The sequence below is a fragment of the uncultured Tateyamaria sp. genome, from assembly GCF_947497045.1.
Lineage (GTDB): Bacteria > Pseudomonadota > Alphaproteobacteria > Rhodobacterales > Rhodobacteraceae > Tateyamaria.
This window is the reverse complement of record NZ_CANMEU010000007.1, coordinates 1-113,281: the sequence shown is the minus strand read 5'-3', so window position 1 is coordinate 113,281 and position 113,281 is coordinate 1. Positions and strand designations below refer to the sequence as shown.

113 protein-coding genes, 2 tRNA genes, 1 pseudogene and 2 riboswitches (1 of these 118 cut by a window edge) are annotated in these 113,281 nt (G+C 60.2%); of the genes and pseudogenes, 52 read left to right on the top strand and 64 right to left on the bottom strand.

Going from position 1 to position 113,281, the window contains the following annotated elements; translation table 11 throughout:
• The 4 genes from urtB to rpiB form a co-directional block, all read right to left on the bottom strand.
• Positions 1-913 carry the 5' end (the start) of an urea ABC transporter permease subunit UrtB gene (urtB, locus tag Q0859_RS14725; protein ID WP_299152331.1) on the bottom strand. 1,037 nt of this gene lie to the left of the window's left edge, so 913 of the gene's 1,950 nt are visible here — the first part of the coding sequence; the start codon lies at positions 911-913; the stop codon falls past the left edge of the window.
• A 54-nt stretch (positions 914-967) separates the two neighbouring features.
• Entirely contained in the window at positions 968-2,245 is a 1,278-nt protein-coding gene (gene urtA / locus Q0859_RS14720) for an urea ABC transporter substrate-binding protein (protein ID WP_299152330.1), read from the bottom strand.
• A 298-nt stretch (positions 2,246-2,543) separates the two neighbouring features.
• A complete protein-coding gene (locus Q0859_RS14715) occupies positions 2,544-2,930 on the bottom strand; it encodes a hypothetical protein (RefSeq protein WP_299152328.1) in 387 nt (128 codons plus the stop codon).
• Between the two features lie 167 nt (positions 2,931-3,097).
• A complete protein-coding gene (gene rpiB, locus Q0859_RS14710) occupies positions 3,098-3,547 on the bottom strand; it encodes a ribose 5-phosphate isomerase B (protein ID WP_299152325.1) in 450 nt (149 codons plus the stop codon).
• A 206-nt stretch (positions 3,548-3,753) separates the two neighbouring features.
• Between rpiB and Q0859_RS14705 the strand changes: the two genes are divergently transcribed.
• The 3 genes from Q0859_RS14705 to Q0859_RS14695 are packed head-to-tail and all read left to right on the top strand — an operon-like array spanning position 3,754 to position 5,009.
• Positions 3,754-4,083 (top strand): hypothetical protein, encoded by a 330-nt coding sequence (locus Q0859_RS14705; protein WP_299152323.1) that lies wholly within the window; start codon positions 3,754-3,756, stop codon positions 4,081-4,083.
• The gene (locus Q0859_RS14700) at positions 4,059-4,697 is read left to right on the top strand and encodes a hypothetical protein (protein ID WP_299152321.1); all 639 of its coding nucleotides are present in this window, start codon (positions 4,059-4,061) and stop codon (positions 4,695-4,697) included. The genes Q0859_RS14705 and Q0859_RS14700 overlap by 25 nt, the downstream gene beginning before the upstream one ends.
• 3 nt (positions 4,698-4,700) lie before the next feature.
• Positions 4,701-5,009 (top strand): hypothetical protein, encoded by a 309-nt coding sequence (locus Q0859_RS14695; protein WP_299152319.1) that lies wholly within the window; start codon positions 4,701-4,703, stop codon positions 5,007-5,009.
• A 197-nt stretch (positions 5,010-5,206) separates the two neighbouring features.
• Here the strand turns inward: Q0859_RS14695 and Q0859_RS14690 are convergent, their stop codons facing one another.
• From Q0859_RS14690 to Q0859_RS14680, 3 genes are all read right to left on the bottom strand, one after another.
• A complete protein-coding gene (locus Q0859_RS14690; protein ID WP_299152316.1) occupies positions 5,207-5,776 on the bottom strand; it encodes a carboxymuconolactone decarboxylase family protein in 570 nt (189 codons plus the stop codon).
• Between the two features lie 71 nt (positions 5,777-5,847).
• Positions 5,848-6,612 (bottom strand): alpha/beta hydrolase, encoded by a 765-nt coding sequence (locus Q0859_RS14685; protein ID WP_299152315.1) that lies wholly within the window; start codon positions 6,610-6,612, stop codon positions 5,848-5,850.
• A gap of 101 nt (positions 6,613-6,713) precedes the next feature.
• Positions 6,714-7,100: a MarR family transcriptional regulator gene (locus Q0859_RS14680; RefSeq protein ID WP_299152313.1), complete on the bottom strand. Its 387-nt coding sequence runs from the start codon at positions 7,098-7,100 to the stop codon at positions 6,714-6,716.
• Positions 7,101-7,479: 379 nt separating this feature from the next.
• Between Q0859_RS14680 and Q0859_RS14675 the strand changes: the two genes are divergently transcribed.
• Entirely contained in the window at positions 7,480-8,088 is a 609-nt protein-coding gene (locus Q0859_RS14675) for a hypothetical protein (protein WP_299152311.1), read from the top strand.
• 114 nt (positions 8,089-8,202) lie between these two features.
• Here the strand turns inward: Q0859_RS14675 and Q0859_RS14670 are convergent.
• The 3 genes from Q0859_RS14670 to Q0859_RS14660 all read right to left on the bottom strand — a co-directional run bounded on the left by Q0859_RS14670 (position 8,203) and on the right by Q0859_RS14660 (position 9,087).
• A tRNA-Arg gene (locus Q0859_RS14670) sits at positions 8,203-8,279 on the bottom strand.
• Positions 8,280-8,323: 44 nt separating this feature from the next.
• Complete coding sequence (locus Q0859_RS14665; RefSeq protein WP_299152309.1) at positions 8,324-8,788, bottom strand: GNAT family N-acetyltransferase; 465 nt, start codon at positions 8,786-8,788, stop codon at positions 8,324-8,326.
• Entirely contained in the window at positions 8,776-9,087 is a 312-nt protein-coding gene (locus Q0859_RS14660; protein ID WP_299152308.1) for an ETC complex I subunit, read from the bottom strand. The genes Q0859_RS14665 and Q0859_RS14660 overlap by 13 nt, the downstream gene beginning before the upstream one ends.
• Before the next feature lie 99 nt (positions 9,088-9,186).
• Between Q0859_RS14660 and Q0859_RS14655 the strand changes: the two genes are divergently transcribed.
• Together Q0859_RS14655 and uvrB are read left to right on the top strand one after the other, a co-directional pair.
• Entirely contained in the window at positions 9,187-10,332 is a 1,146-nt protein-coding gene (locus Q0859_RS14655; protein ID WP_299152306.1) for an adenylate/guanylate cyclase domain-containing protein, read from the top strand.
• Positions 10,333-10,428: 96 nt separating this feature from the next.
• On the top strand, positions 10,429-12,627 hold the full coding sequence (gene uvrB / locus Q0859_RS14650; protein WP_299152304.1) for an excinuclease ABC subunit UvrB: 2,199 nt from the start codon (positions 10,429-10,431) through the stop codon (positions 12,625-12,627).
• A gap of 20 nt (positions 12,628-12,647) precedes the next feature.
• Here uvrB and Q0859_RS14645 read toward each other — a convergent pair whose 3' ends face one another.
• Entirely contained in the window at positions 12,648-13,172 is a 525-nt protein-coding gene (locus Q0859_RS14645; protein WP_299152300.1) for a transposase, read from the bottom strand.
• Between the two features lie 84 nt (positions 13,173-13,256).
• On the opposite strand from Q0859_RS14645, the gene Q0859_RS14640 reads away from it, so the two are divergent.
• Positions 13,257-13,673, top strand: coding sequence for a hypothetical protein (locus tag Q0859_RS14640; protein WP_299152297.1), 417 nt, complete (start codon positions 13,257-13,259; stop codon positions 13,671-13,673).
• Here Q0859_RS14640 and Q0859_RS14635 read toward each other — a convergent pair.
• Both Q0859_RS14635 and Q0859_RS14630 read right to left on the bottom strand, forming a co-directional pair.
• Positions 13,670-13,930, bottom strand: coding sequence for a zf-TFIIB domain-containing protein (locus Q0859_RS14635; RefSeq protein WP_299152295.1), 261 nt, complete (start codon positions 13,928-13,930; stop codon positions 13,670-13,672). The genes Q0859_RS14640 and Q0859_RS14635 overlap by 4 nt on opposite strands.
• Positions 13,931-14,003: 73 nt before the next feature.
• Positions 14,004-14,474: a DUF427 domain-containing protein gene (locus tag Q0859_RS14630; RefSeq protein ID WP_299152292.1), complete on the bottom strand. Its 471-nt coding sequence runs from the start codon at positions 14,472-14,474 to the stop codon at positions 14,004-14,006.
• A gap of 107 nt (positions 14,475-14,581) precedes the next feature.
• Between Q0859_RS14630 and Q0859_RS14625 the strand changes: the two genes are divergently transcribed.
• A complete protein-coding gene (locus tag Q0859_RS14625; RefSeq protein ID WP_299152290.1) occupies positions 14,582-15,235 on the top strand; it encodes a hypothetical protein in 654 nt (217 codons plus the stop codon).
• A gap of 41 nt (positions 15,236-15,276) precedes the next feature.
• On the opposite strand, the gene Q0859_RS14620 is transcribed toward Q0859_RS14625, so the two are convergent.
• Positions 15,277-17,559, bottom strand: coding sequence for a glycosyl hydrolase family 28-related protein (locus tag Q0859_RS14620; protein WP_299152288.1), 2,283 nt, complete (start codon positions 17,557-17,559; stop codon positions 15,277-15,279).
• 278 nt (positions 17,560-17,837) lie between these two features.
• Between Q0859_RS14620 and Q0859_RS14615 the strand changes: the two genes are divergently transcribed.
• Together Q0859_RS14615 and Q0859_RS14610 are read left to right on the top strand one after the other, a co-directional pair.
• Entirely contained in the window at positions 17,838-19,151 is a 1,314-nt protein-coding gene (locus Q0859_RS14615; RefSeq protein WP_299152286.1) for an NAD(P)/FAD-dependent oxidoreductase, read from the top strand.
• Between the two features lie 5 nt (positions 19,152-19,156).
• Positions 19,157-19,666 (top strand): GNAT family N-acetyltransferase, encoded by a 510-nt coding sequence (locus tag Q0859_RS14610; protein ID WP_299152284.1) that lies wholly within the window; start codon positions 19,157-19,159, stop codon positions 19,664-19,666.
• Here the strand turns inward: Q0859_RS14610 and Q0859_RS14605 are convergent.
• Complete coding sequence (locus Q0859_RS14605) at positions 19,663-20,064, bottom strand: DUF4864 domain-containing protein (RefSeq protein ID WP_299152281.1); 402 nt, start codon at positions 20,062-20,064, stop codon at positions 19,663-19,665. The genes Q0859_RS14610 and Q0859_RS14605 overlap by 4 nt on opposite strands.
• A 66-nt stretch (positions 20,065-20,130) precedes the next feature.
• Positions 20,131-21,708, bottom strand: coding sequence for a lysine--tRNA ligase (locus tag Q0859_RS14600; RefSeq protein ID WP_299152279.1), 1,578 nt, complete (start codon positions 21,706-21,708; stop codon positions 20,131-20,133).
• 149 nt (positions 21,709-21,857) lie between these two features.
• Here Q0859_RS14600 and Q0859_RS14595 point away from each other — a divergent pair, with 149 nt between their 5' ends.
• From Q0859_RS14595 to Q0859_RS14585, 3 genes are all read left to right on the top strand, one after another.
• Positions 21,858-22,283, top strand: coding sequence for a tellurite resistance TerB family protein (locus Q0859_RS14595; protein WP_299152276.1), 426 nt, complete (start codon positions 21,858-21,860; stop codon positions 22,281-22,283).
• Positions 22,284-22,939: 656 nt separating this feature from the next.
• The gene (locus Q0859_RS14590; RefSeq protein WP_299152274.1) at positions 22,940-24,826 is read left to right on the top strand and encodes an autotransporter domain-containing protein; all 1,887 of its coding nucleotides are present in this window, start codon (positions 22,940-22,942) and stop codon (positions 24,824-24,826) included.
• 296 nt (positions 24,827-25,122) lie between these two features.
• A riboswitch (glycine riboswitch) is annotated at positions 25,123-25,213 on the top strand.
• Between the two features lie 13 nt (positions 25,214-25,226).
• Positions 25,227-25,336: riboswitch (glycine riboswitch) on the top strand.
• Between the two features lie 59 nt (positions 25,337-25,395).
• Entirely contained in the window at positions 25,396-26,628 is a 1,233-nt protein-coding gene (locus tag Q0859_RS14585; RefSeq protein ID WP_299152271.1) for a D-amino acid dehydrogenase, read from the top strand.
• A gap of 57 nt (positions 26,629-26,685) precedes the next feature.
• On the opposite strand, the gene dacB is transcribed toward Q0859_RS14585, so the two are convergent.
• From dacB to Q0859_RS14565, 4 genes are read right to left on the bottom strand one after another with little or no spacing between them, the layout of a single operon-like run.
• Positions 26,686-28,176 (bottom strand): D-alanyl-D-alanine carboxypeptidase/D-alanyl-D-alanine-endopeptidase, encoded by a 1,491-nt coding sequence (gene dacB, locus Q0859_RS14580; RefSeq protein WP_299152268.1) that lies wholly within the window; start codon positions 28,174-28,176, stop codon positions 26,686-26,688.
• 47 nt (positions 28,177-28,223) lie between these two features.
• Complete coding sequence (locus tag Q0859_RS14575) at positions 28,224-28,838, bottom strand: nicotinate-nucleotide adenylyltransferase (protein ID WP_299152265.1); 615 nt, start codon at positions 28,836-28,838, stop codon at positions 28,224-28,226.
• A gap of 55 nt (positions 28,839-28,893) precedes the next feature.
• Positions 28,894-29,364: an MOSC domain-containing protein gene (locus Q0859_RS14570; RefSeq protein ID WP_299152263.1), complete on the bottom strand. Its 471-nt coding sequence runs from the start codon at positions 29,362-29,364 to the stop codon at positions 28,894-28,896.
• Positions 29,361-30,656, bottom strand: coding sequence for an alpha/beta hydrolase (locus tag Q0859_RS14565; RefSeq protein ID WP_299152260.1), 1,296 nt, complete (start codon positions 30,654-30,656; stop codon positions 29,361-29,363). The genes Q0859_RS14570 and Q0859_RS14565 overlap by 4 nt, the downstream gene beginning before the upstream one ends.
• A 193-nt stretch (positions 30,657-30,849) precedes the next feature.
• On the opposite strand from Q0859_RS14565, the gene ettA reads away from it, so the two are divergent.
• Entirely contained in the window at positions 30,850-32,505 is a 1,656-nt protein-coding gene (ettA, locus tag Q0859_RS14560) for an energy-dependent translational throttle protein EttA (RefSeq protein ID WP_299152258.1), read from the top strand.
• A gap of 114 nt (positions 32,506-32,619) precedes the next feature.
• On the top strand, positions 32,620-32,985 hold the full coding sequence (locus Q0859_RS14555) for a DUF4157 domain-containing protein (protein WP_299152255.1): 366 nt from the start codon (positions 32,620-32,622) through the stop codon (positions 32,983-32,985).
• Between the two features lie 3 nt (positions 32,986-32,988).
• Here the strand turns inward: Q0859_RS14555 and Q0859_RS14550 are convergent, their stop codons facing one another.
• The 9 genes from Q0859_RS14550 to Q0859_RS14510 form a co-directional block, all read right to left on the bottom strand.
• The gene (locus tag Q0859_RS14550) at positions 32,989-33,252 is read right to left on the bottom strand and encodes a hypothetical protein (protein ID WP_299152252.1); all 264 of its coding nucleotides are present in this window, start codon (positions 33,250-33,252) and stop codon (positions 32,989-32,991) included.
• Between the two features lie 118 nt (positions 33,253-33,370).
• Complete coding sequence (locus tag Q0859_RS14545) at positions 33,371-34,360, bottom strand: ABC transporter substrate-binding protein (protein ID WP_299152250.1); 990 nt, start codon at positions 34,358-34,360, stop codon at positions 33,371-33,373.
• Positions 34,361-34,404: 44 nt separating this feature from the next.
• Positions 34,405-35,250: an ABC transporter permease gene (locus Q0859_RS14540; RefSeq protein WP_299152247.1), complete on the bottom strand. Its 846-nt coding sequence runs from the start codon at positions 35,248-35,250 to the stop codon at positions 34,405-34,407.
• A complete protein-coding gene (locus tag Q0859_RS14535; protein ID WP_299152244.1) occupies positions 35,250-36,110 on the bottom strand; it encodes an ABC transporter permease in 861 nt (286 codons plus the stop codon). The genes Q0859_RS14540 and Q0859_RS14535 overlap by 1 nt, the downstream gene beginning before the upstream one ends.
• Positions 36,111-36,349: 239 nt before the next feature.
• Positions 36,350-37,129 carry an ABC transporter ATP-binding protein gene (locus Q0859_RS14530; protein ID WP_299152241.1) on the bottom strand — a complete coding sequence of 260 codons (780 nt, stop codon included), beginning with the start codon at positions 37,127-37,129 and terminating at the stop codon, positions 36,350-36,352.
• Entirely contained in the window at positions 37,122-37,619 is a 498-nt protein-coding gene (locus tag Q0859_RS14525; protein WP_299152238.1) for a DUF4760 domain-containing protein, read from the bottom strand. Before Q0859_RS14525 ends, Q0859_RS14530 begins: the two co-directional genes overlap by 8 nt.
• Positions 37,620-37,698: 79 nt before the next feature.
• Positions 37,699-39,159 carry a dihydropyrimidinase gene (gene hydA, locus Q0859_RS14520; protein ID WP_299152235.1) on the bottom strand — a complete coding sequence of 487 codons (1,461 nt, stop codon included), beginning with the start codon at positions 39,157-39,159 and terminating at the stop codon, positions 37,699-37,701.
• Positions 39,160-39,228: 69 nt separating this feature from the next.
• The gene (locus tag Q0859_RS14515; protein WP_299152233.1) at positions 39,229-39,558 is read right to left on the bottom strand and encodes a hypothetical protein; all 330 of its coding nucleotides are present in this window, start codon (positions 39,556-39,558) and stop codon (positions 39,229-39,231) included.
• Position 39,559: 1 nt separating this feature from the next.
• Complete coding sequence (locus tag Q0859_RS14510; protein WP_299152231.1) at positions 39,560-40,810, bottom strand: Zn-dependent hydrolase; 1,251 nt, start codon at positions 40,808-40,810, stop codon at positions 39,560-39,562.
• A 159-nt stretch (positions 40,811-40,969) separates the two neighbouring features.
• Here Q0859_RS14510 and Q0859_RS14505 point away from each other — a divergent pair, with 159 nt between their 5' ends.
• Together Q0859_RS14505 and Q0859_RS14500 are read left to right on the top strand one after the other, a co-directional pair.
• Positions 40,970-41,593, top strand: a complete 624-nt coding sequence (locus Q0859_RS14505; protein WP_299152228.1) for a TetR family transcriptional regulator C-terminal domain-containing protein — start codon at positions 40,970-40,972, stop codon at positions 41,591-41,593.
• Between the two features lie 134 nt (positions 41,594-41,727).
• Positions 41,728-42,195 carry a hypothetical protein gene (locus Q0859_RS14500; RefSeq protein WP_299152225.1) on the top strand — a complete coding sequence of 156 codons (468 nt, stop codon included), beginning with the start codon at positions 41,728-41,730 and terminating at the stop codon, positions 42,193-42,195.
• A 5-nt stretch (positions 42,196-42,200) separates the two neighbouring features.
• Here Q0859_RS14500 and preA read toward each other — a convergent pair whose 3' ends face one another.
• A complete protein-coding gene (gene preA, locus Q0859_RS14495; protein WP_299152223.1) occupies positions 42,201-43,508 on the bottom strand; it encodes an NAD-dependent dihydropyrimidine dehydrogenase subunit PreA in 1,308 nt (435 codons plus the stop codon).
• Positions 43,509-43,519: 11 nt separating this feature from the next.
• Positions 43,520-44,842, bottom strand: a complete 1,323-nt coding sequence (locus tag Q0859_RS14490) for an NAD(P)-dependent oxidoreductase (protein WP_299152222.1) — start codon at positions 44,840-44,842, stop codon at positions 43,520-43,522.
• Between the two features lie 292 nt (positions 44,843-45,134).
• On the opposite strand from Q0859_RS14490, the gene Q0859_RS14485 reads away from it, so the two are divergent.
• Entirely contained in the window at positions 45,135-45,341 is a 207-nt protein-coding gene (locus Q0859_RS14485) for a cold-shock protein (RefSeq protein ID WP_299152221.1), read from the top strand.
• 171 nt (positions 45,342-45,512) lie between these two features.
• Here Q0859_RS14485 and Q0859_RS14480 read toward each other — a convergent pair whose 3' ends face one another.
• Entirely contained in the window at positions 45,513-46,145 is a 633-nt protein-coding gene (locus Q0859_RS14480) for an SOS response-associated peptidase (protein ID WP_299152220.1), read from the bottom strand.
• Entirely contained in the window at positions 46,129-46,764 is a 636-nt protein-coding gene (locus Q0859_RS14475; protein WP_299152218.1) for an arylesterase, read from the bottom strand. The genes Q0859_RS14480 and Q0859_RS14475 overlap by 17 nt, the downstream gene beginning before the upstream one ends.
• 51 nt (positions 46,765-46,815) lie before the next feature.
• On the opposite strand from Q0859_RS14475, the gene Q0859_RS14470 reads away from it, so the two are divergent.
• The 4 genes from Q0859_RS14470 (at position 46,816) to Q0859_RS14455 (ending at position 51,502) form a co-directional block, all read left to right on the top strand.
• Positions 46,816-47,505: an ATP-binding cassette domain-containing protein gene (locus Q0859_RS14470; RefSeq protein ID WP_299152216.1), complete on the top strand. Its 690-nt coding sequence runs from the start codon at positions 46,816-46,818 to the stop codon at positions 47,503-47,505.
• Positions 47,502-50,030, top strand: coding sequence for an FtsX-like permease family protein (locus Q0859_RS14465; RefSeq protein WP_299152215.1), 2,529 nt, complete (start codon positions 47,502-47,504; stop codon positions 50,028-50,030). Before Q0859_RS14470 ends, Q0859_RS14465 begins: the two co-directional genes overlap by 4 nt.
• A gap of 66 nt (positions 50,031-50,096) precedes the next feature.
• Positions 50,097-50,966: an inositol monophosphatase gene (locus tag Q0859_RS14460; RefSeq protein ID WP_299152214.1), complete on the top strand. Its 870-nt coding sequence runs from the start codon at positions 50,097-50,099 to the stop codon at positions 50,964-50,966.
• Positions 50,963-51,502, top strand: coding sequence for a gamma-glutamylcyclotransferase family protein (locus tag Q0859_RS14455; RefSeq protein ID WP_299152213.1), 540 nt, complete (start codon positions 50,963-50,965; stop codon positions 51,500-51,502). The genes Q0859_RS14460 and Q0859_RS14455 overlap by 4 nt, the downstream gene beginning before the upstream one ends.
• Here the strand turns inward: Q0859_RS14455 and Q0859_RS14450 are convergent.
• From Q0859_RS14450 to Q0859_RS14440, 3 genes are all read right to left on the bottom strand, one after another.
• Positions 51,482-52,873, bottom strand: a complete 1,392-nt coding sequence (locus Q0859_RS14450) for an MATE family efflux transporter (protein ID WP_299152211.1) — start codon at positions 52,871-52,873, stop codon at positions 51,482-51,484. The two genes, Q0859_RS14455 and Q0859_RS14450, sit on opposite strands and share 21 nt — an antisense overlap.
• Before the next feature lie 78 nt (positions 52,874-52,951).
• Entirely contained in the window at positions 52,952-54,274 is a 1,323-nt protein-coding gene (gltX, locus tag Q0859_RS14445; RefSeq protein ID WP_299152208.1) for a glutamate--tRNA ligase, read from the bottom strand.
• 68 nt (positions 54,275-54,342) lie between these two features.
• Complete coding sequence (locus tag Q0859_RS14440; RefSeq protein ID WP_299152206.1) at positions 54,343-54,762, bottom strand: DUF1801 domain-containing protein; 420 nt, start codon at positions 54,760-54,762, stop codon at positions 54,343-54,345.
• A gap of 95 nt (positions 54,763-54,857) precedes the next feature.
• Here Q0859_RS14440 and Q0859_RS14435 point away from each other — a divergent pair, with 95 nt between their 5' ends.
• Positions 54,858-55,787 (top strand): MBL fold metallo-hydrolase, encoded by a 930-nt coding sequence (locus Q0859_RS14435; RefSeq protein WP_299152205.1) that lies wholly within the window; start codon positions 54,858-54,860, stop codon positions 55,785-55,787.
• 82 nt (positions 55,788-55,869) lie between these two features.
• Here Q0859_RS14435 and Q0859_RS14430 read toward each other — a convergent pair whose 3' ends face one another.
• Both Q0859_RS14430 and Q0859_RS14425 read right to left on the bottom strand, forming a co-directional pair.
• Positions 55,870-56,889, bottom strand: a complete 1,020-nt coding sequence (locus Q0859_RS14430; RefSeq protein WP_299152203.1) for a Hint domain-containing protein — start codon at positions 56,887-56,889, stop codon at positions 55,870-55,872.
• 98 nt (positions 56,890-56,987) lie between these two features.
• Positions 56,988-58,646, bottom strand: coding sequence for an NAD+ synthase (locus Q0859_RS14425; RefSeq protein WP_299152202.1), 1,659 nt, complete (start codon positions 58,644-58,646; stop codon positions 56,988-56,990).
• A gap of 254 nt (positions 58,647-58,900) precedes the next feature.
• Here Q0859_RS14425 and Q0859_RS14420 point away from each other — a divergent pair, with 254 nt between their 5' ends.
• Complete coding sequence (locus tag Q0859_RS14420; RefSeq protein WP_299152201.1) at positions 58,901-60,298, top strand: 2-isopropylmalate synthase; 1,398 nt, start codon at positions 58,901-58,903, stop codon at positions 60,296-60,298.
• 5 nt (positions 60,299-60,303) lie between these two features.
• On the top strand, positions 60,304-60,993 hold the full coding sequence (locus Q0859_RS14415) for a hypothetical protein (RefSeq protein WP_299152200.1): 690 nt from the start codon (positions 60,304-60,306) through the stop codon (positions 60,991-60,993).
• A gap of 39 nt (positions 60,994-61,032) precedes the next feature.
• Here the strand turns inward: Q0859_RS14415 and Q0859_RS14410 are convergent, their stop codons facing one another.
• On the bottom strand, positions 61,033-62,559 hold the full coding sequence (locus tag Q0859_RS14410) for a cryptochrome/photolyase family protein (protein WP_299152199.1): 1,527 nt from the start codon (positions 62,557-62,559) through the stop codon (positions 61,033-61,035).
• On the bottom strand, positions 62,556-63,218 hold the full coding sequence (locus Q0859_RS14405) for an SDR family NAD(P)-dependent oxidoreductase (RefSeq protein WP_299152198.1): 663 nt from the start codon (positions 63,216-63,218) through the stop codon (positions 62,556-62,558). The genes Q0859_RS14410 and Q0859_RS14405 overlap by 4 nt, the downstream gene beginning before the upstream one ends.
• A 301-nt stretch (positions 63,219-63,519) precedes the next feature.
• Between Q0859_RS14405 and Q0859_RS14400 the strand changes: the two genes are divergently transcribed.
• Positions 63,520-65,076, top strand: coding sequence for a 2-isopropylmalate synthase (locus Q0859_RS14400; protein ID WP_299152197.1), 1,557 nt, complete (start codon positions 63,520-63,522; stop codon positions 65,074-65,076).
• A 39-nt stretch (positions 65,077-65,115) separates the two neighbouring features.
• Here the strand turns inward: Q0859_RS14400 and Q0859_RS14395 are convergent, their stop codons facing one another.
• Positions 65,116-65,709 carry a YceI family protein gene (locus Q0859_RS14395; protein WP_299152196.1) on the bottom strand — a complete coding sequence of 198 codons (594 nt, stop codon included), beginning with the start codon at positions 65,707-65,709 and terminating at the stop codon, positions 65,116-65,118.
• A gap of 272 nt (positions 65,710-65,981) precedes the next feature.
• On the opposite strand from Q0859_RS14395, the gene Q0859_RS14390 reads away from it, so the two are divergent.
• From Q0859_RS14390 to Q0859_RS14360, 7 genes are all read left to right on the top strand, one after another.
• Positions 65,982-67,028: a rod shape-determining protein gene (locus Q0859_RS14390; RefSeq protein WP_299152195.1), complete on the top strand. Its 1,047-nt coding sequence runs from the start codon at positions 65,982-65,984 to the stop codon at positions 67,026-67,028.
• Positions 67,029-67,121: 93 nt separating this feature from the next.
• Positions 67,122-68,006 carry a rod shape-determining protein MreC gene (gene mreC, locus Q0859_RS14385; protein ID WP_299152194.1) on the top strand — a complete coding sequence of 295 codons (885 nt, stop codon included), beginning with the start codon at positions 67,122-67,124 and terminating at the stop codon, positions 68,004-68,006.
• A complete protein-coding gene (locus Q0859_RS14380; protein WP_299152193.1) occupies positions 68,003-68,542 on the top strand; it encodes a rod shape-determining protein MreD in 540 nt (179 codons plus the stop codon). The genes mreC and Q0859_RS14380 overlap by 4 nt, the downstream gene beginning before the upstream one ends.
• Positions 68,539-70,482: a penicillin-binding protein 2 gene (gene mrdA / locus Q0859_RS14375; protein WP_299152192.1), complete on the top strand. Its 1,944-nt coding sequence runs from the start codon at positions 68,539-68,541 to the stop codon at positions 70,480-70,482. The genes Q0859_RS14380 and mrdA overlap by 4 nt, the downstream gene beginning before the upstream one ends.
• On the top strand, positions 70,479-71,618 hold the full coding sequence (gene rodA / locus Q0859_RS14370; RefSeq protein ID WP_299152191.1) for a rod shape-determining protein RodA: 1,140 nt from the start codon (positions 70,479-70,481) through the stop codon (positions 71,616-71,618). The genes mrdA and rodA overlap by 4 nt, the downstream gene beginning before the upstream one ends.
• Positions 71,619-71,645: 27 nt before the next feature.
• Positions 71,646-72,578: a glyoxylate/hydroxypyruvate reductase A gene (locus Q0859_RS14365; RefSeq protein ID WP_299152190.1), complete on the top strand. Its 933-nt coding sequence runs from the start codon at positions 71,646-71,648 to the stop codon at positions 72,576-72,578.
• 110 nt (positions 72,579-72,688) lie between these two features.
• Positions 72,689-73,066: a hypothetical protein gene (locus Q0859_RS14360; RefSeq protein ID WP_299152189.1), complete on the top strand. Its 378-nt coding sequence runs from the start codon at positions 72,689-72,691 to the stop codon at positions 73,064-73,066.
• Positions 73,067-73,085: 19 nt separating this feature from the next.
• Here Q0859_RS14360 and Q0859_RS14355 read toward each other — a convergent pair whose 3' ends face one another.
• The 6 genes from Q0859_RS14355 to Q0859_RS14330 all read right to left on the bottom strand — a co-directional run bounded on the left by Q0859_RS14355 (position 73,086) and on the right by Q0859_RS14330 (position 79,644).
• Positions 73,086-75,098 (bottom strand): M3 family metallopeptidase, encoded by a 2,013-nt coding sequence (locus Q0859_RS14355; RefSeq protein WP_299152188.1) that lies wholly within the window; start codon positions 75,096-75,098, stop codon positions 73,086-73,088.
• The gene (gene moeB, locus Q0859_RS14350) at positions 75,095-76,165 is read right to left on the bottom strand and encodes a molybdopterin-synthase adenylyltransferase MoeB (RefSeq protein ID WP_299152187.1); all 1,071 of its coding nucleotides are present in this window, start codon (positions 76,163-76,165) and stop codon (positions 75,095-75,097) included. The genes Q0859_RS14355 and moeB overlap by 4 nt, the downstream gene beginning before the upstream one ends.
• Positions 76,165-76,626 carry a dUTP diphosphatase gene (gene dut, locus Q0859_RS14345; protein WP_299152186.1) on the bottom strand — a complete coding sequence of 154 codons (462 nt, stop codon included), beginning with the start codon at positions 76,624-76,626 and terminating at the stop codon, positions 76,165-76,167. The genes moeB and dut overlap by 1 nt, the downstream gene beginning before the upstream one ends.
• Positions 76,627-76,678: 52 nt before the next feature.
• Positions 76,679-77,872 (bottom strand): bifunctional phosphopantothenoylcysteine decarboxylase/phosphopantothenate--cysteine ligase CoaBC, encoded by a 1,194-nt coding sequence (gene coaBC / locus Q0859_RS14340; RefSeq protein WP_299152185.1) that lies wholly within the window; start codon positions 77,870-77,872, stop codon positions 76,679-76,681.
• A gap of 117 nt (positions 77,873-77,989) precedes the next feature.
• A complete protein-coding gene (locus Q0859_RS14335; RefSeq protein WP_299152184.1) occupies positions 77,990-78,769 on the bottom strand; it encodes a ChaN family lipoprotein in 780 nt (259 codons plus the stop codon).
• Positions 78,766-79,644, bottom strand: coding sequence for an RNA polymerase factor sigma-32 (locus Q0859_RS14330; protein WP_299152183.1), 879 nt, complete (start codon positions 79,642-79,644; stop codon positions 78,766-78,768). The genes Q0859_RS14335 and Q0859_RS14330 overlap by 4 nt, the downstream gene beginning before the upstream one ends.
• 103 nt (positions 79,645-79,747) lie before the next feature.
• Between Q0859_RS14330 and cobU the strand changes: the two genes are divergently transcribed.
• The 4 genes from cobU (at position 79,748) to Q0859_RS14310 (ending at position 83,190) form a co-directional block, all read left to right on the top strand.
• Positions 79,748-80,257: a bifunctional adenosylcobinamide kinase/adenosylcobinamide-phosphate guanylyltransferase gene (cobU, locus tag Q0859_RS14325; RefSeq protein ID WP_299152182.1), complete on the top strand. Its 510-nt coding sequence runs from the start codon at positions 79,748-79,750 to the stop codon at positions 80,255-80,257.
• Positions 80,254-80,826, top strand: coding sequence for a histidine phosphatase family protein (locus Q0859_RS14320; protein WP_299152181.1), 573 nt, complete (start codon positions 80,254-80,256; stop codon positions 80,824-80,826). Before cobU ends, Q0859_RS14320 begins: the two co-directional genes overlap by 4 nt.
• Before the next feature lie 60 nt (positions 80,827-80,886).
• On the top strand, positions 80,887-81,564 hold the full coding sequence (locus tag Q0859_RS14315) for a glutathione S-transferase (RefSeq protein ID WP_299152180.1): 678 nt from the start codon (positions 80,887-80,889) through the stop codon (positions 81,562-81,564).
• A 114-nt stretch (positions 81,565-81,678) separates the two neighbouring features.
• Positions 81,679-83,190, top strand: a complete 1,512-nt coding sequence (locus Q0859_RS14310) for a YifB family Mg chelatase-like AAA ATPase (RefSeq protein ID WP_299152179.1) — start codon at positions 81,679-81,681, stop codon at positions 83,188-83,190.
• A gap of 36 nt (positions 83,191-83,226) precedes the next feature.
• Here Q0859_RS14310 and gshB read toward each other — a convergent pair whose 3' ends face one another.
• The 3 genes from gshB to rsmI all read right to left on the bottom strand — a co-directional run bounded on the left by gshB (position 83,227) and on the right by rsmI (position 85,552).
• Positions 83,227-84,162: a glutathione synthase gene (gene gshB / locus Q0859_RS14305; protein ID WP_299152177.1), complete on the bottom strand. Its 936-nt coding sequence runs from the start codon at positions 84,160-84,162 to the stop codon at positions 83,227-83,229.
• A gap of 99 nt (positions 84,163-84,261) precedes the next feature.
• Positions 84,262-84,681, bottom strand: a complete 420-nt coding sequence (locus Q0859_RS14300) for a YraN family protein (protein ID WP_299152176.1) — start codon at positions 84,679-84,681, stop codon at positions 84,262-84,264.
• 10 nt (positions 84,682-84,691) lie between these two features.
• Positions 84,692-85,552, bottom strand: coding sequence for a 16S rRNA (cytidine(1402)-2'-O)-methyltransferase (rsmI, locus tag Q0859_RS14295; RefSeq protein ID WP_299152174.1), 861 nt, complete (start codon positions 85,550-85,552; stop codon positions 84,692-84,694).
• Positions 85,553-85,642: 90 nt separating this feature from the next.
• Here rsmI and Q0859_RS14290 point away from each other — a divergent pair, with 90 nt between their 5' ends.
• Together Q0859_RS14290 and Q0859_RS14285 are read left to right on the top strand one after the other, a co-directional pair.
• Positions 85,643-86,839 (top strand): penicillin-binding protein activator, encoded by a 1,197-nt coding sequence (locus tag Q0859_RS14290; protein WP_299152173.1) that lies wholly within the window; start codon positions 85,643-85,645, stop codon positions 86,837-86,839.
• A 59-nt stretch (positions 86,840-86,898) separates the two neighbouring features.
• The gene (locus Q0859_RS14285) at positions 86,899-89,637 is read left to right on the top strand and encodes a [protein-PII] uridylyltransferase (protein WP_299152542.1); all 2,739 of its coding nucleotides are present in this window, start codon (positions 86,899-86,901) and stop codon (positions 89,635-89,637) included.
• Between the two features lie 111 nt (positions 89,638-89,748).
• Here Q0859_RS14285 and Q0859_RS14280 read toward each other — a convergent pair whose 3' ends face one another.
• On the bottom strand, positions 89,749-90,015 hold the full coding sequence (locus Q0859_RS14280; RefSeq protein WP_299152164.1) for a hypothetical protein: 267 nt from the start codon (positions 90,013-90,015) through the stop codon (positions 89,749-89,751).
• Positions 90,016-90,097: 82 nt separating this feature from the next.
• A complete protein-coding gene (locus Q0859_RS14275) occupies positions 90,098-90,331 on the bottom strand; it encodes a hypothetical protein (protein ID WP_299152163.1) in 234 nt (77 codons plus the stop codon).
• A 131-nt stretch (positions 90,332-90,462) separates the two neighbouring features.
• Between Q0859_RS14275 and murJ the strand changes: the two genes are divergently transcribed.
• Complete coding sequence (murJ, locus tag Q0859_RS14270; RefSeq protein WP_299152162.1) at positions 90,463-91,998, top strand: murein biosynthesis integral membrane protein MurJ; 1,536 nt, start codon at positions 90,463-90,465, stop codon at positions 91,996-91,998.
• On the opposite strand, the gene Q0859_RS14265 is transcribed toward murJ, so the two are convergent.
• Entirely contained in the window at positions 91,995-92,678 is a 684-nt protein-coding gene (locus Q0859_RS14265; protein ID WP_299152161.1) for a rhomboid family intramembrane serine protease, read from the bottom strand. The two genes, murJ and Q0859_RS14265, sit on opposite strands and share 4 nt — an antisense overlap.
• A gap of 73 nt (positions 92,679-92,751) precedes the next feature.
• Between Q0859_RS14265 and trpS the strand changes: the two genes are divergently transcribed.
• The gene (gene trpS, locus Q0859_RS14260; RefSeq protein ID WP_299152160.1) at positions 92,752-93,771 is read left to right on the top strand and encodes a tryptophan--tRNA ligase; all 1,020 of its coding nucleotides are present in this window, start codon (positions 92,752-92,754) and stop codon (positions 93,769-93,771) included.
• A 99-nt stretch (positions 93,772-93,870) separates the two neighbouring features.
• On the top strand, positions 93,871-94,515 hold the full coding sequence (locus Q0859_RS14255) for a DNA-3-methyladenine glycosylase I (RefSeq protein ID WP_299152159.1): 645 nt from the start codon (positions 93,871-93,873) through the stop codon (positions 94,513-94,515).
• On the opposite strand, the gene Q0859_RS14250 is transcribed toward Q0859_RS14255, so the two are convergent.
• Positions 94,510-95,742, bottom strand: a complete 1,233-nt coding sequence (locus tag Q0859_RS14250; protein WP_299152158.1) for an MFS transporter — start codon at positions 95,740-95,742, stop codon at positions 94,510-94,512. The two genes, Q0859_RS14255 and Q0859_RS14250, sit on opposite strands and share 6 nt — an antisense overlap.
• Positions 95,743-95,968: 226 nt before the next feature.
• Here Q0859_RS14250 and Q0859_RS14245 point away from each other — a divergent pair, with 226 nt between their 5' ends.
• The 4 genes from Q0859_RS14245 to Q0859_RS14230 all read left to right on the top strand — a co-directional run bounded on the left by Q0859_RS14245 (position 95,969) and on the right by Q0859_RS14230 (position 98,975).
• Positions 95,969-96,454, top strand: a complete 486-nt coding sequence (locus Q0859_RS14245) for a VOC family protein (RefSeq protein WP_299152540.1) — start codon at positions 95,969-95,971, stop codon at positions 96,452-96,454.
• A gap of 57 nt (positions 96,455-96,511) precedes the next feature.
• On the top strand, positions 96,512-97,618 hold the full coding sequence (locus tag Q0859_RS14240; protein WP_299152157.1) for a class II histone deacetylase: 1,107 nt from the start codon (positions 96,512-96,514) through the stop codon (positions 97,616-97,618).
• 62 nt (positions 97,619-97,680) lie between these two features.
• On the top strand, positions 97,681-98,259 hold the full coding sequence (locus Q0859_RS14235; protein ID WP_299152156.1) for a nitroreductase: 579 nt from the start codon (positions 97,681-97,683) through the stop codon (positions 98,257-98,259).
• Positions 98,256-98,975: an EI24 domain-containing protein gene (locus Q0859_RS14230; RefSeq protein WP_299152155.1), complete on the top strand. Its 720-nt coding sequence runs from the start codon at positions 98,256-98,258 to the stop codon at positions 98,973-98,975. Before Q0859_RS14235 ends, Q0859_RS14230 begins: the two co-directional genes overlap by 4 nt.
• Here Q0859_RS14230 and Q0859_RS14225 read toward each other — a convergent pair.
• Both Q0859_RS14225 and mce read right to left on the bottom strand, forming a co-directional pair.
• Positions 98,932-99,207 (bottom strand): DUF1467 family protein, encoded by a 276-nt coding sequence (locus Q0859_RS14225; protein WP_299152154.1) that lies wholly within the window; start codon positions 99,205-99,207, stop codon positions 98,932-98,934. The two genes, Q0859_RS14230 and Q0859_RS14225, sit on opposite strands and share 44 nt — an antisense overlap.
• Positions 99,207-99,611: a methylmalonyl-CoA epimerase gene (gene mce, locus Q0859_RS14220; RefSeq protein WP_299152153.1), complete on the bottom strand. Its 405-nt coding sequence runs from the start codon at positions 99,609-99,611 to the stop codon at positions 99,207-99,209. Before mce ends, Q0859_RS14225 begins: the two co-directional genes overlap by 1 nt.
• Positions 99,612-99,739: 128 nt before the next feature.
• On the opposite strand from mce, the gene Q0859_RS14215 reads away from it, so the two are divergent.
• Positions 99,740-100,459: a response regulator gene (locus Q0859_RS14215; protein WP_299152152.1), complete on the top strand. Its 720-nt coding sequence runs from the start codon at positions 99,740-99,742 to the stop codon at positions 100,457-100,459.
• A 4-nt stretch (positions 100,460-100,463) separates the two neighbouring features.
• Here Q0859_RS14215 and Q0859_RS14210 read toward each other — a convergent pair whose 3' ends face one another.
• On the bottom strand, positions 100,464-101,192 hold the full coding sequence (locus tag Q0859_RS14210) for a GNAT family protein (protein ID WP_299152151.1): 729 nt from the start codon (positions 101,190-101,192) through the stop codon (positions 100,464-100,466).
• Between the two features lie 135 nt (positions 101,193-101,327).
• Entirely contained in the window at positions 101,328-103,109 is a 1,782-nt protein-coding gene (gene aspS / locus Q0859_RS14205; protein ID WP_299152150.1) for an aspartate--tRNA ligase, read from the bottom strand.
• A gap of 119 nt (positions 103,110-103,228) precedes the next feature.
• On the opposite strand from aspS, the gene pcaC reads away from it, so the two are divergent.
• The 3 genes from pcaC to pcaG are packed head-to-tail and all read left to right on the top strand — an operon-like array spanning position 103,229 to position 104,930.
• Positions 103,229-103,609, top strand: a complete 381-nt coding sequence (pcaC, locus tag Q0859_RS14200; RefSeq protein ID WP_299152148.1) for a 4-carboxymuconolactone decarboxylase — start codon at positions 103,229-103,231, stop codon at positions 103,607-103,609.
• Complete coding sequence (gene pcaH / locus Q0859_RS14195) at positions 103,606-104,331, top strand: protocatechuate 3,4-dioxygenase subunit beta (RefSeq protein ID WP_299152145.1); 726 nt, start codon at positions 103,606-103,608, stop codon at positions 104,329-104,331. Before pcaC ends, pcaH begins: the two co-directional genes overlap by 4 nt.
• Positions 104,331-104,930 (top strand): protocatechuate 3,4-dioxygenase subunit alpha, encoded by a 600-nt coding sequence (gene pcaG / locus Q0859_RS14190; RefSeq protein WP_299152143.1) that lies wholly within the window; start codon positions 104,331-104,333, stop codon positions 104,928-104,930. Before pcaH ends, pcaG begins: the two co-directional genes overlap by 1 nt.
• Positions 104,931-104,988: 58 nt before the next feature.
• On the opposite strand, the gene katG is transcribed toward pcaG, so the two are convergent.
• Positions 104,989-107,193 carry a catalase/peroxidase HPI gene (gene katG / locus Q0859_RS14185; RefSeq protein WP_299152141.1) on the bottom strand — a complete coding sequence of 735 codons (2,205 nt, stop codon included), beginning with the start codon at positions 107,191-107,193 and terminating at the stop codon, positions 104,989-104,991.
• Positions 107,194-107,399: 206 nt separating this feature from the next.
• Here katG and Q0859_RS14180 point away from each other — a divergent pair, with 206 nt between their 5' ends.
• Both Q0859_RS14180 and Q0859_RS14175 read left to right on the top strand, forming a co-directional pair.
• Positions 107,400-108,287, top strand: a complete 888-nt coding sequence (locus Q0859_RS14180) for a hydrogen peroxide-inducible genes activator (protein WP_299152139.1) — start codon at positions 107,400-107,402, stop codon at positions 108,285-108,287.
• Positions 108,288-108,410: 123 nt separating this feature from the next.
• Positions 108,411-108,487, top strand: a tRNA-Met gene (locus Q0859_RS14175).
• A 188-nt stretch (positions 108,488-108,675) separates the two neighbouring features.
• On the opposite strand, the gene Q0859_RS14170 is transcribed toward Q0859_RS14175, so the two are convergent.
• The 5 genes and pseudogenes from Q0859_RS14170 to Q0859_RS14150 all read right to left on the bottom strand — a co-directional run.
• Entirely contained in the window at positions 108,676-109,005 is a 330-nt protein-coding gene (locus Q0859_RS14170) for a hypothetical protein (RefSeq protein ID WP_299152137.1), read from the bottom strand.
• 418 nt (positions 109,006-109,423) lie between these two features.
• Positions 109,424-110,734, bottom strand: a complete 1,311-nt coding sequence (locus Q0859_RS14165) for an HlyD family type I secretion periplasmic adaptor subunit (RefSeq protein WP_299152135.1) — start codon at positions 110,732-110,734, stop codon at positions 109,424-109,426.
• Between the two features lie 5 nt (positions 110,735-110,739).
• Positions 110,740-112,476: a type I secretion system permease/ATPase gene (locus tag Q0859_RS14160; protein WP_299152134.1), complete on the bottom strand. Its 1,737-nt coding sequence runs from the start codon at positions 112,474-112,476 to the stop codon at positions 110,740-110,742.
• A 6-nt stretch (positions 112,477-112,482) separates the two neighbouring features.
• Entirely contained in the window at positions 112,483-113,040 is a 558-nt protein-coding gene (locus Q0859_RS14155; protein WP_299152538.1) for a calcium-binding protein, read from the bottom strand.
• A pseudogene (locus tag Q0859_RS14150) lies at positions 113,038-113,202 on the bottom strand (Ig-like domain-containing protein); the annotation flags it as partial. The gene Q0859_RS14155 and the pseudogene Q0859_RS14150, both read right to left, overlap by 3 nt.
• Positions 113,203-113,281 lie beyond the last annotated feature (79 nt).

Genomic DNA, 113,281 nt, shown 5'->3' with positions numbered 1-113,281 from the left:
CTTCGGCCACAAGCGTCGCAAAGGCTGCGTTGCGGGCCTGCACGGTTGAAAGGGTGGCGACCTGCACTCCTGCGACCTTTCCGTCTTCGATGTTTGCGATCAACGTCTCGCGCACCGCCGTGTCAGGGATCAGCGGCGGGGCGAGGTCATCGGCAACCAACAGCGCGTATGCGTCGGGTTTGGGCAACGCGTCGGTGCCGGGTTTTAAGACGCGGATGACGGCGGGGTCCTCGGGCGGGGCCTTGGCCACTTTGATGGTTGTACTGACCAGCGGGTTCAGGGCCGCGCGCACATCGACCCCAAGATCCCCTTCGAAATAAGCAATCGCATCGATCTGGTCCTCCTCGGTCGCACCAAAGGGAATGGTCAGCAACCGCTCCAGTCGTTCCATCTGGGCGGCGAGATTTGGGCTCGGCTCAACCGCGATCGCATCGCGCAGGGCTGGCAGATGGCTTTCTTTCGGGTCACGCGCAATCGCATCAAGCGCGACGCGGCGAATGGCGGGGCTGTCACTGGTCAGCTGGAATTTCACAAGGGCGGCGGCGATCAGACCACGCACGCCGCTGTTGGGTTTGAGTTGTTTGTAGCCTTCGTCCGGTACTTCGCCGATATCAGGGCCAGACACGTCAAAGATGCGGATCGTGTCGCGGTCGATTTCCTCGGCAAAGACGAACAGGCCCGTCGCCTCGTCCTGCCACATCTCTTTGGCCTGCCAGCGTTCAAGAACCATTTGGGCCGCAGGCAGGCCACTGTCGATCAACGCATCGATCGCAGGTTGGATGGTGCGGCGCGAAGCCTTGGCAAGTTCGACGGCATGGGCCTGCATAACCTGCTGGATGGGGGCATCAGCATCCTGAGCCGCCACTGGAACGGCACAGATCAGGCACCAGAATATGATCAGCAATCGGCTCATGCGCGCATCCTCAAAGGGGTCCGGGGGCAGGCAAACCGCCCCCGGTCTTTCAGATCAGTAGTTGGATTTGATCTGCACGCAGGTGCTGGTCGATGTGTTGTACATCCCGCAGCCCAGTTCCTGCCAATCAGACTTGAGCACGGCGGATTCCGGCAAGTAGTCGGTCCACGCATCACCCGGCACTTCCGGGGTCTGGCTGATGATGTCAAACTGACCATCGTCCTGAATTTCGCCAATAAGGACAGGCTTGGAGAGGTGGTGGTTGGGCAGCATCACGGCCGTGCCGCCGGTCAGGTTCGGAAACTCCTGCCCGTACATCGCCTCGCGCACCGCATCGACATCCGTTGTGCCCGCCGCAGTGGCCGCATTCACCCACATGTTGAAGCCGATATAATGCGCCTCCATCGGGTCATTGGTCACCCGGTCCTCACCCATGCGCGCCTTCCAGGCTTCGACCCATGCCTCGTTGGCGTCCGATTCCGCGGACTGGAAGTAGTTCCACGCGGCGAGATGGCCAACGAGGTTCGAGGTGTCGAGGCCCGCAAGCTCTTCTTCACCCACCGAGAAGGCGACGACGGGAATGTCATCCGCTGAAATCCCTGCGGCGGCCAGTTCTTTGTAGAAGCCAACATTGGCGTCACCGTTGATGGTCGAGATCACGCCGACCTTTTTGCCATCCGCGCCCAGTGCGACCACGTCGGCCACGATCTTGGACCAGTCCGAGTGGCCGAAGGGCGTGTAGTTCACAAAGATGTCTTCGGCGGCGATACTTTTGGACTTGAGGTAGGATTCAAGGATGTTGTTGGTCGTGCGCGGGTAAACATAGTCCGTGCCGAGCAGGGCAAACTTTTCAACGCCCAGTTCCTCAAGGAAATAGTCGGTGGCAGGGATCGCCTGCTGGTTGGGGGCCGCCCCGGTGTAGAACACGTTTTTGGACGACTCCTCACCCTCATATTGGACGGGATAGAACAGCAAGCCATTCAACTCCTCGATCACGGGCAGCACGGATTTGCGGCTGACGGATGTCCAGTTGCCAAAGATCACATCGACCTCGTGGACGGTCAGCAACTCGCGCGCCTTTTCCGCAAATAACGGCCAGTCAGAGGCCGGGTCGACCACGACCGCCTCAAGCTGGCAACCCAGCACGCCGCCCGCCTCGTTTTGCTGTTCGACAAGCATTTCCATCGTGTCCTTCAGCGTCGTCTCCGAGATCGCCATGGTGCCCGACAGCGAGTGCAGCACGCCGACCTTGATCGGACAATCCTGTGCCAGTGCAGGCATCGCGCTGGCCATCAGCACAGCAGCGGTGGTTCCAAGAATGGGGTTTTTCATCGTTTTTCCTTTAGCGCGTGGCGCCGAAGGGATTGCGGACACAGCGGTTTGTCCTCATATCACCCCCGGCACTTTGATGTTGCCGTGTGCGGTGGTGTTTAAGGTTTTCCAAGGCCAACACTGCCGCACATTCACACGACCCCAAGGGGCCGCTTGGGCATTTATGAAGATACGCTTGGGCGGGCCGAGTCGCAGATGCCTGATAAATGGGCGCAGGCCTGTGGTTGGCTACTTTTTGGGCTGCAATCGGGCCGGATGCGCGTTTATTAAGCGGGGGCGGCTCGATTTTTGACAGGTCCTAGCTGTCGAGCAGCAAGTCCCGACACGCGTCCAGCTTAATCCGGGCGGTTCTTTGCGCGATCTTTGCGCGCCTTGGATCGGTGCCAAACGATGCTGTGGTCAGCATGGCGGAATGCGCGCGCTTGACCTCGATCCGATGGTTGAGCGTGTCGCGCGCCTGATCGGCGGGCATGATCGCTTCGAGAATGCCGACGAATGTCAGTCGCAGGTCGGCCAGTTCCTCTGCGCGGGCATCGTTCATCAACCAGGCATGTTCCATCTGCGCCGAAATCCGACCGGTGCATCCGGCAAAGATGTGCAACTGGGTGTCCTGGGCGACGGCAGGTCCCGCCGACATCGCCAAGCCGATCAGCGCATATCGCATATGCGTTCTTATTCTGCTCACAAATGAAGCATTGCAGTGAAAAATACGTCGCGCAAGTGTGCGATATGAAAACTTTTAGCGGGCACTGCCGTCATCACCGCAAATTAGGCAAAGGACTACCGTCCGCTTACGAACCAAAGATGGGTGAAATCACCGCTCACCCTGCGAGGGCACCGCAATCGTGCGTCCTAGGCGGATGCGCCCTCGATCATATCGACGCGCGTGGCATGTCGGCCCGCCTCGAACTCGGTCGTCAAAAACGCATCAACCAGATCAAGCGCCAACCCCTCGCCCACCACCCGCGCACCGATAGACAGCATATTGGCGTCATTATGCGCGCGGATCATACGGGCCGAAAACGTATCAAGGCATACCCCGCACCGCACACCTGCCACCTTGTTGGCGGCCATCATAATCCCCTGCCCTGTTCCGCACAGGATGATCCCGAACCGGCAATCGCCTGATGCCACCTTGTGGGCAGCCGCCTGACCATGGATCGGGTAATGCGTGCTTTCGGGTGATGTCGGGCCGATATCGACCACCTCCCAGCCAAGTGCCTTGATATGCGCAGCGATGGCTTGGCGCATTTCGATGGCTGCGTGATCACTGGAAAGGACAATGCGGGTGTTGGATGTCATGGGTCAGGTTCCAATTCGGGGGCGCAAGACGATGGCGTACAGGCCCAAGGGCCATGGGTAAACGGTGCATGGGTGATAGCAGACCGGGCAAGGACGTCCAGCGGTTGCCCCACGTGTCCCGACGTCTTGTGGCGCGGGCAATTGCGACAGGATCATATCCCGCTAAGGTGGCGCGATGCAGACTGCCCTCCACTCCATTGATATTGATGGATCGCCCTACTGTGACGCCGCCAGACCACGCCCCCACCCCGTTCACCCCGTTCGATCTTGGCCCCAATCGTCGCGTTCAAAATCGGTTCTTCAAATCCGCGATGAGCGAGGTAATGGCGAGACAGGGCATTCACCTGCCCACCCAGGACCACATCAGGGTCTACGAGCGGCGGGCCAGAGGCGGGACGGCTGTGCTGGTTACAGGCAACGTCATGGTCGACCGCATTGCGTTGGGCGAGCCGGGCAATGTCGTGTTGGAACAGGGCACCGACCTTACCCCCTCAAGGACTGGGCTGACGCGGTGCACACCGCCAACCCCGATGTGAAATTCTGGATGCAGATCAATCATCCCGGCAAACAAAGCCCGAAATTTCTGACAGCCCAACCCGTCGCCCCAAGTGCGGTTGCATTGGGGCAAGGGCTGGATGCGGCCTTTGCCCGCCCGCGCGCACTGGAGCCGGGCGAGATTCTGGAGATCATCGAGCGTTTTGCCAAAACCGCAAAGCTGACGCAGATTGCTGGGTTTGACGGGGTGCAGATTCACGGCGCACATGGGTATCTGGTCAACCAGTTTCTGTCGCCCCACCACAATCGGCGCGATGACGCATGGGGCGGCTCCCCCGCCAAACGCCGTACCTTTGTCCTCGAGATCTTGCGCGCGATCCGGCGTGAGGTGGGCACACAATTCCCGGTGTCGATTAAGATGAACAGCGCAGACTTCCAGAAAGACGGGTTTGAGGGCGCAGATGCCCAAGACCTGATCCGCGCCCTGTCGGACGAGGGGACTGATCGGATCGAGATTTCCGGCGGCAATTATGAAAACCCCGCAATGACCGGCGCAAAACAGTCGACGCAGGCCCGCGAGGCCTACCTTCTGGATTTCGCAACGCGGGCCCGGGCGTTGACGGATGTTCCCGCAGTCGTGACCGGTGGGTTCTGATCCGTGGCTGGGATGGAGGATGCGCTGGCCTCTGGGGCAACAGATTTCGTCGGTATCGCACGTGCGTTGAGCGTGGACCCCGAACTGCCACAAAATGCGGCGCGAGATGCCAGCTATCGCTGCGACGTGGGCCGCGCGACCACCGGAGTTCAGAAACTGGACAAGATGTTCATGCTGGCAATCACATATTACGAGACGCAAATTCGCCGCATGGCCAGTGGCAAGGACCCGGATCCAAATATCTCTCCCTGGCGGGCAGTCGTGCAAAGCGGCTGCGCCTTGGGCATCGCTGCCTTTCGAACAAGACGGTAGCGATCAGCGGGGGGCTTTTTTGACAGGATGCGGTGGTTTTTCGTGCCCCATCAAATGGTCGCATCACGCAATATTGGCCCAAAGTGGACTTAAGGTAGCGGGGCGCTTGATGGTCCGGTGTGCGGGACAAATCGGACAATAATAAAAACGAGCCGGGCCATTGTCCCGGCTCGAATATTTTCGGCCAAACAGAGGTGTCAGGCAGCGACGGGGTTTTCGCCGCGTGTCCATGCCAATGGTTTTACAACGTCGTCCAGCGGCGTCTCAGCCACATGGTTGATGTAGTTTGACATCGTTTTTTGAGCGAGGCCAAGAATAACATCCAGCACAGCGCGGTGGCCATAACCTGCTTCAAAGAACTCCTGCATTTGGGCCTCGGTGACATTGCCCCGCCCGCGTAGCATACGCAGAGTAAAGACACGCAGGGCCTCGAGTTTGGCAGTTGGCAGTGGTGTTTCATTGCGTAGGGCTTGGCTGATCTCGTCCGACACCTTCATCATCTTTGCAATGCCTGTGTGGGCCGGAACGCAATAGTGGCATTCGTGCTCCACGTTGATCGTTTGCCAGACAACGGTCATCTCGTCCGCGTCAAACGCTGTCTCGGTGAACAGCTTGTGCAGAACCTGGTAACCTTCCAGCACCTGCGGGCTTTCAGCCATCACCTTGTGGAGACCGGGAAGGCGGCCGAATGCTTTTTGGCTCGCCTCAAGCAGGGGTTTGGACCCTTCGGGGGCGCTTTGTACGTCGTGAGAGGGGAAATCAGTCATGTTTTTGTCCATATAGAGGGGAAGTGAAAGAGAAAGCGCGCACCCAGGAAGCAGGCGCGCGCGGCTGGATGTCATTTTGCAGCGTCAATGATCACATCTGCCACATCTTGAGGCTTGGAGAGCATGCCAACGTGGCTTGCAGAGATTTCTACCGTGTGTGCGCCAATCCGCTCGGCCTGTTCCCGTTGAACGGCAGGGGCAATCATCTGGTCATTCGCGGCAACGATGTACCAGGATGGTTTTCCGTCCCACGCCTGAACGTTGGGTGCCTGATCAAGCGCGGCGGCGTGCAGACGGCCCTGTGATGCTGCGATCAGTTTAGCATCCGCTTGGGGGATGTCGGGAGCGAAATACTCGACGATCGTTTCTTCTGACAGGCGAATGAATTTATTTTCATCGACGATCGGCGTCTTGAAACCATCCACGGTGGGGATGCCGCGCGTTTTGTGAGCATCGTCGAGGATATCGTGGATGTGCTCGCCGGCCTTTGGCGCGAAGGCGGAAAGGTACACCAAAGAGCCCACCTGTTCGTCAGCACCGGCTTCCGTAATGACGACGCCCCCCCAGGAATGTCCGACAAGGACGACATCACCTTCTGCGTTGTCAATGGCGCGCTGTGTAAAGGCCACATCATCGGCAAGGGAAGTCATTGGCAGTTGGACCGCAATTGTTTTCAATCCCTCTTCTTGCAGGAGCGGAATAACCTTGTTCCAGGATGACCCGTCAGCAAAGGCACCATGGACCAGAACAACAGTTTTGCCGGACTCTGCGAGTGCGGCCATTGGCAAGATCAGCGCACTGGCAACAGCACCGAGAAATAGGGATCGAAAATACATGGGAGGCTCCTTTGGAGATGAGATACATAAACTAATTGGCATACAAATAATTGGTGCACCAGTTTAAATCCTACACAAAACCGTGACCCTGTTCTCGTGTTCTACTCTTGGGTTTGTGACAGCCAGTCAGCAATGTTGCTTTTGATATCTTGCATTTCATCGACGATGCGATGTGCAGTCTGCCCATCCAGTCCCGTGGCTTCCCCTAGTCCGTGAGGTATCTCGAGGGCTTTGCAAAACAGCGCCTTACCTTGGTCCGTCAAAAAGACCCTTACACGTCTTTCATCCTCGTCGCACCGCACCCGTGTGACGAAGTCCAGCTTCTCAAGCCGTTGAACCAGAGGGGTCGCGGTGCCTCCATCCAGCTCCAGAGACGCTGCGATATCACTGATAAGGATCCCGTCTTGCTCCCACAGCAACATCAGCGCTGCATATTGCGGGTAGGTCACACCAAGCTCTTTCAACAAAATGCCATAGGCTTTGGTCACAGCGCGTGAGGCAGAATAAAGCGCAAAGCAAAACTGTTGGTGAACCCGCAGCTTCCCGTCTTTGTCTGTTACATCAGCTTGCATCTTCAACCACCATCTTACGTTTGTTCAAGTTTACCAACAGGCGATTGGGGTACCAACTAATGGCCCGATGTCAACAAATTGCACCAGCCTTAGGATTCCTGAAAATCGATCTGGATGCGAGAGTCTTGGAGTTCCTCATCAGGAAGAGAGCGTGTGACTGCCTCAAATTGTTGATCGAACCTGGACCTGTCACGCTTTTGCGCCGCCCTTTTGGTGCCAAGCGCAGCATCGGTCAGACTGGCCTCAAGCCCGACTTTCGCAGCGGGGCGCTCGAAGGTCCCGTATGCGGAGCTTAGTGACATTGAAAACCAGATGCAGCACCCCGATATATCATTCAGTTCAGGGTTTTAAGATTTTGAAATTTTCACGCAGGTCTCTAACAACCATAGCCTTCGTAGCGGTGTTTGTGATGGTTCTATCCTTCCACGCGTTTGCGAGCAGCCATAGAGCCGCAGATTGGAAAGGCCTGTCCGAAGCGGGGCCTCTTTCAATTTCATTGGAGGAAGCCCCCGGTTTATTCAAACAGTGTTCACGCAGAGCGCCGACACCTGACGGTGCCGTCTGGTTGCCGCAGGAAAATGAAATCGGGGAATTAGAACAGCGACTTGGACATTTTTTCGCCCAAAAGGCGTATCTGCAAGACCATTTGATGGAAGGACAATTGCGTTACGCCGCACTAGGGAGAAACCCAGACTTAGCGAAATACCGAGCACAGTTTGTTGGTTTCGAGAGAGGTGGAAACAGGTACATTTACGCGTCCTACTTGGCGCACAGCGTCGCACTTAGTGGCATGCAGGGCGACAATGCTATAATTTTTTGCGACGGAGGCTTTGCTGCGTGGGGTATCATCTACGACCTCCAAAAGGGTGAATTAAGTGAGTTTGTCAGTAATCGAGGACCGTAAAAATGGCTTCAAACCCAACCTCGGATGCAACCTGAAAGACCGGCAACCTCTCCAGCTTTGGCCCAATAGCGTAACGTGAAGATAAAACCCGCCTGACGCTTTGCATGGAAAAGCTGGCGATCCCGGAAGGACTCGAACCCTCAACATCCTGATTAGAAGTCAGGTGCTCTATCCAGTTGAGCTACGGGACCGCGCGGGATCAGTCATGGCGCAGGTGCGCGCAGGTGGCAAGATGTCAAAGCGTGCGCGTCATAAAAACGCTGAGCGGGTCGAGCACATAATCACCGAACGGGGCGCACAAAGTGAACCCATGCGCGCTGTAAAGCGCCCGCGCCGGGGCAAAGAGCGCATCCGATCCCGTCTCAAGGCTAAGCCGGGTCATGCCACGGGTACGGGCGTGGTCCATCAAAGCCGCCACAAGGGCGGCCCCCACCCCGCGCCCTCGCGCGGCAGCCGCCGTGTGCATGGATTTCAACTCGCCGTGTGTGGGCTCAAGTGTGGCCAGCGCGCCAACGCCCAGCAATGTGCCCTCACTGCGCGCTGCAAACAGGACCGCCCCCGTGTCGAGCAACGTGCCAGGTTCCAACACATGACAGCTTTCGGCCGGTGATGCGGCGCGCATCAACTCAAAATGTCGGATCAAGAGGGCGTGGACATCCGGCGTGGCGGCTGTGTCCTGGGTGACGCTTAGTGCGTCCATGCCCCGCGCCGCCCGGTTGCGAAATTCTCGCCGTAGCCGCCTGCGCGGATGTTGGCGCGCCGCTTGTTCGGCTCCTGCACGATCGCATCGATGCCGTGATGGCTGGCGTAATCAAGGGCCGCCTCTTTGGTGTCAAAGGACATGCGCACCTGCGCCTGCGTGTCCGAAGATGACGTCCACCCCATCAGCGGGTCGAGCGAGCGGGCGCTGGCGGGCGCAAATTCGAGCACCCAATGCTTGGTCATGGCACTGCCCGAGGACATGGCCGTTTTGGCAGGCTGAAAGATGCGTGCGCGCATGAGTAGGCTCCTAAGCGTGTCAGGGATATATCGACAATTGTGACCTCTGTCGCAAGATGCGAATTGTCTCGGCACGCAAACGGATCCTATGGTGCGGCCATGGCACCCGCTTTGTCACATGTGGACTGGATATTGACGACCGGGCGGCAGCTTGGGCTGGATCGGATGGTTTATGGGCTGGCCGAGCGGCTGTGCGATGCGGGTGTGCCGCTGATGCGTCTGCGCCTCAGCATGCGCACGACGCACCCGCTGACCGAAGCCGAAAGTGTGTTATGGGAAGCGGACACCGGCCCCATCACCCAATCCGACGCGCCACACGGGTTGGAAACCCGTCCCGCCTATATCGGCAGCCCGATGGCCGTGATTGCCGAAACAGGTGCCCCGCTGCGCCGGAAACTGACTGCGCCGCTCGCCCCGTCCGATCATCTTGTGCTGCGCGAGTTGCGGGATCGCGGGGCCACTGACTATTTCGGACTGCCCCTTGATTTCGTGGCGGGCACCGGTGGGATGGTGATTTTTGTGTCCAACGCCCCGACCGGGTTTTCCGACGCGGATATCGACCTGCTGCACCGGATCGCCAATGCACTTTGCCCCATTGCCGAGGCCCACGGCAACCATCGCCTCGCCACCGCCATCGCCACCAGCTATCTGGGCGCACGTACCGGGCAGCGGGTGCTGGCCGGCCAGATTACCCGCGGCAATATCGAAACGATCGAGGCGGCGATCCTGTTCAGCGACATCCGGGGCTGGACCGCCCTCAATGCCACCCGCCCGGCCAGCGAGGCGCTGGCCATCGCCAACACCTATTTCGAGGTCATGTCCGAAGCGGTCGACACCACGAACGGTGAAATCCTCAAGTTCATGGGCGACGGGGTGCTGGCCCTGTTTCCCAGTGACGGCACCGATCAGGGACGCCAAAGCACCTGTCGCCAGGCCATCGCCGCCTCTCATGCCGCTCAAGGGATCGCGGTACTCGCAGACCTGCCCGTGCCCTTCGGGATCGGCATCCATTACGGTGAGGTCCTGTATGGCAATGTGGGCGCACGCACCCGGATCGACTTCACCATTCTGGGCCAGGCAGTCAATATCGCCTCGCGGGTCGAATCCTTTTGCAGGCGACTGAGCCAGACCATCCTGGTGTCCGACACAGTCGCAGCCATCGCTGACGTCCCGATGCGGCATGTGTCGACCCAAGCTCTCAAGGGTCTGGACACGCCGATGCCGTTGCACACACCCAGCACTTAGGTTGGTGAAATCCGCGCCCTGCTGACAGGAATTGACAAGGGTACACCTTGCATCTGCGCATGCGCGTGACAGATAGAGACCCAAGGAGACGCACGCATGCCCCATGTCCACACCGATCAAGCCGAAACCTTTCTGTCCAACCCGGCAGAGGATGTGCGCACCCGCCTGAAACTTGAGGGCGGCAAGCGGCTGGTGATGAACACCGAATTCGAGCCCGCAGGCGACCAGCCCACCGCCATCAAAGAGCTGAGCGCAGGTGTTTTGTCAGGTGATCGCGATCAGGTGCTGCTTGGGGCGACGGGTACGGGCAAGACCTATACCATGGCCAAGGTGATCGAGGAAACGCAGCGCCCGGCTATCATCCTCGCCCCCAACAAGACCCTCGCTGCCCAGCTTTATGGCGAGTTCAAGGGGTTCTTCCCCGAGAACTCGGTCGAGTATTTCGTCAGCTTCTATGACTACTACCAACCCGAAGCCTATGTGGCCCGCTCCGACACCTACATAGAAAAAGAAAGCCAGATCAACGAACAGATCGACCGCATGCGCCACTCTGCCACGCGAGCCCTGCTGGAGCGCGACGATGTGGTGATCGTGGCCTCGGTGTCGTGCATCTACGGGATCGGGTCGGTCGAAACCTATGGGGCGATGACGCAGGACCTGCGCGTTGGCAAATCCTATGACCAGCGGCAGGTGATCGCGGATCTTGTGGCCCAGCAATACAAACGCAACGACCAAGCTTTCTTTCGGGGCACCTTCAGGGTGCGCGGCGACGCCCTTGAAATCTTTCCCGCCCACCTTGATGACCGCGCATGGCGGCTGTCTTTCTTTGGTGAAGAGTTGGAAAGCATCACCGAGTTCGACCCGCTGACGGGCGAAAAGACGGACACGATGGAACATATCAGGGTCTATGCGAACTCGCACTATGTGACTCCGAAACCGACGATGTCGCAGGCCATCATCAACATCAAACAAGAGCTGCGCACCCGGCTGGATCAACTGGTGGGCGACGGCAAGCTGCTTGAGGCGCAACGGCTGGAACAGCGCACCAATTTTGATCTTGAGATGCTTGAAGCCACGGGCGTGTGCAACGGCATCGAGAACTATTCACGCTATTTGACAGGGCGTGCGCCGGGTGAGCCGCCCCCGACCCTGTTCGAGTTCATCCCCGACAATGCCATCGTGTTTGCGGACGAATCCCACGTGTCTGTCCCCCAGATCGGGGGCATGTACAAGGGCGACTACAGGCGCAAGTTCACGCTGGCAGAACATGGCTTCCGCCTGCCCTCCTGCATGGACAACCGCCCCCTCAAGTTCGAGGAATGGGACGCCATGCGTCCCCAATCGGTGTTCGTCTCCGCCACTCCCGCAGCATGGGAGCTGGAGCAATCAGGCGGCGTGTTCACCGAACAGGTGATCCGGCCCACGGGGTTGCTTGACCCGCCCGTCGAAATCCGGCCCGTCGGCATGCAGGTCGATGATCTGATCGACGAGGTCCACAAGGTCACCGCCAACGGGATGCGCACCCTGTGCACCACACTGACCAAGCGCATGGCCGAGGATCTGACCGAATACATGCACGAACAGGGCATCAAGGTCCGTTACATGCACTCCGATATCGACACGCTGGAACGCATCGAGATCCTGCGCGATCTGCGGCTTGGTGCCTTTGACGTGCTCATCGGGATCAACCTGCTGCGCGAGGGGCTCGACATTCCTGAATGCGGGCTGGTCGCGATTCTGGATGCAGACAAGGAAGGGTTCCTGCGCTCGGAAACCTCATTGGTACAAACCATCGGACGCGCCGCACGCAACGCGGATGGCCGGGTGATCATGTATGCCGACAAGGTGACCGGCTCGATGGAGCGCGCACTGGGTGAAACCAACCGCCGCCGCGCCAAACAGGAGGCCTATAACCTCGAACACGGGATCACGCCCGCGACGGTCAAAAAAAACGTCGAGGATGTGCTGGCCGGGCTTTACAAGGGCGACACGGATCAGTCGCGCGTCACAGCCAAGATCGACAACCCGCTGGCGGGGGGCAACCTGCAAACCGTGCTGGACGGGCTGCGCACCGACATGCGCAAAGCGGCCGAGAATTTGGAGTTCGAAGAGGCCGCACGGCTGCGCGACGAGGTCAAGCGGCTTGAGGCGGTCGATCTGGTGGTCGCGGACGATCCGATGGCGCGGCAATATGCGGTGGAAAAAGCGGTGGGCGATGCCAAGAAAGCGTCAGGACGCAGTACAGCGGGTCGGGCCGGTCAGCGCGGCGGGAATGTAAAGCGGCGAGGGCGGTAAGGTGGGCAATATTGCCCACCCTACTCACCAACTTCGATTTTCCGCGGCAAATCACACCACGCAAGGTCCACCAGATCACGCCGCATATCGCGATGGATCGAGGAATGAAGCCAGTCAGTTGGCCGCTCCACCACCCCGTGCTTGACCGGATTGAACCAGCAATACCCGACATGCGCGCGATAGTCCGCCTCGTCACGTATCATGTGTTCCCAATATCGGCGCTGCCAAAGGCCACACTCGCGCTTGGCCATCTTACTGGGGCTGCGTGGAAAATCTCCTCCAACCGCATTTGAAAAGCGGGCCTTGATCTTACGCCACCGTTCGGGAAAGTCACTGTCGCCCGGTGGTAGCGCCCAGACGGCATGCAAATGGTCTGGCAAAACAACGATCGCGCGTGTCTCGAATGGGTGTTCTGCGCAGGTGGCAGCATAGGCTTTGCGTAGCGCGCAGATATGACGGACAAGGTGGTCATTGCGCCGATCAGCCAAAGCCAATGTAAAGAAATAGGTCGCGCCGGGCACGCGTAAACGTCGGTAAGTGGACATGCCCCCACATTGCCAAAGCAAGGTTAACCAATCATATATCGTGGGCAACATTGCCCACTCTACGCTGAGGTCTACCTTTGCAGCATGCGCTTTTTCATAGTCTTCCTCCTCCCCACCCTTGCACACGCGTGGACCTTCACCCCGTCTCCCATCTGCACCCTCGACCACATCGAACCTGGCGTTGAGGTCAAGCTCACCTATGACCACGCCACCAAGACCTACGCCATCACTCTCACCAGCGATCAGGGGTGGCCACAAGCGCCTGCATTCTCAATGGCATTCACAGGCCCCCGTCCCAACACCATCTCGACCCCACGGCACCAGACGCAAGGCAACACGCTGACCGTCACCGATAGCGGCTTTGGCAATGTGCTCGACGGCCTCCAACATAACGAAACCGCCACCGCTTTCACGGCAACGGCGGCGGTCACGGTCTCGCTCAAGGACGCGGCAGAGCCGGTGCAGCGCTTTCGGGACTGCACCCAAACACCGATAGCCTAGAAATCAAAGATGTCGCCCAACAGGCTGCCCATCCCCTTTTTCTTCTTGCCCCGGTGATGCTGCACATGGCGCGGATCGTCATAGCCGCGGCTGACCTGCGGTTGCGGCGGAGGCGGCGCATAGGCCTCAGCCCGCTCGATAAGCTTGTCCAACTCGCCGCGATCCAGCCAGATGCCGCGACATTGCGGGCAATAATCGATTTCGACCCCGCTGCGATCCGTGATCACCAATTGGGTTCCGTCGATGGGGCATTGCATGGCATGTCTCCTCTTCCAGATTTGGCGTATATGTAGGGTCTCACGACGCGTCACACATCCGCACAATTGGGTATCACCAGTGGTGGGTTCCCGGGGCACCCTTGATCTGACCCTGCAAATTCGGGGTCACCCATCCGCCATAGAAATCACCCGGTTGCGGGATGACACGCACCTCCCCGACAAAGCACGCCTCCATCTTGCCAGCATAGATCGCCACGCGGTCCTTGAGGTTTGCAAATCGGTCACTGGGGGCGGGATAACTCCAAGCGGCAGACTGCGCCGTCTGACCGCCAATGCTAACATCCCAATATTGGGCCCGCCCTTTCCACTCACAAAAAGACCCGCCCGCCGCAGGGGTAAGCTCCGCAAGAACATCGGCACGGGGCAGGTAATAGGTGGGGGCGTGATGGGTTTCGAGAACCCGTAAGGCGGATACACTATCCGCCACGCATACACCTGCAAACAGCGCGCGCACGCGTTGGGGCACGGGTTCAAGCGCAGGTGGGCGCGGATAGGACTGAACATTCTCGACCGATAAATCCATGCCCGGCTACCTAAGTCAAACAAACGGCAAAGCGAGGGCATCGTAAGGGATTATTAACCAAACTCAGGCCAAGTCATTTTCTGTTAACCTTAACCGGAGCCGCCCCCGTGATCCGCGCCCTGCTTGTCCTGATGCTGAGCCTTGCGGCATACCCGGCCTGCGCCGGGGCATGGCTGCGCGAGCACAAGACGGGGTTTCTGGCGTTCAGTGGCACGGTGGATGAGAACGGCGAAACCGATGGTGCCGTCTATGCCGAATATGGCCTGCGTCCAAAGCTGACACTGGGGTTCAAAGGCGATGCCAATCTGCCTCAGGGACGACTTGGCGAAGGGTCTGCATTCCTGTTCGCACGCCTGCCGATCAGCACCGGCAACAAGCAATACAAGCTGGCCTACGAGATCGGGCTTGGGGGAACGTTTGGGCTGGATTTCGAACCGATGATGCGGACCGGCCTCAGCTACGGCCGCGGGCTGTCGATCGGTGAAACCAGCGGGTGGCTTGCAATCGATGCCGCGGTGGAATGGGCGAAAGGGGATGCAAGCGATATTCGCAAGCTCGACACCACTATCGGCGTCAATTTAAGTGAGCGCTTCAAGGTGATGATGCAGGTCTTCTACACCGGCACGGACTCGGGAGATTTCTTCACATATGCGCCGTCGCTGATCTGGCAACCCACGCCAAAGACACCATCATTTCAGATCGGGGTTGAATCCGACAATGGGGTTCTGTCGCTCAAACTCGGTATTTGGCGCACGTTCTAGAGTGACGGGGGCGAAGGTCAGACACCCGCGCCCCACCCCACTCAGCGGTCCATGCGAACGGTCGCGCGCACCTGACCACGCACTTCAGTCGGAAACTCAAGTGAGAACTGATCTTGGTTGGGCCCCACACGCCCACGCCCAATTGGGGTCTCATAGACTTTGGCATTCGCCGCATTCTGCAAATCCTCAGACAACACGACGCTGTCGACAAACTGGCAATAGCTCAGGAACGGCAGCTTCTTGGCTGTCCCGATCGTCCACGTGCGCGCGTTGGTGTTTTGGGTATGGGCGATCACCAGCGGGTTTTCGGCATGCTCCGACACATTGTGATACGAGTTGCCAACATAATGAACAGACTGGTTCCGATTGTAATCAAGATCGGAAATACTCGTATCCACCCGCTCGGCCCGCTCAATACTACCGTTGATAGATCGGAACCGGTTGCCCGATACAGTGACCCCATTCAGGAAATGTCCGGCCCCATGCGGCTTAATCACGAAATAGCTGAACCAGGGCGGCACATCACCGGACAAGAACACGTTGTCGGTGATTGACAGCGAACTGAAGGAAAACCCGCCGGTGAAGGCCGGTGTGGGGTCACGTTCATTCGTCCACTCGATAAAGCAGTTGTCGACATAATTGCCGGACATCACGCAGCCTGCGTAGTTGTACATGAACACCATGCCTGCGGTCCGGATACCGTCAGGCACCCCGTCCCCCTGGAAAAAGTGGTTGCCGCTGACAAGGTGGTTCTGCCCCGCAAGCAGCGCGAAATGGCGGAACCGCGTGGCGCGGCAATCACGGATTTTGACGTCGTTGGAATTCACGTTCAGCCCGATGCTCACACGATCCGCAACATCCACCGCCTCTTCGGCAGACAGGAACTGACAGCGGCTGATCAGCATGCCCTGACACCCCACCCCGATCGAGGTCAGACCCCGATCAATGGGGCGCGATATGAAACAGTCCTGCAACTCGAATGCCGGACCACTCGGGGCCAGCATGATACCGCTGCACCGGCTGTTACACTGGAAATCAATGTCGGCCATGATGAACTTCGTGAGGTTCTGGAACCCACTAAAATCAACCATGTACCGGAAGCGGCGGAACGTGAAGGTCTGGGTGCCTTCCGCATCAAACAGCGGGGCATTCAGCGTGATCTCTCGGGCACCCACGTTCTTGTCCAGAACATAGATCTCGCGCCCCACACCGTTGCCTTCAACCAGCGACCCAATCTCGATATTGGCGATATTCGTCACATTGGTGAGGCGGCGGGAATTAGAGGCCGAATAGGTCGCAGGCGAGGTCGCAACGATGGTGTCCCAATCACCATTTGCAGCCTCAAGTTGCCCATTTCGGATCAAACGGCGGGTGGCATAGACCGGGCGATTGGGTACAAAAGCGGCCATATCAAGCGGCTCGGTCACCGCAACACGGCGTCCGCGCATATCAAGGCTTTCGTGATCAGATTGGTTCAGCAGGGCCTGAAATGCTTTGCCAAAGGCCAGCGCCTCGTCCCCAAACGCGTCGATATAGGCGGGCAGATCAAAGTTCTTGCGCAGCAACAGCATTTTGTCGACAGGCATCGTGACGGATCCCTCAAACCGGGCAGGATCGTCAAAGCTGACATCATTGCCCAGATAGAAGGTGCCCTGTGGTACCAGAATCGTGCGCCCGTCTGCAGCCGCCGCAGCCGCCTCGAACGCAGCGCTGTCGTCCGTCGTCCCGTCGCCAATCGCACCAAAGTCGCGTACATCGACATAGGCCAGCAAATCGCGCAGGAACACGGATGTGACATCTTCGATTTCGATGTCATCAATGCGGACAACACCCCCGTTGGGGCCGGTCAGATCAATCCCGAAATGGCCATAGACGGCGTCGACACCCCATACCAGATCAACACCGCCACGATTGCCTGCTCCGATAATGGCCGACACCTCTAGGATGTCGCCGTAGCTTGTGATCGTTGTGCTGTCGGCGGTTGTGTCGATACCGGACACCGCGGTGCCATTCGCACGCGCAGCATAACCCGCCACGCGAACCGAAGGCAGGCTGCCCGCAATCGCCTTGATGCGGGCCGTCACACGGATATAGCACCCCGGCTGCAACGGGGTCTCGCCCATATAGCGCAGGCGGGTCGTGTTCGATATCTTTTGCACCTCAAGGCAGCCACCAAAGTCCTGATCCGCAGGCACAAAGGCCGCGTTTGGTGCATTTTCATATGTATCCGAGCCGGGCGTTCCATCGCCGCTCGACCACACATCCAGACCATTCGCAAAGGCGGGCGGCATCAGCAATACGCCCTCAGTGATCGCCTTATTCATCCATTTATCCCTTTTAACCGGGGGCCGTCAGGCCCGAGTGTTCGCAGTCAAACCGCACGGGTCGGGGGCTCCGACCTGTCCGGGCAAGGGAAGTATCAACGAGGGGTTAACGCACGCTCACACCACCGGACGGCACCCCGTCGGTCCACGCAACAGAAGGCAGAAATACGCACACTGAATGTTACACCCCTTTCACAAGGGGCCACGGCCCGATGACTTGGGGTCAACCATTGCCTAAATATATGCTGCACCTGCAAAACCTCCGAGGTCCAAACATCATGTCCAGATCATCCAACCCCCGCCCCAAAGTCGTGATCGTGGGTGCCGGTTTCGGAGGTATCTCTGCCGCCAAAGCACTGGCCAAAGCACCCGTCGACATCAAGGTGATCGACAGGCGGAACTATCACCTCTTTCAGCCCCTTCTGTATCAGGTGGCGACAGCCGATCTGTCACCGGCAGACGTGGCATGGCCAATCCGGGGGATATTTAACCGTCAGAACAATGTCAGCGTCGCCCTGACCGAGGTGCGCGATATTGATCTGGAAGCCAAACAGGTGGTCGGAGAGGATGGGCTGTTCGACTATGACTACCTCATCGTCGCAAGCGGCGCGCACCACTCCTACTTCGGGCGGGACGAATGGGAAAAACACGCGCCGGGCCTGAAACGGATCATCGACGCCACAGAAATCCGCAAACAGGTGCTGGTCGCATTCGAGCGGGCCGAAGTGTCAAACTCCGACGCCGAACAGCGCCGCCAACTCACGTTTATCGTGGTTGGGGGTGGGCCGACCGGGGTGGAAATGGCGGGTGCAATTGCAGAGCTCGCCAATCACGCGCTCGCATCCGACTTTCACCGGATCAATTCGCGCGACGCACGGGTGATCTTGGTCGAGGCAGGCGACCGGCTCCTCAGGGCCTTCCCACCCAGACTCTCGGACCGCGCCCGACAGTCGCTTGAAAAGCTTGGGGTCGAAGTCATGCTCAACACCCAAGTCGAAGATATCACCGAAAAGGGCGTGCAACTGCCCGGCACCTTCATTCCCTCGGCCTGCAAAATCTGGGGAGCCGGGGTGGCCGTGAAAAACGTCGGGCGGTGGTTGAATGCCGATACCGACCGCACCGGGCGGGTACCCGTCGGCCCGGACCTGTCAATGCCGGACCACCCCGATGTGTTCGTGATCGGCGATGCCGCACAAGTCCCTTGGAAAGACGGGCTGGACGTCCCCGGCATCGCGCCAGCCGCCAAACAGGGCGGCAAATACGTGGGCAAGCTCATATCACAGCGGGTTCAGGGCAAATCCGACCTTGCCCCATTCCGCTATGCCCACGCCGGCAATCTCGCCACCATTGGACGGCACGCCGCCGTTATCGACCTTGGCAAACTGCATATTTCGGGCTTTGTGGCATGGTGGATCTGGGGCATTGCCCACATCTATTTCCTGATCGGCGTGCGCCAACCCCTGATCGTGGCTTTCAGCTGGTTCTGGTCCTACCTCACTTTCTCCAAAGGGGCCCGGTTGATCACCGGGTTGCGACCCCTTTATGAAGAGCACGACAGCGAGCCCAAACCGGCGCTCGAAAAAATGGGGTAGTCTTTGTGACCATACGCGCCGCGCGCATGTCGGATGCGTCCAGTCTGGCCGCCCTCTCGATCGAGGTGTGGCTGGGCACCTACCTCAACCACGGAATCAACGGGTTTTTCGCCGACTACGTCTTGCAGGAATTTACCACAGCCAGAATGGAAACGCTGATTGCAGACCCGAAACAGGTCATTCACGTCCATGAAAACACGAACGGGATCGACGGGTTCATTCGCGTCACCTCTGAAAACCCGGCACCCGTGAACAACCCATCAGAGACCGAGATTTCGACGCTCTACGTCCAACCAAGGCACCACGGAAAAGGCATAGGAAAACATCTGCTGACCGCAGCCCTCGACCATTGCAAAACAAGTGGTATCTCTTCGGTTTGGCTGGCGACCAATGCCGAAAACAGCCCGGCCATCGCCTTCTATCTGGCACGCGGGTTCGTACATGTCGGCGAGACTTATTTCGTGATCGACGATCAGCAATACCTGAACAATGTCTACGCCCACCAACTCGGCTAGGCACTTACGCCCGCCGCTTCCAACAGCTGCACCCCATTGATTTTCCAGCCATCTCTGGTTTCCAACATGCGGTAATCCAGCAGGTGCACCGCCCCGTCGCCATCCACAATGCGCACCGTCTGCCAATAGGCACCATCCTCCTGGCGCAGACCCAGATAGGTGACCTCGGCAGGACGCCACACCATCGGATAGCCTTGGGTGACCATGCGCCCAAAATTTTCGGGTGTGCGGAAAATACCTTGGATCGATGGCGATGCGAATGCGAAAGCACCCGCAAAATCATCCGCCTCGAACGCCTCGATCTGACTACCGATCACAGCTTCGATCTCGGTGCCTTGAGCGACGGCGATCCCCGCCATCGACATGGCCAGAGCGGCCCCCATCATCCACTTGCGCATCGCAGCTCTCCCTTCGTTCTGATCAAAGAGCTAGCGCGCGTAGTAGGGTGGGCAATACTGCCCACCCTACCCCGTCAATTCACCCGCAAGGGCGGCATCAATCAACGCAACCGTCTCAGCTACCCCGTAGAGTGCAATAAATCCACCAAACCGCGGCCCTTGTGACGCGCCAAGCAGCACTTCGTAAAGGGCTGTGAACCACCCCCGCAGCGGATCAAACCGATCCCGTCCGACAGCATAGACAATCGACTGCAACGCCTCGTCATCCAGCGGACCATCATAGGCGGCCAACTCGGCGCGCAATGCCTCAAGCGCCTCACGTTCCGCATCCGTCGGCAAGCGATAGGTCTTCGCAGGCTTCACAAAGTCATTGTAATAGCGCACGGCAAACCCAACGGCCTTATCCATGCCGGGGTGCGTTTCGGGGCCTGTGCCGGGCGCGTAGCGCTGGATAAAACCCCACAGCGTGTCCTTGGTCTCGGCCGAAGACACCGAGGCGAGGTTGAGCAGCATCGCAAACGGCACAACCATATCCGAGGTGGGCACATCGCCTCCGTGGATATGCCACACAGGATTGTTCAGACGCGTGGCCTCGTCCTGCCCGGCATAGGCGCGCAGTTGTTGGTGGTATTCGTCCACGGCCTTGGGGATCACATCGAAATACATGCGCTTGGCCGTCTTGGGCTTTTGATACATAAAGTAGGACAGGCTTTCGGCGCTGGCATAGGTCAGCCACTCGTCAATGGACACGCCATTGCCCGACGTCTTGGAAATCTTGTGGCCGTTCTCGTCCAGAAACAGCTCGTAAGTGAAATGCTCGGGCTTGCGCTGACCAAGAATCTCGCAAATGCGGTCATAGATCGGGGTGTTGGTCGAGTGATCCTTGCCATACATCTCGAAATCCACGCCAAGCGCGGCCCAACGGGCCCCAAAGTCCGGCTTCCACTGCAACTTCACCGCACCACCCGTAACAGGCAGGGTCATCTCCTCACCCACTTCAGTGTCGAACGTGATCGTACCCGCCACCGCATCGACGGACTTCACCGGGACATACATCACCCGACCGCTTTCAGGATGAATGGGCAGAAAGATCGAATAGGTCTGCCGCCGCTCTTCACGCAGCGATTTCAGCATCACCTTCATAATGTCATCGTATTTCTCGGCGGCACGCAAAAGCACCTCGTCAAACTGACCCGAGGCATAAAATTCAGTGGCCGAGATGAATTCGTATTCAAACCCGAACGTATCCAGAAACCGGCGCAGCATGGCGTTGTTGTGGTGACCGAAACTCTCGTACTGCTCAAACGGGTCGGGCACCGAGGTCAGCGGGCGCTGCAAATGCTGCTCAAGCCGTTCGGGATTGGGCACGTTGCCCGGAACCTTGCGCATCCCGTCCAGATCGTCTGAAAAGCAGATCAGCTTGGTCGGGATATCCGACAGCACCCGAAACGCCTGCATCACCATTGTGGTACGCGCCACCTCGCCAAAGGTGCCGATATGGGGCAGGCCCGAGGGGCCGTACCCCGTCTCAAACAGTACAAACCCCTTCTTGGGCGGGGCCTTTTCATAGCGTTTGACCAGTTTGCGCGCCTCCTCGAAAGGCCAGGCTTTGCTTGTCATCGCAGCGTCACGCAAACTCGACATGAATGAGGTGTCCCGAAAATAGGTCAGCCGCACCCAATGCGCAGCCGCGTCAGAATCCGCACGCCCCGCGCACGTGATCCCGCCGCTACCTATTGCGGGCAAGGGCGTGCGTCAATATTGAGGGAGGCAACCGCGCGAAAGGAACCGCCATGTCCGAGACAGAAAACCTCTCACTCACTGCACAGGATGCGCTGGTGGCCCTGATGATCGCGGTATCAGCATCCGATGAGGACATCCGCACCGCCGAACTGGTCAAGATCAACACCGCGGTGAACACCCTGCCTGTGTTTGCGGGCTACGATGTGGACCGAATGAACACGATGGCGCAAATGGTGTTCGATCTGTTCGAACAGGAAGACGGGCTTGATGCGTTGTTTGGCCTCGTGCGCGAGGCGTTGCCGGACCGGCTGAATGAAACCGCCTATGCGTTGGCCTGCGACGTGGCCGCAGCGGACGGGACGCTGGAAGAAACCGAACTGCGGCTGCTCGAAGAGATGCGGTACGAGTTGAACATCGACCGCCTGCATGCCGCCGCAATTGAGCGTGGAGCACGGGCGCGGCATCTGACGGTTTGAGGGCGGTTTTGCGGACAAAGCACCAATTCGCTGCGACTGCACCAATGACAGCTTTCGGAAAACCCACATCAAACCAACGCTTATTTGGAACACCACCAAGCCGATTACATGACAAGCTTGTGCTTGATCCGTGGGGCAGGAAAACCCAGAAGTTACCAACCTGCAAGCCAGGATGCGCCCTCTTTGCTGTTTGGTATCTACCTCGGTTAAGTCTCCCAAGGAAATCATTTCATAGCTCTAGGCTGTGCAGCATGTAAGGCACAGTGTTTCCATGATGACGTAACAGCATGCAAAAAAGTTGGATATCCGCCTCAAGGGCACGTACTCAGCACTGACCTGACTAGTATTCTTTTCGTAAGTATCTGTGAACACATCTATTCTTCCGGGGACGACCAATGATAACTTCCAAAACTCAAAACCTGCGCGGCTGCACCGGAATGTGCACTGCGTTGGCCAGCATTGTTCTGGGTGGGCTCTATTCGTTTGTGCCCGCGTCACATGCCGTGGCGCAGCAATATAGCCAAACCTTTTTAGGTGATCTACCGGGTGGAATTTTTAGCAGTAATGCAGGTGACGTTTCCGCCGATGGGTCAGTGGTCGTTGGGCGAGGCACTGGCGCATCCGGCCGTGAGGCGTATCGCTGAGTAGGTGGCATCATGACCGGGCTGGGTGATCTGCCCGGCGGTACCTATGAAAGTACTGCACTTGGCGTTTCCGCTGATGGATCAGTGGTCGTCGGCCAAAGCCGCAGCCTCAACGGCCGTGAGGCGTTTCGCTGGGTAGGTGGCACTATGACCGGGCTTGGGGATCTACCGGGAGGAAGTTTTAATAGTCTTGCGAGGGCCGTTTCTGCAGACGGGTCAGTGGTTGTTGGCGTAGGTCGCTCTGCATCCGGCTCTGAGGCGTTTCGCTGGGTAGGTGGCACAATGACTGGGCTAGGTGATCTGCCTGGCGGAAATTTTTTTAGTAATGCATACGACGTTTCTGCCGATGGATCGGTGGTCGTCGGGCAAAGCGCCAGTGCATCCGGCAGTGAGGCGTTCCGTTGGGTCGGTGGCACAATGACCGGGCTTGGCGATCTACCGGGTGGAATCTATAGCAGTTTTGCAACTGGCGTTTCTGCCGATGGGTCGGTGGTCGTCGGGCGAGGCACAAGTGCTTCCGGCCTTGAGGCGTTTCGCTGGGAAGGTGGCACTATGACCGGACTAGGTGATCTGCCGGGCGGACCCTTTTTCAGTACTGCAAATGCCGTTTCTGGCGATGGGTCGGTGGTCGTTGGCTCATCAAGGGCTGCATCCCGCAATGTGGCGTTTCGCTGGGAAGGTGGTTCCATGGCCGCGCTTGGTGATTTGTTGGCGGCTAAAGGTATCGATCAAACCGGGATAACGCTTTTAGATGCAACTGGCATCTCGGATGACGGCACTGTCATCGTCGGAAATGCATTTACCACCGCCGGCAACGAAGCGTTTATTGCTGTCTATGATGAACCGGCTTCTGGGGCCACAACGCCTGCCACTGGCGTCGTCTTCGTCGATGATTTTTCAATTTCTGTGCAATCCGTGTCCAACACATCACGCTTGAGCGGCGCATCTGGGCAAGGTCTGGATCGTGGACTAGAGTTCACCGGTCTGAATGCGCGCTCAGATGAAACAGGCAAAGCGCGCGCCGCCGTACCCACTGAAGGCTCCGTGCGCGGCTCTGTCGGACGTGGATTATCCTATTCGGCTTTTGTCTTTGGTGAGGGCAGCCGCGTGCTCGATACTGGAATTGCCACACGTGAAGTTGGGTCAGGCGGAGTGGGTTTGAAACTCAAGTCAAACGGCAGTGGACTTGATTTTGGCCTAAGTGCATTGGTGGTAAACCAATCGACTACGACCAGCGCATTGGGCTCTCGATCTTCCATTCACGGGCTTGGCGCGGGGCTGTTCTTGACCTACGCCCCCGCCCCTACCGGCATCGAGTTGTTGTTTACAGCTTCTCGCATGGCGTTGGATGGAGACATTGATCGCAATTATCTAAACGGCGCAACAACCGAAACCTCATCGGGCAGCACATCGGGCAACTACACAGGTTTTCAAGGGCGCGTTGGATATGCAATGCAAACCAGCCAGAACCTAACGCTCACGCCTTTTGCAGGCCTGTCGAGCCACAGGGCTGAACTGGACGGTTACACAGAAACCGGCGGTACGTTCGCGGGCACGGTGTCTGCTCAGACCTCAAACCTGCGAAAGGCAAAGCTTGGATTGGATGCCCGTTTCCGCCTGCGTTCTAACCTTGATCTTACAACCGCCGTATCTGTGGAGCACGTCAAAGAAACTGGCACGTTCTCAAGCGTCAGCGTCACGCCACTGGGCGGCGCAACGTTCGGTGGTGGTTCTGGCGCGCGCACGTACAACGCAGCAGATGTGTCACTGGGGGTAAACTACAGGGCCTCCAGCAATGTCGCATTGTATTCGCAAGTCAACGCGAGCCACGCCCTAAGCTCCGGTGCCAGCGATATTGACCGCGTTGGGATCCAGATTGGAGCGGCGTTCAGTTTCTAAGATAGACCTGCGACGTCGCCGCGCGTCGCAGGCTACGTTTCTGCGGACAACTGTCGAAAATGAACACCGGTTGCGCATCTTTTCGGGTCCATTTGGTGGCGCATAACCGTGCAGTGGTTGCCTTTCCCAAGCCGTAGAAAGCGGCCATCCAAGCAATGCACAGCATCTGGAACTTTGGGCTCCTACCAGACCTTCGCGGCATCGCCCCAAAAGCCACCACACCCAAGCCTGACCACCCGTGATCAACAAATCCTTTGCGCGACTCATCGCCTCCCCCTATATCCACCTCAGCCGACCAGACTGATATGGGAGAGCGCAGGTCAATCCCTGCCGCCGAAGGAGCAACGCCCCGACAAACTCTCAGGCACCAGAGACCGTGTCAGTCGCGCCCAAAAGGGTAATCCGGCGATCTGGAGAGTGGTGTGTGGTCAGACGCCCGCACGCCCACCGAAGGAGAAAGCGCCAAAGCTACGGCGTCAAACTCTCAGGTCAAACGACAGATGGGGACGCGAACCGGCATGGTGTCGGCCACGTGTCCTTGACCCTGCCGTCTGGAAAGACCCGAAGAGATGAAGAACATCGCAGTTATCGGCGCCGGCATCACCGGCATCACCACCGCCTATGCCCTTGCGCGGCGCGGCTATGACGTTTCCGTTTTCGACCGCAACCGCTATGCGGCGATGGAGACATCATTTGCCAACGGCGGTCAGTTGTCCGCATCAAATGCGGAAGTGTGGACGCGGTGGGGCACCATCGTAAAGGGCCTCAAATGGATGCTGAAATCCGACGCGCCCTTGCTGGTGAACCCGCGCCCAAGTTGGCACAAACTGTCGTGGATGGCCGAATTTATGACCAACATCCCACATTACGAGGCCAACACCATCCAGACCGCCAAGCTTGCCATCGAGGCGCGCAGCCACCTGCTGGAATTTGCCAAAGAGGTGGGTATGGAATTCGACATGGAGCAGCGTGGCATTCTGCATGTCTACAAGAAGCAGTCCGAATTTGATCATGCCCGCCGGGTGAACACGCTGCTGGAAAAGGCCGGGCTCGACCGGCGCGAAGTCTCGGCAGACGAAGTGCAACGACTTGAGCCCGCGTTGCGCACCAAAACGCTTGGGGGGTTCTATACCGAAAGCGATTTCACCGGCGACATCCACCAATACACCCGCGCGCTCAGCACGGGGTGCGAGAAACTGGGCGTCAAGTTTCACTACAAGGCCAATGTGGCCAAGATCCATCACACCGGCAAGGATATCCGCATCGACTGGCACTCAGGGGCGGGCGATCAGCAGCAACACTTTGACGGGATCGTGGTCTGTGCAGGGGTCACAAGCCGCAGCATCGCCGCCGAACTTGGGGACCGGGTGAACATCTATCCGGTCAAAGGGTACTCAATCACCGTGAACCTTGATGACGTCGACAGCCAGGCCGCGGCCCCGTGGGTCAGCCTGCTGGATGATGAGGCCAAGATCGTGACCTCGCGATTGGGCCGCAGGCGGTTTCGGATCGCGGGTACGGCGGAATTCAACGGCTACAACCTCGATATCCGCGACGATCGGATCCGGCCCCTGCGCGAATGGTGCGAGACGTTTTTCCCGGATGTCTCAACCGAACATTGCGTGCCATGGGCGGGTTTGCGACCCATGTTGCCGTCCATGCTGCCCAAGGTCGGCCCTGGCTCGAAACCGGGTGTCTTCTACAACACGGGCCACGGGCATCTGGGCTGGACACTATCCGCAGCAACCGCGCAGCTTGTGTCCGATTGCGTCGACGCAAAACGGATGCAGAACGCGGCCTGACCACAGAGGCGGACGTCACGAAAGGCATCCGCCAACTGCCGCCGCTTGGGCGAGATATCAAACCCCGTAAAGCGCGCCCCACCGCTCGATCAGCTTTTGCTGCATTGTTTTGGCGCGCCTGTTCCAACTGCGCGCACCGGGCGGGGATTCTCGGTTGGCCTTGGACAGGCGTGAACGCGTCGCCTCATCCGCGGCAAAGATCGCAAAGGCCAGCACCGTGCCGTCGCGCGCCGTCATATATCCGCCCAACCCCGACACAAAATTCAGCGTACCCGTCTTGGCATCGACTTTCAGCGGATGGTTCTTGACAATGCCGCCATTGGCGTCCCGCATCGCGACAGGTTTCAGAATGGGGCGCAACACTGCATTCTGGTGGGCCTTGATCAACACCTGCACCATGTCATCGGCTGTCACCTTGCTTGACCCGCCAAGACCCGAATGATCGACAAGCTTCATCGATTTCGTGCCAAGCGTCGCATTGGACCAGCGGTTCATTTCGTTGGCCGAGGCCCGCAAACTGTTCACGCGGCTGTTGCGTTTCACGCTTGCGGCCATGCCGACCATCTCGGCGGTCACATTTGTGGAAAAGCGCAGCATCGCCCTGAGGATCGTGCGCAAATCGTCGCTTTGATGGGCGACAAGCGTCGTACCCGCCTGGGCACGATCCACCACTTTGGGATTTTTCAAAACGATACCGTTGGCACGGGCCAGGGTCTGGAACACATCGCCTGCATAAAGCGCAGGCTTACGCACCGGCAACCAGCGCGCACCGCCATTGCCAAGCGCACCCTGGGCGACCGTCCATTCATCGACCCGCCCGCCATCCTTGTAGGTATAGACCGGCAGGTTGCGGTTCACGATCTGCATACGGGCCATGTAGACGTCGGGGCGATAGCGATCTGACCGGGCATCCATGGTGACCCCGTATCCCGTCCCGGCTCGTTTCCACTCAAAATGCACCCGGTTGTAATTCAGGGCCACACCGCTGACCGCCGGGCTATAGCCGACATGATCGGGTTGGTCGGTGTCGATTGTCTTGACGAAAGGCAGCGCACCTTGTGCCACTTTGAAATCGCCGCGCACCTCGCGGATACCCTTGTCCTTCAATGATTTGGCCAGCCCGGCCAACGCATTGGTGTCCAGCGTCGGATCACCACCGCCAAGCAAGATCAGATCGCCCTGCACCACGCCCCCTGACACAGTTCCGGTCGCGATCATCCGCGTCACAAAACGGTGGTTGGGACCCAAAGTCTGCAAGGCATAAAGGGCGGTGATCGCCTTGGCGACACTGGCAGGGGGCGTCCCGATCTTGGCCTCTCTCCCCTCAAGCCGGGCCCCTGTGCGCACGTTGGCAACAGCATAGGTCACACGCCCGTCCAGCTTGGCGGAGTCAACGATACGCCCTGCTCCGGGCACCGCGCGTTTGGCATGCTCAGCGCCGCGTCCGACAGGGCGCAAGGAGGCCGCAGGTGGGGCCGACATGGCCGCGGTTCCCGCGCTACCCGCCAACATAGTCAAGACAACACGTCTGGAAAATTTACGAAACATGTGCGCATCTAACCGCAGCGCCGAAGGGCACACAAGCGGTCAAACCATCACATTTCCGCAGGCGCTCCCCACGTCCCCGCCGCGCGGATCGCGCTGGAGGATTGGCCGGACATCGCCACGTTTACAAAACACCACGCAGGCGGTTGTGCACGGCCCAGCAAATGGCTTGCCCACCCCGCAATGCGGTAGTCTCGATAAAGCCGTGCCGCAGGGCTGGTACGTGCTGAAATCCGGTCACCGGGGCGGGCCAGTACACCGACGGGGACGTTCTGCATGATCCATGCCCAATCCTGCCACAGATGAAATTGCACCAGATTGTCGGCCCCCATGAGCCACACAAATCGCACCCCCGGATAGGCGCGCATCAACGCGGCAAGCGTCTGCGCCGTATACCGCGTGCCAAGTCGGGCCTCGATATCCGTGACGGTGACGCGCGGGTGCTGCATGACCGCACGCGCATGCGCCATGCGTTTATCCAGCGGCGCAGGTCCGCGGGATTTCAGCGGGTTGCCCGGACTAACCAGCCACCAGACCCGGTCCAACCCAAACCGTTTCATCGCCTCGCGGGTGATATGCGCATGGCCCTCATGGGCCGGATCAAAGGACCCCCCCAACAGGCCAATGACCTGTCCCGGTCGGGCAAGAGGATAGGCATGGCGCATCAACGTAACGGTCCTGATAAGGCTGCCCGCACCTGTGCCAATGCATGCATGGTTGTCAATCCAACGGGCGCACAGCGTCGCCGCGGGCGATGTGCCCCGGCTGCACGACCTGTGCGCACCACCCGCCATGGCCGCGCACCGCCGAATAGCCGCCCTGGCCAAACGCCTCTTCCATCCGGCTGCACGGCGCGCAGATGGTGGTCAGATGCACAATCGCGGCTCCGATGGCCACATCGCGCCCCTTGAGGGCCGCAAGGTTCAGACCACTCACGACGATATTCCGGCGCAACACATCAGGCGGCACAGACCCTTGCCCCAGAAAGCTGCCAATCGCGGCAAGATGTTCGGCCTGGATCAACGTCACAGCGCGTTTGCCAGCACGGGCGCGATCCCCGGCCAAACCCGCCCGGGTGATCTCGACGGCGGGCAGCGTGACCATTCCGGCCCGACGCTCAGGGCGCACCCCGATCCAGTCCACGCGGCCCGGACGCGCCCACCGCCGCATCATTGCATGCAAGTCACTCACCGGTTTTCGCGCTCAATCTCACGTTCTTCGAAGATGGAAATATCGGGCAGACGATCCAGCGGATAGTTGGAATGCAGCACCCAAAGCCCGTTCTCGTCCTGATCCAGCGGGCGCAATGTGCCCCCCGGAAAGGCGCGGGTGCGCAGGGCCAATACCACATCCGACAGCACCGCCGGATTGTCCCGGAAGTAGGCGTGACCAAAGCCGCCACGCACATCCTCGACCCGGATCAGATGCACCAGCCCTTCCTTGGCCAACAAGGCCAGCTCGCCCTCCTGCAAGTCCTCGTCCCTGAGCGCACCCAGCCGGACAGAGCGGGTCAGATAGGCCGACAGGCGCAGCGCCCCGTCCTGTGGATTGATATAGAGGTTGATCTGCTCGAACGCTTCGGAAAACAGCTCGGCCTGAAGGCGCTGGCGAACGATATCGACGTCCAGATCCGGGGCGGCCATGATCAGCGTTCCGGCCTTGAGGGCAAGTTTTGGGTGAATACCCCGACCGCGCGCCTCGATCATCAATTCCCGCAATGCGGTCGTGGCGACATCCGTGCCACGCGAATGGGCGATGAAGTCGATCTGCTCGACCTCTGGGATGGCCGCGAGCATGCGCAGGAATTCCTTTGTGTGGTGCACCGAAAACGTGCCCGCGTCCCGATCGCGGAAATACCCCAACGGACCTGCCCCGTTGCCCGCAGGCCAGGTGAAGGAAATCGGCACCGTCTGGCGCCCTGCAAAGTGCCACATATTCGCGATGGTGGTCAGGCTATCCTCAAAATCGGTGTTGAACCCGTGGATGTAGATCAGCAGGCGCTTGTTCCCGGTCTGGCGGATCTCGTTGGCGATGACGGCCTGAAACTGGCCGGTCTGTTCGTCGTATTTCGCCCGCGAGTCAGGTTGGTGGCGCAGACGGCCATCGCGACGCTCATAGGGCAACGGGGTCGCCTCGAACCGGACAATCTCTTCGAATTCAGGCACCCACAAGGTCGAGATGTTCTCGTTGGAATCCGCACGTGTCCGGTTCAACAACTCGGCCCAGTCCAGATCACGCCCAAACTTGACCGTCGCGGCCCCAAACGCCATCGACTGGGATCGATCATACCCATAGTCGCTGCCATCAAACACCCGGTCGGTCATGTAGAATATCTTGGGCTCGGCGGTCCGCAGGGATTGGGGTACACGGGCTTCGGGATAATTTGTGCCCGCACGGTACAGATTGGGCGGCGGCGCTAGGCCGATGCTCGCAGCGCAAGCCCCCAGCACCAAGCACATCCCAAACAGAACCCACCGGCGCATATTTCCGCGTCCCTTCAATGCCATAACACTATCGCTAGCACAGGATTCGCGCGATCACCTAGCGGGATTTCACCAGGCTGTGGGCCGTGGCAAACCGGGCCAGAGGCGCTTGTGTTGCGCATTGCCCTTTGCCGCGTCGGGCGATACAGGATCACGCACGCCCACCCGATCACGCAGCAACCGGAGAAACCCCATGGCCGCTTATCAATACGTCTATCACATGTCCGGCGTGTCCAAGACCTATCCTGGCGGCAAAAAATGCTTTGAAAACATACACCTGAACTTCTTGCCCGGTGTGAAAATCGGTGTCGTGGGCGTGAACGGCGCGGGGAAATCCACGCTGATGAAGATCATGGCCGGGATCGACAAGGATTTCACGGGCGAAGCGTGGGTGGCAGAGGGGGCCAAGGTTGGCTATCTCCCGCAGGAACCCAGGCTCGATCCCGAACTGACCGTGCGCGAAAATGTGATGTTGGGCGTGGCCAAGAAAAAAGCCGTGCTGGACCGGTACAACGAGTTGGCGATGAACTATTCGGACGAGACGGCTGATGAAATGGCCGCCCTTCAGGATCAGATCGACGCCGAAAACCTCTGGGACCTCGACAGCCAGATTGATGTGAGCATGGAGGCGCTGCGCTGCCCCCCTGATGATGCGGATGTCACAACCCTGTCCGGGGGCGAGGCCCGCCGCGTCGCACTCTGCAAGCTGCTGCTCGAAGCACCTGAAATGTTGCTGCTCGACGAACCGACCAACCACCTTGACGCCGAAACCATTGCGTGGCTGCAACAGCACCTCATCGACTACAAGGGCACGATCCTGATCGTCACCCACGACCGCTATTTCCTCGACTCCATCACGTCGTGGATTCTGGAACTCGACCGCGGCAAGGGCGTGCCATGGGAAGGCAACTATTCCTCATGGGTCGAACAAAAGGCCAAACGCCTCGCCCAAGAGGCCCGTGAGGACAAATCCCGCCAGAAGACGCTGGAACGCGAACTCCAGTGGATGCGGCAAGGGGCCAAGGCGCGCCAGGCCAAGTCCAAGGCCCGGATCAACGCATATAACGACATGCTGGATACGTCCGAGCGCGAAAAGCTCGCCTATGCCCAGATCGTCATTCCGAACGGCCAGCGGCTTGGATCCAAGGTGATCGACGTCGCGGGCCTCACCAAAGGGATGGGCGACAAGTTGTTGATGGAGAACCTTGAGTTTTCGATCCCCCCCGGTGCGATCGTTGGTGTGATCGGCCCCAACGGCGCAGGCAAATCGACACTGTTCAAGATGCTGACGGGGCAGGAAACGCCCGACGCCGGCACGGTCGAGGTCGGTGATACGGTGCAGCTGTCCTACGTGGATCAGTCGCGCGACGATCTGAACGCCGATGACAACGTCTGGGAGGCAATCTCGGGCGGGGCCGAACTGATCGAACTGGGCGATGCCGAAGTCAACTCACGCGCCTATTGCTCGTCCTTCAACTTCAAGGGCGGCGATCAGCAAAAGAAGGTCGGCCTGCTGTCAGGCGGTGAACGCAATCGGGTACACATGGCGCGCCTGCTGAAATCAGGCGGCAATGTGCTGCTGCTCGACGAGCCGACCAACGATCTGGACGTCGAAACCCTGCGCGCCCTCGAAGACGCGCTTGTCGATTTCGGCGGGTGCGCGGTGGTCATTTCGCACGACCGCTTTTTCCTCGACCGGATCTGCACCCACATCCTCGCCTTTGAAGGGGATGCGCATGTGGAATGGTTCGAAGGCAACTTCGAAGACTATGAAGAAGACAAAAAGCGCCGCCTTGGTCCCGATGCGCTGGAGCCCAAGCGGCTCAAGCACAAGAAGTTCGCGCGCTAAGGACACTTGCAATCAACGGCCATGCGTATCGGACGGGTATTCCTGACCTATGCGCATGGGCCAATGTGTTCTATGCTATTCGCCAATCCTTCCAATGTGACAGCGGAGCGGCCCATGCCTGATGACGTCAAAACGATTGCCGAAAGCCTCAAGGGCAAAAAGGCCAAGTTCAAAGCGCTGGACGTAAAACCCGAAGGCACCAAGGCGATCAAACTGCCCAAGGCGGTGTCGGACGGTCTTCAGGACGTGTTCGGTGCAAAGCTGAACAAGGTGCGCGTGCATTTCGGCGGCAACGCGATGGCCATGTGCAAGGAGGTAAAGGCCAAGGCGTTCACCTACGGCCAGGACATCTATGTCAGCAAACCAGCCTTTGCCAAAGACAATGCCCTGCTCGCCCACGAGCTTACGCATGTCGTACAACAGGCCGGGGGCAAGAAGATGCCCAAGGAACAAAAAGGTAAGGTTCTGGTGACCAAGTAGGATCTAGAGCAGGACGTGCCAAACCAGCAGTGGCGGCAACGCACAGGCAAAGGCAATCATAAACAGTTTTGCACCGTGGCTGATCTTGGCAAACGTACCATCGCCAAGCGCACCTTCGCCAAATTCCATGGCACCGCCCATAACGACATAGCCCTTCCGCTCACGTTCACGTCTGGACGCCGAGATTGAACGCATGGCCGCCTCATACACCGCATCCTGGCGGGTCTGTTCATCCAAGCTTGGCTGTAGGTCTTCCATACGTGTCATGTGGCGCTCTCCTTCTTCGTTTCAAGAGATGGAGTGCTGCCCGGTCATGTCCACCACCTGCAACAAAAAAAGGCCAGCCCAAGCGCGGGCTGACCCTGTTTTCGCAAGTATCCGCCGCCTATTGCAGGGCTTGGTCCGTGATAACGTGGGTCCACGCCCCCGTGGGTGCCGCCGAAATCACGGGGTCGGACCCGCCTGACAGCAAGGACGCCACAGTGCGTTCGTAATCGGCCTCGGCCAATGCCCCATTGCTGCCTGCGGTCAGTTTGGCAACCTCACCCATCATGCGCCGCTGGTGCTTTTCGGTCTGCGCACCCGAGGCATCATTTTCCAGCACGATGTCGGCGGCTTCATCCGGGTTGGCTTCGGCATATTTCCACCCCTTCATCGACGCACGCACGAAGCGGACCATTTTGTCCTCGAACGCGGGATCGGCAAGATTTTCCTCAAGAACATACAAACCATCCTCAAGCGTTGCGACGCCCTGGTCTTCATACTTGAAGACCTGCAACTCTTCCGGTGTCAGGCCCGCATCAATGATCTGCCAGTATTCGTTATAGGTCATGGTGGACACGCAAGCCGCCTGATTTTGCAGGATCGGATCGACGTTGAAGCCCTGCTTGAGGACCGTGACACCTTCGGCCGAGCCATCGGTGGGAATGCCCAACTGGCTCATCCAGGACAGAAACGGGAATTCGTTGCCAAAGAACCAGACGCCAAGCGTCTTGCCCGCAAAATCATCTGTGCTGGTCACACCCGCATCCTTGCGGCAGGTCAGCATCATGCCCGACGATTTAAAAGGCTGGGCGATGTTGACCATCGGCAACCCCTTTTCGCGCGCCGCCAGGGCGGCAGGCATCCACTCAACGGTCACGTCCGCACCACCCCCGGCCAGCACCTGTGTGGGCGCGATGTCGGGCCCACCGGGCTTGATCGTGACGTTCAGATCTTCTTCTTCGTAAAACCCTTTGTCGAGGGCGACGTAATAGCCGGCGAACTGCGCTTGGGTGACCCACTTCAGTTGCAAGGTCACGTCATCTGCGGCATGGGCTGCCATGGCAGACAGGCCAAGGGCGGCGCTGGCTGCGAAGGTTGCAATGGTTTTCATTTTCATACTCTCCTTGTGAATGGTCATTGGTTTTTGTGGGCCTTCTATGTGCGGGCCCGTTGGGATGGGTGCCAGAATGTGACGGCACGTTCGATCAAGGCCACTCCACCATATGCGGCGGATCCAGCCAAGGCTGCGACGACAATTTCGGCCCAGACGAGGTCAAGTGCAAGCTGACCGACCGAGGTCGAGATGCGAAATCCCATGCCCCGAATGGGAGAGCCGAAAAATTCGGCAACAATGGCACCGATCAGCGCCAGCGTGGTCGCGATTTTCAGCCCGTTGAAGATAAACGGCATCGCCATCGGCAAACGCAGTTTCAAAAGCGATGTGGCCGGCGAAGCGGCATAGGTGTGCATCAGATCACGTTGCATCGCGCTGCTGGCCTGAAGCCCCTGCACGGTGTTCACAAGCACCGGGAAAAACACCATTACAACCACGACGGCGGCTTTGGACTGCCAGTCAAATCCAAACCACATGACCAGAATTGGGGCCATACCCACGACGGGCAGTGCCGCCACAAAGTTGCCGACAGGCAGCAGACCACGACGCAGAAAATCTGACCGATCAATCAAGATCGCCATCAAAAAGGCACTGCCACAGCCAATGATATACCCGCTGAGCGCCCCTTTGATGACGGTCTGTACGAAATCCTCCCACAGGATCGCGGTGGATTGGACAAAGGTGGTCGCAATGACGGAGGGCGCAGGCAGCAACACAGCCGATATGCCAAAGCCGCGCACGACCCCTTCCCAGATCGCAATCAGGGTCAGGCCGAACACAATGGGCATGGCAAGACGGACAAGGCCGGTGGCAGGCTGGCGCGCCAGCCATGTGTTCGAACCCCAACCGATGGCCCATGCAGCGATGGCAAAGATGATCCAACCCATCACGCCATCCCCATGCGGCTCAGCACAAGCCGCTGAAGCAGACCGATGATCGCAACAAGTGCTGCCGCCAGGGCCGCGGCCATGATCAGAGCCGACCAGATCTGGATCGTCTGTCCATAATAGCTCCCGGCAAGCAACCGCGCCCCAAGGCCCGCAACCGCGCCCGTGGGCAGTTCCCCGACAATCGCACCCACAAGGCTCGCCGCCATGGCGACCTTGAGCGAGGCAAAGAGGAACGGCAGAGATGCGGGCAAACGCAGACGCCAGAACGTCTGGGACGCGCTCGCATTCCATGTGCGCATCTGGTCCAGCTGCATGATCTCGGGACTGCGCAAACCTTTCACCATGCCGACCACGACCGGAAAAAAGGACAGGTACATGGAAATCATCGCCTTGGGCAGCAACCCCGAAATGCCCACCGCGTTCAGCACCACGATGATCATCGGAGCGAGTGCCAGGATGGGAATGGTCTGGCTGGTGATCACCCACGGCATCACGCTGCGATCCATCACCGTATTATAGACGATGCCGACTGCCAGCAGAATGCCAAGGCCGGTGCCAAGCGCAAAGCCAAGCAAAGTCGCACTGAGCGTAATCCAGGAATGATAGATCAGGGACCGCTTCGAGGTGATCTTCTTTTCAACCGTGGTACTCCAGATCTCGGCACCGACCTGATGCGGGGCGGGCAGCTTGGGCTTTTCCTGCGCCCATGTATCGATCACCAGTTCTGTGGCACTCAGCTCCACCCCCGCCCGCGTCGCCTTGTCATAGGCCCATGCCGCGTTCAGCCAGATGGCCGCAAGATACCAGATCGCAAAGATCACGCCGACAACCGTCAAAACAGGAAGAACACTACGCATGGTGCGCGCCCCCTTGCGCTTCATTGTTCTGCAAATATGCAAATGCAGACGCTCGCCGCAGCCACAGATTTTTGCATATTTTAAGAACAATGAAAGGATTAAGGGGGCTTATGGTGCCACGGTACAGGCAGGCATGCCGATGGCCGTGAACGATGAAGGGGGTGGCCGCGCCTTTACCCAAACAGCGGTTCGGTGTCAGGGCATGGCTGCGTGCTGTGTCCTGCGCCGGTAACTCTATCCTAGTCATCCGCGTGCCCTGCGCGCAAACCATCCCGAACACGGTGCGCGACCTCAAGAAATTCGGGACTTTCGCGGATGTCGAGCGGGCGATTCTTTGGCAATGGGCTGTCAATCACATCCGTGATCCGGCCCGGGCGGGGTGACATGACTACGATCTTGGTGCTCAGATACACCGCCTCCGGGATCGAGTGGGTGACAAATGCGATGGTCTTTTCGGTGCGCGCCCACAGGTGCAACAACTGTTCATTCAGGTGATCGCGCACGATCTCGTCCAGTGCGCCAAAAGGTTCATCCATGAGCAAAATATCGGCATCAAAGGCCAGCGCCCGCGCAATCGAGGCGCGCTGCTGCATGCCCCCCGACAACTGCCAGGGAAACTTCTTTTCAAAGCCCGACAACTCCACAAGCTCCAACACGCGGGCCACGCGCGCTGCCTGATCATCCCTGGAATACCCCATAATCTCCAAGGGCAGCGATACGTTCCGCCCGATGGTGCGCCACGGATAAAGTCCCGCCGCTTGAAAGACATACCCATAGGCCCGCGCCTGCCGCGCCTCTGATGGGGAGACCCCATTTACGGTGATAGACCCACCCGTGGGTTGTTCCAGGTCTGCCATGCAACGCAGGAAGGTGGTCTTGCCACAGCCCGAGGGGCCGATAAAGCTGACGAAATCCCCTTTCTGGATGTCCAGCGACACGCCTTTGAGGGCATGAACCGGCCCATCATTGGTCTGGAATGTCAGATCCAGATCGCGTGCAGAAATGACAGCCTCAGGCACGTGTCATTCCCCTCAACGTATCCGCTAGCGTCTCGGTATTCGAATGCAGCAACGGATTCTTTTGTCGTTCGTTTTCCACAAATGGCTTCAACCGGTCCCAGTCTTTCAAGAATACCGTGCCCCAATAAGAGTTGATCATGTCAAGTTTCAGCCCGCCATGCATATACGCAAGGGACACCAGACCATAGCGATGCAGGACCGTCTTGATGGCCGCGCGCGTCTCATCGCTCATCTTGTCGGTGGGCTGTTCGCATTTCGCCCCCAACACGCGCCGTTCCTCACGAAAGATGTCGTTGCCGAACACGTCATGCAGAAAGACCGCGCTTTCACGCGCAAGCCGTGCCTCATCCGCATTGACCGAGCGGCGCTGTAACAGGATCTGAACCGCAATCAGAATGATAGCAAGCGAGGCAAAGGTGGTCGCGTAAGGTTCAACCACCTCTACCGAGGGAATCCAATCCCACGGGTTGATTGCAAAACGGGTGCGCATCAAGGCCGTTGCTTTCTCGTGTTGCGGCGACAGCGGTTCAAACTGACTTGAGCTTTGTATGAGCCGGGGCCTTGCGTCATCAAATACCCGCCGGAATGTTCAGCGGATCACGCTGGATCATCTTGGGCGCGGTCAGCGCTTTCCATTTGCTCAGCGCCTGCGAGGCGGACGAGAACGCAGGGCGCGGCACGAACTTACCCCGTCCGGGCGAAGGCTGCGAGTTTTGCCCCCACGCCCATATCACCTCACCCCGGCTAAGCGTATAGCGCGACTGCGCCCTGACCTCGAACCCTTCGAACACGTTGTAATCCAGCACGGAATGATGATTGGCGGGCGAGATCGTCTTGGTGATCTTGGGATCCCACACCACGATATCCGCATCCGCCCCTTCGACAATCGCCCCCTTTTTGGGGTAAATATTCAGGATCTTTGCCACATTGGTCGAAGTGGCGGCGACAAACTCATTTGGCGTCAATCGGCCCGTTTCCACCCCTTCGGTCCACAGCACAGCCAGCCGTTCCTCAAGCCCGTTGGATCCGTTGGGAATGATGCGAAAATCATCGCGGCCCGCGCGTTTCTGTTCCGTATTAAAGGCCGCATGGTCAGTCGCCACAACCTGCAACGATCCCGACTGCAAGCCCGCCCACAAACTGTCCTGATGATCTTTGGATCGGAACGGCGGCGACATCACGCGACGGGCGGCATAATCCCAATCGGTGTCGAAATAGACGCTCTCATCCAGGGTCAAGAACTGGATCAACGGCTCACCATAAACACGCATCCCCTTCTGGCGCGCCCTGCGGATCGCCTCATGCGCCTGCTCGCAGGACACGTGCACGATATACAAAGGTACGCCCGCCGCATCCGCAATGGTGATCGCGCGATTGGCCGCCTCCCCCTCAAACTCGGGCGGGCGGGAGTAGGCGTGACCTTCGGGCCCGGTGATCCCCTGATCAAAATATTTCTGCTGCATCTCGGCGACCAAGTCGCCGTTTTCGGCATGGACCATCGGTAGCGCACCCAACTCGGCGCAGCGCTTGAACGAGGCGAACATCTCGTCATCCTCGATCATCAAGGCCCCCTTATAGGCCATGAAATGCTTGAAGGAATTGACGCCCATATCAACGGCATCCTTCATCTCGTTGAACACATTCTCATTCCAGCCGGTGATCGCCATGTGATAGCCGACATCCGAACAAATCTGCGGAGCCGACTTGCGGTGCCACTCGTTGATCGCGTTCTTGATCGAGCCATCCGCACCGGGCAGGCAAAAATCCACAATCATCGTGGTGCCCCCGACAGCCGCCGCCCATGTCCCACTCTCAAACGTCTCCGCAGCGGTGGTGCCCATGAACGGCATCTCAAGATGGGTGTGGGGATCGATCCCGCCGGGGATCACATAGGCCCCCTCGGCATCGATATACTCATCCCCCGACAGGTCCTCACCGATCTGCTTGATGACCTCATCCTCAATCAGCACATCCGCCACATAGCTGCGATCCGCCGTGCAGACCGTGCCACCTTTGATTACCTTGGTCATCGCGTCACTCCTCGCAGCCTGTCTTCATTGTTCAAAAATACTCAAAAGGGGTCTGGGGCCAAGCCCCAGTCACACACTCGCAAAACATCCCAGCGCAGGGCCATGCACTCCGATGTCCAGCGGGCCGAAATCGCTTTCCACGCACAGCGCAAAATACCCCGCAAGCGGCAGAAACACCACGCGGTAAGCGCCGTCGGTGCGCGTCACTGTCCAGCAGCGCTGTGTGATACCACCACTGAAGTTCACGGTCGTCGCAAACGGGTGGATGCAGGCCGCACAAAACGCTTTCAGCAGCGCGCGGTCCGACGGGGTCGCGATCGGCGCGCCCGCAACTTCGGTGGCCACCAATGCCTCGATGCGGTCCGCGATACTCAGGTCCGGGTCAAGCATGTCGCCCATCTCAGCCCACAATCTCCGCCGTCTCGACCACCGCGTGCATCAGCACATCCGTGCCCGCCAGCGCCCATTCGCGCGAAATCTCTTCGGCCTCGTTGTGGCTGAGGCCATCAACACAGGGGCACATCACCATCGCCGTAGGGGCGACACGGTTGATCCAGCACGCATCGTGTCCGGCCCCTGAAATCAGATCCATATGGGAATAACCCAGGCGTTCCGCCGCAGTCCGCACCGCCGTCACGCAGCCCTCATCAAAGGCAACTGGGTCAAACCCACCCACCTTTTCAAACACGATCTCAAGGCCCATTTCGTCCGCTATGCCTTGCGCCTCGACATGCAGGCGCGCCTCCATATCCTCGATCACCGACAGATCGGGCGAGCGGAAATCGACCGTAAATACCACCTTGCCGGGGATCACGTTGCGCGAGTTGGGGTAGACGTCGATATGGCCTGCCGCGCCCACCGCATGCGGCGCGTGGGACCACGCAATTTCGTCCACCTTTTCGAGCACCCGCGCCATCCCCAAACCCGCATTCCTGCGCATCGGCATCGGGGTCGACCCGGTATGACTGTCCTTGCCCAAAATTGTCACTTGGGTCCAGGACAGGCCCTGCCCATGGGTGACAACGCCGATATCCTTGCCTTCGGCTTCAAGGATCGGGCCTTGTTCGATGTGCAACTCGAAAAAGGCGTGCATCTTGCGCGCGCCGACCTCTTCATCGCCGCGCCAGCCGATGCGGGCCAGCTCATCGCCAAAGGACTTGCCCTCTGCATCCACCCGCCCGTAGGCCCAATCCTGCGTGTGGATGCCCGCAAACACACCCGAGGACAGCATGGCTGGGGCATATCGCGTGCCTTCTTCATTGGTGAAATTGGTGACAATGATGGGATGTTTGGTCTGCACCTCAAGATCATTCAGGGTGCGGATGATTTCCAGCCCACCAAGCACACCCAAAACCCCGTCATATTTCCCGCCGGTGGGTTGGGTATCCAGATGCGAGCCGACATAGACGGGAAGCGCGTCGGGATCCGTGCCTTCGCGGCGCGCAAACATATTACCCATCTGGTCCAGACCCATGGTACAGCCAGCAGCCTCGCACCACGACTGAAACAGCGCGCGGCCTTCGGCATCCTCATCCGTGAGGGTCTGGCGATTGTTGCCGCCCGCCACGCCGGGGCCGATCCTGGCCATCTCCATCAGGCTGTCCCACAGCCGATCGCCATTGATCCGCAGATTTTCGCCCGGTGCGCCCATGTTCATCCCCTGTTGCCGATGGTCCAGAACTTTTGACCATTTGGTAAATACACGATTGCCAGCCAGCGCATTTGTGTCAAGAACTGCTTTGCACACGATTGCCCAAACCACGCCCATCTGCCTAGTGTTGCAGCATGCGAACAGACCAAAGGATCGGCCATGCCCGACGCCGCCCCCAAAAAGCCAAGCCGCATTCAAAAGCGCAACCGCCATCTCATCCTTGATGCAGCACTTGATGTGTTTTCAGCCCATGGCTATCGCGGGGCGACGCTGGATCAGATCGCAGAGGCCGCAGGGCTCTCCAAACCCAACATCCTTTATTATTTCGGGGGCAAAGAGGACATCCACGTCACTCTTCTGAACCAGTTGATGGAAACCTGGCTGGATCCGCTGATCGAAATGAATGGTGAGGGCGATCCGATGACCGAACTGCTTGGCTATGTGCAGCGCAAGCTGGACATGTCGCGTGAATTGCCCCGCGAAAGCCGCTTGTTTGCAGGTGAAATCCTGCAAGGCGCGCCACGCATGAATCCGCATCTTGTCGCTGATCTCAAGCCGTTATTCGATGAAAAATGTGCGGTGATCCAAGGGTGGATGGATGCAGGCAAGCTCGCCAGTATTGATCCGCGCCACCTGCTGTTTTCGATCTGGTCCACAACCCAGCACTATGCCGACTTTGAAGCACAGATTGTCGTGTTGTTAAGCGGGGAGGCCCCCTATGACACCGCCTCCGACATGTTGGATCGGATGTTTCGCAATCTGCTGCGGCCTGAACCCGCCTGATCCCGTCTGCATGCGATCCTCCGGGTAAGACACTGTTAACTTTGGTTTACAAAGCTTGCCGATCTTCAGGACTTGTTCATCTCTTCCAGCAAAAACTCGACATGCGTGGGGGCGCAAGACAATGAGTGGATTTTATGAGTTTTCTTCCGATTTTGGGTGGCGGCGGCTTTTCGCAACCGTCCCAATCCTCGCAATCACAAACCGAGCCGTCGCGTGCGGATCAGACCCAAGAGACACCGCCCGCCCAAGGCACCGCGGAACCTTCCGACACCAGCCCACCAACCGCCACATCTGAAACAGGGAACGGTGCGGTGGTGGCCACGCAGACGGTCACGGATCAGCGCGGCCAATCCGCCAAAGCGGACCTGACGGCAGAACCGCAGGCCAGCACAGCCCAATCCGTTGTTGAGGCGAAGCTGACCGATGACCCGGTCAAAGCGGAAGCCGAGGCGCGCCGCTTTGCCGAAGCATCCCTGCAACAAAGACGCCTTGAGCAGTTGATTGAAGCCGTGGGAACGCCGGTCCGAACACGTGAATTTACGACAGCAGGTGTGGAAAACACCGGCCAAATCGACACCTCAAGTGAGGGCGTGCCGGTCTGATCCGCCTACTCGGCGGCGGTTGTCGCCGCCGGGTTGTTGGGGTGCGTTGTCCAGTTGGCATAGTCCGGCTCGACCACTTTTTCGGTGCGCGGGTCGATGGTGCCGGGGGTCATCGCCTCCATCGTGATGCAATCCTCGACCGGGCAGACATTGACACACAGATTGCAGGCAACGCATTCATCATCAATCACTTCGAAGACACGATCATCTGACATCGAAATCGCCTGATGCGAGGTGTCTTCGCAGGCCGCATAACAGCGCCCGCACGAGATGCAGAGATCCTGGTTGATCAGCGCCTTCGCCACATAGTTCAGGTTCAGGTACTGCCAATCGGTCACATTGGGCACCGCCGCACCGCGGAAATCATCAATGCTGGTGTGCCCCTTTTCATCCATCCATTCGGACAGACCGCTGATCATCTCCTGAACGACCTTGAAGCCGTATGTCATCGCCGCCGTGCAGACCTGCACGTTACCACAACCCAAGGTGATGAACTCGGCCGCATCGCGCCAGGTGGTGATCCCACCGATACCGGAAATGGCGATGCCGGATGTCTCGGGATCGCGCGCAATTTCGGACACCATCGACATCGCGATGGGTTTGACCGCCGGTCCGCAATAACCCCCGTGCGAGCCCATCCCGTCAATCGACGGCTCGGGCGACATGCTATCGAGGTTCACGGACGTGATCGAATTGATCGTATTGATCAGACTGACCGCATCCGCCCCGCCCGCCTTGGCTGCTGCGGCAGGTTTTCGGATATCCGTGATGTTGGGGGTCAGTTTCACGATGACAGGCTTGGAATAGTACTGCTTGCACCAGCGTGTCACCATTTCGATATATTCAGGCACCTGACCGACAGCGGCACCCATGCCCCGCTCACTCATCCCGTGGGGGCAGCCAAAGTTCAGTTCGATCCCGTCGGCACCCGTGTCCTCCACCAGCGGCAGGATCGCTTTCCATGCCTCTTCCTCACAAGGGACCATGATCGACACGATCATCGCGCGATCAGGATAGTCAGCCTTGACGCGCTTGATCTCTTCAAGGTTGGTATAAAGGTCGCGATCAGTGATCAACTCGATGTTGTTGAGACCCAAAAGGCGGCGATCCGCCCCATAAACCGCACCATAGCGAGGGCCATTGACGTTCACCACCGGCGGGCCAGCCTCGCCCAGAGTTTTCCAGACCACGCCGCCCCAACCGGCCTCGAACGCGCGGCGCACATTATATTCCTTGTCCGTGGGGGGGGCGGATGCCAGCCAGAACGGATTGGGGGACGTAATCCCTACGAAAGTGCTTGTCAGGTCGGCCATCATCCGTCTCCCTATGCTGTCAGGCGGGCGTGAATATCCATCGCCGCATCGCGGCCTTCGGCCACAGCCGTCACCGTCAGATCATCCCCGCCAGCGGCGCAATCGCCCCCGGCCCAAACTCCGTCAACCGACGTCTGCCCGGTCGCGGTCACCGCGATCTTGCCGCCTTCAAGGGCTGGCAGGCCATCGCCCTCAAGGGTCTGCCCAATGGCGCGCAACACCTGATCGGCGGGGATACGCACGGTCTGACCCGTGCCGCTCATGTCGTCGTTCATATACTCAAATTCGATTTCACGCACGGATCCGTCGCCATGCAGCGCGACCGGGGCCACATGGGTCATGATCCGCACCCCTTTGCTGGCGGCAAGGTCCTGTTCAAAAACAGAGGCGTTCATGCGATCCCGGCCCCGGCGATAGGCAAGCGTCACATTCAGGGCCCCCAGCAATTTGGATTGCACCGCCGCATCCACCGCTGTCATGCCACCACCGATGACCACGACATCGCGGCCAACAGGCAGCGCACCCACATCCCTGGCCTGGCGCAGATCCGAAATGAAATCGACCGCATCCAAAACGCCGTCCTTGTCCCCGCCATCGATGGCCAGCGCGTTCACGCCGCCCAACCCCATGCCCAGAAACACCGCATCGAACTGCGCTTTCAGCCCATCAAGGGATATATCGGCACCAAGCGCGCTGCCATATTCAATGGAAATACCGTCAATCTTGAGCAACCACTCCACCTCGGCCTGTGCGAAACCACCGGGGGTCTTGTAAGCCGCGATGCCGTATTCGTTCAGCCCACCGGGCTTGGGACGCGCATCATAAACAGTAACCTCATGGCCCAACATCGCCAGCCGGTGCGCGCAAGACAGACCCGCAGGACCAGCACCAACAACGGCCACCATCTTGCCCGTCGCAGCCGCGCGGGCGAACGGGTGGGCATCCTGCGCCTGCAAGTGGTCGGTCGCATAGCGCTGTAATTGCCCGATCAAGACGGGTTTGCCCTCAGCCACCTCGCGCACACAGGCCTCTTCGCACAAGGTCTCGGTCGGACAGACGCGCGCGCACATGCCACCCATGATATTCTGGGTCAGGATGGTCTTGGCGGCGGCATCCGGTGTTCCGGTCGCGATCTGGCGAATGAACAGCGGGATATCGATGTCGGTGGGGCAGGCTGTGATGCACGGCGCATCATGGCAGAAATAACAGCGATCCGCAGCAACCAAAGCCTCATGCGGATCAAGCGCAGGGTGCAGATCGGCAAAGTTGTCCTGATAGGCATCAGCGTCCAAACGACCCGCCGTAACACCGGGTGAAAAAGGGGAATGCGCCATGGTCGCTCCGTCACAACATCTGTTCAACCCGAACGCTCTCACAGGCTAATAATTTTATCAACTGGTAAAAATATGATTGATGATGCAAATGCGCCGCATCCCCAAAGAAGCAGCAACCCGCCACAATCCTCCGACATTCGCGAAATACTTGCAAAGGACAGACCTTGCACCATATGAAAAAGTGCTACATCATCTATCGACCCACTGCTCCTATCGGCTCAGTCACTCGATCTAAATGACAACGCCAAGCTGCCGCATGTTGCGGGCAGATCAATTTTTAGGAGTACCGACGATGGCAAACGGCACCGTCAAATGGTTCAACACAACCAAAGGCTACGGCTTTATCGCACCCGAGGATGGGGGCAAGGATATCTTTGTGCACATCTCGGCGGTTGAGCGGTCCGGGCTGACAGGTCTGGCCGACAACCAAAAAGTCACCTTCGACCTCGAAGCAGGCCGGGATGGCCGCGAAAGCGCTGTGAACATCGCACTCGCCTGATCGGGTATACATCTTTTTGCAGGCGGTGCAGTCAGATGTGCCGCCTGTTTCGTTTCCAGACACGAAAACCAGACCTCCCTGCCCTTCTTTTGACCAAAAATACCGCGGGGAGTCCGCAAGGACGGGGCGGAGCCCCCAAATATCGTGTCGCGCGCGGGCGCGTCCGTCAGATCACGGCCCGGTCCAGTCAACACCGCCTGCCTCGGTGATATCCAGACGACCCGCAGGCCATGACACCATCAACGCCTTTGCCGCATCAAGGTCATCGCCCAGCCACACGGCTATATCATCCCGCGCCAGCAGAACCCCCATCCGGTGATGGATCGGGGCAACATCGGCATTCGGCGCGCAGGTCACGCACGCCACTTGCGGCACCTCCAATCCGCCGGGGGCCGTCCAGACATCTGTGATCGCGGCAAAGTACAAAAGCCCGCCACTTCCGGGGGCAATCCGCCACGCTGTTTTGCGCCGCTTTTCACCCGTCCACTCATACCAGCCATTCACCGGGATGACCGCACGACCCACCCCATCAAATGCTGACTTGTCAAATACCGTCTCGGACCGGGCGTTGACGATCTGCTCCATCACCGGCCGCCCGCGTGCATTCACGCGGCCCACCGGGACGATCCCCCACCGCATCAGGTGCAGCGCGCCATCAAAAACGACAATCTCCTGCCCCGGCGCAATGTTGTGACGAGGGGGCATCGCAGGTAAATCCGCACCGGAAACACCCAACTCAGCCATCAGATCCTCGACACCATCCGTCAGGAAAAACCGGCCCGGCACCTCACTGGACCTGCGCAATCAAATCGACAACTTGCGGCCCAATGCCTTGCACAATCTCGCGCACACCGCTTGCGTTGGGATGTATGCCATCAGGCTGCATGTACGCGCGCAACGATGCGGGGTCCGTCCCCGCTCCACCCAACCCGGCAAAGAAACTCTCAAGATACAGCACGCCGTAAGCCTCGGCGATCTCGGGATACATCGCATCGAACGCCGCCTTGTAGTCCGGGCCATAATTCCCCGGTGCCTGCATCCCGACCAACAGCACAGCCACACCCGCCTCCTGCGCGGCCGCGACAATCCCATCAAGATTGGCGCGGCTGACCTCAGGGCCAATTCCGCGCAGCAGATCATTGCCACCAAGGGTCACGATCAACGCATCCACATCCGGCGTCAGCGTCCATGCAATGCGTGACAGCCCACCCGCGGTCGTATCCCCCGAAACACCGGCGTTGATAACAGCAACGTCTTGCCCCTGATCCTGCAACCAATTCTCAAGCTGAGGCACAAACCCGTCCTCGACCGGCAAGCCATAGCCCTGGGTCAGGCTGTCCCCCAAGGCCGCAATCGTGACCTTCTCGGCCATCGCAAAACCTGCCCAGAAAATAAGGACAATCGCGCCCATCACCTTGCCCATGCCAATCCAGCCTCCATATGAGTTCGTATTGTACAATAAAGGGTCTCTCGCATGTCCGATCCAGTCCTGTCGCTCAAAGATGCGGCATTAAGCCTTGATGGCAATGCCGGACGGGTCGATATCCTGCACGGGATCACGTTGGAGATCGCGCGGGGTGAAACCGTAGGGCTTGTGGGCCCGTCCGGGTCCGGCAAGTCGTCGCTGCTGATGATCTTGGGCGGGCTGGAGCGGGCCACGGGCGGCTCGGTTCGCGCCCTTGGCCAGGATCTGACGGCCATGAACGAGGATGCGCTGGCCCGCTTTCGGCGCGGTCATATGGGCGTCGTGTTTCAATCCTTTCACCTGATCCCCACCATGACGGCCCTCGAAAACGTGGCCACGCCGCTCGAACTCGCCGGGGCGCGCGATGCCTTCGCCCGGGCCGAGACGGAATTGGACGCCGTGGGTCTGGGCCACCGCTCCGGGCACTATCCCAGCCAGATGTCAGGGGGCGAACAACAACGCGTGGCCCTCGCGCGCGCCTCAGTCACGCGGCCCGAAATCCTGCTGGCGGATGAGCCGACAGGCAACCTTGATGGGGTCAACGGGGCTGCGATCATGGATCTGCTCTTTTCCTTGCGCGATCGGCATGGGGCGACCCTGGTGCTGGTCACCCACGCCCCTGATCTGGCTGCACGCTGCGACCGGGTGATCCGCCTGGCCGACGGGGCCATCGCACCACAGGTCAAGGCCGCAGAATGAGCCTCGCCATCTCCGCCCGTTTTGCCCGCCGCGAATTGCGTGGCGGCCTCAGCGGCTTTCGCATTTTTCTGGCCTGTCTGGCGCTTGGGGTTGCCGCCATCGCAGCCGTCGGCTCGGTCCGCTCCGCCATCGAGGCGGGATTGACCCGCGAGGGGGCCGCCTTGCTTGGCGGCGATGCGGAACTTGATTTCACTTACCGCTTCGCAACCGAAGATGAACGGGCATGGATGGACCGCATCGCAACGGACGTGTCGGAAATCGCGGACTTTCGGTCGATGGCCGTGGTTGATGGGCCAGACGGCGCGGAACGCGGCCTCACCCAGATCAAGGCGGTCGACAGCGCCTATCCATTGATCGGCACGGTCGAACTGGACCCCGCCATCCCCCTGGTCGAGGCGCTTGCCCCCCAAGACGGGCTGCCCGGCGCCGTGATGGAACGGGCCTTGATTGATCGTCTGGGCCTTGTGGTCGGGGATACGTTCCGACTTGGCACGCAGGACTTCATTCTGACCGCCCAACTGGCCCGCGAACCTGACAGCGCGGCGGGCGGGTTCGCCCTTGGGCCGCGCACCATCGTGTTGCGCACAAGCCTCGCCAACGCCGAGCTGCTGGCTCCGGGGACGCTGTTCAACTCAAAGTATCGTCTGACCTTGCCGCCAGACACCGACCTTGCGGCACTCGAAACCCAAGCGAGGGCACAGTTTCAAAACAGCGGTTTGCGCTGGACGGATGCGCGCAATGGTGCGCCCGGTGTCGCCGAATTCGTCGACCGGCTTGGGGCGTTTCTGGTGCTGGTGGGCTTGTCTGGACTGGCGGTCGGTGGCGTGGGCGTATCGGCTGCTGTGCGATCCTACCTCGCCGAGAAAACCAGCGTGATCGCGACATTACGGACCTTGGGCGCAGAACGCGCGACGATCTTTCAAACCTATTTCCTCCAGATCGGTGCATTGTCCCTGCTTGGCATCATCATCGGGGTGGGCTTGGGCGCGCTCGCCCCCATATTTCTGGCCCCGATCATCGAGGCGCGCCTGCCGATCCCCGCCAGTTTTGCGCTCTATCCAGCACCCCTGATCGAGGCTGCGATCTATGGCCTCCTCACCGCCTTCATCTTCACCCTGTGGCCGCTGGCACGCGCCGAAGACGTGCGCGCCGCCACCCTGTTTCGCGACGCGCTTGGCACTGCCAAACTACTGCCAAGCGCGCGTTACCTGATCTGGATCACCCTTGGGCTGGCCGCACTCATCGGGTTGGCGGGCCTGTTTTCCGGCACGTGGCGACTGACGCTTTGGACGGCGGGGGGCATTGCCTTTGCGCTCTGCCTGCTGGCATTGGCAGCGGTCCTGATCCGTTGGCTGTCGCGCCTGCTGGCCCCCCGCGCGCGGGGACGACCCGCGCTGCGATGGGCGCTTGGGGCGATCTCGGGGCCACGCGAGGGGGCCGCATCGGTTGTCCTGTCCCTCGGGCTGGGCCTGTCCGTATTGGCCGCCGTGGGTCAGATCGACGGCAACCTGCGCAATGCGATCACAGGCAACCTGCCCGATATCGCCCCCAGCTATTTCTTTGTCGATATCCAGCGTGACCAGATGGAGGGCTATACCGAGCGGCTGGAAAACGACCCTGCTGTCAGTCGCATCGACAGCGCACCCATGCTGCGCGGCATCGTCACGCAAATCAACGGCACACCCGCGCGCGAGGTGGCTGGCGATCATTGGGTGATCTCGGGCGACCGGGGGATCACCTATTCCGCGACCCCGTCGGAAAACACCCGGATCACCGCAGGCAAATGGTGGGACGCCGATTATGTCGGCCCGCCTCAAATCAGCTTTGCCGCCGAAGAGGCCGAAGAGATGGGCCTGTCCTTGGGCGATACCATGACCATCAACATCCTTGGGCGCGACATTACGGGCACGATCACCTCCTTCCGAGAAGTCGACTTTTCGACTGCCGGGATCGGCTTCATCCTGTCCATGAATCCAAGCGCGCTGGAGGGCGCACCGCACACGTTCATCTCGACCGTCTATGCCAGCGAGGGGGCGGAAACCCAAATCCTGCGCGACATCGCAAATGCCTATCCCAACGTGACGGCCATCCGGGTGCGCGATGCCATTGACCGGGTCAGCGATGTGCTGGCCGGGCTGGCGGCAGCCACGTCCTATGGCGCGGCGGCGACCTTGCTGACGGGTTTCCTCGTCCTGATCGGGGCAGCGGCAGCGGGCACTCAGGCCCGCACCTATGAGGCCGCAGTGCTCAAGACATTGGGGGCGACGCGGCGGCGGATCCTGATCAGCTTTGCCACCCGCGCCGCCCTGTTGGGACTGGGCGCAGGGGCTGTCGCGCTCGCCGCCGGCATCGCGGGGGGATGGGCGGTCAGCCGCTTTGTCATGGACACCGATTTTATGATCATCTGGCCCTCGGCCCTCGCGATTATCATCGGCGGCGTGGTTGCAACATTGATCGCCGGGCTGGCCTTTGCATGGGGTCCGCTTGCGGCGCGGCCCGCCCAGGTGTTGCGGGGGCGCGAATAAGCCGCGTTGCGCCAACGCGCGCGCACTGTCACACAATACACAACCATCCGAGCCGAAGGCCCTGCCATGACCGACCAGTTGCCCATGCCCATCACGCCCCCTCTGACGCCCGCGCAAAAAACCCAGGTGCTGAACCTGATCCGCCGCGCCGCCCGGGCCGAGATCATGCCCCGCTTTCGCCGCCTTGATGCGGGTGACATCAACACCAAGCGTGACGAGACCGATCTGGTCACCCAGGCGGACACAGCTGCCGAAGCGATGATCACACGCGGCTTGCAAATGGCCTTTCCCCACGCGCTGGTGATCGGGGAAGAGGCGGTTTCGACCAACCCCAAGCTGCTCGATGGGGTGGGTGAGGCGGAACTGTCCTTCATCATCGACCCCGTGGACGGGACATGGAATTTCGCCAAGGGCATGCCGCTGTTCGGCACGATGGTCGCAGTCTGCCGGTTCGGGCAACCTGTGTTCGGGCTGATCTACGACCCCGTCGGCGATGACGCGATCATGGCCGACAGCACCTCGCCCGCGCTTTGGCAGATGCAATCGGGGCGACAACGGGCCATTCAAACAAGCGCGGCCAAACCACTGGATCAACTTGCCGGATACATGCATATCCGGCTGATGCCGCCCGCACATCGCGCCGTGATGTGGAGCAAGGTCGGCGACATCGCCTTTGTCGGGTCATTGCGCTGTTCGGCGCATGAATATCGCCTTCTGGCGACGGGGGCCGTGGACTTTGTCCTGTCAGGCCACCTCAACAGTTGGGACCATGCGGCAGGTGCGCTGATCTGCCAGCAAGCCGGGGGCAAGACGGCCATGCTGGACGGCAGGGCCTATGACGCAACCGTCTCGACCGGGTATCTGCTGACCGCCTCCTCCCCCGAGGTTTGGGACACCATCGCCACCCATTTCGAAGGGCTCAAGGACAGCGCATGACACCCTGGTTCTTTGGCTATGGCAGCCTCGTCAATCGTGCAACCCAAAGCTATCCACAAACCCAAGCCGCCCGATTGAACGGCTGGCGACGCGTTTGGGTACGCACCGAGGTGCGCGATGTGGTGTTCCTGTCCATCCATCCAAGCCCCGGACACAGCATTGATGGTCTGATCGCCGCGGTCCCAAATGCCGATTGGGCGGCGCTTGATCTGCGTGAAACCGGTTATGCGCGTCGGGATGTCAGCGGGCAGATCACACACAACGCACCGGCCAGCGACATCGCAGCATATCAGGTGCCCGTCCAGGATCAGCGCGTGGGCGGTGCGCACCACATCCTTCTGAGCTATCTTGATGTGGTGGTGCAGGGATTCGCGAACGAGTTCGGGCCCGCCGGGGCCGAAGCATTTTTCGCAACCACAGATGGGTGGGATACGCCGGTGCTGGATGATCGGGCACAACCCCTTTATCCGCGTGCGCAAACCCTCAACCCGCAGGAACGCGCGCTGACGGATCGCCTACTTGCGCAGGTGCAATAGGGACATCAGACGCCCCTCGCGATCAAAGCGGCCACGCACAGCCTGTGGCCCCTCTTGCACGATGACACGGCGGGCAAGTACCCACGCCAAGCCTCCGAACACGACCCCTGCAAGGGATTGGCCAATCAACACACCCGGCGCACCATAAAGATACGCACCCAGCCAAACGAACGGGATGATCGCGACCGTGTTGCGCCCCCAATTCATCCATGTGGAATAAAACGGGTGCCCCAGATTGTTGAAGGCGGCATTGCTGACGAACAGCACCGCATTGAAATAAAACAGCAAAGCGAGGGGGCCACAAAACAGGAACAGCAATTCGCGGGTCACACCGGTCGCCCCAAAAAGGTCGGCGATCAGATCGCGCAGCCCGAACAACGCAAGCGCAATCACCACGATCACACCAGCGGCAAAGATCAGCGCAGCGTTGAACCCGGCCCGAACCCGATCAAAGCGTTGCGCCCCGTAATTCTGGCCAAGGATCGGACCCACAGCACCCGACAGGGCAAACACCACCGCAAACGACACGGGCATCAAGCGCCCCACAATGGCCATCCCCGCCACGGCCTCAAGCCCGTATTGCGCCATGGACCGGGTAACAATCGCCTGCCCCACGGGGGTCGCCAATTGGGTCAGAATCGCAGGGCATCCGATGATCATCATCGGGCGCAGGTCCTGCCACATCGCCGCGGGGTCCGGGCGCGGCAATCCGCCGTGATGGCGATAAATCGGGACCAGGGCGGTCACGCCGATAACGACCCGCGCAGCCACCGACGCCAGCGCTGCTCCAGTCAGATCAAGGCCCAGACCAAAGATCAGGATCGGATCCAGCACCGCATTCATGCCGCCCCCATAGATCGTCGCCATCATCGCGCGACGCGCATCTCCGTGGGCGCGCAGAATGGCACCCCCCATCATGCCGACAACCAGAAACGGCAGAGACGGCACAATGATGCGCAGGTAGGTCTCGGCCAGCGCGGCTGTCTCCGTCTCGGCCCCGATCCAGCGCACGAATGTAGGGATATTCAACCAGACACATAGGGCAAACAGCCCCCCAAACCCGACCCCGTAAATCAGCCCATGGGTGCTGCTGGCCCGCGCGGCATCCTCGTTTCCCGCCCCAAGCGAGCGGGCCACCAGCGCACCCACCGCAATGGCCATGCCGATGGAAAAGGACGTGGTGAAAAACAGGATGGACCCGGCATAGCCGATGGCCGCCGCCAACTCAGCCTTTCCCAACATCGAGATGAAAATCATGTCAATGAAATCGACCAGAAACACCGCCGTGATCCCCACCGCCGAGGTCAGGGACATCACCGTCACATGGCGCAGCAACGAGCCGGACAGGAACTTGGCCCGCCCCTCAGCCACGGGGTCGCTCCGCCTTTGGTCCTGAAAAACTCTCCCCCGAGGGCCGCTGTCGGCGCGCGCGCAGGGGAAGGGACATGATCAGCGTGCCTTTATGACCTGCAACAATGGCATCAGGGCCGCCATATCCGGCCCATGGGCCTGCCCGGTGAGAGCCTTGCGCAACGGCATGAACAATCCGCGCCCCTTGCGGCCCGTGGCCTCTTTGACGGCAGCCGTCCACGTGCCCCATGTATCCGCCGAAAAGGGCGCTTGGGGCAGCATCGTCAGCGCCTCGGCCAAGAACGCCTCGTCCTCGGCATCAATGACAGGCTCTGCTCCATCACGGCACAGCGCCCACCAGGCATCCAGATCATGCAGCGTCTCGATATTGTCGCGCATCACCAGCCAGAACGGCTCGGCCATGTCGGCCGGCACACCCAATACGTCGATCTTGGTCTGCACCGCCGCCATCGGCAGAGATTGCAGATACCGACCAGTCAGCGGAAACAGATCCGCCTCGTCGAATTTGGTGGGGGCAGACCCAAAGCGTTCAATGTCGAACCCATCAATCAGATCCGCCATTTCAGTGCGCAACTCGACAGGGTCGGACGAGCCCAAACGGGCCATCAACGACAACAGCGCCATCGGCTCAACGCCGCGCGCGCGCAAATCGCGCAAGGCAAGCGTGCCAAGACGTTTGGACAGCGCCTCGCCCTGCGGGCCGGTCAACAGGGAATGGTGGGCAAAGCGCGGCGCAGTTCCGCCCAAGGCCTCGATAATCTGGATCTGGGTGGCCGTGTTCGTCACGTGATCGGACCCACGCACCACATCCGTCACGCCCATCTCCATATCATCAACAACAGAGGCAATGGTATAAAGGACCTGACCGTCCTGACGGATCAAAACCGGGTCACTCACGCTGGCCGCATCAATGCTGATATCGCCCAGAATGCCGTCGGTCCATTCAATCCGGGCCTGATCCAGCTTGAAACGCCACACCCCTTGCCCGCGCTCGGCACGCAGGGCGTCGCGTTCGACCTCACTCAGCGCGAGGGCCGCACGATCATACACGGGCGGTTTGCCCATGTTGAGTTGCTTCTTGCGCTTGAGGTCCAGTTCGACCGGTGTTTCGAACGCCTCATAAAAGCGGCCATTGGTGCGCAATGTGTCCGCAGCCGCAGCATAGTGATCAAGCCGGGTCGACTGGCGTTCGACTTTGTCCCAATGCAGGCCCAGCCATTCAAGATCCTGCTTGACGGCATCGACATATTCTTCCTTCGACCGCTCGGGGTCGGTGTCGTCAATACGCAGGATAAAGGTGCCACCGGCCTTGCGCGCGATGAGATAGTTCATCAGCGCCGTGCGCAGGTTCCCGACATGGATGTGTCCAGTGGGTGATGGGGCGAAACGGGTGGTGATCATTTTTTTGCTCTCCGGGCTCTTGTCGCCTGCCTTGTCATAGGGCCGCTGGCTTGTCCAGTTTTGCGCCCTCACGGTGCGGCACGAACAGGCCAATAGGTCGCCAGATCTGCAATACCGGCCTCGATCAACACGACCAGCACATTGGGATCAATGCGATCCAGCCCCGTGATGTAAACGCAGGATTTGCCTTTGGTGTGAGGGCCAAGGCGCGCAAGGATATCGCTGAAATCGGTATAGCCCGGCAGAATATGAATACTCAGCTTGGCGGCGCGTGGGGCAAAGCCGGTGGCGTACCACGTGCCGGACCGCCCCAAGGCATAGGTGTAATCATAGGCACCGTATCCGATGACACCATTTGCCCACATATGCGGATCAAATCCGGTGGCCCGCCGAAACAGTCCGTCCAGGGTGCGCGCCTCGTCCTGGCGGCGCGCGGGTGACAGGTTTTCAAGCCACGCCTGAAACGCAAGGTCGGGGTCGTCGCCCATGAGTGCCCCTCACCGGTCGATAATTTTTACGTGAAAGCCCGTGACAGTTGCAAAATTGGGCTATCTTGAGAGTCTCATATGCAAGGATAGCACCCATGTCCCATTCCTCAAAATTCTCTCGTCGGACCGCCCTATTGGGGGCCGCCGCACTTCCTTTGGCCGCTGCAAGCGTCACCTCTGCCCGTGCCGCAGCCCCGATGCTGGGTGTCGCACAATCCAACTTTCGCCGCGTGAAAGTGGGCAATTTCGAAGTCACCACGTTGTTGGCGGGTACCCGACCTGTCGAAAACCCGCACGACATTTTCGGGATGAACGTCGACAAAGAGACGTTTGATACCGTGTCCGCCGAGGCTGGCCTGTCGACAACCGCCGCCCAGTTCTTTTTCACGCCAACGCTGGTGAACAACGGCTCCGAGCTGGTGCTGTTTGACACGGGCTTGCAAGGTGCGGCCACGGTGCAGGCGATTGAGTCCGCCGGATACACCGCCGATCAGGTCGACAAGGTGGTCCTCACCCACATGCACGGTGATCACATCGGGGGTCTGTCGACCGATGGCACCCCCACCTTCGCCAATGCTGCCTACATCACCGGCAGCACAGAATTTGACGCCTGGGCGAAGGCCGACAACGAAAACTTCGAAGGTAAAGTGCGCCCATTGGCCGAACAGATGACGATGCTGGACGACGGCGGATCACCCGCATCCGGGATCACGGCCATGGCCGCCTTTGGGCATACACCCGGTCACATGACCTATATGGTCGAGGATGGCGGCACGCAGCTGATCATCGGGGCCGACTTTGCCAACCACTATGTCTGGTCGCTGGCCCATCCCGATTGGGAGGTCCGCTTTGACATGGACAAAGAGGCCGCCGCCGTCACGCGCAAACGTCTGCTGGACATGATGGCCGCCGACAAGACGGCCTTTGTCGGGTATCATATGCCATGGCCCGGCATCGGCTATGTCGAAAAGAACGGCGATGGCGGCTATCGATATGCCGCGCACAGCTATCAGTTGATGCTGTAACCGAACGGGGCGGAGGACACCTCCGCCTTACGATATCGTGCATGTAAGGCGGAGGTGTCCTCCGCCTTTTTCGTTTTGACCACTAAGCCGCGAACAGAAAGCTGGGCGGGGGGACTGTTATATCTTCGGGCGCAAGCCCGAGAATATCACGGATCATCCGCGCATCCGACGGTTCCAGTATCCGGCGCGCCGGTTTGTAGACGCGTTGGCGAGGATAGGACCCGCTAAACACCGATGCAAATCTGCGGTAACTTTCAGCCCCCATCACCCCTTCAAGGTCGTCGCCCAGCAACATACTTTCACTGAGGACACCACTGCTGCGGATCACCTCGTGCCGCTCAAGCAGCAGGTGATGGTAGGTGATTCTGCCCGTGCTTTCCCGCGTCACCCCGTGTCCATCAACCAGATGGCGGGCGGCGATCATCACCTGTGACGTCCCGAAATATGCCTCGCATCGCATGTCCGAAATCAGCAGACGGTGCCGGGCAGAGACCCGGACGGGCACCGTCGCACCAAGCGTTCCTGTTCGGATCGTCACGGGGGCGGCCCGGCCCATCCCCGGCACATTCGACCGGGCCATCCACAACAGCGGCTGCGGGCCACTGTCACGGGTTTGGATCAACACCCCCGGTTTCAGATCCTCAACCCGTTGCGGTCCTGCAAAGGTGTCAATCAGGGATCCCTCTGCAAAGCACGCAAACCGATGGTTTTCCTCACCCTGGCAGGTGCAATAAAATCCGGTGGACCGACCCGCAGCCTTATGCGCCTCATGCCACCCGGTCAGATCAAAGTCCGGGGTCCACACGACTCGCATGACGGTGCCTTGCGGCTTTGTCCCCTCAAACACAATCGCGCCCACACGTCCCGGTCGCATCTCTCTTTGGATCACCACCGTATCCTCGAGGACTGCACGGTTGAATGTCAGCGCATATCTGTCACCCAGACGAAACTGCCCACTGTCATCCTCCCCGTGCGGGGTGATCACCAGGTTGCGACTGCCCGACATCCGCTCGTCAAACACAGCTGTCCCGTCCGCAGCGGACGAATCCCACCCGGTCGCAGTTCCAAACTCAGAATCCTCGGCATAAAACGTCGTCGGCATACGTCCCCCTTCACGGGATCCTGCATGCAGCAAATATCCTGACGCGCCCTTAAATGCGGACCGGGCCTTGCAAAAAAGTCAGCGCAATTTTCCGCAAATCAACTGGGATCGCGCCAGCGATTGACGATTGGATATCGTCGATCCAACCAGAACGCCCGCTTGGTCAACCGTGCGCCGGGGGCGGATTGAAAGCGTTTGTATTCGCTGAGATAAATCAGCTTTTCAATCTTGCGCGCGACATCCCGATCAAACCCGACTGCGACGCAATCGGCAATCGACCCGTCCTGATCCACCAGGATCTCCAGTAGCGAGTCCAGTTCGGGATAGTCCGGCAAGCTATCGCTGTCTTTCTGGTCATCGCGCAATTCGGCAGAGGGCGGTTTGGTGATGATCCGGTCGGGAATAACCTCGCCCCCATTGCCCCTCATCCAGTCGCGCAGATTGGCATTGCGCCAGCGGCAGGTCTCGAACACGCGGGTCTTGTAAAGGTCCTTGATCGGGTTATAGCCGCCCGCCATATCCCCGTAGATCGTCGCATAGCCCACCGCGACTTCGGACTTGTTGCCCGTGGTCAGCAGCATCTCGCCAAACTTGTTGGACAGCGCCATCAGCAACAGGCCACGAATGCGGCTTTGCACGTTTTCCTCGGTCAGCCCTTCATCGAGGCCCTCAAACAGCGGGGCAAGGGTGTCGGTCACAGCCGCGCGGGTCTGGGTGATGGGCACATAGTCATACCGGCAACCCAACGCTTTGGCGCAGGCCTCTGCATCCTCAAGCGAATGGGGCGAGGTATATTCCGAGGGCAACATCACGCAGCGCACGTTGTCGGGGCCAAGGGCGTCCGCCGCAATGGTCGCCACAAGCGCACTGTCCACCCCGCCCGACATGCCCAGCAACACCTTCTTGAACCCGGTCTTGGCGCAATAATCGCGCAAAGAGGTGACCATGACGCGGTAGTCCTGCTCCCACTCGTCGGCATGGTGGGTCTTGGGGCCGTCCACAACACGCCACCCTTCAGGGCCCCGCTCAAGATCGACATGGGCGACAACCTCGTCAAACACCGGCAGCTGCACCGCCAACTGGCCACCCGGGTTCAGCGCAAAACTGCCCCCGTCAAAGACCTGATCGTCCTGCCCCCCCACCATGTTCAGATAGATCAGCGGCAAACCGGTTTCGACGACACGGGCCACCATATGGTTCAGACGGGTTTCGAACTTGTCGCGGTAATAGGGTGAGCCGTTCGGCACGAGCAAAAACTCCGCGCCCGTTTCTTCCAGCGTTTCGGCCACGTCACCATGCCACGCATCCTCGCATATGGGGCTACCGACGCGGGTGTTGCCCACGGAATAAGGGCCACCCAAAGGCCCGGCATCGAAGATACGGACCTCATCAAACACTGTTTCATTGGGCAAATGGTGTTTGAGCACACGGCTCGCGATCTTGCCGCCCTTGCAAATCAGGTAGGCATTGAACAACTCCGCGCCTTCGGCCCAAGGGCACCCAATCGCGAGGGCGGGGCCATCCGCGCAAGTCACCGCCAGATCCTCGACCGCCTGCATGGCGGCGGTGAAAAAGGCCGGTTTGCGCACCAGATCCTGCGCATTGTAGCCAGTGATGAACATCTCGGGCAACGCGACCAGATCAGCACCGGCATCACGGCCCGCTTCCCATGCGGCGCGCGCTTTGACGGCATTGCCCTCAATATCGCCCACGGTCGGGTTCAACTGGCCCAACGTAATGCGGAATGTCTCAGCCATATAGGGCGCTCCTTCACCGTTGCGGGTGATGTAGCAGAAAGCGGGGCCAAGGAAACCCAACATGCGCACACAGCACACCCCTGTTGAAAACCTCACAGGGCAAAGCCAAAAGGCAGGGGACTGGCCCACCCCGACCAGAGCTGCGCCGCCCAACACCATTTGGTTAACCCCATTGCCCCCTGCCGCGCCCTGTCTTACGCTTTGGCGGGCTTGGCCATGGGTGGGCAAGCTGACCTAACTCCAAGGGGTACTCCATGTCGTTGCACAGCCTGATCTTCGGCCTTGTTCTGGTTCCAGCCCTCGCCAGCGGCGCGCTGGCCCAATCAGGGAACGTGCAGACCAAACAATATGACGATGGCGGCATCTATGAGGGCGCGTTTCGTGGTGGGCTGCAACATGGTCAGGGCACGTACCGGCTGCCCAACGGATACGAATATTCCGGCGAATGGGTGGACGGGGAAATCAAGGGCGAAGGCACCGCACGCTTTCCCAATGGCTCGGTCTATCAGGGCAACTTCTCCAAGGGCAAACCGGACGGGTTTGGCAAAATCACCTTCGCCGATGGCGGCACCTATGAGGGCGAATGGGAGGCAGGCGCGATCGTTGGCGAAGGCGTCGCGCTTTATGCCAACGGGGTGCGCTATGAGGGGCAGTTTCGCAATGCCAAGCACCACGGCAAAGGCGTGATGCAAAGCCCAGGGGGGTACGAGTACAAAGGCGACTGGATCGACGGGATCAAGCAGGGCATCGGCGTGATCACCTACCCGGATGGGGCAGTCTATGACGGGCAGATCGAAGCGGGCAAACGCGAGGGCAACGGCACGCTGACCATGCCGGACGGCCTTGTCTATGTGGGCCTGTGGGAGGACGGGCAGATCGACGGTACAGGCACCCTGACCCAACCCAATGGAGACGTCTACGAAGGCAATCTCGTTGAAGGCCGCCGCGAAGGCAAAGGCCGGGTCACCTATGCCAACGGTGACGTCTACGAAGGGCAATTCGCAGACGATCGCCGCCACGGCCAAGGCACCTTTATCGGCAATGATGGCTATACCTATATCGGGCAGTGGGCCGAGGGGCAGATTGATGGCGCAGGCCGCGTCACCTACCCCGACGGCGCCGTCTATGAGGGGACGTTCGAGGATGATCTGGCCAACGGAAAGGGCAAAATCACCTATACCGATGGCTCGACCTATGAAGGGGATTGGGTCGCAGGGGTGATCGAAGGCACCGGGCGCGCCGCCTATCCCAACGGCGTTGTCTATGAGGGCGGCTTCAAGAACGCGCGCAACCACGGCGCAGGCGTAATGACCTACGCAGATGGATACCGTTACGAGGGCAACTGGCTGGACGGGCAACGCCATGGCACGGGCACCGCAACCTATCCCGATGGCACCACCTATGTCGGGCAGTTCGAAGCCGGACAGCGCCACGGCACAGGTAAGATCGAGATGGCATCCGGCTTCATCTATGAAGGCCAATGGGAACGCGGCGAGATCGACGGGCAGGGCATCGCCACCTACGCCAACGGCGACATCTACGAAGGCACCTTCAAGAACGGCAAACGCCAGGGCGTCGGCACCATGCGCTATGCCACGGGCGAAGAGGCCACCGGCGAATGGGAGAGCGGCGCGCTCAACGACGAAAGCTGAGGGTGATGCGGCATCTGATCTGGATACTGTGCCTGATCGCCGGGCCGGCCCTTGCGGACTGGACTTACGCACCCACATGGACGGACCCGTTTGACAGCTATGACACACGCGCAGCGACCACTACAAACGCGGATGGGTATCAACTGCACCTCTATCGCAACCCTGTCGGACGGGTCTATGCGCTGATCTCTTTGCCCGAGGGTGCCACCGATCTGGCCACGACCGGAGCGATTGCCACATTGACCCCCGAAGGCGCTGACCCCAAGCCCATTGAGGCCCGCGATGAACGGGGCCGGGTTGTGGAATATGCGCTGAGCAACGGACGCCAAATGCGCGACCGGCTCTGGCACGGCGAAGGGCAAGCGCCCGCATTCGGCACCTTCCACGACATTCTCGAAGCGCCCACCCTATCCGTGACACTCACGCAGGCGGACGACACCCAAGTCACGACATCCTGGGCCATGGCCGGGGCCGAACAGGCCGTTGCCCAGGCGCTTGGGATTTCGATGAACGGCACACCTGCCGGGGCCGAGTGGGAGGATGCGGCCTCCCAAGCATTGCTGGCTGCGATGACGGCCTGTCAGCTCCCCAAGCTGGATGTGGAATGCGTGCAGAAAGTGTCGACATGCAGCGCCAAAATTAGCGAAACGCGCGACATTGAAGGTTTCGAGAGCTGCGTGGCGCAAGACCAATAGGGACCAGACTCTCAGGGGTTCAGGTCACGCAAACAGCGCCTAAACCACCTCGCCTGCCTCCATCCGTTTCAAAAACGCATCGGCCTCTTGCACCACAGTCGCGCGTTTCTCATCACCCATCCGGTCCCACGTACGGTACATGTTGCCCATGCGCGCATTGTTTGAAAACCGATCCCGATGCCTATCCAGGAAATGCCAATAAAGCAGGTTGAACGGGCACGCCCCCTCGCCCGTCTTGACGCTCACCTTATAGGCGCACCCTTTGCAGTAATTCGACATGCGATTGATGTAAGCCCCTGAACTCACATAGGGTTTTGAGGCAATCACGCCCCCATCCGCAAATTGCGACATGCCCACGACATTAGGGGCCTCGACCCACTCAAACGCATCCGCATATACGGCCAGATACCACTCCGACACCTGCCCCGGATCAAGTCCGGCCAGCAGCGCAAAGTTGCCCGTGATCATCAGACGCTGGATATGGTGGGCATAGGCCTCGGCCCCCGTCTGTTCGACGGCTTTGGACACACAGCGCATCCGGGTCTCGGACCCCCAGAAAAACGCGGGCAGATCACGGGTGTGACCCAACCCGTTGCGGCCCGCATAGCCTGGCCCCTCGTGAAAATAGATCCCGCGCACATATTCGCGCCAACCAATGACCTGACGAATGAACCCTTCGGCCGCGTTGATGGGCACATCCCCCGCCTTCCACGCGTCCTCAACGGCGTGGCACACCTCAAGCGGGTCAAGCAGACCGATGTTGAGATAGGGCGACACCAGCGCGTGATAGAGGAACCGATTGTCCGCCAGCATCGCATCCTGAAAATCGCCGAACTTGGCCAGCCCGTGTTTCACAAAATGCGCCAGGGCGCGGCGGGCCTGACCATGATCCGTGGCAAACCAAAACGGGCGCACGTCGCCAAAGTGGTTGCCAAAACGACGTTCGACCAGATCAAGAACGTCCTCAACCACATCATCAGGCGTGAATTGCATCGGCCCGGAAAAATCGACGTCATCCGGCGCAGGTTTGCGGTTGTCATGGTCGTAATTCCACTTGCCGCCCGCTGGCTCATCACCCTCCATCAACAGACCCGTCTCGCGGCGCATCTCGCGATAGAAATACTCCATCCGCAGTGCCTTGCGCCCCTGTGCCCAGCCCTCGAACATCGCATGAGAAGCGATGAAACGGTCGTCTTCCAGCATCGTCAGCGACAAGGGCGCATCCTCAAGCGCTGTGATCAACCGAAACTCACCGGGCTTTGTGGCAATGACAGCGCTCGCCCCGAACTGATCGGCGCGCCGGATCAGCTCCCCCACGATGGACCCGGTATTGTCGGTATCGTCCAACTCGGTATAGGCAACCTGCCAGCCTTCATCGCGCAAACGTGCTGCAAACTTGCGCATGGCGGCCAATACCAGCACGATCTTTTTGGGGTGGTGGGGCACATAGCTGCCCTCCTCGGCAACTTCGGCCATGACGACGACATCCGCGTCCTTGTCCGCTGCCGTCAGTGCGGCCACATCCATACTCAACTGGTCCCCAAGAACCAGGATCAACCGGCTCACCACGCCAACTCCGCCCCGGAATAGTCAAAGAAGCCACCCGTTTGCGCGGGGCCAAGCCCGTCCATCACCCCGATCAGGTTCTGTGCCGCCTCAGCGGCAGGCACCGAAGGATGGCGGGCCAGATATTTCTCGGTAAACGGGGTTTCCACAGTGCCCGGGTGCAGGGCGACAACAGCGGCGCCCTTGTGCGTGCGGGCCAACTCAACTGCGGCAGTGCGCACAATCTGGTTCACTGCCGCCTTGGCACTGCGATAACTGATCCAGCCCCCAATGCGGTTGTCCCCAATCGACCCGACACGGGCAGATAACACCGCAAACACGCAACGGCGGTCCCGGTACAGCAACGCATGGGCATAAGACAATACCAGTGCAGGCCCGATGGCATTCAAAGCAAACTGATCCGCCATCGCATGCGGATCCAACCCCTTGATGGTCTTCTCAGGGGCCGCCCCGGAAATCTCCAACGCGCCGGTCGCAACGATCACGCGCTCATACGGACCACGCCCCGACAAATGCTGCGCAACCGACCCGGCATCCGTCACATCAAACCCGTCACCCGAACGCGACAGGCGGTCCACCTGCGCACCACGCGCAGCAAACCCATCTGCCAAAGCGGACCCAATGCCGCCCGACGCCCCAATAATCAAAACACTGCTCATCAAGGCCAAACTAGATGGCATTCACGATCCATCAACTTCATCTTGCCAAAAAAACTCCCCCCGGAGGGCCGGACAGCCACGCACCTCAACGCTCATATTTCAGTCTTCCCATTTGAGACAACCGCGATATAACTATGGCGATGACACGAGCCACACATACTCAAACACAGCACCCCTCCGGTGCAATCTCGCGTGGCCTGCTGCTCCTAATTCGCCTCTGAGCGCAGCCCGTCGGCGCGCCCGCTCAGAGGATAGCATGCGCGTCACAAGGCTTCAGGATCAGATCAAAAGAGATACCACCATGACACAAGATAAAGTCGTAATTTTCGACACAACATTGCGCGACGGCGAACAATCCCCCGGTGCCACGATGACGCATACGGAAAAGCTGGAAATCGCAGGGCTGCTCGATGATATGGGCGTCGATATCATCGAGGCCGGATTTCCCATCGCCTCGGACGGGGATTTCAACGCCGTCTCAGAAATCGCCAAGAACGCCAGCAATTCGGTGATTTGCGGGTTGGCCCGCGCGCAGATCGGCGACATCGATCGCTGTTTTGAGGCCGTCAAACACGCGCGCCAACCGCGCATTCACACGTTCATCGGCACCTCGCCACTGCACCGCGCCATTCCGAACCTCACCAAGGATGAAATGGCCGAACGTATCGAACAGACGGTGACCCATGCGCGCAACCTCTGCGACAACGTGCAGTGGTCACCGATGGATGCAACCCGTACCGAACTCGACTATCTCTACCGCGTGGTCGAAATCGCGATCAAGGCGGGGGCAACCACGATCAACATCCCCGACACTGTCGGCTACACAGCCCCCCGCGAAAGCGCGGACCTGATCCGCAAGCTGCTCGAAAACGTACCCGGTGCCGACGAGATCATCTTTGCGACCCACTGTCACAACGATCTTGGCATGGCGACCGCCAACTCATTGGCCGCCGTGGAGGCGGGCGCGCGCCAGATTGAATGTACGATCAACGGTCTTGGCGAACGGGCAGGCAATACGGCGCTCGAAGAGGTGGTGATGGCCCTCAAGGTGCGTAACGATATCATGCCCTACCAAACGGGCATCGACTCCACAAAGATTATGAACATCTCTCGCCGTGTGGCGACCGTCAGCGGCTTTCCGGTACAGTTCAACAAGGCCATCGTAGGCAAGAACGCCTTTGCCCACGAATCCGGGATCCATCAGGACGGCATGCTCAAGAACGCCGAGACGTTTGAGATCATGCGCCCCGAAGATGTAGGCCTGTCCGCCACCAACCTCGTGATGGGCAAGCATTCCGGGCGCGCCGCCTTGCGCGACAAGCTCGAACAATTGGGATTTGAGGTCGGTGACAACCAGCTCAAGGACGTGTTCGTGCGCTTCAAGGCACTCGCGGACCGCAAGAAAGAGATTTTTGACGATGACCTGGTCGCGCTCATGCGCACCTCAACCGACCCCGAGGATGAACGGCTCAAGATCGAGAAGCTCGCCGTGCGCTGCGGCACCGACGGGCCACAGGTGGCCGACCTCGTGATGACCATCGATGGTGAACGCCAGATGACGACCCAAACCGGCGACGGCCCGGTCGATGCGACGTTCAACGCGGTTAAGGCGCTGTTCCCGCACGAGGCCCGGTTGCAGCTTTATCAAGTGCACGCAGTGACCGAAGGCACAGATGCCCAGGCCACCGTGAGCGTACGGATGGAGGAGGACGGGCGGATCGTAACGGGGCAATCCGCCGACACCGACACGGTTGTGGCCTCCGCGCGGGCCTATGTGCACGCGTTGAACCGCCTGCTTGTGCGCCGCGAAAAGTCCGGCAGCGACAAGGCCGAAATCAGCTACAAAGACGTCAGTTGAACGCCGTAGGGTGGGCGATATCGCCCACCCTACCTCAATTCATCCGCTCGTGCCGTCCGCGTCAAATATCAGACGCAAGGTCACAGGTGCTGTACGCACGATGTTGGGCAGGCTCGCCAGCTCCATCAGCTTGTCCACGCCTGCCTCGATCCCGGCATCGACAGTGGACAGGAACATCATGCTGTCGGTCGTGACCATTACTTTGTCCTCGGTCAGGCGCATCACGAACATGTCGCCATAAAGCGGGACCTCGACACCCAGCAATTCCAACGTGCCCTCGACCTCCATCACGGTGCTGTCGCCCACAGGCATCTTATCGAGCGCCGCCATGTCGACCTGCGCCGAAATCGCAGCGCCAGGCGCGTTCTTGAACACATGTTCGATCATGCGTTCATTGCGAATGTCGATGTTTGTCTCGACCGACGACAGATCAACGCCAAGGCGAACCGTGCCATCCTCGGCCACACTGCCATCCATGGACCCAAAGCTGTGGACCTCGCCGGTGTCGTTGAACTTGATCGAGCCAAAGGCAAGCTGCGAGGCCGCCCCATCCAGTGTCCAGGTGCCCGCCTGCGCAGCAGTCACACTCAGCGCAAGGCCGACGCCCATGGCTGCAATCCGTTTGAAAAACATATCATTCTCCCAAAAATCCAAAAGCCGCGCGTGCGGCGCGATCTGAACCCAACTAACAACTCAGGTTTGAATTTTATTCGAAGTGTCCCGAAAGTTTTTCCACATCCCTGCAGCATGCGGCAGAACCTCGCCACTTTCGTGCAGATTGGGGCCTTTCGCCCCTGCACAGGCGGGCCTATAAGGCGGTCGGTCTGCGCCTCGTGTCGAGTCGCGGACCCAATTTCATTTTGGGCCGGACCTTGTTGGGGTCAGGCGCGGGCTAGGTGGGCAGAATGTCAGTATTCGGAAATCTGGGTGGGCTTTTTTCATCCGACATGGCGATTGATCTCGGCACCGCCAACACACTGGTCTACGTCAAAGGCAAAGGCGTGGTTCTGTCCGAACCCTCCGTCGTGGCCTACCACATCAAGGACGGCGTCAAGAAGGTGCTGGCCGTAGGCGAGGACGCCAAGCTGATGCTGGGCCGCACCCCCGGCTCCATTGAGGCGATCCGGCCCATGCGCGAAGGTGTCATTGCCGACTTCGACACTGCCGAAGAGATGATCAAGCACTTCATCCGCAAGGTCCACAAACGTTCGACGTTCTCGAAACCCAAGATCATCGTCTGTGTGCCTCATGGCGCGACTCCGGTCGAAAAACGGGCCATTCGCCAGTCGGTTCTGTCCGCGGGTGCGCGGCGCGCGGGCCTGATCGCGGAACCCATCGCAGCGGCCATCGGCGCAGGCATGCCCATCACCGACCCCACGGGCAACATGGTTGTCGACATCGGCGGCGGAACCACCGAGGTGGCGGTGCTGTCCCTTGGCGACATCGTCTATGCCCGTTCGGTCCGCGTCGGGGGCGACCGCATGGACGAGGCGATCATTTCCTATCTGCGCCGCCAGCAAAACCTTCTGGTGGGTGAAACCACCGCCGAGCGGATCAAGACCTCCATCGGCACCGCACGCATGCCCGATGACGGGCGCGGCACCTCGATGCAGATCCGGGGCCGTGACCTGCTGAACGGTGTGCCCAAGGAAATCGAAGTAACCCAGGCCCAGATCGCCGAGGCACTGGCCGAACCCGTACAGCAAATCTGCGAAGCGGTGATGACGGCGCTGGAAACCACACCACCCGATCTGGCCGCCGACATCGTGGACCGGGGCGTGATGCTGACGGGCGGTGGTGCCCTGCTTGGCGATCTTGATCTGGCCTTGCGCGAACAGACAGGTCTGGCGGTGTCTATCGCGGACGAGTCGCTGAACTGTGTGGCCCTTGGCACCGGCAAGGCGCTGGAATACGAAAAGCAACTGCGTCACGCGATTGATTACGACAGCTAAGCCCGCTTGATCGCTGCAACAAAGTGTTGACTTGCCCCGCACGGGCAAATGTCGGACCATCCCGAAATGTGACCAAAGTGAGGTAAAGCCGCCTTGGCCAAGGACCGTGCACAAGTCGACTATACTGGCCCGCTTCGGCGGCTTGTTCTGGCTGTGCTGGTGTTGGTGCTGGCGGGCATTTTCCTGCTCTGGCGGATTGACAGCCCTCGGGTCGAGCGGTTCCGCGCACAGGTGACCGACACCATCGTGCCCAATATGGACTGGGCCATGGCCCCGATCACCGGCACCATCAATCTGGCCCGCGATTTCCAAAGCTATCGGCGGATCGCTGAACAAAACACCGAATTGCGTCGCGAGTTGCGCCAGATGCAGGCGTGGAAAGAGGCGGCGCTCCAGCTTGAGCAGGAAAACGCACGCCTGCTGGATCTGAACAATGTGCGGCTCGACCCGCGCCTGACCTATATCACCGGAGTGGTTCTGGCCGATTCCGGGTCACCGTTCCGCCAATCCGTGCTGCTGAATGTGGGCGCACGTGATGGCATCGTTGAAGGATGGGCGACTATGGACGGGATCGGCCTTGTGGGCCGGATTTCCGGCGTGGCGCAAAATACGGCGCGGGTGATCCTTGCCACGGACGCCTCAAGCCGCATTCCAGCGATCATCCAACCCTCCGGCCAAAAGACGATTGTGGCGGGCGACAACTCTGCCGCACCGCCCCTCGATTTTCTGGAGAACCGCGAACTGGTGCGTCCCGGCGACCGGGTCGTGACCAGCGGTGACGGGGGCGTCTTTCCCGCAGGGCTGCTGATCGGTCAGGTGGCCGCTGATCCGGGTGGACGCTTGCGCGTGCGGCTCGCGGCGGACTATGAACGGCTCGAATTCCTCCGGGTGCTGCGCCACTACGGAAACGAGCCGGTGTCTGACACCAACGACGTGCTGCAACCTGCCGCCCTTTTGGCACCGGAGGTCAGCGAATGAGCGACCTCGCCCCTTCCCGTCTTTGGACCATGCGTGCAGCCTTTGCAGCATTGGTTCTGTCGATCCTGTTCTTTCGTCTGCTGCCATTGCAGACCTCTGCCGGGGGGCTGATCTGGCCTGACCTGCCGCTGGCCTTTGCGCTGGCGTGGTCGGTGCGGCGCCCCGAATACGTGCCGACTGTCTTGCTGGCCCTCGCCTTTCTGCTGGCTGATCTGCTGTTGCAACGGCCGCCCGGGCTGTGGGCGCTGCTGGCCCTGATCGCCTGTGAACAGGTGAAGCTGCAATCACGGGCGTTGCGCGATTCAACCTTTGCCGCCGAGATGGTGGCTGTGGCGGCGTGGATTGTGGGTGTGGGCCTCGCCTACCGGATCATCCTCGCGATCCTGCTGGTCAATGTACCGCCCTTCGGGCTGGACGTGATCCAGACCGGGGTGACGGTCATGGCCTATCCGCTGGTTGTTGCAATAACACATCTGGTCATGGGGGTGCGCAAGGCCACGCCCAATGATGTCGGTGGCAAGGGGGTCCGCTCGTGAAACGTCCACGCATCGATGTTGAGGCCAACCACAAACTGATCTCGCGTCGCGCCGCCATTCTGGGCGGGGTACAATTGGCGTTCGTGGGTGCCCTGGGTGCGCGGATGCAATTCCTGCAAGTCGATCAGGCCGACCAATTCCGCCTGCTCGCCGAAGAAAACCGGATCAACATCCGCATCATTCCGCCCGCACGCGGCGAAATCTTTGACCGCAATGGCGTGGCGCTGGCGCGCAATGTGCCGAGTTATCGGATCGTCATCGTGCGCGAGGATGCGGGTGACGTCGAGGACGTGATCGCGCGGCTTGGCAAGATCGTCCCCCTCGACGGGGACGAGGTCGAGCGCGCCCTGGCCGAGATGAAACGCTCGGCCCCGTTCCTACCCATCACCTTCGCAGATGAGGTCACGTGGGATGACCTCAGCCGGGTCAGCGTGAACGCCCCCGCCCTGCCGGGTGTCACCCCCGAGGTGGGTCTGAGCCGTGTCTATCCGTTCGGGTCCGATTATGCCCACGTCTTGGGCTATGTGGGACCCGTCAGCGACTACGACCTCGACAAGCTCGAGGATCCGGATCAATTGCTGCGCATCCCCCGCTTTCAGATCGGCAAGGTCGGGGTGGAGGCCAAGGCCGAAGCACCCCTGCGCGGCAAAGGTGGGGCCAAACGGGTCGAGGTGAATGCCACAGGCCGGGTCATGCGCGAACTTGACCGACGCGAAGGCACCGCCGGGTCCGATCTGCAACTGACCGTCGATTCCAAACTGCAAAGCTATGTGCAGGCCCGCCTGAACGGCGAAAGTGCATCGGCCGTCGTCATGGATGTGACAAACGGTGATCTGCTGTCGATTGCATCTGCGCCCACCTTTGATCCCAACCTGTTCGTGCGCGGAATTTCGACAACAGATTACAGCGCGCTGACCAACAACAAATACCGCCCGCTCGCCTCAAAATCCGTGCAGGGCACCTACCCGCCCGGCTCGACATTCAAGATGATCACAGCCATGGCCGCACTTGAGGAAGGGCTGATCGGACCGGATGAGACGGTCTATTGTCCGGGGCATCTTGAGGTTGCGGGCCGTCGGTTCCACTGCTGGAAACGGGCCGGGCACGGCTGGGTCGATCTGCAAAACTCGTTGAAACAGTCCTGCGACGTCTACTATTACGACCTCGCACTGAAGGTGGGCATCGAAAAGATTACGGCGATGGCCAACCGGTTCGGGCTGGGGGAACGACACGATGTGCCGATGTCCGCCGTGGCGCAGGGGCTGACCCCCACAAAGGCGTGGAAGGCCAGCACGCACGGACAGGATTGGGTGATCGGGGACACGGTCAACGCCTCGATTGGGCAGGGGTTCATGCTGGCTTCCCCCTTGCAACTGGCCGTGATGGCCGCGCGTCTGGCCTCTGGAAATACCGTGACACCGCGCCTGATCAAATCCATCGACGGGATCGAACAACCTTCGGGCGGGGGGGTCAGCATGGGGATGAACGAAAACAACCTGCGCAAGATGCGCCGGGCCATGTTCGAGGTCGTGAACGACCGACGCGGCACAGCCTATGGCAGTCGGATTATCGATGACGCAATGCGCATGGCCGGCAAGACGGGCACAAGTCAGGTGCGCAACATCACCGCCGCTGAACGGCGCGCCGGCGTAATCCGCAACGAGGACCTGCCGTGGGAGCGGCGCGACCATGCGCTGTTTGTGAACTTTGCACCCTACGACAATCCGAAATACGCGGTGGCCGTGGTGGTGGAACATGGTGGTGGCGGATCAAAGGCCGCCGCGCCCATTGCGCGCGACGTGACCTTGCAGGCTCTTTCGGGGGGTGATCCATCGCTTGACGCATATCCCACAAAGGATCGTGACCGCATCAAGGAACAGCAGCGGGTGCTGCGCGGGATTGAACCGCTTGCCAATGTCTCGGGCAAGGATCAGGCATGAGTTATCTTGAGTATAACGCCAAGTATGTCCCCACGGGGCTGCGCAAGATCCTATATGTGAACTGGCCGCTGGCGTTGTTGCTGGCGGCTGTTGCGGGCGTCGGGTTTCTGATGCTGTATTCGGTCGCGGGGGGGTCATTCTCGCCCTGGGCCGAGCCACAGATAAAGCGGTTTGCCGTCGGTTTCGCACTGATGATGATGGTGGCGATGGTGCCTGCGTGGTTCTGGCGCAACATGGCAAGCGTCGCCTATCTGGCCTCGCTGGCGCTGCTGCTGGCGGTCGAATTCTTCGGCTCGGTCGGGATGGGCGCGCAGCGTTGGATCGATCTGGGGTTCATGCGTCTGCAACCCTCGGAGCTGATGAAAGTCACGCTGGTGCTGATGCTGGCGGCCTATTACGACTGGTTGCCATCACATCGCAAATCGCGGCCCATCTGGGTTTTGCTGCCTGTCATTCTGATCCTGATCCCGACGGCCCTCGTGCTGCGTCAACCCGACCTGGGCACCTCGATCCTGTTGCTGGCGGCAGGGGGTGGGCTGATGTTCCTGGCGGGCGTGCATTGGGCGTATTTCGCCGCAGTGATTGCGGCCGGGGTCGGGCTGGTCACGACCGTGTTTCAGTCGCGGGGCGAAAGCTGGCAACTGCTCAAGGACTATCAATACCGCCGGATCGACACGTTTCTGGACCCCTCCTCGGATCCGCTTGGGGCGGGGTATCACATCACCCAATCCAAGATCGCGCTTGGATCGGGGGGATGGACCGGGCGCGGGTTCATGCAAGGGACGCAATCGCGGCTGAATTTCCTGCCCGAAAAGCACACCGATTTCATCTTTACCACGCTGGCCGAGGAGTTCGGGTTCATCGGCGCGTTTTCCCTGCTGGCGCTTTACACGCTGATCATCGTGTTTTGTGTGGCTTCGGCGCTGGCGAACAAGGATCGGTTCTCGTCCCTGCTGACGCTTGGAATTGCGCTGAACTTCTTTCTGTTCTTCGCGGTGAACATGTCGATGGTCATGGGACTGGCCCCGGTGGTTGGGGTGCCGTTGCCGCTGGTCAGTTATGGCGGATCGGCAATGCTGGTCCTGATGCTGGCCTTTGGCCTGGCGCAAAGCGCCCATGTGCATCGCCCCCGCTAGACGCATCTTTTCGGAGACACCTGCCCCATGACCGTCAATGTCCTTTTCGCGGCCACTGAAAACCGGTGGGCGGAGTATGAAGCACCCTTGCGCGACGCCATATCCGCCGCAGGCATCAACGCACATATCACCACAGATATCGCACCCGATCAGGTCGATTATATCGTCTATGCCCCAAACTCCAAACTGCAAGACTTCGCGCCCTATACCCGCGCCAAGGCGGTCTTGAACCTGTGGGCGGGGGTTGAGGCGATTGTGGGTAATCCAACCCTGCACCTGCCCCTGTGCCGGATGGTCGATCCCGCACTGACCCAAGGGATGGTGGAATGGGTCACCGGGCACATCCTGCGGCTGCACTTGGGAATGGATGCGCATATCGGGGCCGTCCCCGGCACGTGGACCCCCCAAGCGCCACCGCTGGCATTTGACACAAGGATCAGCGTTCTTGGCCTGGGCACGTTGGGCACCGCCTGCGCACTGGCGCTCAGCGCGTTGGGGTTTGACGTGGCCGGGTGGAGCAGATCGCAAAAGCAGATCGAGGGGATCACATGCCTGTCCGGCGCTGAGGGACTGGATGCCGCACTGGCACGGGCGGATTACTGCGTGCTGCTGTTGCCCAAAACGCCCAAGACCGAAAACACGATCAATGCGCGCACGCTGGCGTTGATGCCCAAGGGCGCGCGCATTCTGAACCCCGGACGCGGGCCGTTGATTGACGATGCGGCCCTGCGCGCGGCCCTGGACGCCGGGCACATTGATCACGCCACGCTGGATGTGTTCCGCGTCGAACCGCTGCCCCCCGATGATCCCTATTGGGTGCATCCACAGGTTACCGTCACGCCCCACATCGCCTCAGAAACCCGCGCGGCCTATTCGGCCAAGACGGTGGCTGAAAACATCAGACGCGGCGAGGCAGGCGATCCCTTTCTGCATCTCGTCGACCGCGACGCAGGATACTAAAGTTACAAAACGCTCACGTCCAGTTGTTTTGTACCATTCGGTTCCATACCCTATGTGTTGGTCATCAGGCATCCACGCCGACCAACCCCAGGGATAAGGAAACCCGCCAAATGTTCCGCTTTATGACCCAAAAGATGCACGCCTATATCGACTATCCCGTGGCCCTTGGCCTGATTGTCATGCCCTTTGTTCTGGGTATCGGCATGACAAATGCGTGGGCCTTTGCCCTGTCGGTTTTCACAGGGATTGCAGCCCTTGTACTGACGGCACTGACCAACCACGAAACCGGGCTCATGCCGGTCCTGCCCTACAAATCCCACCTCGCAATCGATGCAATTGTGGGTGTCACATTCGTCGCTGCACCGTTCCTGTTCGGGTTCACAGGCCTTGACGCCCTGTATTTCTGGGTTCTGGGTGCCACCGTTCTGGTTGTTGTCGGCGCACATGATGCAGACTCGACCCCAACGATGATCCAACCCGCCGAGTAGATCTTTGGGCTGGTGGTTTTCAGGCCGCCAACCCCCTGCCTTTCAGCAAGGCCTCGACCCCAGGCAGACGCCCTCGAAATGCGGTATAGAGTTCCGCCGCATCCACACTCCCCCCAGTACTGAGGATGTGCGTTTCGAGAGCCTTGGCCCGTTCTTCATCGAACGGGCCAGTTGCGTCCTCAAAGGCCGCAAACGCATCCGCATCCATCACCTCGGACCACATGTAACTGTAGTAGCCTGACGAATATCCGTCACCCGCAAACACATGCGCAAAGTGTGGCGTGGCATGGCGCATACTGATCGCGGCAGGCATGCCCAAATCGGCCAGGACCTCGGCCTGCTTGGCCATCGGATCAGCCGGAGCGTCCCCATCATGGAACGCCAGATCGACCATGGCAGAGGCGACATATTCAACCGTCTGGAATCCCATATCATAGGTCGCTGCCGCCAGCACATTGTCCAGCAACGTTTGCGGAATCGCCTCGCCCGTCTCGGCATGGACCGCAAACTCACGCAGCACTTCGGGCACATCCAGCCAATGTTCATAAAGCTGACTGGGCAACTCGACGAAATCACGCGCCACCGAGGTGCCACTGACCGACTCGTAGGTCACATTCGACAACATCTGATGCAGCGCGTGGCCGAATTCGTGAAACAAGGTGCGTGCATCATCGTATGACAGCAGTGCAGGATCCCCCTTGGCAAAGTTGCACACGTTGATGACGACCGGGGCCTGCACCTCGGGGAATTTTGCCTGCGCGCGCATCGCCGAACACCACGCGCCCGACCGCTTGGATCCGCGTGCGAAATAATCCCCGATGAACACAGCGATGTGCGCGCCATCGCGGGTCACTTCCCATGCCCGGCAATCTGCGTGATAGAGCGGAATATCCAGCGGCTTGAACGCCAGCCCGAACAATCGGGAGGCACAGGAAAACGACGCCTCGATCATGCGATCAAGCTGGAAGTACGGCTTGATTTCGGCCTCATCCAGATCATGCAACTGCTTGCGGCGACGTTCCGAGTAGAACCGCCAATCCCAAGGGGCAAGTGCGCCGTTGACCCCATCGGCCTGCATCATCTGCTCAAGCGCCCACGCATCCGCGTCCGCATGCGCCTTGGCCGGTTCCCACACGGCCGTCAGCAAGTCGCGCACCGCCTCCGGGGTTTTGGCCATTTCAGTTTCCAGCTTGTAGGCGGCGAAACTATCATAACCGAGCAGCTTGGCCCGTTCCTCGCGCAGGGCCAGTATTTCGGCGGCAATCGCGCGGTTGTCCGTCTCGCCCCCATTCGCGCCTCGCGCGATCCACGCCTTGTAGGCGATCTCGCGCAGGTCCCGCCGGGTCGAAAACTGCAAAAACGGCACGATCAATGACCGTGACAGAGTAACAACGGGGCCATCCACTCCCTTCTCGGTGCCAGCAGCTCGCGCGGTGCTGACCACAAAGTCGGGCAGGCCCGCCAGATCACCCTCGCTCAGTTCCATAAACCAATCACGTTCGTCTTTGAGGAGGTTTTGAGTAAAGGACGTGCCCAATTCAGCCAGCCGCCCCTTGATCACCTTCATCCGCGCCTCTTCGGCACCATCAAGTGCTGCGCCGGAGCGGACGAACCCACGATGGGTCAGCATCAAAACGCGCGCCTGTTCAAGGGTCAGATCAAGAATGGCACGCGCCTCATACACTGCCGCCACACGGCCAAACAGCGCCTTGTTCCCGGAAATCTCGGCAAAATGCGCCGCCAGTTTGGGCGAGAAATCACGCTGCAACGCTTCGCGTGCAGGGTTACTGTCCGCCCCCGCCACGGTGTAGAATGTGCCCAAAACCTTGTCCAAATCACGGCCCACAGCCTCAAGCGCCTCGATCGTGTTGGCGAAATCGGGGGCCGCGGCATTGCCCGCAATGGCATCAATTTCGGCCCTGTGATTGGCCAGAGCAACGTCCAAAGCCGGCGCAAAATCCGCATCCGAAATCCGATCAAAGGGGGCGATCTGAAACGCCGTGTCCCAGTCTTGCAAAAGCACGTTGGTCATTGTGTCGTCTCCTTTGGAAGGGTGTGAGGGGCGCATGTCTTGCATGCGGGGTTGCGGGTCAGGGCGATCTTGCGGCTTTCGCCGTAAAGGGCGTCGTAAATGACCATTTCACCGCGCAAGGGGGTACCTGCGCCGGTGATAATCTTGATCGCCTCAACGGCCATCATCGACCCCACCACGCCCGGCAAGGGGCCGATCACGCCGGCCTCTGCACAACTGGGGGCCAGCTCGGGCGCAGGCGGTGTCGGGAATATACACGCATAGCAAGGCGCGTCGCAGGCCGGATCAAAAACACTCACCTGCCCTTCCCACTGTGTCAAAGCGCCTGAAATCAATGGCAGGCCCGCGCGAAAGGCGGCGGCATTCACCAGATAACGGGTGTCGAAATTGTCGGTCCCGTCAATCACCAGATCATAGTCGGCAACCAGATCATCCGCGATACCCGTATCCAGACGGCGGTGATAGGGGCGCACCGTGACAAAGGGGTTCTGGGCCTGCATCATCGCTTGCGCCGAAAAAACCTTGGGCATCCCGATATGGGCATCGGTGTGAATGACCTGCCGTTGGAGGTTGGCGTTTTCAACGATATCATCATCAATCACGCCAATGGTTCCGACCCCGGCTGCGGCCAGATATTGCAGCACGGGAGAGCCAAGCCCACCGGCACCAACCACCAGAACCGACGCATCGCGCAACGCCTTTTGTCCCTGCCCGCCTACCTCGCGCAGGACGATATGGCGGGCATAGCGGTTCAGCTCCGTGTCACTGAACGTGCCTGGATCACGTTGTGAGGCCGCGGCAGCGGGGACGGGTTGCGCACGCCCGCGTAACCAGCGCAGCCCCATCCGATAGGCCAGCACGATCAGCGCAAATCCACCTAGGATCAGCCAGAACGCAGGACTTTCCCCCGTCGCCATTCGCACCGGATGCAACGGCGGCAGCGCAACCTGCAAGGCCAACACAACAACATAAAGAAGGGCGATCATCGTCCAGCGGGCCTGACGGCGCACGCGCATCGCAGCCCCACCCCCCCAAAGCATCGCCGCCAAGGCAAAGACCAAAAGCATCAGGCGCGCCCCGTCGAGCCAAAGCCACCCACGCCGCGTGCAGTGTCCGCCAACGTCTCAACCGTCTCGAAATCAGCCTGCACGACGGGTGCGATCACCATCTGCGCAATGCGCATGCCATGGGTCACCTCGAACGCAACATCCGATGTGTTCAAAACGATCACCCCAACCTCGCCGCGATAGTCGCTGTCAATGGTGCCGGGGCTGTTGACCAATGCTATCCCGTGTTTGAGGGCCAGACCGGATCGGGGACGCACCTGCACCTCAAACCCATGGGGAATGGCCATCGCGAGCCCCGTGGGGATCAACGCCCGCGCACTGGGATCAAGCACAAAACCTGCACGGTCGGGAAAATTCGCACGCAGGTCCGCACCCGCCGCACCAGAGGTCGCGTAGGCGGGCAACTCAATCTCCGGGTCCGAGCCCGGCACCCGCATCAGTTTCAATGCAATCTGATCCATCTTCATCTTGCCAAATAAACTCAAATTCCGACCTGACCACAGCCAAATCGCTTCAGGTCAGCGCGTCCGCAATCCGTTGCGCCAATTGGGCCGACACATCCGCTTTGGACATGCGCGCCCATGTTTCCGCCCCCGCATCCGTGATCAGGGTGATCGCGTTCTCGGTCCCCCCCATGATGCCGGTTTCGGGAGAGACATCATTGGCCACGATCCAGTCGCACCCTTTGCGCAGCCGCTTGGCCGTTGCATTTTCGATCACATCATCCGTTTCGGCGGCAAAGCCCACAACCAGTCCGGGCCGTCCGTCGCCTAACTGCGCGACATGGGCAAGGATGTCGGGGTTTTCGGCAAAGCACAGTGTTGGCAGGTCACCCGCCTGTTTCTTCAACTTGCGCGCACTTGCATCCCGGATCCGCCAATCTGCGACCGCTGCGGCAAAGACAGCTGCATCCGCTGGCAACGCGTTATCCACCGCCGCCATCATCTCTGCGGCGGTCTGAACAGGCACCACATGTGCGCCCTGGGGCGGTGACACCTCAGCAGGGCCGGTGACAAAGACCACCTCGGCCCCCAAATCCACCAACGCCTGCCCCAAGGCCGTGCCTTGCGCGCCAGAGGACCGGTTCGCGATGTAGCGCACAGGATCGATCGGTTCGTGGGTTGGCCCGGAGGTGACGACAATGCGCTTGCCACTCAAAGGGCGCGGCCCGAAATGCGCCGTCACGGCCGCGACAATCTCAAGCGGTTCAGCCATGCGCCCCGGCCCGAATTCACCGCAGGCCATGTCCCCGTCATTGGGGCCGATAACGCTGACCCCATCCTGTTTGATCTGGGCCAGATTGCGCTGTGTGGCACCGTGATCCCACATGCGCACATTCATCGCCGGAGCAACCATGACAGGCGTATCCGTCGCCAACAGCAGGGTCGAGGCCAGATCATCTGCACGCCCCTGCGCCATCTTGGCCATGATATCCGCTGTGGCCGGAGCCACGAGGATAAGGTCCGCGGACCGGGACAGCTGGATATGCCCCATCTCGGCCTCATCTGTCAGGTCAAACAGGTCGCGGTAGACCTTGTGCCCGGCAAGGGCTGACACCGAAAGGGGTGTCACGAATTGCTCGGCCGCGCGGGTCAGAACGGGAGTGACATGCGCACCGCGTTCACGCAATCGGCGGATCAGGTCGAGCCCTTTGTAGGCCGCAATCCCCCCCGTCAGGATCAACAATATGCGTTTGTCTTGCAGCATGGGCCGTAGCTCCGGTCGTTCAGATCGCCCGACCATAGGCCGCACCTTGGCCAAGAACCAGCCCCACCGCATCCGAGAACCAACCGCAGGATTTTTGGAACCGAAAAGGCAGACCAATCAATCCGCAGTCTGAAATGCTGCGCATGGGTCTGCGCGGGTCACGCCGGGCGCATCCTTGATCAGATCGAAGGTTCCGGCGGGCGGCACCCCGTCTTCACCCTGCCCGATGCTGAGAACGGAAAGCGCGATGGGCGCCTGCGCCAGATAGACCGGCACACCCCAATCCGTGCGGGCATGCCCGTTGCCGGTGATGACCACAACCGGCCCGCCGGTCAATTCAAAGGCGCGCACGGCCATCTTGGCAAGTTGGGCGTCGCGCAGCCGTTGAATGTCGACCATGGCAGGCAGCATATCTGCGGGCAACGCATCGCAATGGGCCGTCATTTGCAAGGCCTCGCGCACCGCTTGCATCTCGGGGTCAAGGGCCGTGGTCAACCCGTAGGCACCCGCCCCTATGCCAAAGGCCGCCGCCACGCCGTCCGTCATCGCCCGGCGCGCAGCAGGACGTGGCACACCAGCCCCAAAAACACGGGCCTGCGGGGCCGCCGCAAAAATCGGATAGTACATTTCGAAATCAGGCCACCCGCTGGTCTCCCAATCAAACGCATCTGACAATGTCTGGAGGTCGCCCCCCGCGACATGGCGCGCTGCCTGTGCCTCGGTCAGCATTTCAAACACGAGGGCAGAAGGTTTAATCTGCGCAACGATGTCGGCCTGCGTGTTGTGGTGGGCGGGATTGTCATGGGCTTCGCCAATAATAACGACATCCGCACCATACAGGTCTGCCCAGACAGGCAGACCAATCAAACACACAAGCAGGGTGGCAAAATACCTCATGCGAGGAAGTGGTGAACCTCGCGGCTTTGATGCTCAAGCGATTTGCGCATCTTGCCGAATGCGGCAGCTTCAAGCTGGCGGACCCGCTCTTTGGAAAGGCTAAGCTCCTGACCCAGGCTTTCCAGCGTTCGAGGGGCATCGCGCAACTTGCGTTCACGCACGATGAACCGCTCACGCTCGTTGAGGGCCGCCATTGCCGACAACAACCATTCTCGCAGCTGCTCAGTGTCATGGGTATGCTCGACCGTTTCAGCGGCCTGGGCACTGTCATCTTCCAGCGCATCAATCCACTCGCGCCCTTCGTCATCAACGGACTGGGTCGCGTTCAGCGAATAATCGGAGCCGGACAGACGACCCTCCATCATCTCCACATCGTGGAGCGGCACACCAATCTCGGTCGAGATCATCTGGCGCAACTGGTGGCGATCAAGAGTTTCACCCGCCGACGCGCTTTCGCGTTCCAAGCGGGCCTGGACACGGCGCATGTTGAAGAACAGGGATTTCTGCGAAGAGGTCGAGCCGGTGCGCACCATCGACCAGTTGCGCATCACGTAATCCTGGATCGATGCCTTGATCCACCAAACCGCGTAGGTGGAAAAGCGCACGCCGCGATCCGGATCAAACTTGTCAGCCGCCTTCATCAGGCCCAGACCCGCCTCTTGGATCAGATCGTTCATCGGCGCGCCATAACGTTTGAATTTGGACGCCATCGAAATGGCAAGACGCATATAGGCGGTGATCAGACGATGCAGCGCGGCCTCGTCTCGTTCATCGCGCCAAGCATAGGCAAGACGCAACTCGGTCTCGGCATCAAGTAGTTCTGCTTTCATCGCAATGCGCGAAAGTGACATGTCGCGAACGTTGTCCAATGGCATACCATCATCCCTCTGAATGGTTGGTCTTGTTTTGCGCACTTACAATTACTACGCACGAACTCGGGAAACGGTTCACCGGAAAGACGAATAAATGTTGCCAGAGATGACATTTGTACTAGGCGGCGCGGCCTCCGGGAAATCGCAGGTGGCCGAATGTATGATTATTAACAGCGGGTTATCTCCTATTTATCTGGCAACAGCACGGGTATGGGATGACGAGGTGGACGCCAAAGTAATTCTACATCGCACCCGTCGAGGCCCCGAATGGCACACGATTGATGCCCCGATTGACGTCGCAACCCCTCTTGGGCTGGCGACCTCGTCGCAGGCGGTGTTGCTGGATTGCGCCACCATGTGGCTAACCAATGTCATACTGGCCGAACGGGATGTGGCGCAGGCGCAGGCCGATCTGCTGACCGCACTTGCAGCCTGCGCCGCGCCCGTGGTCGTTGTAAGCAATGAGGTGGGCCAGGGCATCGTGCCGGAGAACGCATTGGCCCGCAAATTTCGCGAGGCACAGGGACGGCTGAACATCGCCCTCGCCGCACAATCGGATTGCACGGTGCATGTGGTGGCGGGACTGGCCCGCACGCTCAAAGGAACGGCCCCATGACCACATGGCATTGGGTGCGCCACGGGCCGACACATCAAAAATCCTTCACTGGATGGCGGGATGTCGACGCAGACCTGTCCGATCAGGCCGCGATTGCGCGACTTTCAGATCACCTGCCCACGGATGCTCTGGTCATTTCCTCTGACCTCAAGCGGTCGATTGATACGGCCAACGCGCTGCAAGGCAGTCGCACACGGCTGGCGCATGACCCGGCGCTGCGGGAATTTCACTTTGGAACATGGGACGGGGTCCATTTCTCGGATGTGGCGGACAGGCATCCCACCCTCAGTCGCGCGTATTGGGAAAAACCCGGCGATCACGTCCCCCCGGGCGGCGAAAGCTGGAACATATCGGCCGCGCGGGTGGCAATGGCGGTGCGGCGGATCGAGGCGGCCCACCCGCGTGCGCACATCATCGCAGTGGCCCATTTCGGGGTGATCCTGACGCAGGTACAGGCGGTACTGGGCAAATCCGCCTATGATGTCCTCGGCCAAAAGATCGACAACCTCTCGGTGACCACCCTGCATCCCTCGTCCGGGCAAGCCTCCGTCATCAATCACTGTCCGTGATGACAGCCCGCACGAAACAGCGTTGGCCTGATAGCAGATAAACGGTTTAGCGTCCGCGCCATGACATATGATCTTTATATCGGCGATCGCACATTTTCGAGCTGGTCCTTGCGGGGCTGGCTGATGATGGAGAAATTCAACATCCCCCACCGGGTGAACATGATCGGGCTCTATGGCGGGACAATGGCAGAGGACATGGCCGCACTTGCACCTGCACGGCTGGTGCCGGCCATGCGCACACCGGATGGAACGGTTGTGGGCGAAAGCCTCGCCATGGCCGAAACGCTTGCCGAAGATCACCCCCAAGCGCAGATGTGGCCCGCAGCCCCGAACGCACGCGCCACCGCCCGCTGGCTTTGCGCCGAGATGGTGGGTGGGTTTCACGCGCTGCGCAGCGCCTGCCCCATGCAATTACAACACGTCAACGTGGGCTTTACTGCCTCCGATGCCGTCAAGGCGGACATCGCGCGGCTGGAAACCTTGTGGGCACATGCCGCCACCTTCAAATCCGAGGGGCCGTGGCTGTTCGGGGACTACACGCTGGCGGATGTGTTCTATGCGCCGGTCTGCGCGCGGATCGTTGGCTATGAGTTGCCCGTCAGCGACGCGATCCGGACCTATTGCACAGCGACAGTCGAGGACGCGGCGTTCAAATCATGGCGCGCCGAAGGGCTGAAAACCATATACGACCCCTTCCCGTACGACATGGGCACCACCACCGCAGATTGGCCCACCTGAACCTTTCATTGTTCCAAAATGCTCAAATCCCAACGCACGCATCCAAGCGTTAACCAATCCTAAACCACCCCCCGGTAGCCCTTAACCAAGAACCAGTTACCAAAGGGCAAGGATATGGTCGCACGCGCCTACACGGTTGCATTCCAAGGGGTCGAGGCGCGCGAAGTCGAAGTGCAATGCGCGCTGACCCCCGGCATGCCTGCGTTTTCTATCGTGGGCCTGCCGGACAAGGCCGTGTCCGAAGCGCGCGACCGGGTACGCACCGCTCTGACGGCCATGTCCATCGCGCTGCCGTCCAAGCGGATCACGATCAACCTGTCACCCGCCGACCTGCCCAAAGAGGGCTCGCATTTCGACCTGCCCATCGCGCTGGCCATGCTTGCGGCCCTGGGAATTCTACCCGAAGACACAGTCGAGGGCACCGTGGCCCTCGGCGAGTTGTCCCTTGATGGAACGCTTGTCCCAGTGGTGGGCGCTTTGCCCGCCGCAATGGCCGCCGCCGAACAGGATCGCGGGTTGCTCTGCCCCGCCGGATCCGGCTCCGAAGCCGCTTGGGTGGACGCAACCAAAGTCATTGCGGCCAAGTCGCTTGGCGACGTGATCCGCCATTATACCGGACAAGTGCCGCTGGAACCCGCCACAGCCGGACATGTGGCGCGCGGCACGGGAGCCCCCGATCTGGCAGATGTCAAAGGACAGGAACGCGCCAAACGCGCCCTCGAAGTGGCCGCAGCGGGGCGACACCACTTGCTGATGGTGGGCACGCCGGGCTCTGGCAAATCCATGCTGGCCGCGCGCCTGCCCGGCATCCTGCCACCGCTTTCCGCGATGGAAGCACTCGAGACGTCGATGATCCACTCGCTTGCCGGGTTGCTGGACGCGGGCGGCATTTCGATGGATCGCCCGTTTCGCGAACCTCATCACACCGCCTCGATGGCGGCAATCATCGGGGGCGGGCGCGGGGCAAAGCCGGGCGAAGCATCCTTGGCGCACAACGGCGTGCTGTTCATGGACGAATTCCCCGAGTTCCCGCGCACGGTCCTCGAAACCCTGCGCCAGCCGATCGAGACGGGCGAAGTGATGATCGCACGCGCCAACAATCATATCAAATATCCCTGCCGGTTCATGCTGGTGGCCGCAGCCAATCCCTGCAAATGCGGTTATCTCAGCGATGCAGCACGGGCCTGCGCGCGCGCGCCGGCATGCGGGGACGACTATATGGGCCGGATATCTGGCCCCCTGATGGACCGGTTCGATCTGCGCGTGGATGTGCCCCCGGTCTGCTACAGCGACCTTGACCTGCCCGCCTCGGGGGACAGCTCCGCCAGCGTCGCGGCACGTGTTGCAGCGGCGCGCGCGGTGCAAGCCACGCGGTTTGGCAACACGACGGCGCGATGCAACGCGGACCTGTCCGGGGCGGCGCTTGACGAACATGCCTCACCGGATGAGGACGGTCGCACCTTGCTGACACGGGTGGCTGACAGATTCGGATTGTCCGCGCGCGGCTACCACCGGGTGCTGCGGGTCGCGCGCACCATCGCGGACCTCGACGGGGCAACGCATGTGCGCAAACCCCATATCGCCGAGGCTGTCAGCTACCGCGTTGGCGCACTTGCACCGGTCTGAGGTCTATTCAAATCGGCAGCAGCAGACACAGCATGTTTATGCGCGTTTGGCCTCGATGGCGTCCCAGATCTTGCCTGCGATGTTCACACCGTCAAACCGCTCAAGTTCCTGAATGCCTGTGGGTGAGGTCACATTGATCTCGGTCAGATAATCACCAATCACGTCGATGCCGACAAAGATCTGGCCCTTTTCGCGCAACAGCGGACCAATGGCGGCGCAGATTTCGCGATCACGCGCGCTCAACCCGATCTTTTCGGGACGTCCCCCCACATGCATGTTAGACCGCGTTTCACCCGCCGCAGGCACGCGGTTGATCGCACCCACCGGCTCACCATCTACAAGGATCACGCGCTTGTCGCCATTGGACACATCCGGCAAAAACTTTTGAACGATCAAGGGCTCGCGCGAAAAACTGGCAAAGAGTTCATGCAGCGACGTCAGGTTGCGGTCATTGGCATCCAGACGGAACACCCCGGCTCCGCCATTTCCATAAAGCGGTTTCAGGATCACATCGGAATGTTTGGCCTTGAACGCCTTGATCGTGTCGAGGTCGCGCGCGATCGTGGTCGGGGGCGTGAGGTCAGGAAAATCCAGAACCAACAGCTTTTCCGGGAAATTGCGCACCCAGAACGGATCATTCACCACCAGCGTGCCCGGTGCCAGACGGTCCAGCAAATGGGTGGAGGTGATGTAGTGCATGTCAAACGGCGGGTCTTGCCGCAGCCAGACAACATCAAAATCGGCCAGATCCACCTCGCGCTCCGGCCCAAGGCGGGCGTGATCGTCCTGCACACGTTGAACGCTCAGATCATGGCCGCGCGCAGTAATGCGCCCTTCTTGGTAGGCGAGATGATCGGGGGTGTAAAAAAACAAGCTATGGCCACGCGCCTGCGCCTCTTCGGCGAGGCGAAAGCTGCTGTCCGCATTGATGTCAACGGCCCCAATCGGGTCCATCTGAAAGGCGATCTTCATGGGCATATCTCCGGCTTTGTCCCAGCTTAGATGGCCCACACGTCGCTTGTGCGCAATGGTATTGCACTGTGCGTCTGCGCACGGCGCTGTTGGCGAAGTCTAAAACACGTGCCCAAACGCATTTTCCACGATCTGCACAGCGCCTGTCGCATCCACAAGCGCCACGTCAAACCGCACGTCCGTCAGACTGCCATTTGGCATCTGTGCCAGATATTCCTCGCCCGTTGCATACAATCGACGGACCTGTGCGGCGGTCACATGCGACATCGCTGTTTCGAAATCCCGGCTTTTCTTGACCTCGACAAATACGATCCCATCCCCGTCATTCATCACCAGATCGATTTCGCCCCGCTTGCCGCGCCACCGGCTGTCGCGCAAAGGAAAGCCGCGCGCAGCATAGTCGCGCCTCACAATATCCTCGGCAGCAAGCCCCGCCAGATAAGACCGTCGCCCGCGATCCATGCGCGCCTGCACAACTGGGGTCGCCCCGGCAAAATCGGCATGTGCTTGTCGCGTCATCTGCGTATCCCTAGTTGCGGCGCGCCACGTCCAGCGCCTGCTGATAGATCTTCCGTTTCGACAGCCCGAATGTGTCCGCAACAAAGGCCGCTGCATCTTTGACCGACATGTCTTGCAACGCTGACTCTAGCGCCGATTCGATGTCTGTTTCCTTAATTTCCTCGACCTCACGTCGCCCGATCAGCACCACGACCTCACCTTTTACTGACAATCCATCATAAATTTCGGCCAATTCCCCCAAGGTACCATGCCGCTTCTCTTCAAATTTCTTGGTCAGTTCCCGACACACAACAGCCGGGCGGTCCGAACCGAGCACCTCGCTGGCATCCCGCAACAACGCCCCAACCCGCTTGGGGGACTCATAAAGCACCAACGTCGCCTGCACGCCGACAAGGGCGCGCAGCGCGGTTTGCCTTGCCCCACGTGCATTTGGCAAAAATCCACCGAAATGGAATGCATCCGTCGGCAATCCGCCCACAACAAGAGCGGTCAGAACCGCAGATGGCCCCGGTGCGCACGTCACTGCCACGTCCGCTGCACGCGCCGCCCGGCCCAACTCAAACCCGGGGTCTGCAATCAAGGGCATGCCCGCCTCGGATGCATAGGCCACGCTTTCACCGCCTGCTGCACGCGCGACCAACCGATCAACCGATCCGGGGCCCGAGTGATCGTGCAACGCCTCGATCCGCCGCCCATCCAGCGGGACGCCGTGAATATCCATCAGCTTGCGCAGCGATCGCGTGTCTTCAGCCACAAGCACATCCGCCGAAGCGAGCACATCAAGCGCGCGCAACGTGATGTCGCGGGCCGTCCCGATGGGCACACCCACAAACCAGATCCCCGGGCTCAGGGCGAGTTTGACATGATTCAACGCTGGACCCGCCTTTCGTGACGTCTATTATCCGCCACATAAAGGCGGGCGGCCTATGGTACGCCCCAAAAGTTGGGAGTGACAGTCATCATGTTTGCGTTTTTCAAAACCCTGCGCAAGGTAACCCGTCGTGCATTCATCCTGCCGGTGGCCGCTTTGACGCTGGCCGCCTGCGATCCGGTCGATCTGGGCGGACTCACGGGGGGCGGCAACAGCGGGCCGCGCATCGACGCCTCTCAACCGATCCCGGTGGCCCTGCTCGTGCCGCGCGGGTCGGGCCAGGGGGGCGATGAGCTTTTGGCCCAAAACCTTGAAAACGCAGCGCGTCTGGCGATCCGTGACCTGAACGGGGTGCAGATTGACCTGCGGGTCTATGGCACTGCGGGCAACGCACAAACAGCGGCCAGCCAAGCAGCCCAGGCCGTCAATGACGGTGCCCAGATTATCCTTGGCCCGCTTTATGCGGAGGCGGCGAATGCGGCGGGCGTGGCGGTGGCAGCCCAGAACGTCAACGTCCTCGCCTTCTCGAACAACACGACCATCGCAGGGGGCAACGTGTTTGTGCTGGGGTCTACCTTTGCCAACACGGCCAACCGATTGGTGAGCTATTCGAAATCCCAGGGCCGTGACCGGATCGTGGTGGTGCATGCGCAGGATGTTGCCGGGCAATTGGGGCGCAATGCGATCCAGCAGGCGATCTCGCGCAATGGGGCAACCTTGGCAGGCACCGTCGACTACCCCCTGTCCCAACAAGGGCTGATCGCCGCCGTGCCACGGGTCAAAGCCGCAGTGGACAATTCAGGGGCCAACAGCGTGTTCCTGACAGCCGCGCCCGCCGCCGGGCTGCCATTGTTGACGCAACTTTTGCCCGAAGCCGGGGTGACCCCCGGAACGACCCAGTTCCTCGGGCTGACCCGGTGGGACATTCCGCGCCAGACCCTTGATCTGCCCGGTGTGCAGGGGGGCTGGTTCGCCTTGCCCGACCCAAGCCGGGCCGCGGCGTTCAGATCGCAGTATCAGGCCGCATATGGGGATGCGCCCCACCCCCTGGCGGGTCTTGCCTTTGACGGAATCGCAGCAGTGGGGGCCTTGGCCAGCAGCGGCAAAGCAAACGCCTTGTCGACCGCGGCGCTGACCCAAGGGTCCGGGTTTCAGGGCGCAACGGGCATCTTCCGCCTGCGCGGCGACGGAACCAACGAGCGCGGGCTTGCGATTGCGACTGTACAGAACAATCAGGTTGCGATCATCAGCCCCGCACCGCGCGGCTTTGGCGGCGGCGGTTTCTGATCCCGCCAGCCTGACAGGAGCATGACGTGACCCAATCTGCACTAAGTGCCCCTGTCGTGATGCCCGATGCGCTGATTTGCGACCCAAGTGATATCTTTGACAGCGCCGCCTTCGACGCGGTGCTGTCCCGAGCCCACAAGATGTCGCAAACCGATGCGCGCACGGCCATTGTGACCCACCTAAAGGCCGCACAAAAGACCGGGCGGGTGCAGATTGCGGATGGCTTTCGCGCTACCCCGTTTCAATCGCGCCCCACAACCAGAGCCTATACCTATCTGACAGATTGTCTGGTCAATGCAGCCCTGCGCACGGCCCAAGAGCTGATGTTTCAAAACCCAAACCCGACCACAGGCGAGCGTCTGGCCGTGATGGCTGTGGGCGGGTATGGGCGCGGCGAGATGGCCCCGTTCTCGGATGTCGATCTGCTGTTCCTGACACCTCACAAGATCACCCCATGGGCCGAGAGCGTGATCGAAGCAACGTTGTATATCCTGTGGGACCTCAAGCTGAAAGTGGGCCATTCGAGCCGAACGGTGCGCGATTGTCTGCGCCTTGGCGCAGAAGACTTCACCATCCGCACCGCTATGCTCGAGCATCGGTTTTTGTTCGGGGATGCAGCCCTCGCGGCCAAGCTGGATACCCGCCTGCGCGCGGACCTGTTCAAAGGCACCGAGCAAGATTTTATCGAAGCCAAACTCGCCGAACGCGACGCCCGCCACGAACGCCAGGGGCAACGCTATGTGGTGGAACCAAACGTCAAAGAAGGAAAGGGCGGTCTGCGCGACCTGCAATCCCTGTTCTGGATCGGCAAGTATATCCACAAGGTGCAGGACGCCGCCGACCTTGTCCCGTTGGGTCTGTTCACCGCCGAGGAGTTCACCGATTTCGTCGCCGCCGAGGACTTTCTGTGGGCGACCCGCTGCCACCTACACCTGCTGACCAATCGTCCCACCGAACAACTGACTTTCGACATGCAGGCCGCTGTGGCCGAAGCGATGGGATATGAGGACAAGGCCGGGCGACGTGGGGTCGAACTTTTCATGCAAGCCTATTTCCTGCATGCGACCCAGGTGGGCGATCTGACCCGTATTTTCCTCACGAAACTCGAATCGGTTCACCTCAAGGCCGAACCTCTGCTGGAGCGGCTGTTCAAACGCAAACCACGGGTCAAAGCGGGTTACGCGGTGATCCACAACCGCCTTGCCGTCAAGGACGAAGCCGGATTTCTGTCGGACAAGCTGAACCTGCTGCGCATCTTTGAGGAGGCATTGCGCACGGGCATGTTGATCCACCCCGATGCGATGCGTCTGATCAAATCCAACCTTGATCTGATCGACGATGACCTGCGCACGACGCCCGAAGCACGGCGGATCTTCCTTGATCTGCTGCTGAAACACGGCAATCCCGAACGGGCCTTGCGTCGCATGAACGAACTGGGGGTTCTATCCGCGTTTATCCCCGAGTTCGAACCCATCGTGGCGATGATGCAGTTCAACATGTACCACGCATACACCGTCGACGAACATACGATCCAGTGCATCGCGCAGCTGGCCATGATCGAAAAGGGCGAATTGGTCGAGGACCTGCCCGTCGCCTCAAACATCCTCAAGCGCGGGGTGAACCGTCGGGTGCTTTATGTGGCCTTGCTGCTCCATGATATTGGTAAAGGGCGGGCGGAAGACCACTCGATCCTCGGGGCGCAGATGGTGCGCAAGATCGCCCCGCGTCTGGGGCTGAAACAAGAGGACGTAGAGACCGTTGAATGGCTGGTGCGCTATCACCTGTTGATGTCGGACATGGCCCAGAAGCGCGATATTGCCGATCCGCGCACGGTGCGCGACTTTGCCAAGGCGGTGCAGACCGTCAAGCGGCTGGAATTGCTTTGTGTGCTGACAGTCTGCGATATTCGGGGGGTCGGCCCGAACACATGGAACAACTGGAAGGCCGTCCTGATCCGCGCCCTCTATCGCCAGACCAAACGCGCACTTGAGGACGGGATGGAGGCGCTGAACCGCGACAACCGCGGGGTCGAGGCCAAAAAGGCGCTGCGCGCCGAACTTATCGATTGGCCACGCAAGGATATACAGGTCGAAACCGCGCGCCATTACGATCCCTACTGGCAGGGGCTGCATGTGACGGCCCATGTCGTCTTTGCGCGTATGTTGCGCGATATCGGCGAGAACGAGATCGTCATGGATCTGCACCCCGACGAGGATCGCGATGCGACCCGCGCCTGTTTCGTGATGCCGGATCATCCGGGTATCTTTGCCCGACTGACGGGGGCCCTCGCGCTGGTCGGGGCCAATGTGGTTGATGCCCGCAGTTACACCACCACGGACGGATTTATCACCGATGCGTTCTGGATTCAGGATGCGGACGGCAACCCCTATGACGCCGCCCGCCTGCCCCGCCTGCGCAAGATGATCGAACGCACGCTCGCGGGCGAGGTTGTCACCCGTGAGGCCATCAAGGACCGCGACAAGGTCAAAAAACGCGAAAAGGCGTTCCGCGTTCCGACCCACATCACCTTCGACAACGACGGGTCCGACATCTACACCATCATCGAGGTTGACACCCGAGACCGCCCCGGCCTGTTGCACGATCTGACGCGCACGCTTGCGGCCTCAAACGTCTACATCGCCAACGCGGTCATCGCGACCTACGGCGAACAGGTGGTCGACACGTTCTATGTCAAGGACATGTTCGGGCTGAAATACTACTCAGAGGCCAAGCAGAGGACGCTCGAAAAGCGGCTGCGGGCCGCCATTGCCGAAGGGGTGGAGCGGGCGGAGATCTGAGCGTCCGCGCCCCTCATCTCAGACAGACTATAGCATTCTGGCGGCCTGCTCCACGGCTTTGGCCAGTACGTGGGGGAAAATGACCCGACGCAGCCGATGATCTGCGATCACTCAACGAAACGGCCAATTGGCATGCCGCTTTACTGGGGTGGCAAAGACCGGCGCTGCGTCAGAAACCTGATCCTTGCCGACGTCCAACAGGTCCATCTCTGCACCGGCTTTCCTCGGGTCAAGTGCCCCCTCGCGATATGCGCGATACGGTTTGGACGCCTTGAAACCACCATTGGGCGCAGACACCGCCAGCCTGTAGCGGGTGGTCCGGATGTTTCGTTGCACATCGCGGATCAACTTGGGCAACTTCGCGTCGGCATAAAGCACCACATAAATCTCATCGAGATAGGTGCGGTCACGGCCATCCGGGTCGCGACCTCTGCCGTGGGTATCCCGTATTTGGCCGCAATCATCCGCGCGCCTTGACCGACAACCTGTTGCGACATTTCACATGGGCTCGGTGATGGTGCGAGAAATGCCACGCCTCTCCGAGCGTCATCCGATCCATGAAGCGGTTCACAGACTTTCGCACCAGAGTGGCCCAGCAAGAATTTGTCCAACCAATCACCTGACTCAAGCCAACAATGGACAGGATAACCGGAATAGCGACGATCAGCCCGATGATATCGATGATACGGTTCATGGCCGGTTTCTCTCTGACGTATGTCAGGACCTGACCCGCCGTCCCCGGTTGGGTTCATAAGGCCCGCGTGGCGCGGATCGGGCATGGAACAGATATTGCGCCCCCGCCCGCCAACGGCTACGCCAAAGCCCATGAAACCCATCCGCCTCATGTCCGGTTTTCTGACGGTCGGCTTCTGGACATTGGCCAGCCGGGTGCTGGGCTTTGTGCGCGAGGTGATGATCCTGTCGCTGATCGGACCGGGACCGCTGATGGACGCGTTTGTGGCGGCCTTTCGACTGCCCAACATGTTCCGCCGCTTTTTCGCCGAGGGTGCGTTCAATGCCGCCTTTGTGCCGATGTTTTCGACCAAGCTGGAGGGTGACGAAGACCCCGCCCGCTTTGGCCGTGACGCGCTGAACGGGTTGGCGCTGATGACGCTGATGCTGACCGCACTTGCGATGATCTTTATGCCCGCGCTGGTCTGGGCGACGGCGGGTGGTTTTGATCAGGAACGGTTCGACCTGACGGTGGGCTTTGGGCGGATCGTGTTCCCCTATATCTTCTTCATGTCCCTGTCGGCGCTGTTTTCGGGCATCCTGAACGCGACGGGCCGGTTTGCGGCAGCCGCCGCCGCGCCTGTGTTGCTGAATGTGATGGTGATCGGGGCGATGGCCTCGGCCCATATTCTGGGCGCGGACGTCATCCAATGGCTGATCTGGGCTGTCCCGCTGGCCGGCATTGCGCAGCTTGGACTGACGTGGTCGGCGGCTGCCTCTGCCGGGTTTGCGCTGCGCCCCGGATGGCCGCGATGGACACCGGACATGCGCCAGATGGTGCGCACTGCGGTGCCTGCCGCACTTGCAACCGGGGTGATGCAGATCAACCTTGTCGTGGGTCAGATTGTCGCCAGCCAATATGATAATGCGGTCAGTTGGCTGTTTGCGGCAGACCGCCTGTATCAACTGCCCCTAGGCGTCGTCGGCATTGCGGTGGGCATTGTGCTGCTGCCGGACCTGTCGCGCAAGCTCAAGGCCGGGGATAGCGAAGGCGCACGCGAGGCCTATTCGCGGGCGTCGGAGTTTGCGATGGCCCTGACAATCCCCTCGGCGATTGCACTGATCGTCATCCCCTTGCCGCTGGTATCGGTGATGTTTAAACGCGGTGCCACTGGTGCCGATGATGCTGCCGCGATTGCCTTGGCGGTGTCGGTCTATGGGCTGGGGCTGCCCGCATTTGTACTGCAAAAGGTGCTGCAACCGCAATATTTCGCGCGCGGCGACACCAAGCGGCCTTTCTACTTTGCGGTGGTGGCGATGGTCATCAATGCTGGGCTGGCGATTGGACTGTCATCCGCAGTGGGCTGGCTGGCCCCGGCCATCGCAGCGACCGTTGCAGGGTGGGGGATGTTGGGCCTGCTGTATTGGGGATTGCGCGACAAGGGCGATATCGTTCAGCTGGACGCCCGCTATCGCAGCCGCCTGCCGCGGATCATCGTGTCAGCGCTGGTCATGGGCGTGGTGCTGTGGATTGCAGAGATCATGCTCACACCCGCCTTGGGGACAGATTATGTCCGCTATCTCGCGCTGCTTGGCCTGATTCTGATCGGGGCGGCGGCCTATTTCGGAGCAGCACAGGTCACGGGCGCACTGCGTGCGTCAGACCTGCGACAGGCTGTGCGCCGTTAACGACGGCGCAGACTGGCAAGGGCACGACCCATACCGCCCGGCATCACGAATGCCGTCAGTGCAAACCCGGCCACAAAGCCCGCCAACTCGCCGATCCACGCCCACCCGACCTGAAACAGCGCACCAAAGATCAACTGAAGTCCCATCAACACCCCGATCAGCACAAACGCCTGCCCCTGCGGCCCCCCACTTGCCACCTGCCGCTGCCAATACAGAAACGTATAGGTCCCGATCAGCCCGTAGACGCACGGATATGCCCCAACAAGCCAAGGCTGATCCGTCAGCAGTGCGAACACCAGCGCCCCAAATATCCCGCTCAACACAAACATCAGGATCACGGCCCACCCGCCCATAATCTCGCCCACCATCTTGCCCATGGCCAGCAAGATCACACAGGCGAACACCGTCGACGTGACGGACCCGTGCACAAACGGATAGGTCACAAATCGCGCCAAGTGTTCAGGCAGTAGCCGCCCATTCCCGGCCATGAAATCGAACGCCTCGCCCGAAAACGCATAAGTGTTGAGCGCATTGAGCCGCCAGCCCACGGCACCGGGACCACCAACCATGCCCGCCTCACCCAGTGAGAAGGCCAGTTCGGGCAGCGCCATGGCCACGAACAGCAGCCACACAGCGGGCGGCAAGGGATTGATCGGGCTGGGATCATGGTGGTCGGTCATAAGGGTCGCCTGCTTGACGGGTCTGCCCCCCATGGGTAAGGCAGCCCATCAGATTTGCCCAGAGGGTTCCCCCATGTCCGACACCACTTTTACACCCCGCGTCTTTTCCGGCATCCAGCCCTCGGGCGGGCTGACGCTTGGCAACTATCTGGGTGCGATCAAGCGGTTTGTGTCCATGCAGGACGAGGATTACGAGACGGTCTATTGCATGGTCGATCTGCACGCGATCACCGTGTGGCAGGACCCCAAGGCGCTGATGCACAACACGCGCGAGTTGGCCGCCGGTTTCATCGCATCCGGGATCAGCCCAGACAAATCGATCCTGATCAACCAGTCACAGGTGCCCGAGCACGCCCAATTGGGGTGGATCTTTAACTGTGTGGCCCGCATGGGCTGGATGCAGCGGATGACCCAGTTCAAGGACAAGGCGGGCAAGAATGCGCAGAACGCCTCGCTCGGGTTGTTTGGGTACCCGGCCTTGATGGCGGCTGACATTCTGGTTTATCACGCCACCCACGTGCCCGTAGGCGAGGACCAGAAACAGCACCTTGAGTTGACCCGCGACATCGCAACGAAGTTCAACCATGACTTTGGCGTGGATTTCTTTCCGATCACCGAACCGGTGATCAAGGGTGCCGCCACCCGTGTGATGTCCTTGCGCGACGGGTCCAAGAAAATGAGCAAATCCGACCCCTCCGATGCGTCGCGTATCAATATGACCGACGCGGCAGACACGATCGCCAAGAAGATCCGCAAAGCCAAGACCGATCCCGACGCCCTGCCCTCCGAAGCCAAGGGGCTGGAAGATCGCCCCGAGGCGCGCAATCTGGTCAACATCTATGCCGCACTCGCGGACATAAGTGTGGATCAGGTGTTGGCCGAACACGGGGGTGCCCAATTTGGCACCTTCAAACCCGCACTCGCCGATCTGGCGGTTGCCAAGCTGTCGCCCATCTCGGACGAGATGGCGCGGCTGATGGATGATGTGACCGAGATCGACAAGGTGTTGGCGCGTGGGGCCGAGCAAGCCCGCGAGATCACCACGCCAATCCTGAAAAAGACCTATGAGATCGTGGGGATGATCGGCAGCTGACGTGTGTGGACCGCCCGAGGATTGTTATCGCGCTGTATCCGTCCGCTATGACCCCTGAAGGGGTCACATTGCAAAGCACTGACCACTTAAGGTGACCACATGAGCGATCTTGTGACATGTGAAGATGGAAAGACGCGGTGCAACTTTCGCGTCAATGATCCTATCTTTACCCATTACCACGACACAACCTTCGGACGGCCCACCACGGACGACATCTATATCTTTCGCAAGATCTGCTTTGAGATCTTTGCCTCGGGCCTGTCCTTTCACGGAGTACTGACCAAGGCCGCGATCTTTGACGAGGCCTATAACAATTTCGATATGAATTTGGTCGCCGCATACGGCGACGCGGACGTTGAACGGCTGATGCAGGACGCCCGCCTCGTGCGCAACAAGGTCAAGATCACGGCTGTCATCAACAACGCCCGCTGCGCACTTGGGCTCGTGGACAAGTTTGGATCCCTCGCCGCGTTCCTGTGGCAATACGAACCGGACCCGGCCACCCGGCCTGACCCCGTGACCGCCGAGACGCTGCGCACCAACACGCAATCCGTCTATTCCGAGCGGCTGGCGCGTGACCTCAAGGCCCACGGTTTCAAGTTTGTTGGCCCTGTGTCGATGTATGGCGTGTTGCAGGGCTGTGGGCTGATCAATGACCACTTCGAGGGCTGCGATTTCCGCGCGCCCTGTGCGGCTGAACGTGCGGTCTTTACCGTGCCACAGCCCCCCGTAAACGCATCATAGGCGCAACCTGCGCAGACCGTAGGCGAGCATCAGAACCGACCCGACTCCGCCTACAATATAGGGCATGCGCAGCGCCAATGCGCGACCCAGGTCCGGCTCGGCCCAGGCCACGATCCAGCCACCCGCCAGCGCCCCAACAGGCATCATCCCCCAGCCAAAGAACCGGTAAAGCGCATTGACCCGCCCCAGCAGATCATCCGGGATCAGCCGTTGGCGATAGGACACGGTGACAACGTTCCATAGCAAGGCGGCAATCATCTCGACAAACAGGGCCACCGCGACGACGTAAGGGCTGGACGTCAGCGCGATCACCACAAACGGCACCGGCATCAGGCACAGTGCCAGCATAACGGCGCGCTGCCCCCCGATCCGGGCCACGACAAGCGGGCCGATAATGCCACCAACCACCCCACCTGCAGCTCCGGCCGTCAGCAGGATGCCATGGCCAACCGCGCTCAGCCCCATAACCTCTTGCGAGAACAGGATGAGGATCGTGACCGCCATGGTCGAAATCGCATTGATCAGCCCCAACATGATCGCAAGGCGCAACAATGTGGAATGGCCCCGCAGCCACTGCCAGCCTTCCACCACCTCGGGCCAGATGCGCCGCCGGGGCGGGGCGACACGACGCGGGATCGCGATGCACCACACAAGCCAAGCCGCAATCCCGAAAGTGATCGCATCCAGCGTAAAGGGGGCAGGCACCGCAAAGGCAATCAGAATACCGGCCAGCGGTGGGCCAACGAACGAGCCCATGATCTGCTCAACGCTCCACATCTGGCCATTGGCGGTCTCAAGGTCCGTCTTGGCAACAACCGAGGGCAGCACGGTCTGAGCGGCGTTATCGCGGATCACTTCGGCACATCCCAAAAGCATCGCAAGGCCCGACAGGGCAAGGATATAAGGCAGGGGATCACCCGCAGGCGGCAAGGCAGGCACCGACAGGATCATTGCAATGACCCCGCCGGTCAGCAGCAAGCGGAACACATCCGCCTGCACCATCAACAGCCGCCGATCATAGCGGTCGACCGCCACGCCCGCAGGGATCGACAGCAGCAACCACGGCAGCCGCGTCGCAAAGGCGACAAGGGCAATCAACGCAGGATCACGGGTGATCAGCGTCGCAAGCCAGGGAAAGGCCAGTGCCGACACACCATCGCCAAGGTTCGAGATGGCGGTGGCCGAGAACAGCAGGCGATAGGGGCGGTTGGATATGAGAAGGGCCATTGGCCCATCAGGGGCGCACGCGGACCCGGATGTCAAACGCAAACCTGTGACGCAAACGATCCGGTCGCATGACGAAGTAGGGCGCAACACGCGCACTGACCCAGCCCCCGGTGTCCGCGATGCGTCCGAAACCACGCACAAATCCTGCGCGCCTGTGCCTGTTGCCGGGTGGTGCGCACCCGCCTACCCTTCAGATCACAGTCGCATTCGCACGCAAGAGGCCACCATGACCGCAAAAGTTCCTGCCGGCACGCGCGTCGGCCACATCCACCTCAAGGTCACCGACCTTGAGCGGGCCATCCACTTTTACGGCAACGTCCTGGGATTCACGGTGACCCAACGCTATGGGGATCAGGCCGCGTTTCTGGCAGCGGGAAACTATCACCACCACATCGGCCTCAACACATGGCACTCGCGCGGGGCCGGGCCAGCCCCCGAGCGGGCGGCGGGGCTTTACCACAGCGCGTTCCTATTTCCCGACCGCGCCTCGCTTGGGGCTGCGCTGCAACGGGTGCTGGATCATGGCACACCCTTGGATGGGGCCGCAGATCACGGGGTGTCCGAGGCCGTCTATATACGCGACCCCGACGGCAACGGGGTCGAGCTTTACCGTGACCGTGATCCGGCGGAATGGCCCCACGATGTGGATGGTGCCTTGAAAATGGTCAACGCGCCGCTCGATGTCGCTGCGTTGCTCGCAGAGGCGGGCTGATCTTGCTCGCCTCTGCGATTTCAGCCACCTTGCGCGCACGCTGAAACGGGAACGGCCATGCGCACAGGATTTTACCATGATGAACGCACCATGTGGCATGCCGGGGGCGATTATGCCTTTACCGTGCCCCTTGGAGGTCTGGTGCAACCCCTTGCCGCTGGCGGTCTGCCCGAAAGCCCTGAAACCAAGCGCCGCCTCAAGAACCTGATGGAGGTGACCGGGTTGATGAGCGACCTGCATGTCTGCTCAGCACCTGAGGCGACACACGCCCAATTGCGCCGCGTGCATCCCGAAAGCTACCTGTCCAACTTCAAGGCCCTTTCGGACGATCACGGCGGCGAAATCGGGCATCATGCGCCCTTTGCCAAAGGGGGGTACGAACTGGCCGCGCTGTCCGCCGGGTTGACCACTGCGGCAGTTGAGAGTGTCCTTGATGGCACCCATGAAAATGCCTACGCCCTGTCGCGCCCGCCCGGACATCATTGCCGCGCGGACGCGCCCATGGGGTTCTGCCTGATGGCCAATATCGCCATCGCAATCGAAGCAGCCAAGGCCACCCGCCCCGACCTGCGCGTTGCGGTGCTGGACTGGGACGTGCACCACGGTAACGGAACTGAGTCGATTTTCTATGACCGGGCGGATGTGTTCACCCTGTCGATGCACCAAGAAGGCAACTATCCGCTCGACACTGGGGCGCTGGCGGATCGGGGCACCGGGGCGGGTGAAGGATATAATCTCAATCTGCCATTGCCAGCGGGGGCCGGGCACACCACCTATCAGCACAGCCTTGACCGGGTGATTATCCCGGCAATCAGGGCCTTCAACCCGGACCTGATCATAGTGGCCTGCGGCTTTGACGCGGGCGCGGTGGATCCCTTGGCCCGGATGCTTGCCACAGCGGACACGTTTCGCCAGATGACGTTGAAGATCAAAGCACTGGCCGAAGATATCTGCGACGGAAACCTCGTGCTGAGCCACGAGGGGGGCTATTCCGAAGTTTACGTACCCTTCTGCGGTCACGCCACGATCGAGGCGCTGTCGGGCAGTTCGATCACCGCGCCTGATCCGATGAAACGCGCCCTTGACGCGCGTCAGCCAGGCCCACGCTTTGACGCCTTCCTGCGCAACGAAATCGACCATATGGCCGAACAACTTGGTCTCTAACCTCTTGACGTCGCAGCCCATCGCCACGACATGATCCCCAACCATGTAAAAAGGCGTAACATATGCCCACCCCGAACCCCGATGCGCTCGATTTCCTGCTCAGCCGCCGCTCGCGCCCGGCCAAGACGCTGACAACACCCGTGCCCGACCGCGCAACAGTGCAGAAAATCCTGACCGCCGCAGCGCGCACTCCCGACCACGGCAAGTTGGAGCCCTGGCGTTTTGTTGTGCTGGGCGCAGGCGCGATGCCGCGGCTCGCCGATCTGGCAGAGCAACGCGGGCGCGCCCTCGGGCTGGATGCGGAACAAATCACCAAGGGCCGCACGCAATTCGATCAAGGTAACCTCGCCATTGCAGTCATCGAGGTGCAAAAACCATCCGAAAAAATTCCGCCCCTCGAACAGACCTACTCTGCCGGGGCGGTCTGCCTTGCCTTGCTGAACGCAGCCCTTGCCGCCGGATGGGGTGCCAATTGGCTGAGCGGCTGGCCAAGCCATGACCGCGGGTTCATGGAGCAGGCGCTTGACCTCGCCCCGCACGAAAAGATCGCCGGTTTCATCCATATCGGAACCGAAACAAGCACCCCGCCGGATCGGCCACGCCCCGATCTGGGTGCCATCACCACGTGGGTCGAGACATGATCATCACCTCCTTCTTTGCTGCGCTTGGACAGATTGGCGATGCCCGGTTTCGCCGCGTGCTGTTGCTGGGTGTTGCGCTCACCATTGCCTTGCTGATCGCGGCGACCTCGGGCCTTGTCTGGCTGATCGGGTCGCTTACTGCGGACAGTGTCAGCGTGCCATGGGTCGGCACGATCACGTGGCTGGATGATATCGTCAGTTGGGGGTCGTTCTTTCTGTTCTTTGGCCTGTCGATTTTTCTGATGATGCCGGTGGCGTCGGCCATCACCTCCATGTTTCTGGACGAGGTGGCGCAGGCGGTCGAGGATCGGCACTACCCTCACCTGCCCCCCGCCAACAGCGTGCCGATTGGCGACGCGGTCGTGGATACGCTTAACTTTATGGGGGTGCTGATCGGGGCAAATCTGCTCGCGCTGATCCTCTATGTGTTTTTCGCCCCGCTTACGCCCTTTATCTTCTGGGGGCTGAACGGGTTCCTGCTGGGCCGGGAATATTTCACGCTGGCGGCGATGCGCCGGGTCGGACGGGTCCATGCCAAGGAATTGCGGCGCGCCCATACCGGCACCATATGGCTGGCGGGGACGCTGATGGCGATCCCCCTATCCATACCATTGATAAACCTACTGATACCGATCATCGGGGCGGCGACTTTCACCCACCTTTTTCACAAGATCACAGAGGCGCAATCGCCCGATCAAACCAGCTCATATCGCTGAGGGAAATCCATCCCGACAGGATAATCCCCGCCACGGTAATCCACAGAACCAGTGCGACCCACGTCACAATCCACGCCTTGCGCCTGGTGTGATGATGTTCGGGCGCGCCCGCATGGGTGCCCGGTTCCACCTGACCCAGATCACCTTGGGTTTGCACCTTGATCGGCAGCGAGATCAGGAAGCACATCCACCAGATCACAGCATAGAGGACGAGGGCTGATGTAATACCCATCAGACTTGCTCAAGCTCGACAAGGCAGCCGTTGAAGTCCTTTGGATGCAGGAACAGGACGGGTTTGCCGTGGGCCCCAATCTTGGGCTCACCGCTGCCCAGAACACGCGCGCCGGTCGATTGCAGGTGATCGCGGGCGGCCAGAATGTCATCAACCTCGTAACAGATATGGTGAATACCGCCAGCGGGGTTCTTTTCCAGAAAGCCATTGATGGGGCTGTCCTCACCCAAAGGGTAAAGCAGCTCGATCTTGGTGTTGGGCAGTTCGATGAAGATGACGGTGACTCCGTGATCGGGTTCGTCCTGCGGCGCACCAACGGCAGCCCCCAAAGCCCCCCGATATTGCGCGGCGGCAGCGTCCAAATCGGGAACCGCAATCGCGACATGATTCAAGCGACCAATCATCTGGAGACTCCTTTGGTTTGATGTTGCGCCCTTATCGCCAAGCACGGAATATCACGCAAGAGCAGGCGTTAACTTGCTGTTAGCTAAGGGCCCGTAACGTCAGGTCCAGAGTTCAGCCGGAGGAAGTGATGGATACGACGGACCCGTTCAAGCCAATTTACCCTGCCCCAACCGCGATGCGTCCCCTTTTGGGGCTGACCGTATTGGTCATCGAAGACAGTCGGTTCGCCTGTGAGGCGCTGCGATTGCTGTGTTTGCGCAGCGGGGCGCGCATTCGGCGGGCCGACACGTTGCGCTCTGCGCGTCGCCATTTGCAGGTTTATCGGCCCACGGTGGTGATCGTGGATGTGGGTCTGCCTGATGGCAGCGGCAGTGATCTGATCCGCGAGCTGTCGGAATCGGGCAATCGCCCGGAGGTGATTCTGGGCACATCGGGTGACATCGACCGCGAAGGGATCGTGTTGGACGCGGGTGCCGATGGTTTCATGGCCAAGCCCGTTGTGTCGCTGAGTGTTTTTCAGGACACGATCCTGTCCCATCTGCCGCTGGATCGGCGTCCGAATGGGCCGCGCTCTGTGCCCAACGACGTTGTCGAACCTGACCCGATTGCCTATCGCGATGACATGGCCCATGTCGCCGATGTACTCGAAGGGGCAAGCGATGTGCGCGCGCTTGATTACGTTGCACAATTCCTCAGCGGCGTGGCGCGCAGTGCAGCGGACGATGAACTGATGATGGCCAGTGCCGCATTGGCCGCCAAACGGGCACGCGGCGACTCCGCCGCGTCCGAGGCAGCGACTGTAGCTGGCTTGGTTCAGGAACGGTTGGCCGAGAAAATAGCGATCTGATTGGTCAGGACCCGGCGAGGGTCGGATCGTCTGCCACGCGGACCAGTCGGGTCATATCGGCAAGGCTTTCGTTCTGCCTGCCTTGCGCATCAAAGTTGGCCGGGTTCAACCAGACGCCAAACGCTTCCTTGAGCGCGGGCCACTCCGCGTCGATGGCCGCGAACCAGGCCGTGTCGCGATTGCGCCCCTTGACCACTGCCGCTTGGCGAAAGACGCCCTCATAGCTGAACCCAAGGCGTTGCGCGGCCCGGCGCGAGCCTGCGTTCATCGCATTGCACTTCCATTCAAAACGGCGATACCCGGCCTCAAAGGCCCAGCCCATCATCAAATACAATGCCTCGGTGGCCGCCCGGGTCTTTTGCAAGGCCGGGCTGAAGTTGATGTGGCCCACTTCGATACTGCCCGCCTCGGGGGCGATTCGCAGGAAACTCGCAACACCCTCGAAGGCACCGCTGGTGTGGTTCTTGATGGCGTAAAACTGCGTGCCTTCCCCCATCTCGATCTCGCGGATCCACCGATAATACTGCGCCGAAGACGAAAACGGCCCATAGGGCAGGAAATCCCAGACATGATCGTGACCGACAAAAGGCTGATACAACAAAGCCGCATGCGTGTCCGCCACCAGCGGCTCAAGCGTGGCGTATTGCCCTGTCAGGATCGTGGTCGCATCCGGCACAGGCGGCGGCGTCCAATTGGGCACGGGGGCATCGTTAATCTGATAAATTCCGGTCATGGCCGGACGTTAGGCGGAGTTCCGCGCAACGCCAAGGGGTTTCGATGCGGATATCGTGCTGATCTGCTTATCACCGACAAAAGGCGCGCTCATCAATGAAAGCGCGCCCTTGAAGCATCATACAGTGCCGTTCACCTAGTCCTGCGGAATGATCCGCAGCCCAAGCTCCATCAGCTGATCGCTTGTCGGCTCGGACGGTGCATCCATCATCAGGTCTTCGGCGCGTTGGTTCATGGGGAACAGGATCACCTCACGGATGTTCTGTTCACCCGCCAGCAGCATGACGATCCGGTCGATGCCCGCTGCACAGCCGCCATGGGGTGGCGCGCCGTATTGGAACGCGTTGACCATGCCACCGAACCGCTTGCGCACTTCGCTTTCATCGTAACCTGCGATCTCGAACGCCTTGAACATGATCTCGGGTCGGTGGTTCCGGATCGCGCCCGACACCAGTTCGTACCCATTGCAGGCCAGATCATACTGGAACCCAAGTACGTCGAGCGGATCGCCCTGCAACGCCTCCATCCCGCCTTGAGGCATCGAGAACGGGTTGTGTTCAAAGTCGATCTTGCCGGTTTCCGCGTCCTGTTCGTAGATCGGGAAATCGACGATCCAGGCAAAGGCGAACCGGTTTTCATCAACCAGCTTCAATTCTTCGCCAATCACATTGCGCGCACGGCCCGCTATGGCCTCGAACGTCTTGGGTTTGCCGCCAAGGAAGAACGCGGCATCGCCCACGCCCAGACCAAGTTGCTGGCGGATCGCTTCGGTCCGCTCGGGGCCGATATTCTTGGCAAGCGGGCCTGCCGCTTCCATCCCTTCGCCCTGATCACGCCAGAAGATATAACCCATACCGGGCAACCCTTCTTTCTGCGCATAGGCGTTCATCCGGTCACAGAACTTGCGCGACCCGCCACCCGGTGCGGGGATCGCGCGAATTTCGGTGCCGTCCTGTTCCAGCAGCTTGGCAAAGATCGCAAAACCAGACCCTGCAAAGTGATCGGACACCACCTGCATCTTGATCGGGTTGCGCAGGTCGGGCTTGTCAGAGCCATACCACAGGGCCGCATCACGGTAGCTGATCTGCTCCCATGTCTCGGGTGCGTCGACGTTTTTGCCGCCCCCAAATTCCTCGAACACGCCCGCCAGAACGGGTGCAATCGTGTCGAACACGTCCTGTTGCGTGACAAACGACATCTCGAGGTCGAGTTGGTAGAAATCGGTGGGCGAACGGTCGGCACGCGGGTCTTCATCGCGGAAACAAGGCGCGATCTGGAAATACTTGTCGAACCCCGACACCATCAACAGCTGTTTGAACTGTTGCGGGGCCTGCGGCAGCGCATAGAACTTGCCCGGATGCAGACGCGACGGCACAAGGAAATCGCGCGCGCCTTCGGGGGACGAGGCCGTGATGATCGGCGTCTGATATTCGCGGAAATCGCGATCCCACATGCGCTTGCGGATCGAGGCGACCACGTCGCTGCGCATCTTCATGTTGTCCTGCATCTTTTCACGACGCAGATCGAGATAGCGATAGCTCAGCCGCGTTTCTTCGGGATATTCCTGATCGCCGAACACCATCAGCGGCAATTCCGCCGAAGTGCCCAGCACCTCAAGATCGCGCACGAACACCTCAATTTCGCCCGTCGGGATTTTCGCGTTCACAAGGGACGCATCGCGCGCCTTCACCGTACCGTCAATGCGAATACACCACTCACTGCGCACCTTCTCGACCTCGGCGAACACCGGGCTGTCGGGGTCGCACAGCACTTGCGTGATCCCGTAGTGGTCGCGCAGGTCGATGAACAGCACGCCGCCATGGTCGCGCACCCGGTGCACCCAGCCCGACAGGCGCACAGTATCACCCACGTCTGCCGAGGTCAGCGCGGCACAAGAATGAGAGCGGTAAGCATGCATCGGATTGGTCCCTTCGGGCGTGTCAAGATCGGCGCAGATACACCGGGCAGGGGGTGGAAAGTCAAGGCGACAAAGCCTGTGCACCCATGCTAATACGGGCAAAAAGCAAGGGGCGCGCGATGAGCGACAGACAATCAAAGGGGATGGCCGTGCGCCGCACCGTTTTGGGGGACGCACATGTGGACCGCGCCGAGGCTGCGAAAACGCCGTTTGACGCTCCCTTTCAGGACCTCATTACCGAGGGCGCGTGGGGTACGGTCTGGGCCAGCGATGCGATTTCGTTGCGTGAGCGCTCGATGCTGACGCTGGCATTGCTCGCTGCGACGGGCAATTTCGACGAAATCCCCATGCACATCCGCGCCTGTGCCCGGACCGGAGCATCCCCACAGGACGTCGCCGAAGCCTTTCAGCACGTGGCAATCTATGCAGGCGTGCCCCGCGCCAATCATGCGCTCAAACTCGCCAAACAGACCTTTGCCGAGATGGAGGCCGAGGCATGAGCAACGGCCCCCTGTTTCACCGCAACCGCGATCGTCACCCCAAGGCGCTGACGCCCGAGTACAAGACGAGCGTGGTGCGGTCCCCGCAAAAGGCGCTGCTGTCGATGCCAACCACCCTGTCCGAAGAAACGGGACCCGTCTTTGGTCACGACATTCTCGGGACAAACGACAATGACCTGATCGTGAATTATGCCGCTGCCGGGGAGATGGCAATTGGGCAGCGCATCATCGTGCACGGCCGGGTTCTGGATGAAAACGGACGCGGCGTGCCCGGCGCGTTGATCGAGGTGTGGCAGGCCAATGCCGGGGGGCGCTATCGCCACGCCAAGGAAGGCTATATCGCCGCACTTGACCCCAACTTTGGCGGCTGCGGGCGCACCATCACCGATGATCAGGGCGGCTACAGCTTTCGCACGATCAAGCCCGGCGCTTACCCTTGGCCGAACGGGGTGAATGATTGGCGCCCCGCCCATATCCACTTTTCCGTCTTTGGCCGCAGCTTTGGTCAACGGTTGATCACCCAGATGTATTTCGAGGGCGATCCGTTGATCCCGCTATGCCCGATTGTGCGCACGATCACCGACCCCGACGCCGTCAGCCAATTGATCGCGCCGCTTGATATGAACAACACCGTGCCAATGGATGCGCGCGCCTACAGGTTCGACATCGTGCTGCGCGGACGGCGGTCAACCGTGTTCGAAAACCGGATGGAGGGGAGTTGATGCAACGCCTGACCCACCTCAACGAAAGCCCCTCACAGACTGCGGGGCCCTATGTCCACATCGGGTGCGTTCCGAATTTTGCAGGGATAACAGGGGTGTATGACGCCGACCTGGGTGCGACCATGGTCAATGGCGAAACCAGAGGCGAGCGGATCACCATCACCGGCACTGTGTTTGACGGAACCGGCACGCCGCTGCGTGATGCGATGATCGAGCTGTGGCAGGCGGATACGCATGGCCTTTATGCGGGCCGCGATGGGGCCGACCCGAATTTCACCGGATGGGGTCGCGTGGCCTGCGATACAGAGACGGGGCAATGGTCGATGCACACGATCCGTCCCGGCGCGGTGCCGTTCCCTGACGGGCGCATGATGGCCCCTCATATCTCGATCTGGCTGGTAGCGCGCGGCATCAATATCGGCTTGCAAACGCGGATGTATTTCCCGGATGATCCAAGGCTGGCACAGGATCCGTGGCTGACGCGGATCGAACATCAAAACCGGCTTCCAACGCTTGTCGCGCGGGAAACGACCCCCCACGAATTTCAGTTCGATATCCACCTGCAAGGGCCGAACGAGACGATCTTTTTCGACGTTTGAGCATGAAAAAAGGCGCGGGGTGTGATGCCCCGCGCCTTTTCATCTTGTCGTGTCAGGCTCAGGCCAGATCGAAACGGTCCAGTTCCATCACCTTGACCCATGCGGCGACGAAATCGTTCACGAATTTCGACTGCGCATCGTCCTGCGCATAGAACTCGGCCACCGCGCGCAATTGCGAGTTTGAGCTAAAGACGAGATCGACGCGGGTGCCGGTCCACTTGACCTCATCCGTTTTGCGATCGCGACCCTCGAACGTGTTGCCATCATCGGTCTTGGGTTTCCACTTGATCCCCATGTCCATGAGAACCTTGAAGAAATCATTGTTCAGCGCACCGGGCGTGTTGGTAAACACACCATGGGATGTGCCGCCGTGATTGGCCTCCATCATCCGCAAACCGCCGACAAGTACCGCCATTTCGGGTGTGGTCAGGGTCAGCAACTGGGCGCGATCCACCAGCAATTCCTCGGCGGACATGCTGAATTCTTGCGCCATGTAGTTGCGGAAGCCGTCGGCTTTGGGTTCAAGCGGCTCAAAGCTTTCGGTGTCCGTCCACTCTTGAGTGGCATCACCCCGACCGGGTGTGAAGGGCACGGTGACATCGTGACCGCCCGCCTTTGCCGCAGCCTCGACCGCGGCACCACCCGCCAGCACAATCAGATCGGCCAGCGAGATTTTCTTGGCACCTTTGGCGTCGAAATCCGCCTTGATCCCTTCCAACGCGCTCAGCACTTTGGCCAGTTGCGCAGGTTGGTTGACGTCCCAATCCTTTTGCGGGGCAAGACGCACACGTGCGCCATTCGCGCCCCCGCGCCGGTCCGACCCACGATAGGTCGAGGCAGACGCCCACGCGGCACCCACCAGTTCGGACGTGCTCAGACCTGCATCCATCACAGCCGCCTTGAGAGCTGCAACATCCGCATCATCCACCAGTGGATAATCAGGCGTTGGCACAGGGTCCTGCCAGATCAATGTCTCGTCCGGCACTTCGGGGCCGTGATAGCACTGGATCGGGCCCATGTCGCGGTGGGTCAGCTTGAACCATGCACGCGCAAATGCGTCTGCAAACTTGTCAGGATTGGCGTGGAAATCGCGGCTGATCTTTTCATAAGCCGGGTCCATGCGCATCGCCATGTCCGCCGTCGTCATCATCAGTTTGACGCTGCCATTCCCGTCAACCTGGGGGGCGTGATCGTCCTCGGACAAACCTTTGGCCTGCCATTGATGTGCGCCTGCGGGGCTTTTGGTCAGTTCCCACTCGTACCCGAACAGCACATCGAAATAGGACATGTCCCATTGCGTCGGCGTCGGGGTCCATGGCCCTTCGATCCCGGATGTGATCGCATCCACACCCTTGCCGGATTTATGGGTGGACAGCCAGCCAAGGCCCTGATTTTCGATGGGCGCGCCTTCGGGCTCGGTGCCGACCAGCGACGCATCGCCATTGCCGTGCGATTTGCCGAAAGTGTGGCCACCCGCAACCAGTGCAACGGTTTCCTCGTCGTTCATGGCCATGCGTGCAAAGGTCTCGCGGATGTCACGACCCGACCCAAGCGCGTCCGGGTTGCCGTCAGGCCCCTCGGGGTTCACGTAAATCAGGCCCATTTGCACAGCCGCCAGCGGGTTTTCAAGAACGCGGTCGCCGGTATAGCGGCTGTTGGGGCCGCCCGACTCTTCAAGCCATTCCTTTTCAGCACCCCAATAGATGTCTTCTTCGGGTTCCCACACGTCCGGGCGACCGCCCGCAAAGCCAAAGGTCTTGAACCCCATGGACTCCAGCGCGCAGTTGCCTGCCAGGATCATCAGATCCGCCCATGAAATGCCATTGCCGTATTTTTCCTTGATCGGCCACAACAGGCGGCGCGCTTTATCGAGGTTGCCATTGTCGGGCCACGAATTCAGCGGCGCAAAGCGCTGCGTGCCGGATGTGGCCCCGCCACGGCCATCCGACGTACGATATGTACCAGCCGAGTGCCATGCCATGCGGATGAAAAGTGGACCGTAGTGCCCGTAGTCCGCAGGCCACCAATCCTGGCTGTCCGTCATCAGCGCAAAGAGATCTTCCTTGACCGCCTTCAGGTCAACCTTGCTGAATGCCTCGGCATAGTCAAAGTCGCCACCCATCGGATCAAGGGTCGGGGCATTCTGGTGCAAGACCTTCAGGTTCAGTTGATTGGGCCACCAATCGCTGTTGGATTGCACGCCAAGGGTGTGCAGATTTACCCCGTGGATCACCGGGCACTTGCCGCCATCATTTCCGTCCATTGTCATCTCCGATCATTGGTTGTCTGCGCTGAAGCTAAGTCCAGATTGGAATCGTTCTAGCCTTGCATTGCATTTATCTTATGCGCGCCAAAACACATGCGATTCTATTCAATTCTTGCTATGCTGTTTTGACATTGCGCAAATCCTATCAATATCACTTAATAAGATTAAGTTATATTTTCTGATTGCTGTGATAACCGATGACTATGAAAAATATCACCCTGCGCCAACTCCGCTATTTCGAAGCCCTTGCCCGCGAGGCGCATTTCGGACGCGCGGCAGACAGCTGTGCCATCTCTCAGCCCGCTTTGTCTGTACAGATCAAGGAATTGGAGGACACACTCGGCCTGCAACTCTTTGAGCGGACCCCCAAACAGGTGCGCTTGACGCCCTCCGGGGTTGCGTTTGCGGCACGCGCCCGCGTTGTATTGGATCAGGTGCAGCAGATGGGCGAGTGGGCCAAGGCAGTGCGCGGCGGCTTGCTCGAACGGTTGCGCCTTGGTGTCATTCCCACCATCGCACCATATATGCTGCCCAAATTGATCGGCAATCTGACCGCGTGCTTTCCCGAGATGGATATTGACGTGCGCGAAACCATCACACCTCGCCTGCTTGAGGAACTGATGGACAGCCGCCTTGATGCCGCCATCGTCGCCTTGCCCATTGATGAACCAAGCCTGATCGAAGTGCCGCTTTTTACCGAAGAAATGGTGCTGGTCCGCAGCGATGCGCCCGACCCACCCGAGCCACTCAGCACAGAGGCGCTGAACGATATGCGCCTGTTGTTGCTGGAGGAAGGCCACTGTTTTCGCGATCAGGCGCTGTCGTTTTGCAACATAAACGCAACGCGACCGCGCGACGGGCTTGATGGCAGTTCCCTGTCGACACTGGTGCAGATGGTGGGTGCCGGGATCGGCGCGACTTTGATCCCCGAAATGGCTATTGGGGTCGAAACACGTGCGACAGCTGTCCATGTGTCTCGTTTCACGGCACCTGCCCCGACGCGCACCATCGGGCTGATCTGGCGCAAGGCGAACCCGATGGGCGACGCCCTGCGCGACATCGCCGAGGTTGTGCGCAAAACACGAGCCTGAGGGATTATGTGTTTGGCCCGCGGCAGGCACCTCGGTCACAAAGAATGTCATTTTCGCGGTGCAAAGCGATTTGATCCCCTTGCAGTCCCCTCCGACTCGGACTACACGCACCCCACCAACTGGCGCGGGATGGAGCAGCCCGGTAGCTCGTCAGGCTCATAACCTGAAGGTCGTAGGTTCAAATCCTACTCCCGCAACCAAAAACCGACACCCCGCCCGTAAAACGGCGGGGTTCGTCGTTTTACGGGCGGGCAACTCTGGGATCGCGGCCAATTCCCATACAGTTCAATAGTATGTCCGCCCTGTGCTCCACCAATAGGATGCGGTCGCACCCCCGATACCAGCCGCCGGACGAGCTCTAAAGCTTCATCGGAGGTGGCCCTGCCGTTCAAATGCTCGACAAGGGTGCCAATGTTGGCTCGATAGATTGCGGCCAGCGCCGGATGCAGGACAACAGGGTCGTCGGTAGGATGGGCTGCCGGCCCTCCCTACGACTCAGCTTTGCGCGCTTCCAGATCATCCATTTTGTTTTCATCCAACTGTTGAACATCACTTCGGTGATGGCCGTCACGATCTGTTCGATTTGTTGGGTCACCTTTTTTTGACCCGCCTCCAAGACCGTTCGATCTGACATCACTTCTCGCTCCAAACCTTTCCGCTCGCGGTGGTACTCTTCGATAAACTCCGCCACCATGTCAGGGTGCATCAGTTTGGGCATGAAACCAGACAGGATCCCGGGTCTCGGCATTGTCGCGCCCGATGAGTTTGCGATTGGCGCATGTACCCTTGTTACAGGTTGAGGGGTAGCCATGTCTCGTCTTACTCATCAGCGTTGATGATAATCGGCTCCGTCAAAACCATCTATTTGCGGTCCGGCTGTTCTCCAACTGAGGAGCCAGGCGACTAAGAGAAGCCGCTTTAGCAACGAACAGCTCATTCGTGGACCAGGCGAACGTGAGCGGACAGTTGGAACCAAGACACCGATAGCGATCACATAAGTGCCAAAACCTGAACAGGGCTAACCTAAATTAGCGGACCCTAAGGGGAACAGGTCAAGCGCACTGGCCTGATTTCAGGATGCTAGGTCAATTTGTATATAATAAGTTGAAGTCATGTCCCCAGTCAGTATGGGGCCCCTATTCCTCGCGGAAAGCCCGATTCAACTGTTCCGTCAGGGGTTTGGTCAGGTAACTCATCACGGTGCGGTCATCCGTCTTGATGAACGCCTCGATCGGCATGCCCGGCACCAGCGCGACATCGCCAAGCCGGGCGATCTGGGCGGAGTCGAGGGCAAGGGTAACCTGATAATAGCTTGCGCCGGTGACCTCATCGACCGACGTATTGGCGGCCACGTTGCTGACATGCCCATAAAGTTCGGGTGTCGTGCGCTGATTGAAGGCAGGAAAGCGCATCGTGGCCTCTTGCCCGACAAACACCTGATCAATGGAAACCGGCGCGATGCGGGCTCGGAAGGTGAGGCCCAGATCAGAAGGGATGATCTGCAGGATTGTGCCGCCGGGCGGGACCACGCCGCCGATGGTCGTCACCTGCATTTCGTGGATACGGCCCGAATTGGGGGCGATGATGCGAATACGATCCAGCTGTTTCTGGGTCGACGTGATTTGCTGGCGCAGCTCTTGAACTGAGGTTTTGACGTCGCGCAATTCGGTCACGACCTCTTCCTTTGAGCGGCGCTCGCCCTGCAACATCTCAAGCTCGGTGTCGCGGATCGAGTTCTGGATGCGCGCCAGTTCGGACCGGTGTTCGGCCACCTGCCCCAGCAAATCGGCCTTGTTGCGTTGCAGGGCCAGCAGTTGTCCAGCGCGCGCAAGTCCCTTGTCCATCAGCGTCTGGACCACGCCCAGCTCGTCCTCTACCAGCGCGAGTTGCTGGTCCTTGGCCTCGATCAGTGCACGTACACCGGCGATCTGGTTTTCGAATTGCCGCACCTTTTCCCGCAATTGTTCCTTGCGCCCTTTTTCAAGCATCACCCGGGCGTCAAAGACCTGTTCCTGCCCGGTGCGGTGCACATCAAAGTCGATGCCCTCGATCATCGGGTCGGGCGTTTCAAAATCGATCTGCGGCATCCCGGCCTGTTCGGCGATCAGCCGGTCGCGCTGTGCGATCCCTTCGGACAGGCGGGTCTTGTAGATTTCGATATTGGCACGCAGCAACGTGTCATCGAGCATCAGCAACACGTCCCCCTGTTGCACGGCATCCCCGTCTGCCACATAAATCGTGTCGATTAGCCCGCCATCCAGATGTTGCACCGATTTCGGCTTGCCCACGACCTCGACCTGCCCACTGCCGATGACGGCACCGCTGATCTCTGTTGCGCCAGCCCAAAAGCCTGCGACCCCCAGCAGTCCAGCGAATGCGGTCAACCCGAACAGGGCTGTGGCCCGTCCGCTGGTGCGCAAGGTGAAAGGGGCTTGAGGTTCGGGCATGTGGCTCAGCTTTCCTGCTTCGGGGTGGTGTCCGGGCTACGGCGACGGGTGGCAGTTTGCAGGATTTTGTCCTTTTCCCCGAATTCCGCGACCCGGCCCGCATGCAGCACCAGCACTTTGTTGACTGCGTGGATTGCGCTTGAGCGGTGCGCCATGACGATCACGGTCGATCCAGCCTCGCGCAATGTCACAATGGCTTGGGACAGCGCGTCATCGCCGCTTGCATCAAGGTTCGAGTTCGGCTCGTCCAGCACCACGTAGCGCGGCATGCCAAAGATGGCCCGCGCCAACCCGATACGCTGTAATTGGCCACCCGACAGTGGTGGGTTTTCGTATGATAACCGGGTTGCGTACCCGTCAGGCAATTGCAGCACCATGTCGTGCACGCCTGCGATCTTGGCCGCCTCGATCACCGCCCCATCGTCGGCTTGCGGATCAAAGCGGGCGATGTTGTCTCGAATGGTGCCTGCCAGCAGTTCGAGGTTCTGGGGCAAATAGCCGATATGTTTGCCAAGGGCCGTTTCGGCCCATTGGTCCAGCGTGGCCCCGTCCAGCCGCACAGTGCCTGCATCGGGTACCCACGCGCCCACGAGGATACGCGCCAAAGTGGATTTGCCGGACGCGCTTGGACCGATCACCCCAACCGCATCACCGGGTGCGAGATAAAAGGACACCTCGTCCAGAATGGGGGGCCGCTCGCCCCGTTCGGCCATGGGCGCGAATTTCGTGACACCCGACACATGCAAATGCCCCTCGGGCGGGGGCAGATCGACGGTCGGTCGCTTTGCCGCCTGCCCGTCAAACAGCGCCTTGAGCCGCTTGTGCGCCTCGCGCATCCGCACGATCGAGCGCCACTGCCCGATCACCGCGTCAACCGGCGCAAGTGCCCGGCCTGCAATGATCGAGGCGGCCACGATCATCCCCGCGGAAATCTCCTGTTGCAGCGCCAGATAACCGCCAAGCCCCAGAAGGGCCGATTGCAAGAGCAGGCGGAAGGATTTGGAAAACGCTGCATAGCCCTCGGCTCGGTCGCTGCCGGTTTGCCCAACCGCAAGGCCTTCGCGGTGCATATCGCTCCAGCGGCCCGTGATGCGCCCAGCCATACCAAGGGGCACGATGGCCTCGGCGTTGCGCCGACTTTGGTCAACGAAGTGACTTTCGGCCCCATCCATGCGCATAGCTTGGGCGTGGTAATCCTTGGTGGTGAGCTGGTTGAGCAGGGCAACAACCGTGACCACCCCCACCCCTGCAATGGCCAGCATCCCCAGCCACGGGTGGATCAGGAACACGACGCCAAGGTAAAACGGGATCCACGGCGTATCAAACAATCCCAGCATCGCAGGGCTTGGCAGGAACCCCCGCACCACGGCTAGATCATTCAGCGGACGACTGGTCTCACCACCGGGCATGAGGGCGGAGCGGACCCAAAGCTCATGTGTTTCCTGCCCCACTTCCTGATCAAGCCGCAACCCAGCCCGTGACAGGGCCCGGGTGCGCAGGAAGTCGTAAAGCCCTAGGAACATGAACAGTACGACCACGATCAGGAACAACCCCTGCAACGTGGCCACAGACCCGCTCGACAACACCCGGTCATAGACCTGCAACATGAACATCGGCCCTGTCAGCATCAGAATATTCACGCAGGCGCTGAACAACGCCACGGTCACCATCGTGCCGCGCAAGCGCCGCCAGGCGTTGCGATAAGGGGTGTCGAGGTGTGGGTTCAGCCGTTGATCGCTCATGTCATGCTAGTAGAACGAGAACTGGTCATCATCCAGTGCTGCCAGCTGCGTGCCCGCAAGGAACAAACGATCTCCGTCGCCAAAGTCGAACAGGACTCCGCCCCTGGTTTCACGAGCCGAGCCAAGCAGATCGTCAAAGCTCTCGATCCCCTCGACCCGCAGCGCGATCTCGTCCCCTTCGATAAAGGACCGGCGTGTGGCGCGCGAGACCTCGAAGTCGTAGATCGTGTCGCGCCCGTCGCCGGTTCCAAACTCGAATCGGTCCGACCCGCGCCCGCCGAACAGCGCATCGCGCCCTGCCCCGCCCCGGATCACGTCATCACCCGACTCGCCAAAGATCGTGTCGCGGCCCTGGCCGCCGTCGATAGTGTCCGCGCCGCTGCCCCCAAAAAGAACATCGCGCCCGCGCCCGCCCGAGACAAAATCATCGCCCCGACCGCCAAACAGCAGGTCGCTGCCGCTGCCGCCCGACAGAAGGTCATCACCACGCCCGCCAAACAGCAGGTCAGTGCCGCGCCCGCCACCCTGCGAGTTGTCAAAGTCGTTGCTGACCTCGATACTCACGGTGGCCGTATCGGTGTTTGTCCCGTCGCTGACCGTGTAGGTGAACTGATCCGTACCCTCGAAATCAAAGCCGGCCAGATAGCTGACAACCCCGTTTTCGAAACCCACCGTGCCCGGCCCGCTATAGGCCACGTCGATGATCGACAGCGCATCGCCGTCCCCATCCTGTAACCCGTCACGGCCTTTGAGACAGACAGCATTGTTTTGCTAAGGGAGTGTCTTTCGCTCATCGTAACCCTTG

What these genes read in the sequence shown, in the direction of transcription:
- Q0859_RS14380 (WP_299152193.1), top strand. Translation starts at nt 68,003, where the DNA reads ATGAGCGACCTCGCCCCTTCCCGTCTTTGGACCATGCGTGCAGCCTTT.
- moeB (WP_299152187.1), bottom strand. Translation starts at nt 76,165, where the DNA reads ATGCTTTTGGTCTTTGCCTTGGCGGCGATGCTTTGGGGGGGTGGGGCT.
- Q0859_RS14685 (WP_299152315.1), bottom strand. Translation starts at nt 6,612, where the DNA reads ATGTATTTTCGATCCCTATTTCTCGGTGCTGTTGCCAGTGCGCTGATC.
- urtA (WP_299152330.1), bottom strand. Translation starts at nt 2,245, where the DNA reads ATGAAAAACCCCATTCTTGGAACCACCGCTGCTGTGCTGATGGCCAGC.
- pcaH (WP_299152145.1), top strand. Translation starts at nt 103,606, where the DNA reads ATGAGCAACGGCCCCCTGTTTCACCGCAACCGCGATCGTCACCCCAAG.
- Q0859_RS14535 (WP_299152244.1), bottom strand. Translation starts at nt 36,110, where the DNA reads ATGCGTAGTGTTCTTCCTGTTTTGACGGTTGTCGGCGTGATCTTTGCG.
- coaBC (WP_299152185.1), bottom strand. Translation starts at nt 77,872, where the DNA reads ATGCTGCAAGACAAACGCATATTGTTGATCCTGACGGGGGGGATTGCG.
- Q0859_RS14655 (WP_299152306.1), top strand. Translation starts at nt 9,187, where the DNA reads ATGGCACCCGCTTTGTCACATGTGGACTGGATATTGACGACCGGGCGG.
- Q0859_RS14605 (WP_299152281.1), bottom strand. Translation starts at nt 20,064, where the DNA reads ATGCGCAAGTGGATGATGGGGGCCGCTCTGGCCATGTCGATGGCGGGG.
- pcaG (WP_299152143.1), top strand. Translation starts at nt 104,331, where the DNA reads ATGCAACGCCTGACCCACCTCAACGAAAGCCCCTCACAGACTGCGGGG.
- murJ (WP_299152162.1), top strand. Translation starts at nt 90,463, where the DNA reads ATGAAACCCATCCGCCTCATGTCCGGTTTTCTGACGGTCGGCTTCTGG.
- Q0859_RS14335 (WP_299152184.1), bottom strand. Translation starts at nt 78,769, where the DNA reads ATGAGGTATTTTGCCACCCTGCTTGTGTGTTTGATTGGTCTGCCTGTC.
- Q0859_RS14165 (WP_299152135.1), bottom strand. Translation starts at nt 110,734, where the DNA reads ATGCCCGAACCTCAAGCCCCTTTCACCTTGCGCACCAGCGGACGGGCC.
- Q0859_RS14485 (WP_299152221.1), top strand. Translation starts at nt 45,135, where the DNA reads ATGGCAAACGGCACCGTCAAATGGTTCAACACAACCAAAGGCTACGGC.
- mce (WP_299152153.1), bottom strand. Translation starts at nt 99,611, where the DNA reads ATGATTGGTCGCTTGAATCATGTCGCGATTGCGGTTCCCGATTTGGAC.
- uvrB (WP_299152304.1), top strand. Translation starts at nt 10,429, where the DNA reads ATGCCCCATGTCCACACCGATCAAGCCGAAACCTTTCTGTCCAACCCG.
- Q0859_RS14620 (WP_299152288.1), bottom strand. Translation starts at nt 17,559, where the DNA reads ATGAATAAGGCGATCACTGAGGGCGTATTGCTGATGCCGCCCGCCTTT.
- Q0859_RS14540 (WP_299152247.1), bottom strand. Translation starts at nt 35,250, where the DNA reads ATGGGTTGGATCATCTTTGCCATCGCTGCATGGGCCATCGGTTGGGGT.
- Q0859_RS14550 (WP_299152252.1), bottom strand. Translation starts at nt 33,252, where the DNA reads ATGACACGTATGGAAGACCTACAGCCAAGCTTGGATGAACAGACCCGC.
- Q0859_RS14330 (WP_299152183.1), bottom strand. Translation starts at nt 79,644, where the DNA reads ATGCCATTGGACAACGTTCGCGACATGTCACTTTCGCGCATTGCGATG.
- cobU (WP_299152182.1), top strand. Translation starts at nt 79,748, where the DNA reads ATGACATTTGTACTAGGCGGCGCGGCCTCCGGGAAATCGCAGGTGGCC.
- Q0859_RS14395 (WP_299152196.1), bottom strand. Translation starts at nt 65,709, where the DNA reads ATGTTTTTCAAACGGATTGCAGCCATGGGCGTCGGCCTTGCGCTGAGT.
- hydA (WP_299152235.1), bottom strand. Translation starts at nt 39,159, where the DNA reads ATGACCAAGGTAATCAAAGGTGGCACGGTCTGCACGGCGGATCGCAGC.
- Q0859_RS14465 (WP_299152215.1), top strand. Translation starts at nt 47,502, where the DNA reads ATGAGCCTCGCCATCTCCGCCCGTTTTGCCCGCCGCGAATTGCGTGGC.
- Q0859_RS14240 (WP_299152157.1), top strand. Translation starts at nt 96,512, where the DNA reads ATGCGCACAGGATTTTACCATGATGAACGCACCATGTGGCATGCCGGG.
- Q0859_RS14265 (WP_299152161.1), bottom strand. Translation starts at nt 92,678, where the DNA reads ATGACCGACCACCATGATCCCAGCCCGATCAATCCCTTGCCGCCCGCT.
- Q0859_RS14245 (WP_299152540.1), top strand. Translation starts at nt 95,969, where the DNA reads ATGACCGCAAAAGTTCCTGCCGGCACGCGCGTCGGCCACATCCACCTC.
- gltX (WP_299152208.1), bottom strand. Translation starts at nt 54,274, where the DNA reads ATGATCACCACCCGTTTCGCCCCATCACCCACTGGACACATCCATGTC.
- Q0859_RS14490 (WP_299152222.1), bottom strand. Translation starts at nt 44,842, where the DNA reads ATGGCGCATTCCCCTTTTTCACCCGGTGTTACGGCGGGTCGTTTGGAC.
- Q0859_RS14440 (WP_299152206.1), bottom strand. Translation starts at nt 54,762, where the DNA reads ATGGGCGACGACCCCGACCTTGCGTTTCAGGCGTGGCTTGAAAACCTG.
- Q0859_RS14230 (WP_299152155.1), top strand. Translation starts at nt 98,256, where the DNA reads ATGATCATCACCTCCTTCTTTGCTGCGCTTGGACAGATTGGCGATGCC.
- Q0859_RS14405 (WP_299152198.1), bottom strand. Translation starts at nt 63,218, where the DNA reads ATGAGCAGTGTTTTGATTATTGGGGCGTCGGGCGGCATTGGGTCCGCT.
- katG (WP_299152141.1), bottom strand. Translation starts at nt 107,193, where the DNA reads ATGGACGGAAATGATGGCGGCAAGTGCCCGGTGATCCACGGGGTAAAT.
- Q0859_RS14360 (WP_299152189.1), top strand. Translation starts at nt 72,689, where the DNA reads ATGTTCCGCTTTATGACCCAAAAGATGCACGCCTATATCGACTATCCC.
- Q0859_RS14355 (WP_299152188.1), bottom strand. Translation starts at nt 75,098, where the DNA reads ATGACCAACGTGCTTTTGCAAGACTGGGACACGGCGTTTCAGATCGCC.
- Q0859_RS14285 (WP_299152542.1), top strand. Translation starts at nt 86,899, where the DNA reads ATGCCCGATGCGCTGATTTGCGACCCAAGTGATATCTTTGACAGCGCC.
- Q0859_RS14630 (WP_299152292.1), bottom strand. Translation starts at nt 14,474, where the DNA reads ATGGATTTATCGGTCGAGAATGTTCAGTCCTATCCGCGCCCACCTGCG.
- Q0859_RS14475 (WP_299152218.1), bottom strand. Translation starts at nt 46,764, where the DNA reads ATGGGCAAGGTGATGGGCGCGATTGTCCTTATTTTCTGGGCAGGTTTT.
- Q0859_RS14590 (WP_299152274.1), top strand. Translation starts at nt 22,940, where the DNA reads ATGACCGGGCTGGGTGATCTGCCCGGCGGTACCTATGAAAGTACTGCA.
- preA (WP_299152223.1), bottom strand. Translation starts at nt 43,508, where the DNA reads ATGGCCGACCTGACAAGCACTTTCGTAGGGATTACGTCCCCCAATCCG.
- Q0859_RS14300 (WP_299152176.1), bottom strand. Translation starts at nt 84,681, where the DNA reads ATGACGCGACAAGCACATGCCGATTTTGCCGGGGCGACCCCAGTTGTG.
- Q0859_RS14415 (WP_299152200.1), top strand. Translation starts at nt 60,304, where the DNA reads ATGCGGCATCTGATCTGGATACTGTGCCTGATCGCCGGGCCGGCCCTT.
- Q0859_RS14180 (WP_299152139.1), top strand. Translation starts at nt 107,400, where the DNA reads ATGAAAAATATCACCCTGCGCCAACTCCGCTATTTCGAAGCCCTTGCC.
- Q0859_RS14595 (WP_299152276.1), top strand. Translation starts at nt 21,858, where the DNA reads ATGTCCGAGACAGAAAACCTCTCACTCACTGCACAGGATGCGCTGGTG.
- Q0859_RS14225 (WP_299152154.1), bottom strand. Translation starts at nt 99,207, where the DNA reads ATGGGTATTACATCAGCCCTCGTCCTCTATGCTGTGATCTGGTGGATG.
- aspS (WP_299152150.1), bottom strand. Translation starts at nt 103,109, where the DNA reads ATGCATGCTTACCGCTCTCATTCTTGTGCCGCGCTGACCTCGGCAGAC.
- Q0859_RS14510 (WP_299152231.1), bottom strand. Translation starts at nt 40,810, where the DNA reads ATGGGCGCACCGGGCGAAAATCTGCGGATCAATGGCGATCGGCTGTGG.
- Q0859_RS14470 (WP_299152216.1), top strand. Translation starts at nt 46,816, where the DNA reads ATGTCCGATCCAGTCCTGTCGCTCAAAGATGCGGCATTAAGCCTTGAT.
- Q0859_RS14705 (WP_299152323.1), top strand. Translation starts at nt 3,754, where the DNA reads ATGGATCGCCCTACTGTGACGCCGCCAGACCACGCCCCCACCCCGTTC.
- Q0859_RS14600 (WP_299152279.1), bottom strand. Translation starts at nt 21,708, where the DNA reads ATGTCGAGTTTGCGTGACGCTGCGATGACAAGCAAAGCCTGGCCTTTC.
- dut (WP_299152186.1), bottom strand. Translation starts at nt 76,626, where the DNA reads ATGGATCAGATTGCATTGAAACTGATGCGGGTGCCGGGCTCGGACCCG.
- Q0859_RS14390 (WP_299152195.1), top strand. Translation starts at nt 65,982, where the DNA reads ATGTCAGTATTCGGAAATCTGGGTGGGCTTTTTTCATCCGACATGGCG.
- dacB (WP_299152268.1), bottom strand. Translation starts at nt 28,176, where the DNA reads ATGTTTCGTAAATTTTCCAGACGTGTTGTCTTGACTATGTTGGCGGGT.
- Q0859_RS14435 (WP_299152205.1), top strand. Translation starts at nt 54,858, where the DNA reads ATGTCCCATTCCTCAAAATTCTCTCGTCGGACCGCCCTATTGGGGGCC.
- Q0859_RS14460 (WP_299152214.1), top strand. Translation starts at nt 50,097, where the DNA reads ATGACCGACCAGTTGCCCATGCCCATCACGCCCCCTCTGACGCCCGCG.
- Q0859_RS14525 (WP_299152238.1), bottom strand. Translation starts at nt 37,619, where the DNA reads ATGCGCACCCGTTTTGCAATCAACCCGTGGGATTGGATTCCCTCGGTA.
- Q0859_RS14635 (WP_299152295.1), bottom strand. Translation starts at nt 13,930, where the DNA reads ATGCAATGCCCCATCGACGGAACCCAATTGGTGATCACGGATCGCAGC.
- Q0859_RS14420 (WP_299152201.1), top strand. Translation starts at nt 58,901, where the DNA reads ATGTCGTTGCACAGCCTGATCTTCGGCCTTGTTCTGGTTCCAGCCCTC.
- Q0859_RS14640 (WP_299152297.1), top strand. Translation starts at nt 13,257, where the DNA reads ATGCGCTTTTTCATAGTCTTCCTCCTCCCCACCCTTGCACACGCGTGG.
- Q0859_RS14215 (WP_299152152.1), top strand. Translation starts at nt 99,740, where the DNA reads ATGGATACGACGGACCCGTTCAAGCCAATTTACCCTGCCCCAACCGCG.
- Q0859_RS14315 (WP_299152180.1), top strand. Translation starts at nt 80,887, where the DNA reads ATGACATATGATCTTTATATCGGCGATCGCACATTTTCGAGCTGGTCC.
- Q0859_RS14615 (WP_299152286.1), top strand. Translation starts at nt 17,838, where the DNA reads ATGTCCAGATCATCCAACCCCCGCCCCAAAGTCGTGATCGTGGGTGCC.
- rodA (WP_299152191.1), top strand. Translation starts at nt 70,479, where the DNA reads ATGAGTTATCTTGAGTATAACGCCAAGTATGTCCCCACGGGGCTGCGC.
- rpiB (WP_299152325.1), bottom strand. Translation starts at nt 3,547, where the DNA reads ATGACATCCAACACCCGCATTGTCCTTTCCAGTGATCACGCAGCCATC.
- Q0859_RS14500 (WP_299152225.1), top strand. Translation starts at nt 41,728, where the DNA reads ATGAGTTTTCTTCCGATTTTGGGTGGCGGCGGCTTTTCGCAACCGTCC.
- Q0859_RS14160 (WP_299152134.1), bottom strand. Translation starts at nt 112,476, where the DNA reads ATGAGCGATCAACGGCTGAACCCACACCTCGACACCCCTTATCGCAAC.
- Q0859_RS14310 (WP_299152179.1), top strand. Translation starts at nt 81,679, where the DNA reads ATGGTCGCACGCGCCTACACGGTTGCATTCCAAGGGGTCGAGGCGCGC.
- Q0859_RS14235 (WP_299152156.1), top strand. Translation starts at nt 97,681, where the DNA reads ATGCCCACCCCGAACCCCGATGCGCTCGATTTCCTGCTCAGCCGCCGC.
- Q0859_RS14290 (WP_299152173.1), top strand. Translation starts at nt 85,643, where the DNA reads ATGTTTGCGTTTTTCAAAACCCTGCGCAAGGTAACCCGTCGTGCATTC.
- Q0859_RS14250 (WP_299152158.1), bottom strand. Translation starts at nt 95,742, where the DNA reads ATGGCCCTTCTCATATCCAACCGCCCCTATCGCCTGCTGTTCTCGGCC.
- Q0859_RS14320 (WP_299152181.1), top strand. Translation starts at nt 80,254, where the DNA reads ATGACCACATGGCATTGGGTGCGCCACGGGCCGACACATCAAAAATCC.
- pcaC (WP_299152148.1), top strand. Translation starts at nt 103,229, where the DNA reads ATGAGCGACAGACAATCAAAGGGGATGGCCGTGCGCCGCACCGTTTTG.
- ettA (WP_299152258.1), top strand. Translation starts at nt 30,850, where the DNA reads ATGGCCGCTTATCAATACGTCTATCACATGTCCGGCGTGTCCAAGACC.
- Q0859_RS14660 (WP_299152308.1), bottom strand. Translation starts at nt 9,087, where the DNA reads ATGCGCGCACGCATCTTTCAGCCTGCCAAAACGGCCATGTCCTCGGGC.
- Q0859_RS14515 (WP_299152233.1), bottom strand. Translation starts at nt 39,558, where the DNA reads ATGGGCGACATGCTTGACCCGGACCTGAGTATCGCGGACCGCATCGAG.
- gshB (WP_299152177.1), bottom strand. Translation starts at nt 84,162, where the DNA reads ATGAAGATCGCCTTTCAGATGGACCCGATTGGGGCCGTTGACATCAAT.
- Q0859_RS14455 (WP_299152213.1), top strand. Translation starts at nt 50,963, where the DNA reads ATGACACCCTGGTTCTTTGGCTATGGCAGCCTCGTCAATCGTGCAACC.
- Q0859_RS14400 (WP_299152197.1), top strand. Translation starts at nt 63,520, where the DNA reads ATGACACAAGATAAAGTCGTAATTTTCGACACAACATTGCGCGACGGC.
- Q0859_RS14505 (WP_299152228.1), top strand. Translation starts at nt 40,970, where the DNA reads ATGCCCGACGCCGCCCCCAAAAAGCCAAGCCGCATTCAAAAGCGCAAC.
- Q0859_RS14565 (WP_299152260.1), bottom strand. Translation starts at nt 30,656, where the DNA reads ATGCGCCGGTGGGTTCTGTTTGGGATGTGCTTGGTGCTGGGGGCTTGC.
- Q0859_RS14425 (WP_299152202.1), bottom strand. Translation starts at nt 58,646, where the DNA reads ATGGCTGAGACATTCCGCATTACGTTGGGCCAGTTGAACCCGACCGTG.
- Q0859_RS14365 (WP_299152190.1), top strand. Translation starts at nt 71,646, where the DNA reads ATGACCGTCAATGTCCTTTTCGCGGCCACTGAAAACCGGTGGGCGGAG.
- Q0859_RS14665 (WP_299152309.1), bottom strand. Translation starts at nt 8,788, where the DNA reads ATGGACGCACTAAGCGTCACCCAGGACACAGCCGCCACGCCGGATGTC.
- Q0859_RS14210 (WP_299152151.1), bottom strand. Translation starts at nt 101,192, where the DNA reads ATGACCGGAATTTATCAGATTAACGATGCCCCCGTGCCCAATTGGACG.
- Q0859_RS14255 (WP_299152159.1), top strand. Translation starts at nt 93,871, where the DNA reads ATGAGCGATCTTGTGACATGTGAAGATGGAAAGACGCGGTGCAACTTT.
- Q0859_RS14430 (WP_299152203.1), bottom strand. Translation starts at nt 56,889, where the DNA reads ATGCCGACGACGTTTTATGCCGAGGATTCTGAGTTTGGAACTGCGACC.
- Q0859_RS14585 (WP_299152271.1), top strand. Translation starts at nt 25,396, where the DNA reads ATGAAGAACATCGCAGTTATCGGCGCCGGCATCACCGGCATCACCACC.
- Q0859_RS14275 (WP_299152163.1), bottom strand. Translation starts at nt 90,331, where the DNA reads ATGAACCGTATCATCGATATCATCGGGCTGATCGTCGCTATTCCGGTT.
- Q0859_RS14170 (WP_299152137.1), bottom strand. Translation starts at nt 109,005, where the DNA reads ATGCCCAAACTGATGCACCCTGACATGGTGGCGGAGTTTATCGAAGAG.
- trpS (WP_299152160.1), top strand. Translation starts at nt 92,752, where the DNA reads ATGTCCGACACCACTTTTACACCCCGCGTCTTTTCCGGCATCCAGCCC.
- Q0859_RS14575 (WP_299152265.1), bottom strand. Translation starts at nt 28,838, where the DNA reads ATGCGCCATGCCTATCCTCTTGCCCGACCGGGACAGGTCATTGGCCTG.
- Q0859_RS14555 (WP_299152255.1), top strand. Translation starts at nt 32,620, where the DNA reads ATGCCTGATGACGTCAAAACGATTGCCGAAAGCCTCAAGGGCAAAAAG.
- Q0859_RS14545 (WP_299152250.1), bottom strand. Translation starts at nt 34,360, where the DNA reads ATGAAAACCATTGCAACCTTCGCAGCCAGCGCCGCCCTTGGCCTGTCT.
- Q0859_RS14690 (WP_299152316.1), bottom strand. Translation starts at nt 5,776, where the DNA reads ATGACTGATTTCCCCTCTCACGACGTACAAAGCGCCCCCGAAGGGTCC.
- Q0859_RS14645 (WP_299152300.1), bottom strand. Translation starts at nt 13,172, where the DNA reads ATGTCCACTTACCGACGTTTACGCGTGCCCGGCGCGACCTATTTCTTT.